The 113,036-nt window shown below is 61.0% G+C and carries 108 protein-coding genes and 4 pseudogenes (1 of these 112 running past the window's edge); 54 read left to right on the top strand and 58 right to left on the bottom strand.

The genetic code is table 11. The annotated features are described in order from the left end of the window. On the bottom strand, positions 1-154 hold the 5' portion of the coding sequence (locus ACZY1F_RS18710; protein ID WP_463943833.1) for an SMODS domain-containing nucleotidyltransferase. It extends 1,028 nt beyond the left edge of the window; 154 of the gene's 1,182 nt are visible here — the first part of the coding sequence; it begins with the start codon at positions 152-154; the stop codon falls past the left edge of the window. Positions 155-1,180: 1,026 nt separating this feature from the next. Next, positions 1,181-1,840 (bottom strand): hypothetical protein, encoded by a 660-nt coding sequence (locus tag ACZY1F_RS18705; RefSeq protein WP_463943832.1) that lies wholly within the window; start codon positions 1,838-1,840, stop codon positions 1,181-1,183. Between the two features lie 584 nt (positions 1,841-2,424). Between ACZY1F_RS18705 and ACZY1F_RS18700 the strand changes: the two genes are divergently transcribed. Beyond that, a complete protein-coding gene (locus ACZY1F_RS18700; RefSeq protein ID WP_463943830.1) occupies positions 2,425-4,584 on the top strand; it encodes an amylo-alpha-1,6-glucosidase in 2,160 nt (719 codons plus the stop codon). A gap of 365 nt (positions 4,585-4,949) precedes the next feature. Here ACZY1F_RS18700 and ACZY1F_RS18695 read toward each other — a convergent pair whose 3' ends face one another. The 5 genes from ACZY1F_RS18695 to ACZY1F_RS18675 all read right to left on the bottom strand — a co-directional run bounded on the left by ACZY1F_RS18695 (position 4,950) and on the right by ACZY1F_RS18675 (position 11,273). Beyond that, a complete protein-coding gene (locus tag ACZY1F_RS18695) occupies positions 4,950-5,129 on the bottom strand; it encodes a hypothetical protein (protein WP_463943828.1) in 180 nt (59 codons plus the stop codon). 233 nt (positions 5,130-5,362) lie between these two features. Beyond that, positions 5,363-5,971: a HutD/Ves family protein gene (locus ACZY1F_RS18690; RefSeq protein ID WP_463943826.1), complete on the bottom strand. Its 609-nt coding sequence runs from the start codon at positions 5,969-5,971 to the stop codon at positions 5,363-5,365. Between the two features lie 35 nt (positions 5,972-6,006). Further along, on the bottom strand, positions 6,007-8,739 hold the full coding sequence (locus tag ACZY1F_RS18685; RefSeq protein ID WP_463943824.1) for an aminotransferase class I/II-fold pyridoxal phosphate-dependent enzyme: 2,733 nt from the start codon (positions 8,737-8,739) through the stop codon (positions 6,007-6,009). 144 nt (positions 8,740-8,883) lie between these two features. Further along, entirely contained in the window at positions 8,884-10,119 is a 1,236-nt protein-coding gene (locus tag ACZY1F_RS18680; RefSeq protein ID WP_463943822.1) for an allantoate amidohydrolase, read from the bottom strand. Further along, on the bottom strand, positions 10,119-11,273 hold the full coding sequence (locus tag ACZY1F_RS18675; RefSeq protein WP_463943820.1) for an FAD-dependent oxidoreductase: 1,155 nt from the start codon (positions 11,271-11,273) through the stop codon (positions 10,119-10,121). The genes ACZY1F_RS18680 and ACZY1F_RS18675 overlap by 1 nt, the downstream gene beginning before the upstream one ends. Positions 11,274-11,398: 125 nt before the next feature. Here ACZY1F_RS18675 and ACZY1F_RS18670 point away from each other — a divergent pair, with 125 nt between their 5' ends. Further along, entirely contained in the window at positions 11,399-12,271 is an 873-nt protein-coding gene (locus ACZY1F_RS18670) for a LysR family transcriptional regulator (protein ID WP_463943818.1), read from the top strand. A gap of 256 nt (positions 12,272-12,527) precedes the next feature. Here ACZY1F_RS18670 and ACZY1F_RS18665 read toward each other — a convergent pair whose 3' ends face one another. From ACZY1F_RS18665 to ACZY1F_RS18650, 4 genes are all read right to left on the bottom strand, one after another. Continuing rightward, positions 12,528-13,727 carry a M24 family metallopeptidase gene (locus tag ACZY1F_RS18665; protein ID WP_463943816.1) on the bottom strand — a complete coding sequence of 400 codons (1,200 nt, stop codon included), beginning with the start codon at positions 13,725-13,727 and terminating at the stop codon, positions 12,528-12,530. Positions 13,728-13,796: 69 nt separating this feature from the next. Beyond that, the gene (locus ACZY1F_RS18660) at positions 13,797-15,101 is read right to left on the bottom strand and encodes a serine hydrolase domain-containing protein (RefSeq protein ID WP_463943814.1); all 1,305 of its coding nucleotides are present in this window, start codon (positions 15,099-15,101) and stop codon (positions 13,797-13,799) included. A 193-nt stretch (positions 15,102-15,294) separates the two neighbouring features. After that, positions 15,295-16,641, bottom strand: coding sequence for an MFS transporter (locus ACZY1F_RS18655; protein ID WP_463943812.1), 1,347 nt, complete (start codon positions 16,639-16,641; stop codon positions 15,295-15,297). 618 nt (positions 16,642-17,259) lie between these two features. After that, a complete protein-coding gene (locus ACZY1F_RS18650) occupies positions 17,260-18,069 on the bottom strand; it encodes a FadR/GntR family transcriptional regulator (RefSeq protein WP_463943810.1) in 810 nt (269 codons plus the stop codon). Between the two features lie 264 nt (positions 18,070-18,333). Here ACZY1F_RS18650 and ACZY1F_RS18645 point away from each other — a divergent pair, with 264 nt between their 5' ends. The 10 genes from ACZY1F_RS18645 (at position 18,334) to ACZY1F_RS18600 (ending at position 27,514) form a co-directional block, all read left to right on the top strand. Next, on the top strand, positions 18,334-19,716 hold the full coding sequence (locus ACZY1F_RS18645; RefSeq protein WP_463943808.1) for a glutamine synthetase family protein: 1,383 nt from the start codon (positions 18,334-18,336) through the stop codon (positions 19,714-19,716). Then, entirely contained in the window at positions 19,697-20,458 is a 762-nt protein-coding gene (locus ACZY1F_RS18640) for a gamma-glutamyl-gamma-aminobutyrate hydrolase family protein (RefSeq protein ID WP_463943806.1), read from the top strand. Before ACZY1F_RS18645 ends, ACZY1F_RS18640 begins: the two co-directional genes overlap by 20 nt. Then, the gene (locus ACZY1F_RS18635) at positions 20,439-21,806 is read left to right on the top strand and encodes an aldehyde dehydrogenase family protein (protein ID WP_463943804.1); all 1,368 of its coding nucleotides are present in this window, start codon (positions 20,439-20,441) and stop codon (positions 21,804-21,806) included. Before ACZY1F_RS18640 ends, ACZY1F_RS18635 begins: the two co-directional genes overlap by 20 nt. A 26-nt stretch (positions 21,807-21,832) precedes the next feature. Further along, positions 21,833-22,612 carry a 3-oxoacyl-ACP reductase gene (locus tag ACZY1F_RS18630; protein ID WP_463943803.1) on the top strand — a complete coding sequence of 260 codons (780 nt, stop codon included), beginning with the start codon at positions 21,833-21,835 and terminating at the stop codon, positions 22,610-22,612. A gap of 108 nt (positions 22,613-22,720) precedes the next feature. Next, the gene (locus tag ACZY1F_RS18625) at positions 22,721-22,975 is read left to right on the top strand and encodes a hypothetical protein (protein ID WP_463943801.1); all 255 of its coding nucleotides are present in this window, start codon (positions 22,721-22,723) and stop codon (positions 22,973-22,975) included. Between the two features lie 450 nt (positions 22,976-23,425). Next, positions 23,426-23,764, top strand: a complete 339-nt coding sequence (locus ACZY1F_RS18620; RefSeq protein WP_463943799.1) for a hypothetical protein — start codon at positions 23,426-23,428, stop codon at positions 23,762-23,764. 124 nt (positions 23,765-23,888) lie between these two features. Beyond that, on the top strand, positions 23,889-24,797 hold the full coding sequence (gene pdxS, locus ACZY1F_RS18615; protein WP_463943797.1) for a pyridoxal 5'-phosphate synthase lyase subunit PdxS: 909 nt from the start codon (positions 23,889-23,891) through the stop codon (positions 24,795-24,797). A gap of 6 nt (positions 24,798-24,803) precedes the next feature. Next, positions 24,804-25,130: a hypothetical protein gene (locus ACZY1F_RS18610; RefSeq protein WP_463943796.1), complete on the top strand. Its 327-nt coding sequence runs from the start codon at positions 24,804-24,806 to the stop codon at positions 25,128-25,130. A gap of 572 nt (positions 25,131-25,702) precedes the next feature. Continuing rightward, the gene (locus ACZY1F_RS18605; RefSeq protein ID WP_463943794.1) at positions 25,703-26,305 is read left to right on the top strand and encodes a recombinase family protein; all 603 of its coding nucleotides are present in this window, start codon (positions 25,703-25,705) and stop codon (positions 26,303-26,305) included. A 186-nt stretch (positions 26,306-26,491) separates the two neighbouring features. Further along, on the top strand, positions 26,492-27,514 hold the full coding sequence (locus ACZY1F_RS18600; RefSeq protein WP_463943792.1) for an Abi family protein: 1,023 nt from the start codon (positions 26,492-26,494) through the stop codon (positions 27,512-27,514). A 735-nt stretch (positions 27,515-28,249) separates the two neighbouring features. Here ACZY1F_RS18600 and ACZY1F_RS18595 read toward each other — a convergent pair. Next, positions 28,250-29,026, bottom strand: a complete 777-nt coding sequence (locus ACZY1F_RS18595) for an SDR family NAD(P)-dependent oxidoreductase (RefSeq protein WP_463943790.1) — start codon at positions 29,024-29,026, stop codon at positions 28,250-28,252. Positions 29,027-29,284: 258 nt separating this feature from the next. Between ACZY1F_RS18595 and ACZY1F_RS18590 the strand changes: the two genes are divergently transcribed. The 5 genes from ACZY1F_RS18590 (at position 29,285) to ACZY1F_RS18570 (ending at position 34,789) form a co-directional block, all read left to right on the top strand. After that, a complete protein-coding gene (locus tag ACZY1F_RS18590) occupies positions 29,285-30,622 on the top strand; it encodes an MFS transporter (RefSeq protein ID WP_463943788.1) in 1,338 nt (445 codons plus the stop codon). A 68-nt stretch (positions 30,623-30,690) separates the two neighbouring features. After that, entirely contained in the window at positions 30,691-31,590 is a 900-nt protein-coding gene (locus ACZY1F_RS18585; protein WP_463943787.1) for a transketolase, read from the top strand. Further along, entirely contained in the window at positions 31,587-32,606 is a 1,020-nt protein-coding gene (locus ACZY1F_RS18580; protein ID WP_463943785.1) for a transketolase family protein, read from the top strand. The genes ACZY1F_RS18585 and ACZY1F_RS18580 overlap by 4 nt, the downstream gene beginning before the upstream one ends. A 115-nt stretch (positions 32,607-32,721) precedes the next feature. Then, positions 32,722-33,381 carry a GntR family transcriptional regulator gene (locus ACZY1F_RS18575; protein ID WP_463943783.1) on the top strand — a complete coding sequence of 220 codons (660 nt, stop codon included), beginning with the start codon at positions 32,722-32,724 and terminating at the stop codon, positions 33,379-33,381. An 88-nt stretch (positions 33,382-33,469) separates the two neighbouring features. Further along, positions 33,470-34,789 carry a glutamyl-tRNA reductase gene (locus ACZY1F_RS18570; RefSeq protein ID WP_463943781.1) on the top strand — a complete coding sequence of 440 codons (1,320 nt, stop codon included), beginning with the start codon at positions 33,470-33,472 and terminating at the stop codon, positions 34,787-34,789. Between the two features lie 860 nt (positions 34,790-35,649). On the opposite strand, the gene ACZY1F_RS18565 is transcribed toward ACZY1F_RS18570, so the two are convergent. After that, positions 35,650-36,660 (bottom strand): proline racemase family protein, encoded by a 1,011-nt coding sequence (locus tag ACZY1F_RS18565; protein WP_463943779.1) that lies wholly within the window; start codon positions 36,658-36,660, stop codon positions 35,650-35,652. A 764-nt stretch (positions 36,661-37,424) separates the two neighbouring features. Between ACZY1F_RS18565 and ACZY1F_RS18560 the strand changes: the two genes are divergently transcribed. From ACZY1F_RS18560 to ACZY1F_RS18540, 5 genes are all read left to right on the top strand, one after another. Then, entirely contained in the window at positions 37,425-39,731 is a 2,307-nt protein-coding gene (locus ACZY1F_RS18560) for a CehA/McbA family metallohydrolase (protein ID WP_463943777.1), read from the top strand. 74 nt (positions 39,732-39,805) lie between these two features. Continuing rightward, the gene (locus tag ACZY1F_RS18555; RefSeq protein ID WP_463943775.1) at positions 39,806-40,195 is read left to right on the top strand and encodes a hypothetical protein; all 390 of its coding nucleotides are present in this window, start codon (positions 39,806-39,808) and stop codon (positions 40,193-40,195) included. Positions 40,196-41,592: 1,397 nt separating this feature from the next. Then, a complete protein-coding gene (locus ACZY1F_RS18550) occupies positions 41,593-42,522 on the top strand; it encodes an amino acid ABC transporter permease (RefSeq protein WP_463943773.1) in 930 nt (309 codons plus the stop codon). Next, complete coding sequence (locus tag ACZY1F_RS18545) at positions 42,519-43,304, top strand: amino acid ABC transporter ATP-binding protein (RefSeq protein ID WP_463943771.1); 786 nt, start codon at positions 42,519-42,521, stop codon at positions 43,302-43,304. The genes ACZY1F_RS18550 and ACZY1F_RS18545 overlap by 4 nt, the downstream gene beginning before the upstream one ends. 179 nt (positions 43,305-43,483) lie before the next feature. Then, a complete protein-coding gene (locus tag ACZY1F_RS18540) occupies positions 43,484-44,431 on the top strand; it encodes an ABC transporter substrate-binding protein (protein WP_463943769.1) in 948 nt (315 codons plus the stop codon). A gap of 1,253 nt (positions 44,432-45,684) precedes the next feature. Here the strand turns inward: ACZY1F_RS18540 and ACZY1F_RS18535 are convergent. The 12 genes and pseudogenes from ACZY1F_RS18535 to ACZY1F_RS18480 form a co-directional block, all read right to left on the bottom strand. After that, a pseudogene (locus ACZY1F_RS18535) lies at positions 45,685-46,761 on the bottom strand (IS110 family RNA-guided transposase); the annotation flags it as partial. 1,243 nt (positions 46,762-48,004) lie between these two features. Further along, positions 48,005-49,150 (bottom strand): serine hydrolase domain-containing protein, encoded by a 1,146-nt coding sequence (locus ACZY1F_RS18530; RefSeq protein ID WP_463943767.1) that lies wholly within the window; start codon positions 49,148-49,150, stop codon positions 48,005-48,007. A gap of 602 nt (positions 49,151-49,752) precedes the next feature. Beyond that, positions 49,753-50,436, bottom strand: coding sequence for a GntR family transcriptional regulator (locus ACZY1F_RS18525; protein WP_463943765.1), 684 nt, complete (start codon positions 50,434-50,436; stop codon positions 49,753-49,755). A gap of 201 nt (positions 50,437-50,637) precedes the next feature. After that, complete coding sequence (locus ACZY1F_RS18520; RefSeq protein WP_463943763.1) at positions 50,638-51,153, bottom strand: winged helix DNA-binding protein; 516 nt, start codon at positions 51,151-51,153, stop codon at positions 50,638-50,640. Between the two features lie 73 nt (positions 51,154-51,226). Then, positions 51,227-53,113 carry a chorismate-binding protein gene (locus tag ACZY1F_RS18515; protein WP_463943761.1) on the bottom strand — a complete coding sequence of 629 codons (1,887 nt, stop codon included), beginning with the start codon at positions 53,111-53,113 and terminating at the stop codon, positions 51,227-51,229. Positions 53,114-53,297: 184 nt separating this feature from the next. After that, positions 53,298-53,552 carry a hypothetical protein gene (locus ACZY1F_RS18510; protein WP_463943759.1) on the bottom strand — a complete coding sequence of 85 codons (255 nt, stop codon included), beginning with the start codon at positions 53,550-53,552 and terminating at the stop codon, positions 53,298-53,300. A 646-nt stretch (positions 53,553-54,198) separates the two neighbouring features. After that, the gene (locus ACZY1F_RS18505) at positions 54,199-55,593 is read right to left on the bottom strand and encodes an FAD/NAD(P)-dependent oxidoreductase (RefSeq protein WP_463943758.1); all 1,395 of its coding nucleotides are present in this window, start codon (positions 55,591-55,593) and stop codon (positions 54,199-54,201) included. Beyond that, positions 55,583-55,900 (bottom strand): (2Fe-2S)-binding protein, encoded by a 318-nt coding sequence (locus ACZY1F_RS18500; RefSeq protein WP_463943756.1) that lies wholly within the window; start codon positions 55,898-55,900, stop codon positions 55,583-55,585. Before ACZY1F_RS18500 ends, ACZY1F_RS18505 begins: the two co-directional genes overlap by 11 nt. Next, the gene (locus tag ACZY1F_RS18495) at positions 55,897-57,075 is read right to left on the bottom strand and encodes an NAD(P)/FAD-dependent oxidoreductase (RefSeq protein ID WP_463943754.1); all 1,179 of its coding nucleotides are present in this window, start codon (positions 57,073-57,075) and stop codon (positions 55,897-55,899) included. The genes ACZY1F_RS18500 and ACZY1F_RS18495 overlap by 4 nt, the downstream gene beginning before the upstream one ends. A gap of 353 nt (positions 57,076-57,428) precedes the next feature. Then, positions 57,429-58,328, bottom strand: a complete 900-nt coding sequence (locus ACZY1F_RS18490) for a dihydrodipicolinate synthase family protein (protein ID WP_463943752.1) — start codon at positions 58,326-58,328, stop codon at positions 57,429-57,431. Positions 58,329-58,552: 224 nt separating this feature from the next. Then, on the bottom strand, positions 58,553-60,022 hold the full coding sequence (locus tag ACZY1F_RS18485; protein ID WP_463943750.1) for an aldehyde dehydrogenase family protein: 1,470 nt from the start codon (positions 60,020-60,022) through the stop codon (positions 58,553-58,555). A gap of 13 nt (positions 60,023-60,035) precedes the next feature. Further along, on the bottom strand, positions 60,036-60,731 hold the full coding sequence (locus ACZY1F_RS18480) for a GntR family transcriptional regulator (protein WP_463943748.1): 696 nt from the start codon (positions 60,729-60,731) through the stop codon (positions 60,036-60,038). A 567-nt stretch (positions 60,732-61,298) separates the two neighbouring features. Between ACZY1F_RS18480 and ACZY1F_RS18475 the strand changes: the two genes are divergently transcribed. The 3 genes from ACZY1F_RS18475 to hpaH all read left to right on the top strand — a co-directional run bounded on the left by ACZY1F_RS18475 (position 61,299) and on the right by hpaH (position 63,902). Further along, positions 61,299-62,411, top strand: a complete 1,113-nt coding sequence (locus ACZY1F_RS18475; RefSeq protein ID WP_463943935.1) for a D-2-hydroxyacid dehydrogenase — start codon at positions 61,299-61,301, stop codon at positions 62,409-62,411. Between the two features lie 173 nt (positions 62,412-62,584). Beyond that, entirely contained in the window at positions 62,585-62,998 is a 414-nt protein-coding gene (locus ACZY1F_RS18470; protein WP_463943746.1) for a CBU_0592 family membrane protein, read from the top strand. 118 nt (positions 62,999-63,116) lie between these two features. Further along, complete coding sequence (gene hpaH, locus ACZY1F_RS18465) at positions 63,117-63,902, top strand: 2-oxo-hept-4-ene-1,7-dioate hydratase (RefSeq protein ID WP_463943744.1); 786 nt, start codon at positions 63,117-63,119, stop codon at positions 63,900-63,902. A gap of 1,349 nt (positions 63,903-65,251) precedes the next feature. Here hpaH and ACZY1F_RS18460 read toward each other — a convergent pair. Continuing rightward, the gene (locus tag ACZY1F_RS18460) at positions 65,252-65,515 is read right to left on the bottom strand and encodes a GlsB/YeaQ/YmgE family stress response membrane protein (protein WP_463943742.1); all 264 of its coding nucleotides are present in this window, start codon (positions 65,513-65,515) and stop codon (positions 65,252-65,254) included. A gap of 153 nt (positions 65,516-65,668) precedes the next feature. Here ACZY1F_RS18460 and ACZY1F_RS18455 point away from each other — a divergent pair, with 153 nt between their 5' ends. Then, positions 65,669-65,842 (top strand): CsbD family protein, encoded by a 174-nt coding sequence (locus ACZY1F_RS18455; RefSeq protein ID WP_463943740.1) that lies wholly within the window; start codon positions 65,669-65,671, stop codon positions 65,840-65,842. A gap of 563 nt (positions 65,843-66,405) precedes the next feature. Then, complete coding sequence (locus ACZY1F_RS18450; RefSeq protein ID WP_463943739.1) at positions 66,406-66,684, top strand: DUF3040 domain-containing protein; 279 nt, start codon at positions 66,406-66,408, stop codon at positions 66,682-66,684. A 414-nt stretch (positions 66,685-67,098) separates the two neighbouring features. Here the strand turns inward: ACZY1F_RS18450 and ACZY1F_RS18445 are convergent, their stop codons facing one another. The 12 genes from ACZY1F_RS18445 to ACZY1F_RS18390 are packed head-to-tail and all read right to left on the bottom strand — an operon-like array spanning position 67,099 to position 79,450. Beyond that, positions 67,099-67,989, bottom strand: coding sequence for a hypothetical protein (locus ACZY1F_RS18445; protein ID WP_463943737.1), 891 nt, complete (start codon positions 67,987-67,989; stop codon positions 67,099-67,101). Between the two features lie 41 nt (positions 67,990-68,030). Continuing rightward, positions 68,031-68,471 carry a DUF4913 domain-containing protein gene (locus tag ACZY1F_RS18440; protein WP_463943736.1) on the bottom strand — a complete coding sequence of 147 codons (441 nt, stop codon included), beginning with the start codon at positions 68,469-68,471 and terminating at the stop codon, positions 68,031-68,033. Positions 68,472-68,482: 11 nt separating this feature from the next. Continuing rightward, positions 68,483-70,252: a type IV secretory system conjugative DNA transfer family protein gene (locus ACZY1F_RS18435; RefSeq protein ID WP_463943734.1), complete on the bottom strand. Its 1,770-nt coding sequence runs from the start codon at positions 70,250-70,252 to the stop codon at positions 68,483-68,485. Next, the gene (locus ACZY1F_RS18430; protein ID WP_463943732.1) at positions 70,249-71,841 is read right to left on the bottom strand and encodes a putative type IV secretion/conjugal transfer ATPase; all 1,593 of its coding nucleotides are present in this window, start codon (positions 71,839-71,841) and stop codon (positions 70,249-70,251) included. Before ACZY1F_RS18430 ends, ACZY1F_RS18435 begins: the two co-directional genes overlap by 4 nt. Further along, on the bottom strand, positions 71,841-73,349 hold the full coding sequence (locus tag ACZY1F_RS18425; protein ID WP_463943731.1) for an SCO6880 family protein: 1,509 nt from the start codon (positions 73,347-73,349) through the stop codon (positions 71,841-71,843). Before ACZY1F_RS18425 ends, ACZY1F_RS18430 begins: the two co-directional genes overlap by 1 nt. Next, a complete protein-coding gene (locus tag ACZY1F_RS18420; protein WP_463943729.1) occupies positions 73,336-74,604 on the bottom strand; it encodes a TrbL/VirB6 family protein in 1,269 nt (422 codons plus the stop codon). Before ACZY1F_RS18420 ends, ACZY1F_RS18425 begins: the two co-directional genes overlap by 14 nt. Position 74,605: 1 nt before the next feature. Beyond that, positions 74,606-75,358 (bottom strand): DUF8175 domain-containg protein, encoded by a 753-nt coding sequence (locus ACZY1F_RS18415; protein ID WP_463943728.1) that lies wholly within the window; start codon positions 75,356-75,358, stop codon positions 74,606-74,608. A 26-nt stretch (positions 75,359-75,384) separates the two neighbouring features. Continuing rightward, positions 75,385-75,654 carry a hypothetical protein gene (locus ACZY1F_RS18410; protein ID WP_193343111.1) on the bottom strand — a complete coding sequence of 90 codons (270 nt, stop codon included), beginning with the start codon at positions 75,652-75,654 and terminating at the stop codon, positions 75,385-75,387. Positions 75,655-75,672: 18 nt separating this feature from the next. Further along, positions 75,673-76,281 (bottom strand): DUF6668 family protein, encoded by a 609-nt coding sequence (locus ACZY1F_RS18405; protein WP_463943727.1) that lies wholly within the window; start codon positions 76,279-76,281, stop codon positions 75,673-75,675. Positions 76,282-76,314: 33 nt separating this feature from the next. Continuing rightward, positions 76,315-77,817: a MinD/ParA family ATP-binding protein gene (locus ACZY1F_RS18400; RefSeq protein WP_463943725.1), complete on the bottom strand. Its 1,503-nt coding sequence runs from the start codon at positions 77,815-77,817 to the stop codon at positions 76,315-76,317. Positions 77,818-77,858: 41 nt separating this feature from the next. Beyond that, positions 77,859-78,371, bottom strand: coding sequence for a hypothetical protein (locus ACZY1F_RS18395; RefSeq protein WP_463943724.1), 513 nt, complete (start codon positions 78,369-78,371; stop codon positions 77,859-77,861). Beyond that, positions 78,368-79,450: a CHAP domain-containing protein gene (locus tag ACZY1F_RS18390; protein ID WP_463943722.1), complete on the bottom strand. Its 1,083-nt coding sequence runs from the start codon at positions 79,448-79,450 to the stop codon at positions 78,368-78,370. Before ACZY1F_RS18390 ends, ACZY1F_RS18395 begins: the two co-directional genes overlap by 4 nt. A gap of 302 nt (positions 79,451-79,752) precedes the next feature. On the opposite strand from ACZY1F_RS18390, the gene ACZY1F_RS18385 reads away from it, so the two are divergent. The 7 genes from ACZY1F_RS18385 (at position 79,753) to ACZY1F_RS18355 (ending at position 86,824) form a co-directional block, all read left to right on the top strand. Further along, positions 79,753-80,073 (top strand): helix-turn-helix domain-containing protein, encoded by a 321-nt coding sequence (locus ACZY1F_RS18385; RefSeq protein WP_463943720.1) that lies wholly within the window; start codon positions 79,753-79,755, stop codon positions 80,071-80,073. 69 nt (positions 80,074-80,142) lie between these two features. Continuing rightward, the gene (locus ACZY1F_RS18380) at positions 80,143-80,370 is read left to right on the top strand and encodes a hypothetical protein (protein ID WP_463943719.1); all 228 of its coding nucleotides are present in this window, start codon (positions 80,143-80,145) and stop codon (positions 80,368-80,370) included. A 224-nt stretch (positions 80,371-80,594) separates the two neighbouring features. After that, a complete protein-coding gene (locus ACZY1F_RS18375) occupies positions 80,595-82,352 on the top strand; it encodes a hypothetical protein (RefSeq protein WP_463943717.1) in 1,758 nt (585 codons plus the stop codon). Positions 82,353-83,123: 771 nt separating this feature from the next. Then, positions 83,124-83,240 carry a hypothetical protein gene (locus ACZY1F_RS18370; RefSeq protein WP_463943715.1) on the top strand — a complete coding sequence of 39 codons (117 nt, stop codon included), beginning with the start codon at positions 83,124-83,126 and terminating at the stop codon, positions 83,238-83,240. Between the two features lie 151 nt (positions 83,241-83,391). Further along, positions 83,392-84,363 carry a ParA family protein gene (locus ACZY1F_RS18365; protein ID WP_463943713.1) on the top strand — a complete coding sequence of 324 codons (972 nt, stop codon included), beginning with the start codon at positions 83,392-83,394 and terminating at the stop codon, positions 84,361-84,363. A 122-nt stretch (positions 84,364-84,485) separates the two neighbouring features. Next, positions 84,486-85,055, top strand: coding sequence for a hypothetical protein (locus ACZY1F_RS18360; protein WP_463943711.1), 570 nt, complete (start codon positions 84,486-84,488; stop codon positions 85,053-85,055). Positions 85,056-86,191: 1,136 nt separating this feature from the next. Next, positions 86,192-86,824, top strand: a complete 633-nt coding sequence (locus ACZY1F_RS18355) for an MBL fold metallo-hydrolase (protein ID WP_463943710.1) — start codon at positions 86,192-86,194, stop codon at positions 86,822-86,824. 253 nt (positions 86,825-87,077) lie between these two features. On the opposite strand, the gene ACZY1F_RS18350 is transcribed toward ACZY1F_RS18355, so the two are convergent. Together ACZY1F_RS18350 and ACZY1F_RS18345 are read right to left on the bottom strand one after the other, a co-directional pair. Continuing rightward, on the bottom strand, positions 87,078-87,677 hold the full coding sequence (locus tag ACZY1F_RS18350; protein ID WP_463943708.1) for a hypothetical protein: 600 nt from the start codon (positions 87,675-87,677) through the stop codon (positions 87,078-87,080). Between the two features lie 75 nt (positions 87,678-87,752). Further along, positions 87,753-88,292, bottom strand: a complete 540-nt coding sequence (locus ACZY1F_RS18345; protein WP_463943707.1) for a flavodoxin family protein — start codon at positions 88,290-88,292, stop codon at positions 87,753-87,755. Positions 88,293-88,551: 259 nt separating this feature from the next. Here ACZY1F_RS18345 and ACZY1F_RS18340 point away from each other — a divergent pair, with 259 nt between their 5' ends. Continuing rightward, positions 88,552-89,376 carry a hypothetical protein gene (locus tag ACZY1F_RS18340; RefSeq protein ID WP_463943705.1) on the top strand — a complete coding sequence of 275 codons (825 nt, stop codon included), beginning with the start codon at positions 88,552-88,554 and terminating at the stop codon, positions 89,374-89,376. A 917-nt stretch (positions 89,377-90,293) separates the two neighbouring features. Here the strand turns inward: ACZY1F_RS18340 and ACZY1F_RS18335 are convergent. Then, positions 90,294-90,437 carry a hypothetical protein gene (locus ACZY1F_RS18335; protein WP_463943704.1) on the bottom strand — a complete coding sequence of 48 codons (144 nt, stop codon included), beginning with the start codon at positions 90,435-90,437 and terminating at the stop codon, positions 90,294-90,296. Between the two features lie 270 nt (positions 90,438-90,707). Here ACZY1F_RS18335 and ACZY1F_RS18330 point away from each other — a divergent pair, with 270 nt between their 5' ends. Next, positions 90,708-91,118: a glutamate-cysteine ligase family protein gene (locus ACZY1F_RS18330; protein WP_463943702.1), complete on the top strand. Its 411-nt coding sequence runs from the start codon at positions 90,708-90,710 to the stop codon at positions 91,116-91,118. A 391-nt stretch (positions 91,119-91,509) separates the two neighbouring features. Beyond that, the gene (locus ACZY1F_RS18325) at positions 91,510-92,760 is read left to right on the top strand and encodes an integrase catalytic domain-containing protein (protein ID WP_463943701.1); all 1,251 of its coding nucleotides are present in this window, start codon (positions 91,510-91,512) and stop codon (positions 92,758-92,760) included. A gap of 447 nt (positions 92,761-93,207) precedes the next feature. On the opposite strand, the gene ACZY1F_RS18320 is transcribed toward ACZY1F_RS18325, so the two are convergent. Both ACZY1F_RS18320 and ACZY1F_RS18315 read right to left on the bottom strand, forming a co-directional pair. Then, the gene (locus ACZY1F_RS18320) at positions 93,208-93,375 is read right to left on the bottom strand and encodes a hypothetical protein (RefSeq protein ID WP_463943699.1); all 168 of its coding nucleotides are present in this window, start codon (positions 93,373-93,375) and stop codon (positions 93,208-93,210) included. Between the two features lie 204 nt (positions 93,376-93,579). Further along, positions 93,580-93,782: pseudogene (locus ACZY1F_RS18315) on the bottom strand (CsbD family protein). A 119-nt stretch (positions 93,783-93,901) separates the two neighbouring features. Here ACZY1F_RS18315 and ACZY1F_RS18310 point away from each other — a divergent pair. From ACZY1F_RS18310 to ACZY1F_RS18295, 4 genes are all read left to right on the top strand, one after another. Next, complete coding sequence (locus ACZY1F_RS18310; RefSeq protein WP_463943697.1) at positions 93,902-94,165, top strand: GlsB/YeaQ/YmgE family stress response membrane protein; 264 nt, start codon at positions 93,902-93,904, stop codon at positions 94,163-94,165. Between the two features lie 275 nt (positions 94,166-94,440). Further along, positions 94,441-94,860 (top strand): Hsp20/alpha crystallin family protein, encoded by a 420-nt coding sequence (locus tag ACZY1F_RS18305; protein ID WP_463943696.1) that lies wholly within the window; start codon positions 94,441-94,443, stop codon positions 94,858-94,860. Positions 94,861-94,944: 84 nt separating this feature from the next. Next, the gene (locus tag ACZY1F_RS18300) at positions 94,945-95,286 is read left to right on the top strand and encodes a hypothetical protein (protein WP_463943694.1); all 342 of its coding nucleotides are present in this window, start codon (positions 94,945-94,947) and stop codon (positions 95,284-95,286) included. Positions 95,287-95,403: 117 nt separating this feature from the next. Beyond that, entirely contained in the window at positions 95,404-95,622 is a 219-nt protein-coding gene (locus tag ACZY1F_RS18295) for a hypothetical protein (RefSeq protein WP_463943692.1), read from the top strand. Between the two features lie 34 nt (positions 95,623-95,656). On the opposite strand, the gene ACZY1F_RS18290 is transcribed toward ACZY1F_RS18295, so the two are convergent. The 3 genes from ACZY1F_RS18290 to ACZY1F_RS18280 all read right to left on the bottom strand — a co-directional run bounded on the left by ACZY1F_RS18290 (position 95,657) and on the right by ACZY1F_RS18280 (position 98,069). Continuing rightward, complete coding sequence (locus ACZY1F_RS18290; RefSeq protein WP_463943690.1) at positions 95,657-95,908, bottom strand: hypothetical protein; 252 nt, start codon at positions 95,906-95,908, stop codon at positions 95,657-95,659. 660 nt (positions 95,909-96,568) lie between these two features. Next, on the bottom strand, positions 96,569-97,318 hold the full coding sequence (locus tag ACZY1F_RS18285) for a GAF and ANTAR domain-containing protein (protein WP_463943688.1): 750 nt from the start codon (positions 97,316-97,318) through the stop codon (positions 96,569-96,571). 526 nt (positions 97,319-97,844) lie between these two features. Then, positions 97,845-98,069, bottom strand: coding sequence for a hypothetical protein (locus ACZY1F_RS18280; protein WP_463943687.1), 225 nt, complete (start codon positions 98,067-98,069; stop codon positions 97,845-97,847). Positions 98,070-98,649: 580 nt separating this feature from the next. On the opposite strand from ACZY1F_RS18280, the gene ACZY1F_RS18275 reads away from it, so the two are divergent. Continuing rightward, positions 98,650-99,195, top strand: coding sequence for a DUF7793 family protein (locus ACZY1F_RS18275; RefSeq protein WP_463943933.1), 546 nt, complete (start codon positions 98,650-98,652; stop codon positions 99,193-99,195). A 421-nt stretch (positions 99,196-99,616) separates the two neighbouring features. Here the strand turns inward: ACZY1F_RS18275 and ACZY1F_RS18270 are convergent, their stop codons facing one another. Beyond that, a complete protein-coding gene (locus ACZY1F_RS18270; protein ID WP_463943685.1) occupies positions 99,617-99,814 on the bottom strand; it encodes a hypothetical protein in 198 nt (65 codons plus the stop codon). A 122-nt stretch (positions 99,815-99,936) separates the two neighbouring features. Between ACZY1F_RS18270 and ACZY1F_RS18265 the strand changes: the two genes are divergently transcribed. Next, a complete protein-coding gene (locus tag ACZY1F_RS18265; protein ID WP_463943684.1) occupies positions 99,937-100,272 on the top strand; it encodes a hypothetical protein in 336 nt (111 codons plus the stop codon). 285 nt (positions 100,273-100,557) lie between these two features. On the opposite strand, the gene ACZY1F_RS18260 is transcribed toward ACZY1F_RS18265, so the two are convergent. Beyond that, the gene (locus ACZY1F_RS18260) at positions 100,558-100,731 is read right to left on the bottom strand and encodes a hypothetical protein (protein ID WP_463943682.1); all 174 of its coding nucleotides are present in this window, start codon (positions 100,729-100,731) and stop codon (positions 100,558-100,560) included. Positions 100,732-101,018: 287 nt separating this feature from the next. Between ACZY1F_RS18260 and ACZY1F_RS18255 the strand changes: the two genes are divergently transcribed. The 4 genes and pseudogenes from ACZY1F_RS18255 to ACZY1F_RS18240 all read left to right on the top strand — a co-directional run. Beyond that, entirely contained in the window at positions 101,019-101,507 is a 489-nt protein-coding gene (locus ACZY1F_RS18255) for a hypothetical protein (RefSeq protein ID WP_463943681.1), read from the top strand. 96 nt (positions 101,508-101,603) lie between these two features. Continuing rightward, positions 101,604-101,729 (top strand): annotated as a pseudogene (locus tag ACZY1F_RS18250) (hypothetical protein); the annotation flags it as partial. A 307-nt stretch (positions 101,730-102,036) separates the two neighbouring features. Continuing rightward, complete coding sequence (locus tag ACZY1F_RS18245; RefSeq protein ID WP_463943679.1) at positions 102,037-102,261, top strand: hypothetical protein; 225 nt, start codon at positions 102,037-102,039, stop codon at positions 102,259-102,261. A 94-nt stretch (positions 102,262-102,355) separates the two neighbouring features. Then, positions 102,356-102,528 (top strand): annotated as a pseudogene (locus ACZY1F_RS18240) (transposase); the annotation flags it as partial. Here the strand turns inward: ACZY1F_RS18240 and ACZY1F_RS18235 are convergent. After that, entirely contained in the window at positions 102,500-102,772 is a 273-nt protein-coding gene (locus tag ACZY1F_RS18235; RefSeq protein WP_463943677.1) for a DUF2188 domain-containing protein, read from the bottom strand. The pseudogene ACZY1F_RS18240 and the gene ACZY1F_RS18235 overlap by 29 nt on opposite strands. A 101-nt stretch (positions 102,773-102,873) precedes the next feature. Here ACZY1F_RS18235 and ACZY1F_RS18230 point away from each other — a divergent pair, with 101 nt between their 5' ends. The 3 genes from ACZY1F_RS18230 to ACZY1F_RS18220 all read left to right on the top strand — a co-directional run bounded on the left by ACZY1F_RS18230 (position 102,874) and on the right by ACZY1F_RS18220 (position 105,891). Further along, positions 102,874-103,896 (top strand): AAA family ATPase, encoded by a 1,023-nt coding sequence (locus ACZY1F_RS18230; RefSeq protein ID WP_463943675.1) that lies wholly within the window; start codon positions 102,874-102,876, stop codon positions 103,894-103,896. 347 nt (positions 103,897-104,243) lie between these two features. Then, positions 104,244-105,101 (top strand): phosphatase PAP2 family protein, encoded by an 858-nt coding sequence (locus ACZY1F_RS18225; protein ID WP_463943673.1) that lies wholly within the window; start codon positions 104,244-104,246, stop codon positions 105,099-105,101. 133 nt (positions 105,102-105,234) lie between these two features. After that, positions 105,235-105,891 carry a DedA family protein gene (locus ACZY1F_RS18220; protein ID WP_463943671.1) on the top strand — a complete coding sequence of 219 codons (657 nt, stop codon included), beginning with the start codon at positions 105,235-105,237 and terminating at the stop codon, positions 105,889-105,891. A 19-nt stretch (positions 105,892-105,910) separates the two neighbouring features. Here ACZY1F_RS18220 and ACZY1F_RS18215 read toward each other — a convergent pair whose 3' ends face one another. Together ACZY1F_RS18215 and ACZY1F_RS18210 are read right to left on the bottom strand one after the other, a co-directional pair. Next, the gene (locus tag ACZY1F_RS18215) at positions 105,911-107,086 is read right to left on the bottom strand and encodes an ATP-binding protein (protein ID WP_463943669.1); all 1,176 of its coding nucleotides are present in this window, start codon (positions 107,084-107,086) and stop codon (positions 105,911-105,913) included. Beyond that, the gene (locus ACZY1F_RS18210) at positions 106,968-107,498 is read right to left on the bottom strand and encodes a helicase associated domain-containing protein (protein WP_463943931.1); all 531 of its coding nucleotides are present in this window, start codon (positions 107,496-107,498) and stop codon (positions 106,968-106,970) included. Before ACZY1F_RS18210 ends, ACZY1F_RS18215 begins: the two co-directional genes overlap by 119 nt. 90 nt (positions 107,499-107,588) lie before the next feature. On the opposite strand from ACZY1F_RS18210, the gene ACZY1F_RS18205 reads away from it, so the two are divergent. The 4 genes from ACZY1F_RS18205 (at position 107,589) to ACZY1F_RS18190 (ending at position 109,950) form a co-directional block, all read left to right on the top strand. Then, on the top strand, positions 107,589-107,966 hold the full coding sequence (locus ACZY1F_RS18205; protein ID WP_463943668.1) for a DUF7793 family protein: 378 nt from the start codon (positions 107,589-107,591) through the stop codon (positions 107,964-107,966). A 175-nt stretch (positions 107,967-108,141) separates the two neighbouring features. Beyond that, on the top strand, positions 108,142-108,522 hold the full coding sequence (locus ACZY1F_RS18200; RefSeq protein WP_463943666.1) for a DUF7793 family protein: 381 nt from the start codon (positions 108,142-108,144) through the stop codon (positions 108,520-108,522). A 133-nt stretch (positions 108,523-108,655) separates the two neighbouring features. Continuing rightward, positions 108,656-109,369 carry an SOS response-associated peptidase gene (locus ACZY1F_RS18195; RefSeq protein ID WP_463943664.1) on the top strand — a complete coding sequence of 238 codons (714 nt, stop codon included), beginning with the start codon at positions 108,656-108,658 and terminating at the stop codon, positions 109,367-109,369. A gap of 398 nt (positions 109,370-109,767) precedes the next feature. Beyond that, the gene (locus ACZY1F_RS18190; protein WP_463943662.1) at positions 109,768-109,950 is read left to right on the top strand and encodes a YegP family protein; all 183 of its coding nucleotides are present in this window, start codon (positions 109,768-109,770) and stop codon (positions 109,948-109,950) included. Here ACZY1F_RS18190 and ACZY1F_RS18185 read toward each other — a convergent pair. From ACZY1F_RS18185 to ACZY1F_RS18155, 7 genes are all read right to left on the bottom strand, one after another. Further along, positions 109,886-110,293 (bottom strand): ATP-dependent DNA ligase, encoded by a 408-nt coding sequence (locus ACZY1F_RS18185; RefSeq protein ID WP_463943929.1) that lies wholly within the window; start codon positions 110,291-110,293, stop codon positions 109,886-109,888. The genes ACZY1F_RS18190 and ACZY1F_RS18185 overlap by 65 nt on opposite strands. Positions 110,294-110,369: 76 nt before the next feature. Further along, positions 110,370-110,660, bottom strand: coding sequence for a hypothetical protein (locus ACZY1F_RS18180; protein WP_463943660.1), 291 nt, complete (start codon positions 110,658-110,660; stop codon positions 110,370-110,372). Between the two features lie 88 nt (positions 110,661-110,748). Next, positions 110,749-111,420, bottom strand: a complete 672-nt coding sequence (locus tag ACZY1F_RS18175; RefSeq protein WP_463943659.1) for a helicase associated domain-containing protein — start codon at positions 111,418-111,420, stop codon at positions 110,749-110,751. Positions 111,421-111,425: 5 nt separating this feature from the next. Further along, positions 111,426-111,572, bottom strand: coding sequence for a hypothetical protein (locus ACZY1F_RS18170; RefSeq protein WP_463943658.1), 147 nt, complete (start codon positions 111,570-111,572; stop codon positions 111,426-111,428). Between the two features lie 166 nt (positions 111,573-111,738). Next, positions 111,739-111,990, bottom strand: coding sequence for a hypothetical protein (locus tag ACZY1F_RS18165; protein ID WP_463943656.1), 252 nt, complete (start codon positions 111,988-111,990; stop codon positions 111,739-111,741). Continuing rightward, positions 111,990-112,313, bottom strand: coding sequence for a hypothetical protein (locus ACZY1F_RS18160; protein WP_463943654.1), 324 nt, complete (start codon positions 112,311-112,313; stop codon positions 111,990-111,992). The genes ACZY1F_RS18165 and ACZY1F_RS18160 overlap by 1 nt, the downstream gene beginning before the upstream one ends. Positions 112,314-112,362: 49 nt before the next feature. Then, positions 112,363-113,036 (bottom strand): DinB/UmuC family translesion DNA polymerase (locus ACZY1F_RS18155; protein WP_463943652.1); only part of this gene is annotated, 674 nt, incomplete at its 5' end.

Here is a 113,036-nt window from a genome sequence, read left to right as displayed (position 1 = left end):
ACTCGGACCAGTGCTCGTCCAAAACATCGCCGACGTCTTCATATCGAGCGATGACCTGGGCGCGCTCCTTCTCTGTGATGTCCAGGGTGGAAATGCTGGCGCCCAGCACCTTCTCCAGATCATGGACTGCGGCAGATTCAAGGGCTATGGTCACGGGCTCTCCTCAGAGGACGGGTTGGCCCCGGCTGACCTAGAGGCGCCATCAAGTTGCCTTGATGGAGTCTTGAGGTTGTAAGCTCTTGTAATCCGGTCCAAAGGATGACGAAGAGCCTCAGTCGGTAGCCCTGTTCTCAACAGCGGTTGCCACTGAGGTTTTTTCATGCCCTTTCGGGACAAGCTTGATACTACATGTAGTGCAAACGTCCCTTCGGAACCCCAAGATGATGTATTACAAGCATGTCATTTAATGCACGTTTAATCCACAGGTTGAAGGTTCGGGAAGTGCCGGGATGTAGGGTTTTTCGTGGGGCTAATCCACACCCTGTGGAGTACTTAGCCACAAAAAAGTGACAGCGTGTCGCATCCTGTGCGGCGTGTTGAAATGTCCAATTAGGGCAGGGGCCGAGCGATGATTTTGGGATCGTGGCCGGCAGGTTCCGAGCTTTTCAGCGAACCACTGTTAATGTGCCCACTGCCGGACCGGCCGCAGACCGACGATGAGGAGGCGAAGTGGCTGGCACCCGCGCACGCGGCACTGGCACCCGCCCAAAAGGACCAGCACAGGACAAAACGGCACCAATATTGGTGGCGCCAACACGGCCCCTCTCAGGGCCAGCTTTACGTAACGATGGTTATCGGCGTTCGGAAATGGGCGGGGGAGTGCCCTCAGAAGTGGCTGCGAGACATCAAATCTGAAGCTTTTTCGACCAAAATGCGGGCGTCAAAGCCGCCGAGCCATGCGGCTGCCAACTGCACACCAACCCAGGGGAAATCCACTACGTCAGGGATGCGATGAAAGGCGCCCTTTCGTGAATTCAGCCTAATCTGTATGGGCGATAGGCCCGCTGCCCCGCCGCCTAGCTTGACGGCACGTCCACTATCGGTGGGCGTGCGGTGCCTCGTATGCGCAGCCTTCCTCGAACTCGCGCGAACCGCGTCGTGTAGGCATAGCTAGTGCTGCGAAAGGTGCCATGCCGGCCCTGGACGAGACATGAAAACATGCCCCGCCTACTAGTATCTTTCAATTCGTATCTTCCGCTTCAGCTTTCAGCGTCTCTGGAACATCTCGCTCGGCTCGAGTTTCTGCTTTTTCTGCTCGTCTTTCCGCTGCTTCCGCACGCCGATCGGAGCGCTTAGCGAAGTAATTGGCCCTAAGGCCTATTGCAGTCGGAAGAGTGAGGCCCACTAATGACTGACTGACAGTGAGCCACAGCGGCAGTTGGGGATTAGAGCTAGCAACTGTTGCCACAAAAATGACGCCAGCGATGGCCATGACGAAGGCTAGCGGGGGAACACTCTTTTGGGCCTGTCGGTAATCCGTCTCGGTCAAGTTGACGCCATGTCCGAGAGGCGGCCTCACTGTGGCGTACATCTGTGCCTCGGAGGCATTTAAGCGTTCATCAAGCTCGTGGCTCGCTTTGGCTAATTGCTCTCGTAGGCTTCGTTCGTTGGCCAATGCTTGATGCATCTTCTCTTCATTTTGAATCAAGATGCTGCGGAAGTTCATTTCCAAAATATTTTTCCGGGCTTCAGCTGCTTGGTCCGACTCATTGTATTTATGCTTGAAGTTTTTTAGTTCGTAGTCATGCTGCCTGACCAGGTTCTGCCGGCCCTCGCCTAGCCGCTTGAGCTCCTCGGCCGTTCGTAGTAGCTCCTTTCTGTATCCAAGGGTCTCATCCACAACGACTTCACACCCTCGGACTAGAACGTCAGCTAAGTTCCAAATACTGCACCCAAACAATCGGATGAGCAACCATCATTGTCTGGGAGATGAAGTCGCCCAGTCCCAGCGTATGGCCGCCACCGGACGCGATATCCCCTTAGGACAGGGTCTGGCGATTCGGGAGACGAGATAGGCAGAAGACTGCTTGACAAAAGGTCCATTATCGGCGAATAAAGGACGGGAGTAGAAGTAGCTGCAAGAACTCCCGTCCCATGACTAATTCGGCGTTTTCGCAGGTGGAAGCTGGCGCAGACCAAGCGAATCACGCAGCAGTCGAGCTTGCTTTCGTTGCCAAACGAACGTAGCAGCCAGTTTCCGGGTGACGTCACTTCACAGACGCCACTCAATCTTCCTTGAACAGCATGTCCACCAAGCATGGCAGAGCCAACGACCGCCCCTTCGCGGAGTTTAGGTAGTCGTTGCGGGCTCTGGCACCGGAGGGCAAGGAAGCGTAGCGTCGGGTGGAGGATCGACGGTAACGGCAGTAGCCCGACCCGCATGCAAAGGCATGCTGGTGTTGGCTTTTTGAGGAGGCCGGGACGATGGCTGGATGGAATGCTGACACTGCGGCAGGGCCTCTGGGAGCCGGGACGGTTACTTTGGTGGAGGGATCATCCTTCTGCATCTCCTTGCAGAACGGGGACATGCACTCCGAGCATCCGCATGGTCTCTTCGTCCAGGACACCCGTATCCTTTCCAGCTGGAGGCTGACCGTTAACGGTCAGCCCTTGGAGCCTTTGGCGGCGGAGGCAAAGGAGCCGTACCGAGGGCTATTTATCGGCCGTGTTGCCCGCTCGGACGGGTATGCGGACAGTCCGCTGATCGTGGAACGGCTACGCGAAGTGGGGGCTGGCATCCAGGAGCAGCTCACCGTCCGCAACTACTCCAGGGAACCGGTCGAATGCTTGATCTCCCTGACGGTTGAGGCGGACTTCGCAGATCTTTTTGAGGTGAAAGAGGCTCGGATCCAGCGGCGCTGGGACGAAACCCGCCAGACCGACCATAACGCAGTCACTACTATCCATGCCGCCTGGCAGGATGTCCGGAAGGGTGTCGCCATCCGGGCCCCCGGAGCGGACAATACGGCGGAGGGCTTCACATACCGGGTGTCAGTACCACCGCACGGTAGCTGGAGTGCCGTCCTGACTGTGGTGCCGAGCATCGAGGGCGCGAGCATGGCGCCGGATTTCGTTCACAGTGACGGAGATGGGTTGTCACCAAGGGACCGGCGCCGGCAGGAATGGGTGGCGAAAATTCCAGTGCTGCATATGGGAAACCGGTCCATCGAACGGACCCTACGGCGCAGCTACGATGATCTGGGAGCCCTCCGTATCGAGGACCCCGATCATCCTGACCGCGTCGTGGTAGCCGCTGGGGCGCCCTGGTTCATGACCCTGTTTGGCCGCGACTCGCTCTGGGCCTCGGAAATGGCGTTGGCAGTGGATCCTTCCCTGGCCTTGGGTACGCTGCAGACGCTGGCAGACCGCCAGGGGGCAGTGGTAGATCCGATGAGCGAGGAGGAACCGGGCAAGATCCTGCACGAGGTCAGGCTCGATGTCTCCAGTGGGCTCTCCCTGGGTGGAAAATCCGTCTACTACGGCAGCGTCGATGCCACGCCGCTGTTCGTAGCGACGCTCGCAGCGGTCATCCGCTGGGGTTTTGCCAAGGAAACCATCGCCGCGCTACTTCCCCATGCCGACCGGGCCCTGGACTGGATCCGAGACTACGGGGATAAGGACGGTGACGGGTTCGTCGAGTATAAACGCCTCAACGACCAAGGGCTGATCAACCAGGGCTGGAAAGACTCTTGGGACGGGATCAACTTCGCCGACGGAACCCTGGCCGAGCCTCCGATCGCGCTGTGCGAGGTGCAGGCCTACGTTTACACCGCATATCAGGCACGCGCTTGGATGGCTTACGACGCCGGCGATACGTCGCTAGCAGAGGAGTTCTCGGATCGGGCGGCACAATTGAAAAAACAGTTCAATGAGCAGTTCTGGATCCCCGAGCGCGGGTACTACGCTGTCGCCCTGGACGGCAGGAAACGGCAGGTCGACGCCTGCGCTTCCAACATGGGGCAATGCTTGTGGTACGGCATTATCGATGAGGACAAGGCTCCGCAGGTGGTCGAACGCCTGATGTCCGCGGAAATGTTCAGCGGCTGGGGCGTCCGCACCCTGGCAAGCGACATGGGCGCATACAACCCCGCCAGCTATCACAACGGCTCCGTCTGGCCGCACGACAACGCGATCATCGCGGCCGGCTTGCTGCGCTACGGGTTCGTAGCCGAGGCACAGCGGATCTCCACCGCGCTGCTGGAGGCCGCCGAACACTCCGACGGTCGCCTCCCGGAACTGTTCTGCGGATTCAGCCGGGACCAGTTCGCCGCGCCCGTCCCCTACCCCACGGCCTGCTCACCCCAAGCCTGGGCAGCCACCACACCGATCCAGCTGATAACGAGCCTCATGCAGTACGACACCGACGTGTCCCGTGGAGGGTTCTGGATGGATCCGGTACTCCCGGAATCCTATGGCGACCTGCACGTCGCCAACGCACCTATGGCCGGTGGCCGCATCACCATCGACATCATCAATTCCGTCCCCACCGTTCAGGGGCTGCCCGAAGGAATGGCGTTCCACCGCGGGCGCCGGCCGTGGATAACAGAAATGGTGGACGAAGCAAGCCAAGGCCGGAAGACTTAGAGGGGGCCAGCCTCATCGGCTGTTCTTCCGTCCCGCTAACTTCATGGTGACCAGATGGGATTGCCGATGAGACAGGGAACAGGTCTGGCCATTGAACGGTCGGCCAACCTGACAAGCGGCAGTGGATCCGTGTTACCTGAGAAAGTCATGGGCTAGGTCCGCGCCCACCTCGGCGGCGGAACGGCTACCAGTGGTCAGCCAACTCTTTGGCTGCAGTGCGTCATCGAGACTGCGCTGCGCCTTTTTGTGGCTGGTCAGGAAAGAGCTACGGCAGCAGTCCGATGACAAAGCTCCTAAACATGCGACAGAGCTCGGACCTGCGGGACCCATCAGACCTTTGCTCGGAGGGGCAGAGAGATTCCTCCTCAGAATGTTGAAGTCCGCGGAATGGTTGCCTGATCGTCACTGTTGCGCTGAGCAATTTCCATAGCCATTTCGCCCGCTCGGGCTACGGTGATGCGCGCACCTTCGGCAATGATGGCCGGAATGTCTTTTTGGTCGAAAACGGCAATGGCGCGCGCGGTGATGTTCTCGGGACGGGCCATGTCCCTGAGCAGGGCGGAGGCATTGGCGCCGGGCTCGGCCAGCGTGAGGCCGGCACCCGCTACTGTTCCCGGGCAAGGAGAACAGCGAGCTCAGGAGGCTTCATTCATGGATCCACAGCCGAGGAATGCGATTCGATCGCTCATAGGTCTTTCTTTGCTCGTTTCGAATACGAAGATCATCGAATATCCCTGATACCGCCTTGTGCCTGCCCGTTCCCGTGCGGGAAACTCCGTCAGGTCAGGTCAGGCGTGCCCGCCTCATTTGCGTAAGTATGCGAGTGCATCCGGACGGACGACACCGCAAGGAGACAGTTTCGGGTTTGCAGTCTGGTCGCCCCGTCTCCCAAGATCAAGGTCGCGAGCACGGGAAGCGATGCCCCACCGTGGAGTGTTGCATACCCTGCTAGAACAGTTGCGGAAACAATACCTGCGGCGGGATCCAGGATGATCTCGCCGTTGAGGAGATGAGCGATGGTTTTGCCCTGGCAGGATAGCCGGCGTGTCATCAGGTTGAGGGCGAGTTGGGTATGCGCCGCTTGCTGGTCTGCCTTTGTTGGAGACTCCCCAGCGAATGTGAGTGTTTGGCCTAGCGTCAGCCTATGTTCCATGTCCCCAACAACGAGCGACAAAGGTCCCGCAGTGGCAAGGGTGAACACACGATCAAGGCCAGGGAACGTGGAGAAGGGTGCTGGGCGGGTAAGTTCTGCGATACTGATGCGCCACAGCAGAACGTTCGAGTGCGCCGCTGTTTGATCATGGATGACCTTGGTGCGTCCGGCACCGTTGGCCCATGGCTCGGAAGCGAGCTCATCGGGTCGGATGACGCGCGACGGTGTCGCCAATGGTGTCCTTTCTGTTTCAGCGCACAGGGTATTAGTCAGCGAGCAGCGGAGGCCAGGCCGTCGTTGTCGTCGCCCGAAGGTCTGATCACCCGATAACCGTGTTGTTTGTCGTAACCGTGGATCTCACGCGTGTCGAGCGCCGCCATGAAGTCCAAGACGTTGGAATCGATGAGCTGCCCGGGGACTAGGACAGGGAAGCCCGGTGGATAAGGGGTGACAAACGCTCCGGAGATGACTTCCTCTCCTGCCGCTAGCCTCTTTCGAACACCGTAGTCCGTAAGGTATTCGCAGGCATCGCGTTTGTAGGTTTCAAAGTACGCGGTGCGGATGCAGCCGTCAGGGAGGGCGTCGTCAGTGCGGAACCGGGATGCGAAGCTGCTGAAGTCGGGAAGCGGCGGTGCTCCCTTGGTGAGCTTTGCGACCATGCGGTTATGTGCTGTCTTGGCCCGTGGGCTCCGGGAGTCGGCTTCGGATGCGAAGGACTCGGCAAGTTTGACCAGCACTTCGATGAGGTACGCTACGGAACTGCGTGAGGTTCCTATGTTGGTCATAAACAGGACACTGTTGCGGGAAGTCTTGTTGACTTGGATTCCGTGCCCGTCCATGAGGTGGTGATGCCGGAAGGTGTCCCCGTCTACGCCCGTGGGGCCGATGTACATTGTCAGGCGGCTTGGGTCCACAACGAACTCATCGCGTCGCCACGTCTCGTCCATCCGCGCCAAGCCGTCAACTAGCGGCATGGGTGACTGGGTTTCGCGTAACTCCGTGGGCACTAGGTCAAGGGTGTTGAGGATGCGGAAGTACTTCCTCAACAGCGGGTGCTGTTCGATGGCGGTGACCACGCTTGCGGCCAGATCTGCCTGTTTTTGGACCAGTTCGCACCCTTCCAGTTCGGCCTGCCGGCGTCCGATGTCCAGGGATGCCAAAATCTGGTAGTTCGGGGAGGTAGAGGTATGCGTCATGTACGCCTCGCGGAACGCTTCCTCGCTGAGGTGTGCGAAGTCCTGATCGTAAACGTGGATCATGGATCCTTGCCGTAGCGCGGTCAGGGTCTTGTGGGTGGACTGCGTTGCGTAGACCCGGATCCTGGCCTTGTCCGGATCCGGTACCAGTCTGGTCTTCAGCCAGAGGTCGTCATCTAGGGGCTCACCGGTTTCGGGGTCATGTAACTCGGCTGCCTGCGCAGCGTATGTTTCCCGTGCGGCGGGCTCGCGGAAACGCCGTTCGAGGGCTTGGCTTGCTGCCATGGCGGTCCGTCGCCGGTAGATCGGGTGGAAGCCGGCGAAGGCGAACCAGGCTTCGTCCCACAGGAAGACGAGATCCGGCTTAATGGCAAGGCATTCTTCCATGACCCTTTCTACATCGTAGACAATGCCGTCGAAGGTGCAGTTGGTCAGGGCGAGCATCTTCACTTCGTCGAGCCGGCCGGCCGCCCGGTAGTCAAGGAGCATCTTTTTGATGGAGGACGTGGGGACGCCACCGTAGAGGGAAAACTCATTGATGGAGTACGCCTCCAGGTACGCGACCTTGGCGCCGGCCAGCAGCAGCGCGTAGTGGTGCGACTTGTGGCAATTCCTATCGACCAGCACGACGTCGCCGGGAGCCAGCATCGCCTGATGGACGATCTTGTTTGCCGTGGAGGTGCCGTTGGTGACAAAGAAGGATTGCCGGGAACCGAAGGCGCGGGCCGCAAGGCGCTGTGCGTCGCGAATGGACCCGTGGGGGTCTAGCAGCGAATCAAGTCCTCCCGAGGTTGCCGAGGTTTCGGCGAGCAGCAGGTTCAGCCCGTAAAACTCCTCCATGTCCTTGATCCACTTGGAATTTGAGACCGATCCGCCCCGCGACACCGGTAAGGCGTGAAAGACACCACCGGGGCGTCGGCTGTGGTTCTGGATGGCCGTAAAGAACGGCGTTTCGAAGCGGTCGCCGACTCCCTTGAGGATGGACAGATGCAGCTCAAGACTGTCGGCACGAAGGAAGATCCTGCTGAAGCGATTGGTCAGGGAACCGCCCAGTTTCTCTATGGAAACACCAGCCACGAGGTAGAGGTCCAGGCTCGGGCGTAACTCTGCGGCCTTTTCCGCGAGGGCAAGAATTCGTTGAATCGGCCTGCGGGGATCAACGCTGTCGGGGCCGTTCGCGGACACGAAGTCTCTTATGTCCTGCTCCAGTGGCCTTCGGGTGCGGGTCTTGAAGCCGGGGCGGATGATGCAAGCCTGAATGTCTGTATTCAACAGCAGCGCTGCAACCGCATCTTCGTAGCTTGGAACGATATTGATCTCGTAGACGAACGGGTCCTGGGGCCGCCGCTGTCGGAGCATCTCCCGTACAAAGGTGTCGCCGTCTTCCGGAGTGCAGTCGTCCACTAGGAGGACCTCAAACCGGGGCCGGTTCTCCACGGTATCGCCAGCACCAGGAGTGGCGGCGCGGGCTGCCTCGGCAGTCACTTGACGTCGTCGCCGGCTCTTGACCCGTTCGATCGCCTCGCCCAGGGCGACAAAGTCGCCGTCGTTGATCAACGACCGGAGCTCGTCGAGGGCAGCCAGTCCCGGGGTGGCCCAGTGGCCTTCCACCAGCTCAAGCCGGTCGAGGACCTGAAGGATGTCGTCGCTGAGCCTGCGCTTGGTCGCGGAAGAATGCCTACCACCCAACTTTTCCGCCGTGTAGATCAGATATTCCCAGAGGTCATCGCGAACGCGCCACACGTTGTGCGTGGCAGTTTCGCTGGTGCCGTCGGCGGTGTAAAGGTCGGGTAGGACCGGATTCACGTGATTCCCTTTTCTTATTCGGATCCTCGTCCTCATCGACAAGGGGGTGTAGATGACCTTTCGCTCCGCAAAGCGTTGGGTGCGGCGCGGCCAAGTGGGCAACACCCGCGCCGAGAAGCATCGGCGCGGGTGTTCGCCTGCGCGTTAGACCATCAGTCCCTGCAGTGCTTCGGCCAGCGTGTCGGCACCGGTTTCGGCGTCCTCATCCACTACATGTTCTTCGGGCGAGTGGGAGACCCCACTGGGGTTCCGGACGAAAACCATCGCTGTTGGAACATGGGGCGCCAGAACGCCGGCGTCATGCCCGGCCCCGGTGTCCAGGATCGGAGCTTGCGGAAGCGCCTGCTGGAGTTCTTTCTGCAGCTGAGGATCGAAGTGCACGGTGGGGCTGAGCGATTCCTCGCTCAGGTCTACGGTGCAGCCCTCCTCGGCAGCGATGATCCGAGCCTGCGTTTGGATGCTTTCCACCAGCGCGGCTGTTACTGCGTCGTCGGGGTGCCGGACGTCCAGCCAGAAGTCGACCCGCGATGCGATGACGTTGGTTCCTCCGGGCACTGGCTGGAGTCGGCCCACGGTTGCGCGGGCGTGAGGCTGGTTCCGGGCGATGTCTCGGATCGCCACCACTGTCCTGGACGCGGAGACCATGGGGTCGTGCCGGTCGGCCATGAGGGTGGTGCCGGCGTGGTTGCCTTGTCCGTGAATGCTGAGGCGCCAGCGCCCGTGCCCGAGGATGGAGGAGGCAATGGCGATGGGCTGGTTGAGATCGATCAGGCCGCGGCCCTGCTCGACGTGCAGCTCCACGAAAGCTCCGATTTGGCCGAGGAGCTCGTCGTCGCGGCCCACATAGCGGGGGTCCAGCCCGTTCGCCTTCGCCACGTCCGCGAACGTTGAGCCGTCCTGGTCCCGGAGGTTCCTTGCTTTGTCCGGGTCGATGGCTCCGCTCATCAACCGCGAACCCAGGCATGCGACACCGAACCGGGATCCTTCCTCCTCCGGGAACACCACGACGGCGAGTGGCCGGGTTGGCGTTTCCATCCGTGCCTTAAGAATGTCAACGGCAACCAACGCTGAGGCGACTCCGAGGGGGCCATCGAACGCTCCCCCGCCGGGAACGGAATCAAGGTGGCTTCCGGTCACCAGGCTGTTGCTGCGGTCACCCCCGCGAACATCCCACCAGGCCCAGATGGCCCCGTTACGGTCCGTTTCGACGGCAAGGCCACGTTTTGCGGCCTGCTCGATGAACCAGCTGCGCAGGTCCAGTTCGGCGGTGGAATACACGGGGCGGGTGTAGCCGCCGCGGATGGTGTCAGTGCCCGTGCCCGCAATCTCGGCCAACAGTCCCGTTACTGTGGCGGCGGGCTGTCCCGTCGTGGCGGCCATCAGGGGGTCCCCAATGCTGCGTGTTCGGTCTTTGCCCCAAGTCGGAACTGCTCCGGAACTGCTCCGGCGCCGGTTGCCAGATCTGCTGCAAGCTGGCCGATCAGCGGGGCAAACTTGGCACCATGTCCTGAGCACGGGGAAAGGACGGTGATGCCCTCAGCACGGTCGAGGATGAAGTCTTCCGTGGGTGTGTTGGTGAAGAGGCAGGTTGTCTCGGCGTACGGTTCCGGAACCAGGCCCGGTAAGTACTTTTCCACGTATTCGATGACCCGACGCCGGTTGTCCGGGCTGATCTGCCCGTCCTGATCGGCTGCGGAGGGTAGGATCTTTCCGCCGTTGTATTCGGCTACTTTCTGGCCTCGGAAGCCCGCGTCGCGTCCGCCGGGCAAACCGTAGGCCTGCCAGCTTTCGCGCTTGTGGATGAAGGTGGGCCAGGTGTCCGGGTCCGTGCCGTCGACGTAGGGGAAGTGGTAGGCCTGTTCCTGACGTACTTCGATCCGGGGGACCGCGGAAAGGAAAGACGACGGCAAGGACAGGGAGCCCAGCAACTGGGGAAGCCAACCGCCGGCGGCCACGATCACGTTGGCAGCCCGGAGCGTACGTCCGTCCTCGGAGGTCAAGGTGTAGTCACCGGCGGTGCCGGTAATCGATGCGACGGCCCAGTTGGTGTGGAGCTGGGCTCCGTGGGCCACGGCCTGGTCAACCATGGATTGCACCGTTTCATGCGCGTCGATCACGCCGGCGCCGGGGTGCCACAGGACTTGGGTGTCGAAGGCGATGTGCGGCCAGCGGCGGGATGCTTCCTCTGCCGTGAGGAGTTCATGCTCAATACCGTAGGCCTCCAACACCGCGGCCAGGCGTTCCGGCCGGCGAATTGCGCCGTAGTCCACAGCGCCCGTGGGGGTGATGAGCTGCTTGCCGCTAAGACGGGCCAACTCGTCCCACCCGGCCTTGGCTTCCAGGACGAGACCCGTGTAGAACTCTTCCGGGTATGCATAGCGGAAGATCCGGGCCGATCCATGGGAGCTGCCTGCATCATTGGCCGGTGTGGTGCGTTCCAACAGGGCCACTTCGTGCTCGCGAGAGGCCAGGTGCCAGGCGGTGGCAGCGCCGGAAAGGCCAGCTCCTACTACTACGTATTCGATCGATTCCATGGATTGCTCCTCATTGCGATGGCACCCTGTTCCGGTGCTTTCTTGGTATCCAGTTACTCACCCCTGACTGCACTGCGTCCAATATCATTTGACTAGTAATTATTAGCGTCAAACGAAAGAATCACATGGAAATCCGCCAGCTCCGGTACTTCCTGGCAGTCGCAGACGAACTGCACTTTGGCCGTGCAGCCGAACGCATGCACATCACACAGCCCCCGCTGACCGTGTCGGTCCAACGGCTTGAGAAAGAGTTGGGTGTCCAGCTCTTCGACAGGACCACGCGCAGCGTCACGCTGACTGCGGCCGGGCAGGCATTCAAGGACCGGGTCCAGGCGGCGGTCGCAGACCTTGACGACGCCGCCAGCGACGTTGTCGACGTCGCAGCCGGAAAGAGCGGCAAACTCCGCGTGGGATTCGTCAGTTCGGCCAGCTACACCACTGTCCCCGAAGCGATTCGCGCATTCCGGCAACAGCGGCCCCGGATTGAGCTCGTGCTGAACCCTCTCACCAGCGGGGAGCAAATAGAACAGCTGCTGGAAGGGCAGCTGGACCTTGGCCTCATCCGAGATCCCGGAGACATACCGGGGTTGGACTTCGAACTCCTCAGGACCGAGGATTTGGTAGTGGTCCTCCCGGAATCCCACCATTTGGCAGCGCTGGACGAAGTCCGGCCGCAGGACCTTGAGGGTGAGCCAATGGTCCTGTTCCCCTATGGTCGGATGCCTGGTTTTGTTGCCCGTGTGCTGCAGCTTTTCGAGCCGCTGTCTACACCGCCAGTGGTGGTACAGCAAGCCATTCACCAAGAGACGGTCCTAGGATTGGTCGCTGCAGGGCTCGGGATTTCCATCCTTCCTGAATCTGTCCGGCGCTTCCAGATGCCAGGAGTTACCACACGTCGCATGCCTGGCCGCCCGCAGACCGGACTGCACATTGCCCGGCCGTTTGGCCAGTCCTTGGCTGTGGACGAGTTCGTCCGTAGTCTGAGGTCCACCAGATGAGTCCTCGGCAGACTGGAGTGGAGGCGCGCCCAACCCTTGGGAGCGCCTCAGAGGATGCGTCATCGGCATGGCTGCTTCAACCCTTTGGCAGCACACCAAGGGTTTGCAGCACCGTGAGTGGCGCTACAACGGCAGCAGTGTCCTGACCAGCCGCCAGGCGGGTTGGTAGACCAAGACCCACCTAGCCGTACGCCTCCAGAAATTCTGCTCTCGCGTCGGCCAATCGTCCAGGAAAATTAGGTGGAACGGGCGGCTTCTAGACGTCGACTACGGTCAGGTCTCGGTCATGTCTGGTAAGGACTTCGCATCCTGTCTCTGTGACGACCCACGTCTCGCTAAAGCCGACCCCCGGCTCACCCGGCACGTCGGGCACTATGGGCGAGTGGAAAGTCATGCCGGGCTTGAGTTCCTGCTCAATGCCCTCACGAATATAGAGCGTGTCCTCGGTCCATGAAGGAGGCATTCCTATGCCAAGCGAGTACCCGTACACGTGGGACGCCCCAGGCAGTTCACTGATCTTGCTCATGCCGACGCCCACTTCACGTGCTACGTCGTGCGCGCTCCGGCCGGGCTTCACTGCTTGGAACAATAGGTCGAGAGTCTCGTTTGTGATTCGGGCCCTGTGTACGACTTCTGGAGCCGGCTTGCCGATTGCCACTGTGTGCATGAGCGGGCTCGTGTAGCGTTCATACGTTGCGCCGAACTCCAGTATCACCGTGTCCCCCGCCTGAATGGGCGTGCGCCGGAAAGTGGTGTGTATAACGCTATTCCGCTCACCTGCCGACACGATTGGTTGGATACTGAAGTATTCGCTTCCCTCCGCTATCAGCGTCTCATAGATCACGGCAGCGATTTCGTTGTCCGTGACCCCGGCTTTGATTACCGGCAGTACTGCGTTAAGGCCCTTTTTCGTAATCTGGGCCGCCTGTCGCATGTAGTTCAATTCAGCTTCGGATTTGATCAGGCGGGGTCGCTCGACCACGTCCGAGGCTTCAACGAGGGTAACTCCGGGCAAGCCCTCTTTAAGTCCTACGTAGAGTTCAACGCTGAGGCCGGCCCGCTTGCCCTGGATGCCAACCCGTTGGTTGTCCAGCCCAAATTCCTTGACGATGCCCGCGATCTGGTCTGCCGCTCCCCCGTACCCCCAGCTCACACCCCGGATATCTCTAACCCAGCTTGTAAGCATGGCGGTTCCGATTTCCAGCCCGTGCATGTTAAGGACTGGCTCCCCTTCGCGGGGCAGGATCATGCACGAAGCCCAGCTTGTGCCAAAACTTTGATAACCGCTCAAGTAGCTCAAGCTGGGAGCGTGGGTGATGAGGAGGACGTCCAGGTTCCGTTCGTCCATCATCTTCCTGACTTCTTCGATTCGGGAGCGATATTCCGATTCCGAAAAGGACAGTTCCTTAGTGAGGGGCCGGCTGGTCAGGTCCTTCACGTACGTGTTAAAGTCCATGGGGTTTCTACTTCCTTGTGTTCTTTTCCCGGGGTTCCCGGGCTTGTCGGGATGGTGGATATTTGCTGGCTAGCCGCGTACCAATCGCCCCAGCGCCTGCAGCATCGGGTCTGTGATGGGGTCGTTTTTGTAGACCGCCACCGGCTGGGAGGCGAGGCGCACAACTACCATCTCAGCGCCGGGCGCGATGTAGAGGCGCTGGCCGTGGATGCCGACTGCCTCAATGGCACCAAATTCGTCTTGTGGCACCCACCACTGGTCGCGGTAGGTGTAGCCGGACATCGCGCCGGACTCGAGCTTGGCGGGGAGGTCAGCACTGCGCACCTCCCGCACGACGGACTCGGGGATGAGCTGTTTCCCGCCCCATTCTCCGTCTCGGCGCATGAGCTCGCCGAAGCGGGCCAGATCCCGCAGGGTCGCGCTCATGCCGCCGCTGGCTGAAGGCACGCCTGCCGGGTCGACGACCAGGTAGGCGTCGTCCTCGCACCCGAGTGGTCCCCACAGCCGCTCGTGCAGGAGTTGCGCGAAAGAGAGGCCGGTGACGCGTGCCAGTACCCAGGCCATGACTTGGGTATTCACGCTTTTATAGGAAAAGGGCCCTCCGTGTTCGCCCTCCTTGAGGACCGTGAGCAGGTAATCGCTTGAGGTCTGTGGGCCGTCATAGCCGACCGGGCGTGGCCGCGTGCGGCCGGCGCGCATATAGGCCCAGGCGCCGGAGCTTTCGTCGTCATCATCTTCGGAGTATGACAAGCCAGTTTGCATGTCCATCGTCTGGCGCAGCGTTGCCTCACTCCAGGCTGTGCCGCGCAACTCGGGGACGTAGTGCGCGACCGCCTTGGTCTCATCAAGCACGCCCTCATGCACCAACGTCGCCATAAGCGTTCCAGTGTATGACTTCGTCATAGAGAAGCAGGCGTGCGGCAGATGTGCCTCCAACGCACCAAGGTAGCGTTCGTAGACGACTCGGCCGCGATGCAGCACCATGATGCCGTCGGTGTAGCTGTCAAACAGCGCCTCTTCGAATTGGCGGACGCGGCCGGTCGTGTCCTCGAACGTCAGCGCCTCCACCGCGGCGGAGTCGGCAGGGGAAGGTTTGCCGAACGAGTGGCTGGGACCAGCCCCACGCCACACGCCGACAGTAGGAGCGAGTTCCCGCATGTGCGACAAGGCCCAACGCAGCTTGGGGAAGGCAATATCGCCGTCACTCTCGAACCTGACCTGCTTCTCTGCCGGCGGGGGCGAACCCTGCATCCAACCGAGCGCCCGCGGATCCGAGGCCCGGCCATCGAGAAATGTCTTGCCCTCGATTTCCAGCGTGCCCGGCGCCTCCAGGGAGGGGGCGGGCGGGTAAGCGGCGCTGCCGGATAACTTCAATGTTGTTTCCTTGTCTACTTATCTGAATGCTTTGTGGAGGCACGGACCGGCTAATCCGGGTCGGTAGTCCCAGAAATGCGGGGCCCAAAACGTCAAGCTCAGCCTTCCGCCATGGCCCTCGTGCTGCATGCAAGTTGGCGGGAACAGCGTCGTCCCGCGGAGGGTCGAGCCGTTCCCGCCAACGCTTGCGCTCTTAGTGGACTTTGGCCTCGGCCTCGGCAGTGGCGGCGTTGAGGGCGGCTGCTTCGGCCTTGGTGGGTTTGGTTTCCTTGGTGAAGATCAGCGCGACCGCGCCGATCAGCGCAACGAACATCATGACGAAGGCCGGCATCGTATTGTTACCGGTTTGGGCAATCAGCCAGGACGCGACGAGCGGACCTGTGCCGCCGAAGATTGCGACACCAACGTTGGTCGGTATGGCGGAGCCGCTGAAGCGGACCTTCGCCGGGAAGGATTCAGTGAAAAAGCAAGCGATAGTGGAGTCATTGAGGGAGAAGATCCCAACGAACAGGATCTGGATGGCCATTGCTGCTGCGAAGCCGCTGATACCCAGGAGCAGGAAGATCGGGTAGCTCAGGACCAGGAAGAGCACTGCGTTGGTCATGAGCATTGTCTTGCGACCAAAACGGTCGGAGAGGTAGGCGCCACCGTAGAGCATGGGGAGGTAGACCAGCAGTGAGGTGGTCATGATCATGCTGGCTTCGAAGCCGGACAGGCCTACTTCCACTTCAAGGTAGGTCTGCATGTAGCCCAGCACGAGGTAGTACCCTGTGGCATTGACGCCCATGATTGCCAGCGTCCGAAGAAGCGCCCGCCAGTGCTCGCGGAAGACCACAACCAGAGGGAGCTTGGCCAGCTCGCCCTTTTCCTGGGCTGCCCGGAAAACAGGAGTCTCATCGATGCGGTTTCGCAAGTAGACGCCGACCAGCGTCATCGGTGCAGCGAGAAGGAACGGAACACGCCAACCCCACGAAACCATCGCATCCTCATCAAGCAGTCCATTCAAAAGGGTCGACACAACAGATGCCGCAAGGAATCCGACTGCGCATCCGATGGCTACAGAGCTGATGTAGCGTGCCCGCTTGTCAGCCGGGGCGTATTCAACGACCAGAATGGCAGCGCCGGTGTATTCTCCGGCAGTGCAGAAACTTTGAATGAGGCGCAGGAGTACAAGGAGCACAGGTGCCCAGAAGCCGATGGTTGCATAGCCCGGCAGCAGGCCGATGCAGGTGGTGGCCAAACCAATCCCGATGATGGTGAGGGCAAGAGCGCGTTTACGGCCGATTCTGTCACCGAAGTGACCCCAGAACAGCGCACCGATCGGACGCATTGCGAACGACAAAGCGAACAGAGCGAAAGTCTGCACGAGCGCGACCGTGGGGTTGCCCGGAGGGAAAAACACGGCGGCGATAGTGGTGGCCAGGTAGGAATAGGAACCGTAATCGAAGAACTCAATGAAGGTGCCAGACGAGGCGGCAAAGAGCGGCCTCTTTGCCGCAGTCTGCACCGAGGCAGTTGTTTGAGATGTGCTGGAGAGCATCACTAGTGTTCTTTCTGCAGGGAATCAGGATCGGGTGACGAGGTGGGCTTGAGATGGCGAAGGCCCGGAACGACGTCTTATCTGAGGATGTAGGAAAGATGTAGCCAGAATATTTCCGGATTGTTACCGTCTGGTCTGAATTTAGACCATTAACTCTGTTCCAGTGTGTGGGAGATCACGGATGGCGTCAAGCGGTTCGGCTTAAAATTCCCGCGTCTCCCTCAATTTTTCTCATGAGGGCGCTTCTGGCCGGTGCTTTGGGCGAACTGCCTGGCTCGCTGCCCGGGACGCCAAAGGCGTGTTTTCGGGCCAATCAGGATTAGGCACGGAAGAGGTCGGTTCGAAACGGGCCGCCTCCACTTGCACCGTCGGCGGGCCTGTCGGGCGGACTAGCTTAAGAGCTGCCCTGCCGCCGGGGTACGTACTGTGGCATAAAAAGATGCCCGGAAGAAGATTTACTTCACGCCTGCCCGTACCCCGTACCACTGACATGTGAACTGCTGGACTGCGGCGGGAGAATCATGCAGTTGATTTTCAGCAGCCGCATTGGGGCTTGAAGCAGAAGCTTTAGAGATTTTTCCTGATATGCCAGCCCACGCCTGAGCGAGAGCGCTCACGCTAGGGCCTGGACGCAACCACTTCCGGTGACACTTGTGACTCGGAAGATACAAGGAATCCATGCAGCAAGGAGGCTGTACCCTGCAGGTGGTCCTGCGCCATCCGAAACGCTTCTTCACCGTCGCCGCGGAGGATTGCATCTATGATCGCTTGGTGCTGTTGGTTGGAGTGCTCCAGGTTCGGCTCAAGAAGCGGTATTCGATCTAAAAGGTCACTGACCTTTGAACGAACATCCGCGACGGCCCGGGCCAAGCTGGGAGACCCGGTAACTTCTGCGATGGCGACGTGGAACCTCGCATCCTTTGGCCGGTACAACTCCGCCGGCGCGCTGGCCACCTCAGCCAGAGTTTTCAGCAGGTGGCTGCGCTGGGCCGGAGATAACGTGGCCTTGGCAGCCAGCGACGCGGCCGCCGGTTCAAGCACATTACGGAAGGTCAGAATGTCTTCCACCTCCGCCGGATCCAGCTCCGGGAACGATTCTGAACCAGCCGAAGGCCGGCCACACACGTAGGTGCCGCCATAGCGTCCGCGCTGAACCTCGACGTACCCGGCTTTCTGCAGTTCGGCCAATGCATCCCGCAAAGTAGCACGCGAGACCCCCAGTAACTCTGCAAGCTCCCGTTCCGGGGGCAACTTTTCCCCCACTGCGAACAGGCCGAGTTTGATGTTCTGGAGCAATCGTTCGATGGTTTCCTCGAAAACGTTACCGTGCCGAGCGGGCCGGACAACCGGGGCTGACGTTTCGAACCGTTCCTCTTCCATGCACCAATCATAATCGGCCCAAAAAAACGCCATTGGCGGGCTGTGCATGCGGAGCAGGCAGTCCTCCGGAAGCTGCGGTCAGACGCTGTCCTCGCGGGAAGCGGCGGAAATTTAGGCCGGACACCTTGACGCGGTGCGTGCTCTCCCACACACTGGAGTGAGCTTATGGTCTGAATTCAGACCAATACCCTTGAGTGGAGCGAACTGCGTGTCGTCCTCTGATTCAACCCAGCCTACCTAACCCGAGCCCCAAAGCGGGCTCGTACTACCCCAAAGTTCTCCCTCAAAATCGATCAAAGTTACGGAACTAAAATGACTAATCAACCAACGGGAACATCACTGCGAGGCCAGCCGAGCGTTGATGAATTGCGTGACCTGGTTGCTTCGGGCGAAATCGACACCGTCGTCGTTGCCATCACAGATTCAATGGGCCGCCTGCAGGGCAAGCGCTGCGGAGCAAAGTCTTTCCTGGAAGACGTACTTGGGCACGGGGCCGAAGGCTGCAACTACCTTCTGAGCGTCGATGTGGAAATGAATACCATCGATGGATACGCCATGTCCTCCTGGGCAAACGGCTACGGAGACATGGTGATGCGGCCGGACGTCTCCACCTTGCGCTTTGTGCCATGGCTTGAAGGCACTGTCATGATTCAGTGCGACATTCTGTGGCTCGACGGCCGACCCGTCGCCCAGTCCCCGCGGCAGATTCTAATATCCCAAATCGAACGTCTGGAGGCCTTGGGATACAGGGCGCATATCGGCACCGAACTCGAATTCATCATGTTCGACGACAGCTACGAAGAAGCATGGGATAAGAAATACGAGGGCCTCACCCCCTCAACCCGCTACAACGTGGACTACTCACTGCTGGCCACGGCAAGGCTGGAACCGGTGATCCGCAGCATTCGTAACGGCATGGAAAAAGCCGGCCTGGTCGTCGAATCCTCCAAAGGCGAATGCAACCTGGGCCAGCAGGAAATCACGTTCCGCTATGCAGAAGCACTTGCTGCATGCGACAACCACGTTTTCTACAAGAACGGCGCCAAGGAAATCGCCGCACAGCAGGGCAAGAGCATCACATTCATGGCGAAGTACAACGAACGTGAAGGTAGCTCCTGCCACATCCACTTCAGCCTGACCGACTTGGACGGCAAACCTGTCTTGGCCGGTGACGGTGAGCACGGCTTCAGCCCCGTCATGGAACACTTCATCGCCGGCCAGCTCGCTGCGCTGAAGGAACTGGCATATTTCGTGGCCCCGAACATCAATTCCTACAAGCGCTTCGTGGAGGGCAGCTTCGCCCCCACAGCCATCGCCTGGGGGCTAGATAACCGCAGTTGCGCATTGCGCATCGTCGGACGCGGTCCCAGCCTTCGAGTGGAAAACCGAGTCGGAGGCGGCGACGTCAACCCCTATCTCGCGGCAGCGGCACTCATCGCCGCCGCCATTCACGGTATCGAGAACGAGCTTCCGCTTGAGCCGATCACGACGGGCAACGCGTACCAATCTGATGCTGACCGCATCCCCACCAACCTGCGGGATTCCCGCGCTCTGCTGGCCAGCAGCGAGATCGCACGTAAGGCGTTCGGCGATGAAGTCGTGGACCACTATGTCTTCGCAGCAGACGTCGAGCTGAAAGCGTTTGACAGCGCAGTAACGGATTGGGAGCGTAAGCGTGTCTTTGAACGGCTCTAATACCTATCGCCCGCGAATCGGGCTGACAACCTACTTCCAGGAAGCTTCCTGGGGTGTCTGGACACAAGACGCCGCAATCCTGCCGGGAACCTACGTAAAGGCAGTTGTCGCGGCCGGCGGCACCCCCGTCCTCTTGCCGCCCGTGGGCACTGACCCCTCCATTGTGGGGGTTCTGGACGGACTGATCGTTTCAGGAGGCAGCGACGTAGGCCCGGAGCACTACGGAGCGGAGCAGCACGAACTCACCCGGGCCCAACCAGCCAGGGACGAGCATGACATCGCCCTGACCAAGGCAGCACTGGAAGCCGAGCTTCCACTCTTCGCCATTTGCCGGGGCGCCCAGATCCTCAATGTTGCGATGGGCGGGTCGCTGATCCAACACATCCCGGATGTGAACCCGGAAGCCAAATACCAACCCGGACCGGGTGTTTTCGGTGAAGTGGAGTTCACAACGACGACCGGAAGCATTAGCCGATTGCTTCTAGGCCCCAGTGCCAGCGCACCCTGTTACCACCACCAAGCTATGGACCGCATCGCTGATGGACTGTGCGTAACGGCCGCGGCTGCCGACGGCACAGTGGAAGCCCTTGAAACAACGACAGGCGGATGGGCACTAGGGGTCCAGTTCCACCCGGAACAAAACCCCAACGACCTACGGCTCTTCAAAGGATTTATTGAAGCCGCAAATAACTACCGGAAAGACCGAACGGAGAACCCAGCCAATGTCCACCAGCACGTCTGACGTACTGAACCCGGCAACGGAAGAGGTCATCGAGACCATAGCTCTCGCAACACTCGAGGATACTGACAGGGCAATCCAAAAAGCGGCCCAGGCCTATGAGACCTGGCGGAACGTCGCCCCGGCAGACAGGGCACTCCTGCTGCGCCGATTTGCCTCCGCCGTAGACGCGGACCTTGAAAACCTGGCCCAGTTGGAAGTACGCAACGCCGGGCACACCATCGGCAACGCCCGTTGGGAAGCCGGTAATGTCCGCGACGTCCTGACCTACTACTCTGCGGCCCCTGAGCGGCACCTTGGCCAGCAAATCCCAGTGGCTGGAGGAGTAAACATCACCTTCCACGAACCCCTTGGAGTTGTTGGGGTAATCGTCCCGTGGAACTTCCCGATGCCAATCGCAGCATGGGGTTTTGCACCAGCCCTGGCGGCCGGCAACACTGTCGTTCTGAAACCGGCGGAACTGACACCGCTGACCGCCATCCGGCTCGGACACCTCGCGCAGGAAGCAGGGCTGCCCGAAGGCGTCCTGCAAATTATCCCGGGCAAGGGTTCAATTGTCGGCGATCGGTTCGTGACCCATCCTGCGGTTAGGAAAGTTGTTTTCACCGGTTCCACCGGTGTCGGCAAGCGGATTATGGCTGGCTGCGCTGATCAGCTTAAGCCGGTAACACTGGAACTGGGCGGCAAAAGCGCTAACATCATCTTCGCTGATTCCGACCTGGAAGCCGCCGCATCAGCAGCGCCAGGAGGTGCCTTTGACAACGCCGGACAGGACTGCTGCTCCCGCTCCAGGATCCTGGTCCAGGACAGCGTTTATGAAAAGTTCCTCGCACTTCTGGAACCAGTAGTCAAAGCCTTGCAGGTCGGGGACCCAAGCGACGAGGCTTCCTTCATGGGCCCGCTGATTTCGGCAGCCCAGCACCGGACAGTATCCGGCTTTGTTCCGGATGGCACTTCCATCGCCTTTCAGGGCTCGGCCCCGGCCGGCAAGGGCTTCTGGTTCCCACCCACGGTCCTGACGCCCTCCCGCGAAGACCGGGTAATGCACGAGGAAATCTTCGGCCCCGTCGTAGCTGTCGTTCCTTTCAAGGACGAAGCCGACGCGCTCCGCCTGGCCAACGACTCAATCTATGGGCTCTCAGGATCAATCTGGACACGGGACGTCGGGCGTGCACTCAGGATGGCCCGAGGACTTGAGTCCGGAAACCTCTCGGTCAACTCACACTCCTCAGTGCGTTACTCCACCCCCTTCGGAGGCTTCAAACAGTCCGGTCTCGGACGCGAACTCGGCCCCGACGCACTCGATGCCTTCACGGAAACAAAAAACGTTTTCATCTCCACGAACCCTTGACGTCACCACCAACTAAGGAAGACAAAATGATTGAAGTAATCTCCAACCGCCTCAAGGGCCGCAGCGCTGTCATCACTGGCGGCGCCAGCGGTATCGGACTCGCAACAGCCCGCCGCTTCGCAGCAGAAGGCGCAAACGTGGTCATCGCCGACCTGGACCCAACCTCCGGGCAACGCGCTGCCGATGAAGTCGGCGGTCTCTATGTAAAGGTCGACGTCACCAGCGAAGAAGAAGTAAAGAACCTCTACGCCGTAACCCACGAGACTTACGGAAGCGTCGACATCACCTTCAACAACGCCGGGATCTCACCGGCAGACGATGCCTCGATCATCGACACAGGCATCGACGCCTGGCGCAGAGTACAGGAAGTCAACCTGACCTCCGTCTTCTACTGCTGCAAATACGCACTCCCCTACATGCAGGCCCAGGGGAAAGGCTCCATCATCAACACCGCCTCCTTCGTAGCGGTCATGGGTGCCGCGACCTCACAAATCTCCTACAGCGCATCCAAAGGCGGCGTGCTAGCCATGAGCCGGGAACTGGGCGTCGAATTCGCGCGACAGGGTATCCGAGTCAACGCCCTGTGCCCAGGACCGGTCAACACGCCGCTGCTGAAGGAACTCTTCGCCAAGGATCCCGAGAAGGCCGCCCGCCGCCTCGTCCACGTCCCCCTGGGCCGGTTCGCAGAACCGGAAGAACTCGCCGCCGCCGTAGCGTTCCTCGCCAGCGACGACTCATCATTCATCACCGCCTCAACCTTCCTGGTTGACGGCGGCATCGCTGGTGCATACGTAACCCCCGAATGACCCTCAGGTCGCGGCCCATCCGACGGGTCATAGCAGAGGACCGGAGTGACGACCCGGGTACCTCAGGAAAAAATTAAGCCAAGCTAGAGAAGATCAAGGATTGAAGCAGTGAAGAAACGCATTCCCCGCCCGCACGTCCGCTTGAACTCCCATAAAACCTTCGAGGCGAAAACTGGCGAGCATTGCCCGGCGAACGGATGGTGGGCCCCGGTCGACCGGGAAGGAGAAGGCAACTTTATTGTTGAAGGGAGCATTATGCCCCCCGACAAGGGGCAGCCCATCATTTGGGCGATGGTCACCGGAAACCTCAGCCTCTTCAAGCCGAGGCACTCCCTTCCCCCTGCAGGGGCCTTCCTTGACTAGCTCGCTCGTTCTTCAGAACACATTTGAAGGGCAACAGGGTCCACTATTGGCTGTCAGTGGCGGAATAGTAACCCGGCGAATCCGGGACGCTGTCCTTACTGTGCTGCCTCTCCCCGCTGCCCAGCAATCTGGCTGTGAAGAGGGTTGCCACTACTGCGAGGGACCCGAGACCGACTAGCACTTTGTCCACCTCCAATATCCGCCGATGAGGCTGCAAGAGTCTGTCAACAGAGGGTAGACCGTCATGAAGTCCTACCGATGCGATGACTGGGGCTGCCTTGCTGGCGCGGAAGTAGAAATTTTGCCTGCCTGGGCAGGCGCTTAAACCGCCAGGGCCTTTCATGCTCGCAACTGGGAGGCCCTGGTTCCAAGCTACTCACCTCTTGAACGTCGCCCAAGCCCTGAATCCAACCGGGAAGGCTTCATGGAAATCGAGCGGAAGTTAGCCACATGAGTACACCGATGATGTTGTTGCACAACGTCTCCCACGCAACGAAGTCGGGCACGACCAGCAAACCGTGTGGTCTACCACCTAAGCAATCTTTTTGCCGAAAGGACCTCGCCATCAACACTAACCGTGTCATCGCTGATATCCGCGTCGAAACCCGAACGGAGATGCAAGACAAGCTGAACGCAGCCGTCGCCGCTGCTCACGTCGAAGCACAGGCAGCCGGTGCTCAAGGAGTTCTCGTCACCCGTCACGACTTTGAACGGTTTTCGGTCACGCTGTCCCACAGCGTGCCGTTTGGCCTTACCTATGAACAAGACCACGCCAGCCGGACTGAATGAGAAGTTCCAAGCGACTGAACCGTCAAAGAGACTCATCTAAGATAACGGCCCTCCCCCGGAGAATTACCGCGCAATTACATTCTTCCGATGGTTGACATATGACCTCCCAGATAGGAACTTCTTCATGACAACGACGACCATTTCACCGGCTACGGAGACAGGCGGCAGCCGCGTGAAGCGGGGCATGGCTGAGATGCTCAAGGGCGGCGTCATCATGGACGTCGTCAATGTTGAACAGGCCCGCATCGCCGAAGACGCCGGTGCCGTTGCAGTGATGGCGCTGGAACGCGTTCCGGCCGATATCCGTGCCCAGGGCGGCGTGTCCCGGATGTCCGATCCGGACATGATCGACAAGATCATCGAAGCGGTGTCCGTGCCGGTCATGGCCAAGGCCCGGATCGGCCACTTTGTGGAGGCCCAGGTCCTGCAGTCGTTGGGCGTGGACTATATTGACGAGTCCGAGGTCCTGACCCCGGCCGACTACGTCCACCACATCGACAAGTGGAACTTCAAGGTTCCCTTCGTCTGTGGCGCCACGAACCTGGGTGAGGCGCTGCGCCGCATCAACGAAGGCGCGGCGATGATCCGTTCCAAGGGTGAGGCCGGCACCGGCGATGTCTCCAACGCGACCGGGCACATGCGCCAGATCCGCGCCGAGATCGCCAAGCTCGCCGCCCTGGCCGAGGACGAGCTCTACGTCGCGGCCAAGGAACTGCAGGCCCCGTACGAACTGGTCAAGGAAGTCGCCGCCGCCGGCAAGCTCCCCGTGGTGCTGTTCACCGCTGGCGGCATTGCCACCCCGGCTGACGCTGCGATGATGATGCAGCTCGGCGCTGACGGCGTGTTCGTCGGCTCCGGTATCTTCAAGTCCGGCAATCCGGCCCAGCGTGCCGCTGCCGTGGTCAAGGCCACCACGTTCTTCGATGACCCCGATGTCATCGCCAAGGCCTCCCGCGGCCTGGGCGAAGCCATGGTGGGCATCAACGTCGAAGAGATCCCCCAACCCCACCGCCTCGCCCAACGCGGCTGGTAACCAGCCGTGACGACAATTGAGATGCGTGATCCCCTTGCCCCCGTTTCCTATGACAAGTGTGACGAGCTTCCGTGCAATCAGTGGGGACAGTTAGTTGAAGGCGGTTACGTCTTGGTTCAGCGGGATGGCGAGCCAATCCTTGCGGGCGAAGTCGATGTTGTATGCCCCGATGCCTCCGTTTTCTGGGTTTGGCTTGACGGAGGCCGCGGACGCATAGCGGTCTACGCCGACGAGGACATAAGAGTTTTGCTGCCCAGAGCTATCGCCCTTGAACTACAGGAGAAATCCCAGGAACACCCCCGAGACGGGGCGCTGAAGCAGCCACAGATTTGATGTTAGCCCGTTTGATGCATCCGCCGAATGGTTGGTTGGAGCAGCTGGTTTAGGGAGTAAAAGTGAGGTCCCAAACTAAACAAAAACGGCAGAACACTGGCGGAGACTACGGCTCCCTCATTCCTGCTTCTCGACCATCGCGGCCCTTCCCGCAGGAAAGGAGTGTGGTTGTCCTAGGCATCATGTATCCCAGTTTCGTCCCACAGCCCCGCCAGGGTACTCCTGACAATTTGCCTCGCCTCCCTGCAGGCGTGCCACCAGGCCGGCGGAGCACGGATGTCATCTTTTACGACCCGATCCCTTCCCTTGGAAGCGGCGACCCGACTCAAAAGGGTAATTTACGGGCGATCACAGGGTTTCCCCTGTCACCGAAGCATCAAAAGCAGCTTAAGGGCGGCAGACACGTAAGTCGTACGGATGCCCTAGAAGCTGTGGCCCGAGATCTAGCGATGCTTTTGTTGCAAAAACGAAGGTTAGGGCACACCCCAACCTGACGCCCAAGTGTTTTGGTCTTGACTTCCTTGCAGGACGGGTCTAGAACTCAACCTCACAGGCAAAGGGTTGGAGCAACAATGGCCGGACAGCGGATCGGGTACGTACGAGTAAGCACTCTGGACCAGAACGAGAAGCGCCAACTTGAAGGCCAGGTTCTGGACCGGGTCTTCACGGATAAAGCCTCGGGCAGAGACACTGGTAGGCCACAGCTCACGGAACTGCTGCGCTTCGCCCGCGACGGGGACACCGTGGTCGTGCACAGCATGGACCGGCTCGCCCGAAACTTGGACGACTTACGTGCTCTCGTCCAAGGCCTCACTCGAAAAAGGGTGCGCGTGGAGTTCGTCAAAGAGAGCCTGGTCTTCACCGGCGAGGACTCCCCCATGGCAAACCTCATGCTCTCGGTCATGGGGGCCTTCGCTGAATTCGAACGCTCCCTCATCAGGGAACGCCAACGGGAAGGCATCGCCCTCGCCAAGCAGCGCGGCGCCTACAAAGGACGGCAAAAGACCCTCACACCGGAACGAGCCGCCGAATTGGTCCAACGCGCTGACAGCGGGATTCCTAAAGTTGTTCTTGCTCACGATTACGGGATTAGCAGGGAGACTGTCTACCAGTACCTGCGCCAAGCCAAGCAGGCGGCGAACCCTGCTCCTGTAGAGTCGCGAGCCATTCTGTAGTTTGTCTTACGTATGAAGGGCACTCCTGCTACGCCAGCATCCGGCGGGTCTCTTCTCCTCATTCAAACGAAAGCTCATACGAACGCGCCCGCGCGGCAGATGTGTTAGATTCTATTCATCAGACATCGCCCCCCTCTGAGCCTCGGCTCAAGGGGGCGATTTTCATTGTGCGACAAACGGTGAAGCGTGGAGTATACAAAGGAATTTAAAGAGCGCGACGAGCTGCTTCAACAACTCGAAGTCCGTGGCCTCGCGATTCCTGACCGCGCCGAGGCGCTCAACTTCCTGACACGCGTCGGCTACTTCCGCTCCGGCGCGTACCGATACGTCTTCCGGAGGCTGCTCCCCGCGGACACAATTGATGCTCGCCTGCACCAGTACCGGTCAGATGACTACATACCGGGTGCGAACATCGACCACGTCATGAAGCTGGAAGCATTCGACTTCAAGCTGGCCCGGATCTGCCAGGAAGGCTTGCTTGAATTCGAGGTGCGCTTAAGGGCTGCAATCGCCCACACGCTCGCCTCGAGGAACGTCGCAGCTCACGCATCGAAGGAATATTTGGATGCGCAAAGTTGCGATAAAGCTGTCGGCGAGCACACTAAGTTTGACGCATGGACGAAGACCTGGCGGGAAGCTGTTTCTTCTGGCGCGGAAGACGAAGACTTCATCAAGCACCACCTGTCAAAGTACCCGGAACAAGATGTGCCCATCTGGGCTGTCACTGAAGTATTGAGCTTCGGAAATCTACCGTTCCTCTACGACCTCATGCAGACGCCGGACGCGCGCTCGGTCGCCCGCATGTTTGGATTTGCCCACCCCAGCCGCTTCGGTGCCGTGCTGCGTATGATGGTGGACTTTCGGAACACGTGCGCCCACGGTTCGCGTCTTTTCAACCGCGCGTTCAAAAGGTCACTCTCACTTCGCGAACATGACACAGCCGGTGATCTCCTGGCCCACTTGCTCGAACCCGACTTCACTGTCACGCCCAAAGCGCATCAGAGGCTCTATATCTACGCCGCCGTCCTGGCCTTCATGCTCCGATCTCACACGAGTGGCACGAACTGGCACCTGACCTTCAAGACGCAAATCAGAAAACTCGACATCAAGCTTCAAGCACCGGACGGTTCCGAACTCATTTCACCAGAGGTGAGTATGGGCTTTCCCGCCGGTTGGTCAGACCTGGAACTATGGAAGCCCAAGCCCTGAAACTGGTTCACAGTAATGGTGACCCTTGCAAATGAAAGTGGCACCCCGGCGGTCTCAGGTTGACGAAAGGCCGGTTATCGGCGTTCGAAAACGGACGGGGGGAGTGGGCGCAAGGGCAGCTGTTTCCTGGCGTCATTCGTGGGGTTTCCCCCGGAATCCACTAACGCACGACTGCTCAGTCGGCGCATGGTAAAGGGTGCAACACGTCCGGCCGGTGGCGGGCTGGACCAGGCTGAGGAGCTCAGGCGGTTCAAAACCTGAGGGCCGGAGGCTGTATGGATTTTGACCCGCACTTCCTGGGCTCGATTGACGCTCAAGGTTTCGTGGTGGTTGTTCCGAAGATCTGACGTGTTGTCATCCGGTAGCTGAGCTCGCCGCTGAGTTGCTGTGGGGTCACCCAGACCTGGTGGCCTTGGCAGACTTCAAATATTTGGCGCGGGTTGTTGCTGTCAGCAGCGAGCCAAAAAGCTGAGGAGTCTGGCATGACGTCTTCGACAAGACCTGTTCTGATTGTCTGGCCATGGAGGCGGATTTCGACCACCGTGTTGATTAGGAGGTTCCATTGAACGTGTTTTCGGGGAGTCGCTCGCTTGGGCGGCATCTGTTCTCCACGGTCGGGGAAATGAGTGGCGGCCGTCGTCTGTACGAGGGCCGCCACTGTTCGGGGAAGGAACGGCCGGGCCGTACCCACAGCCTTCTTTATGACGCCGCGGGTTTCCCGCTGTGCCGGCTCTGTTAGTGGAGGTGGCTTCCACCGTTGATGTCGATGGTGGTGCCGGTGAGATAGGCGGCGTCCTTGGAGGAGAGGAAGGTAATGACGGCTGCTACTTCCTCGGTGGTGGCGTTGCGGCCCAGCGGGATGCCGGCGTTGATGGCGGCCTCCTGTTCCTCGGTGCTGCCCACTCGGATGTTGGTGTCCACGGCGCCGGGGGTGATGGCGTTGACGGTCACGCCGGTGGAGCCGAGCTCGCGGGCGAGTGCTTTGGTGAGGCCGAGGATGGCGGCCTTGGCTGCGGAGTAGGGGACCTTGCCGAAGACGCCGCCGCCGCGCTGGGCGGAGACTGAGGACATGTTCACGATCCGGCCCCAGCCGTTGGCGATCATGTCGGGGAGGAACGCTTTGGTGACCAGGTACGTCCCGGTGGCGTTGACGTCCATGACCTTGTGCCAGAGCTCGAGGGTGGTTTCGAGGAACGGAAGGGGGGAGGTGATGCCGGCGATATTTGCCAGGGCACCCACCGGCGGAAGGTTGCCGGCCGCGACTTCGGCGGCAACGGCGGCGTGGGCGGCGGTGACGGAGCCTTCGTTGGCGACGTCGATCTCGTGGCCGAAGGCGGGGACGTTGTACTCGTTGCTGATTTCGGCGGCGACCTTGGCGGACTTCTCACCGTCGAGGTCCAGGATCACCACAGCCCAGCCTTCACGGGCATAGCGGCGGGCGGTAGTGATGCCGATCCCCCGGTCCGACGTGGCCCCGGTCAGAACTGCGGTGCGCTGGATGGTGTTGCTCATGATGCTCCTCGGAAACCTAGGTAAATGTTGCTGCAGCAGTCCAGAGCATGAGCCGATACGGGGTGGGTATCAGCGCTGATCCTCTGAATCTGCTGAGGGTGATGCGAATCACTATAGAGGGCTTCGATGTCGACAGTCAACCCTGAACATTGACTGTTGACATTGATGCATGACCTGCGTCACTATTGTCGTATTCAGTGTTAACGGTCGACAGCGTTGGAGCTTGTGCCCATCGCTTATCGAAAGGGACAAGACTCCATGAGCAACGAAGCTCTGAAAATGCGCGGCCATGTACATGGCACCAAGGATGCAAAGCGCGTCGCAATCGGATCCGGTGTAGGAGCCGTCATTGAGACGTACGACTTCATCGGCTTCGGCACCGCCGCGGCCCTGTACTTCGGCACGGCGTTCTTCCCCACAGGCGACCCCGTCACCGGAACCCTGGCCGCCTTCGCGACCCTCGGCGTCGGCTTCGCTGCCCGCCCCATCGGTGGCATCATCGGCGGGCACCTTGGCGACAAGGTGGGCCGTAAGCCGGTTCTCGTGGCTTCCCTGATCCTGATGGGTGTGGCCACGTTCGTGATTGGCCTGCTCCCCACCTACGGCCAGGTGGGCCTGCTCGCTCCCGCGCTGCTGGTACTCGTCCGCATCGTGCAGGGCCTTGCTTTCGGTGCCGAATGGGGCGGTGCCATCCTGATGAGCTACGAGCACGCACCCTGGAAATCCAAAGGCAAGTACACCGGCATCGTGCAGGCCGGCTTCCCGGTCGGCCTGCTGCTGGCGAACCTCGTGTTCCTGGTCAGCGTGAACCTCGGCGGCGAACTCGCCTGGCGAATCCCGTTCCTGGCCAGCATCGTCCTGGTTGTGGTGGGCCTGATCATCCGCGCCAAAGTGCCGGAATCCCCGGTCTTTGACGAGGTCAAGGACAGCGGCTCCATCGTGAAGTCCCCGATCATCGAGGTCATCAAGACCGACTGGCGCAGCATCGTCAAGGGCATTGGCCTGCGCATCGCGGAGACCGCCGGCTACGCCGTCTCCATCACGTACATGATCTCCTACCTGAACAGCCAGCACCTTGCCGACAAGACCCAGACGCTGGTGGCGCTCTGCATCGCCTCGGCGATCGGCATCTTCGCCACCCAGGCCTGGGCCCGGCTCACGGACAGGATCGGCCGCCGGCCCCTGTACGTCTGGTCCACAGCCTTCGCGCTCCTGTTTGGCATTCCCATGTTCCTGCTGGTCAACACCGGAATGTTCATAGCCATCATCGCCACGGTCGCCATCTCCTACGCTGTGTGCCAGAACTCCCTGGCCGGCGCCCAGGGTGCCTGGTTCCCGGAACTGTTCCAGGCCAAGACCCGCTCCTCCGGCGCCTCGCTGGCCTACCAGATCTCGGCCATGGTCTCCGGGTTCACGCCCTTCGTCACCACCCTGCTGTTCGTCAGCTTCGGCTGGATGGGCCCCGCGCTCCTCTTCAGCTTCTACGCTGCGATCGGCCTCTGGGCCGCCCTGGTCACCCGGGAAACCTGGGGCAAGCGCGAACGCGAACTGGCGGACGAGGCCACCAGAAGCACCCCCGCACGCCTGAACGCATAGTCCAAGGCAGTCCGGATGCCTTTGAAGGCATCCCCCAAGAGCAGTTACCACTTTCGAAAGGCAGAATTGTGGTCCTCACACAAGAAACAACATCCCCGAGCAAAACACCCGACAAAAGTGCAGAGCGCATTAAACGCGTCTCCGCCGCCGCGTACCGGATCCGGCACCACGCCCTGAACATGGGCGAGGTACAGGGCCAGGGCTACGTGGGCCAGGCCCTCGGCGCGGCGGACATGCTGGCCGCCGTGTACTCCGACCAACTACGGTTCCGCGCGGATGACCCGCACTGGGAGGCCCGGGACCGGTTCCTGCTCTCCACAGGCCACTACGCCATCGGTCACTACGCGGCGTTGGCCGAAGCCGGCACCATCCCCGTCTCCGAACTTGAGACCTACGGCTCGGACGATTCCCGGCTGCCGATGTCCGGGATGTCCACGTACACCCCGGGCATGGAAATCTCCGGCGGATCCCTGGGCCACGGCCTGTCCATCGCCGTGGGCATGGCCCTGGGCCTGCGCCATCAGGGCTCTTCGTCCCGGATCTACAACTTCCTCTCCGACGGCGAACTCGACGAAGGGTCCACCTGGGAAGCCGCCATGGGCGCCCACCACCACCAGCTCGGCAACCTCACCGCCATGGTGGACATCAACGCCCTGCAGGCGGACGGGAAAACTGACACGGTGCTTCGAACTGAACCCGTGACCGAGAAGTGGGAAGCGTTCGGCTGGTACACCCAGCGCGTGGACGGCAACAACATGGCCGAACTGCTGGCCGCGTTCGATAACGCGGCTGCCCAGGCCGCCGCCGTCGGAGCCCCTTCCGTGATCCTCTGCGACACCAAAGTCGGCCGCGGCGTGACCCTGCTCGAGGAGCGCGAGAAGGCGCACTTCATGCGCATCGAAGAACACGAATGGCAGACCTGCCGCGAGCAACTGACCGCAGGCTACGAAGGAAAGGCTTCAGCATGAGCACCACCAGCGAGGCCCCTGACACCACAACAGCCACCAAACCGAAGCTGAAGACCTCGGCGATGATCGCATCCTTCGCCGACCCCGACCAAAAGACCGCATCCGCCCCGTTCGGACACGCCCTGGTCAAGGCCGCGCAGGAGAACGACAAGATCGTCGGCCTCACCGCGGACCTGGGCAAATACACGGATATGCACATCTTCGCGAAGGCCTTCCCGGAGCGTTTCTTCCAGATGGGCATGGCCGAGCAGCTGCTCTTCGGCGCTGCCGCTGGTTTGGCCGAAACCGGACTGGTCCCGTTCGCCTCCACCTACTCCGTGTTCGCCGCCCGCCGCGCCTACGACTTCCTCTGCCTGGACGCGGCCGAACCCAACCTGAACGTGAACATCGTGGGGGGCCTGCCCGGCCTGACCACCGGGTACGGTCCCAGCCACCAGGCCACCGAGGACATGGCGATCTTCCGCGGCATGCCCAACCTGACCATCGTGGACCCCTGCGACTCGATCGACATCGAACAGGCAGTCCCGCAGCTCGCAGCATCCGACGGACCCACCTACCTGCGCCTGCTGCGCGGCAACGTCCCCACCGTCCTGGACGAGTACGACTACACCTTCGAGCTCGGCAAGGCCAAGGTGCTCCGCGGCGGCAACGACGTCGTGTTCATCTCCTCCGGCCTGATGACCATGCGCGCCCTCCAGGCAGCCAAAGCCCTCGCCGCGCACAACGTGGACGTCGCCGTCGTCCACACCCCAACTATCAAGCCGTTCGACGCCGCCACCGTCCTCGCCGAGATCAACACCGACCGGCTCGCCGTGACGCTGGAGAACCACTCGGTGGTGGGTGGCCTGTTCGAAACCGTCGCCTCCGCCGTCGTCACCGCTGGAGTGGGAAAACGCGTGGTTCCCGTCGCACTGCCCGACCAGTTCCTGGACGCTGGCGCACTGCCCACCCTGCACGACCGCTACGGCCTGGCCGTGGAGTGCATCGTGACGAAGGTGCTCGCCGAACTCAGCTGACCTTGCACCACCAGAAAGCACGGCACCAGGTCCCGCCCGGTGCCGTGCTTTCTGCCGTACTATCAAACAAGCACCCACTGTAAACCGTCGACTTCTAACACTGAGGACAGACGCCATGGCCGAACTGACAGCACCGCTGCTGGGACTGGAAAAGCAAAACCTGCGCGAGCAGGCGTTATCAGCACTGAGGACCGCCATCACCAGCGGCGAACTGGAACCGGGCCGGCACCTCGTCGAAACCGAACTCTCCGAAATGCTCCGCATCAGCAGGGGAACCCTCCGCGAAGCACTCCGCCAGCTGGCACAGGAGGGCCTGCTGTCCGCAGGTCCCCGCGGACGTCTCTCCGTCCGTCACCTTGACACTAAGGAGATCCGCGACATCTTCGCCGTCCGGGCTGCCCTTGAGTCCCTGGCTGCACGCACCTTGTGCGAACTCCCGGACCGCACCCATGCAATCCAGTCCCTCCATAAGGCCATTGATGTTATGGAGGCGGCGGAAGATTCGTCACTGGCGGAGCGGATCGAATCCGACATGGAATTCCACCGCACCCTCTGCAGGCTGACCGGCAACGAAACCCTGCTTCACTCCTGGACTTCACTTGAAGGGTCAATCCGGATGTCCATCATGTTCGCCGGACGGGACAAAGGCACTAAAAACATGAGCGTGAACCGCCACCGCGACATCGTGGCGGCCATCGAAACAGGAGACGCATCCCTGGTACGCAAGACCATTCGCGAACACATGGACACAGCGGCTGACAACCTCGTGGCGTAAGAACACTGTTCTCTCGGCCCCAAACTCAACGGGCAGGACAGGTACGGGTTGTTCTACCGAGGAACGAAAAAGCTATGATTGACCTGCTGTGGTTCTTTTCTCATTGGTGGCTACACACGCCGACATCGATCTTGAGACCGTTGCTCAACTGAGCAACGGTGCCTCGGGGATCGCTACATCCGCACTCGCCGGATCGCCGGCAGTGACGGGCGCGGTGGTGCTTGCCACCTGCAACCGCTACGAAATCTACGGCGAAGCTCCCCACGCCGACGATGTTGAGGCTGCCCGGGCGGCTCTCGTGTCCGAGATCAGCGGCCTTAGCGGACTCAACGAACAGCTGGTGTCCCGCTCGTTCAGCACTCGCACCGGCCCCGAAGTCAGCCAGCACCTTTTCGCGGTCAGCGCCGGACTGGACTCCGCCGTGGTCGGTGAACGTGAAATTGCCGGCCAGGTCCGCCGCGCGCTCATCACTGCCCAGCACGAGGGCACGGCCAGTTCCGGCCTGGTCCGCCTCTTCCAGGCCGCCTCCAAAACGGCCAAGGACGTGGGGGCGCAGACCGCCCTCGGTTCCCGGGGCCTGTCCATCGTTTCAGTGGCACTGGATCTGGCCACCGATCTCTCCGAGAGCCCCGACTGGTCGGCCAAGAAGGTCGTGGTGTTCGGCACCGGCGCCTACGCCGGCGCCACCATGGCGCTGCTCCGCGAACGGGGCTGCACCGACATCTCCGTGTTTTCCTCCTCGGGACGCGCCGAAGCGTTCGTCGCCACGCGTGGCGGAACGTCGCTGGACAGCGACTCCCTGCCCGTAGCCGTTGCGGCGGCCGACGTTATGATCGGCTGCAGCGGCTCCGACACCCGCGTCGAGGCCGGCGAACTTGCCGAGCTCCGGGCGGCCTCGCCCCGGCCGCTGATCGCGATCGACCTCGCCCTCACCCACGATTTTGACCCGGAAGTCGGCCAGCTCGACGGCGTCGAGCTCCTCACGCTCGAATCCGTGCGTTTGGCAGCACCCCAGGAACAGGCCGAGTCCCTCAGCCAGGCCAGCGGCATTGTGTCCGGCGCAGCCCAGGCTTTCGAACAGGAACGGGAAGCCCGCTCCGTTGATTCGGCCATCGTTGCCCTCCGCCGGCACACCATGAATGTCCTTGACGCGGAAATGGAGCGCGTCCGTGCCCGGCACGGCTGCACGGCCGCCGCCGAGGAAGTGGAGTTCGCCCTCCGCCGGATGGTCAAGCAGCTGCTGCACGTGCCCACAGTCCGTGCCCGTGAGCTCGCCGCCAACGGCCAGCAGGACGACTACGTATCCGCGCTCGAAACCCTGTACGGGATCACCGTGGAGCAGCCGGCAGCCCGCGCCGTTCCCCAGGCCGGATGCCCGGTGAACCACCAGGGCCTCGAAAGCGCCTGACCGGCCAACGCCCCATCCATTGTCTGGCGGCGTTACGGCGCGTCACTGGGTGACCTGTGAAACCGGTAGCCTTTCAAACAGCTGTGTCGGGTGGTGCTCAGCCCAAATGGGCTGAGCACCACCCGACACATTGTGCAGGCTCTTAGTTTCCTGTGCCTCCAAGCCACTTGGTGAACCTGTCCAAGACGCTCGTGTAGTTTTTTCCCCCAGTATGCGGTGTCGAAGTTGGTGCTGATCTTCGCCACATTCTCGGGCGTTAGTCGCGAGCGACGGACGGATCGGATAGTGGAGCGGCTGTGCCGCTTCCCCTTGAACTTCTTTTTAGCGATATATCGCGATATATCGCTAGCTTACATAATCTCCATTATCGGCGTTCAAAGCACGGGAGTGGAAGTAGCTTCGAGAACTCCCGTTCTTTACCAAGACGGGCGTTGCTGAACGGCCGACCATCCCCTAAACACTGACCGGGCCACTACGCCAACTCGTTTGGGCAAAGGCTTACTGCCAGACGGGCCTGCTGGCCACGTGAAAACGGAATCCGCAATATCTTCGCTGTCCGTGCCGCCCAGAGGTCCAATGGTCACGACACGCATACAGGCTCCGTCCCGGACTGAAGCCCAGCGACCATTCCGGGACTGCCTTCCCATGCATGTGGACCATAGCGGCGTTTGGCCATCCTCCAAGGAATCGGCGCTGGTGAGATCGTACTAATAACTACAGCGGTCACTCAACGAAGGGATAGCAACCCGCAGGTTAAGTAACGTATCCGACGCTCTCCCACTAGCAAGTACTCAAAATCGCAACATCCCAACATCCCAACAAGAATAGAGACTAAACAAAGGAACGACAGAACCCTAGGCTCACAGTAAGAAGCCCGTTTGAATTGGATCTCCCTGGCTACGGAGAAGGCTCGATATCGCTGTAATGTAGGCGCTGCCAGAAATGCGGGGAATGACGGTTGGGGTAGCGTTCCGTTCTCCGATACCGGGTCCCGATGAAACACTCACCTTAAATTCCGTCCCGATAATGCTGCGATTAATGAAGGTGCCCTCGTTACCAATGACCCCACGTTGTGCCAAGAGAGCGGCAAGGGCGCTGCTTCCGGTGCCGCAGGGGGAACGATCCCAGTTATTTGGAGCCAGGACGACGACATTTCGAAATGAACCCGAGTTGGAATCTGATTCGTAAATCATGCAGGAATCCGCGTAGGGCAGGTTACTTTCGGGAGCGCCTCCTTTTGCGCTCAATTGCCGCACGTCTTCCCGCATCTCACATGCTCTTGCCATCAAGGAAGGGAGGTTCTCGGGCACGACCTCGATACCGAGCTTCTTGGCGTCCGCCAGAACGTACCACAGGCCGCCGAAAGCCAGATTGACTTCTAGCCCGTCCGGGCCGAGACCAGGGATGCTTATCGTTGTTGGGTGGACCCATGATGGAACGTTAGCCAGCTCGGCGCGCTTGACCGAACCATTCTCGACGTGTGCTGTAACCTCTACCAGGCCCACTGGAACCTCAACACGGACGGTCATCACGGGCTCGACAATGTCCAAGAGGCCCAGTTCGATGGCAGCAGTTACTGCGCCGATAGTTCCGTGGCCGCACATATCAAGGTAGCTGTAGCCTGCGATAAAGATGACGCCCAAGTCAGCGTCGCTGTGCCCAGGCTCGACTAGTGCGGCTGAAAACATCCCTGTGTGACCCCGAGGTTCGTGGTTGAGGAACGTCCGGATGTGATCGTGGTATTTGGCAAGGTAGTCACGCTTTTCTCGGACGGAGCTGCCTCGAAGAAGTGGGAGACCACCGACGACAACGCGGGTCGGATGGCCCGCGGTGTGCGTATCAACGACCTGTATGACGCGATTAAGATTCACAAGCTCTCCTTAGGACTGACCCTCGAGATTATGTAGGGTGCGAAGAATTGATTTCTTCTAGCGGACCGAGCAAGCGCGACACCTCTCCGGACAAACAGGGAAGCTTCTTGCGTATTGGAGCACGGCATGAAGCGCTGTTTCCAGGCATAACCTCAGCCGAAGCTCTTGTAGCTCCTAGGTTCCGGCACTGGCCTCATCCTCCCTGGCAGAATGTTCACCACGCTCTCCGTGAGGCACGTCTGCCAGAGGTATCAGCGATAGGGCAGCCAGGCGGCCCGATTGGGATATCCACTAACATCTCTTCCGCGCACCTCAACGTTTGCCGCATGCCGGCTGACCAAGCATCCCCTCTCTTTTGCGTATACGTCAACAGGTGACAGTCATCAATATGGGGCGGAGATCAGCGAATCAGCGCGCGAAGGAGGCAACTGCCCTGCCGTTGAAGCCTTGGCAACAGCAATCTGTTGACAGTTTGCGGCGTGGCGGACATGATGAACTAAACGCTCGTGAGGATCCGACTGTGGAGCTGTTGCGATTCGGTTGGTGTGTGCGCTCCTGCGTTGTGCTTCGCGCTGCAAACTTGGCCTGCAGCGGCGTGCACGGCTAAAACGTTCATGCTTCTCTGGATAGTGCGTTGAACCACACGGGCTCGCGAAACGCAGATCGTCCGTAGACCTTCTGGTTGCCTCAGCCGGCACAAAAACGGCCGATAGTCGGCGGGGCTGAAGTCCCTAAAGGGCTTAGGAATGACGTAGGAGATATTAATGATGTTAGAACCCTCTATTCAGCCACTTCTTGCGTCTGCGACCCGCGCGGCAACAACGCTTGAGGACCTCGGTGAGCCACTGCCCGCGAAAGTCCGCACGGAAATGCAAAGACTGGAGGCCAGCTCGGCACCGGACCCCGAGCGACGCCAAGAGCTTGAGTCGTTGCTCCAGCCTTTTGTGCTGGTCGAAGTGATCGTGGACGAACAAGGAGTCTGTTCCGGCGAGCCAGGCACGGCGTCGCCGATTTTGGTGCAACATGGCTGGCGCAACTTCCTGGTGCGAATCAGAAACCCTCATCGCACTGTGGGCTCGATTATCGCGTTGAATCAGGGTGTATTGGATGTGATCGACTACAAAAGTAACGCCGCGCGCGTCGCAATACTGGACTCCCTGACCACTGTGCCGTATGTCAAGGATGCATGGCTCGCGGCGAAGTTCGCAGGAGCGGCAGAACTAACGGGTTTAGAGGTCGAGTACGTGGTCGTCAGCCTATATAGCCGGGACAGCGGTATCCGAACAGGTGCGTTGGGTGTCGCCGTGGAGCCAACAGCGGTGGCCTTGATCGCCCCGGAAGCCGTAATGTCCTGGCCGAGGCGTATTAAGCATAAGTCCCGGACCCGGGCAGCGACCCTTGAGTTCACCACTCATGGGGCTCGTGACATCCGGATCGATGTACGAGAGCCCGATGGTCGCAGTTGTATGGCTGCTATCACGGTACGCGACCGTGTGGGACGGTCCTATCCGTCGAAGGCGATGCGGCTGGCACCGGACATGTTCTTCCAAGATCATGTGTACCGGGCCACAGGCGAGGTAATTCCTCTTCCCGCCGGGGATTACGAGATTTCGGCCAAACGCGGACCCGAATACCGTCAAGTCCAAACGGATGTTCATATCGAAGCGGACACCAATGAGATTTCCATCGTCCTGGACCGGTGGGTTGACCCAGCGAGCCACGGTTATTATTCGGGCGATCCGCATATTCACGCTGGCGGTTGCTCACATTACAGCGTGCCATCAGAGGGCGTCGCGCCAGAAACAATGATCCGGCACGTCCGCGGTGAAGGCTTGTGGCTCGGGAGTGTGCTGAACTGGGCTCCCAGCTACTACTACCAAAAGCAGTTCTTCAGCGGTGAGTCGATCAGCCCATCTGCTCAGCTGGAGCACAAAGACCTTCAGGATGCACAGGGCGTGACCTGGACGCCTCAACCGACCGATCGCGATGACGAGAGCCTGCTGCGATACGACATTGAGGTGTCCGGTTTCCCGTCCAGCCATTCCGGTCACCTGATACTTCTGGGACTTACAGACCAGGATTACCCCGGCACCGCTCTACTGGAGGAATGGCCGTCCTGGAATCTTCCGGTCCTGCAGTGGGCTAAGTCGCAGAATGCGCTTGTGGGTTTCGCGCACTGCGGGTTCGGGCTCTCTGTTGGCACCGACGAACTACCCAACTACATCGTTCCGGCCTTCCAATCGATCGGGTCCAATGAGATAGTCGTGGACGTTCCACTAGGTGCCGCCGATTTTCAGGCCGGGGCCCAATTCTCCCCCGCAGCTGAACTGAATATCTGGTACCACCTGCTCAACGTTGGCTACCGCACGCTTATGCTGGGCGAAACCGACTACCCATGCGTGTACGACGATCGCCCAGGCGTCGGGCGCACGTACGTGCAACTTCCCGAGCCGCCGCAGGGTAAGCGGGCATTGGAGGCATGGACCACCGGCCTGAAGGAAGGAGCATCGTACTTCGGTGACGGCCGCAGTCATATTTTTGACTTCGCAGTCAACGGAGACGTCAGCCGTGAACAGTCCCTTGAGACAACTGCAAGCATACGTGTGCAAGCTACCGTCGCGGCCTGGCTGCCGGAACACCCGCAAACACCGCAGCCGGGGCGTCCCTTGCATAGCGGACCAGTCGGTTGGGATCTGGAGCGCGCTCGGATCGGTTCATCTCGTAGTGTTTTGATCGAATTGGTCGTAAACGGCTTCCGAGTAGCATCCCAGGAGATCGACGCGGATGGCAGCGAGTGCGAGATCACGTTCGATGCCGAGCTTGAGCGTTCGTCCTGGGTCGCGCTGCGAATTCTTGGCAGCGCGCACACCCAGCCAATTTTCCTTGAAATCGCAGGTAAGCCGATCCGCGCGTCCCGACGCAGTGCTCAGTGGTTACACGACTCGGTGGACGCTTTATGGAGGGCGAAGTCAGGATTTATCCGAGCAAGCGAGCGGGCAGCCGCCCTCGACGCATACGATGCCGCGAAGACCGCTTATTTGGCTCGTAAGGACGAATGTGAGGTCGAGTGATGGATAAGCCTACTCACAAGATGCCCCGCATGGCGGGCTGTTGCGGTCCAGTCGACTCTGAAGCACCGATTGCTGTGACGATTAACCCTGAGGCCCGGGTCAGCGCCGTCCGTACGAAGGCGCCGATCGGGGACGCAAGGCCGGGAGAATGGCACACGATCCCCGTGGCAGTAATTAACCAGGGATTCGTGACAGGTTCGCTGACCATCGACGCCGGTCCAGTCCGCGGTGTCCAGCTCGATCTGCCGGTCCACGAACTTACCGGCGAACAAAGTCAGGAGGTCGCGTTCCGGATTCGACTCGACTCCGGAGCTGTGGACGTGTCTCTGACATTTCGTGCCGACAGTGCCCTCGGCGGGCTCGCCAACCACAGCACCGTCCACTTCCTCGTTCGTTCCGAGTCACCAGCACGACCGCTTGGAGATGCCTTATCCGGCGGCCATGCCTCACGGGAACTGGTTTGATGCAGCGCCCAGTACACAAGCCGCCAACAGGAACGAACCTCAACACACTCAGCACGCTGTCCACCGTGGCCACCGCGAGAGCACCCGAAGTGAAAGACCCTATGGGTTGTACGCTTTTCGTCAATCCGTCTCCTTCCTATTCGCAACGCGCTGCTGCATGACGAGGCACGTTGGGTCCAAAACTTCAAAAGGAACGGGCGCGCGGGCCACGGAAGAGATTCGGCCGGGCAAGAAGGCCCGGTCGAAAACACGAGCGGCCGTGCGAGACTCAGCACTCCAGAACGACACCGGAAGCCGGTCCGCTGCCGTTCTGGCAGGCCACTCGCGGTGGGTTGCGATGATCGCTGCGGCAGGCGTCTGCGCCCACCTGGCGATGGTCGGCGCTGGCGGATGGATGACTTTCGCGGCGCTTGCCATGGCACTCGCTTGTGCCCCTTGCGTTGTCCAAATGTTAGTGGCACCTTCGGTGGGGGCTGGGCGAATGCTCGTCGGGATGTCCCTAGGCATGGCTCTCGTGCACGTGATAATGCTCTTCGGCATACCTGCGTCGGGTCATTTGCATGCGAGTTCCGCGACCTCGACCGTTGCCACTCATGCCGACCCCGCTCACGCCGGCTCCGCTCTGGTCGCTACGGGCGTCGACTTTACTACGTCCATGGTTGCGGCGAGCTGGATTCGGAGACGATCCTCGATCCCGAAGCTTCACGTCTCGTCATCATCCCGCATCACCGAGATCCCGCATCACCGAGGCGCCAGCCCAGAGCTAGAGTGAGGATGCCGGGGGCCGTATCACGCGCTGCAGCGACTCGTTTGGATGCGCCGTCCTGTTCCTACTTGGCGAGCGGGACGTCCATCACGTTGAAATCTTCTGGATGCATAGACTTCCTGAATGGCCAGGGTCAAGCTCGGCACCCAGCTGGCCAGATAGGGCTGCCTCCTAGCGTTAAGCACCGTCCCGCGAAGCTATTCGCTTGTCCTGCCAACAGAAAACTGTTGACAGTTCACCGCCCGAAGGTCATAGTTAATGAGTCCGCGGCCGATAGGCCGTACCGGCGCCCCTGCATTGTAGAAACCCGGCCAACATGCAAACACTCATCTGTTGACAGTAAACTCCGAAAATGAGACGCTTGTCACGAGAAGTCCTCCGAGTGAGCATTGCCACATCTCAAACGGATGGACAGCGACTTGGCCACCGCTTCAGGGCGAACCACGACACCGCTCGGCATCACCGAGCCGGAGTGTCCCGGGGGGTGTGCGCTTTAAATTATTCAATACAAATGGAAGGAGCAGTCGACATGCCGTCAGAGCCAGTGTTGTCGGACCGTACTGCAATTACCCAAGGGGGCGGGACATTGAATACTCCGTCCATGCCCCAGAAATACCCGCACACTCTCCCAGTGGCTCGCAAGATCAGCTACGGCCGACTTCTCGCTGCTGCTGTGGTACTTGTGCTATTCGCCAGACTCGCATATCTGCTGACCACGAATCCAAATATGCAATGGGATGTGGTCTGGAAATATGTCGGAAGTATGGATCTGATCTATGGTCTTCTAACGACTCTGATGCTGACTGCAGTCTCAATGGCGGTTGGCGTGCTTCTCGGCACTATCCTCGCTTTGATGCGTATGTCATCAAATCCCGTTGTCTTCGGGATCAGTGGCCTCTACATTTGGTTCTTCCGCGGCACCCCACTCCTCGTACAGATCATCTTCTGGTTCAACCTCTCCCTCATTTTTCCCAGGCTCTCTCTGGAGATTCCGTTCGGGGGCCCTACCCTTTTTAGCGGCGACACCAATGATCTCGTAACCCCAATGACGGCTGCGTTGCTTGCGCTCTGCCTAAATGAAGGCGCATACATGTCGGAGATCGTCCGCGCCGGGATCCTCTCGGTCGAACGAGGTCAGCTTGAAGCAGCGCAAACAATTGGCTTGTCAAGAGTATCGACCGTCACTCGAATCCTCCTGCCGCAGGCGATGCGCGTAATCATTCCGCCCACGGGAAACCAACTCATCGGCATGCTAAAGACGACGTCTCTGGTCAGTGTCATTGCCGTCTCCGAACTACTGCATTCGGCCCAGCTGATCTACGCGCGTACTTATGAGACGATTCCGCTCCTTATTGCCGCGAGCGTTTGGTATCTGATTGTGAGCACCATTTTGACCTACATCCAGGGACACATCGAGAGGCATTACGGGCGCGGCTCCGGACCACAGACCACAAGCATGGCAACCCACCTTGGCACCTTTTGGAAGAACCGCAGCTGGCGGATTCCAGCGAAGAAACCGACCACAGATGTATCCCTTGGAATTGGCGAGGAGGGAAAATGAACGATTCAATAATCCGGGTCGAACGCGTGTGCAAGTCATACGGCAGCCTCGAGGTGCTACATGACGTAGACCTCAGCCTTAAGCAGAGCGAGGTCGTGTCGATCATTGGCCCGTCAGGATCCGGCAAGAGCACACTTCTACGGTGCATTATCAATCTTGAGAAGATCGACTCGGGCGGGATTTACTTCAATGACAAGCTTCTGGGATACCACATCCGCGGCGGTAAACTCCACGAAATGGGGCGGGACTCGGCGGCCAAACAGCGCAAGGACATGGCGATGGTCTTTCAGGGCTTCAACCTGTTCCCGCATCTGACGGTCCTGGAGAACGTAACGATCGGCTTAACGGTAGGGCGCAAGGTACGGACCAAGGTCGCACAGGAGAAGGCTCTCGCGCTGCTTGACCGTGTGGGTCTTACCAGCAAGCGCGACTTCTATCCACGGACGTTGTCCGGTGGCCAGCAACAGCGGGTCGCAATAGCACGGACGCTTGCACTGGAGCCCAAGGTCATCCTCTTCGACGAGCCCACCTCTGCCCTCGATCCTGAGCTGGTGGGAGAGGTGTTGGACGTCATGCGCGGTCTCGCCCTGGACGGAATGACGATGATCGTAGTCACCCACGAAATGGCTTTTGCCCGCGATGTCAGCGACCGACTGATCGTCATGGACAAGGGCCGGATCCTCGAGGAGGGCGATCCCAAGCAGATCATGGCCGACCCAAAGAACGAGCGCACCAAAAAGTTCCTGGGCATCGCAGAACAAGATCCTGTGAAGACCGCTTAGTACCAATAGTGCGGCTTCGTGAGCGCCAGTAGTTATGACTGTCGAAAGCTGAAAGGCAAGCACTAAAAACTTTTACACGCTTTCGATTTAAGCATTCACCATGAACCCCTAATTCCGCCAAATAGAACGAATACTCGAAATGTTGACCCAAATAACGTCGTCTACCCCGAAGGAAAATGATGAAAATCTCGGATAGCCAAATGATTCATGGCGGACTTCGAGCACGCTCGAGTCGCCTCTCACTCGGGTCGATTTGTGCCCTGGTGCTCGCCGTTTCTCTTACCGCATGCGGAAGCTCGGCACCTGCAGCTCCCTCCCAAACCGGTTCAGATTCGGCAAAGCCGACCAGCGAGTTTGGGACTACTCTGGGTCCTGCCGCCGAACTGGTTCCCGACGCCTTGAAGAACAAGCCCATTACCGTGGTGGTGACTTCGGATTACCCGCCTGCGGGCTACCTTGACGAGAATAAAAAGCTTGTCGGAACGTGGGTCGATTTAGGCAAAGAGATCGGTGCCGTTACAGGCCTGCAGATCAAGGTCGAGGTGGCACCGTCTTTCGATACAATAATTCCGGGGCTCCAGGCGCATCGCTGGGACTTGGCCATTCCTGCCTTCAGCGTTACGGACGCGCGACGCAAGGTTTTGGATTTCGTCACGATCGCTGACAGTTCCGTTGGATTCATAGCCCGGTCCGACTCCCAGTTCAGCATTGAGGGAGCATCGGATGTTTGCGGTCTTAAGGTGGCCGTCCTCGAAGGGTCTGCGCAAGCGACCGCCGCGGAGGCTTTGAGCAAGACATGTCAAGAGTCGGGGAAGGCCCCAGTCGATGCGCAGTCATTCAAGTCGCAAGACCAGGCCATTCTGGCGCTGACGAGTTCGCGCGTGGACGTCCTAGTCTGTGACAGTAGTCAGTTCGGACAAGTCGTTCCGAAGAGTAACGGCCGCTTCCGGGCGGAGAGCTTCCTGTATAACAAGAGCCCGCTCGCTATCGGCTTTCCGAAGGGTAGCGATTTGTCTCCGATCTTCCTCCAGGCAGTCAAGGACCTCATCAGTCAAGGCGTCTACGAGAAGATCATGGACAAATATGGTGCACCGAAAGATTTCAAGGACGCGCAGCTACTTCAGTAGGCAAGAAGTCTGGCATTGTCAGGCTGCAGCATGACCCCACAGAATCTCGTTGATAAGTATTTTTGTCAGTGACGTTGGTGGTGCCGATGCCCAAGGTGGGAGTGCCCTAGGATCAATGGCTGATTGGTAGGGTGCGGACCACTGCGGATAAGCGGTAATGAGACTGGTGAGCCAGGCGGATACGAAGTTGTGTCCGCCTGGCTCACATCTTTAGCTCGCGAATGGCGAACGAACCGATCCACGCGGTCGGCCAAGGAGCCCGCCCCTGCACACACCCTGCCCAGGGCGGACAGCCATATCTCGGCGAAATGCCTATTCAGTTACAACGCAGTGCTGGATAGGTTCACCAAGGGGTGTGGAGGGACAGGGAAACCAGTATGCCAAGAGTCCCTGGTCTTCGTGAGAAAATCGACTGCTGTACCTCAAGTGACGCCTTCAACTTCTAGCCGGCAGCAATAAGCAGCAAATTTTCCAGTTCAGCGGACGCACAGCCTCCAGCGGTTTGTCCACCTCCCGGGAGCGGCGGGAAGCCAAGCTCCAGCAGTTAGCAACCAGTATTCAAATTGGGCCTGCTGCGCATCACACTCGGCCGTATCTTGGATAAGTCAGCGGCGGCAGTGACTCCACCAAGCGCCAGACTTCGGGGCATTTAGAACGTGTGCTGCTACGCCGCTGGATTCTTCTTACGGGGTCGGCTTGGGCGTCAAGGACAAACGGCGGACCCAGAAGGCCTGCAGGACCTTTCAACAAACCCAAAGACGCGTGCAGGTACAGAGGAGATGGAATGAGGCATGACTGGGAGCCGCAGCTGCTACGCCCCCCGCCGCTTTTCTACGACCCGTTTGACGAGGAGCGATCCGATTACATTCCGGATCCGCCGGCGCGGAAGCACTCGGCTCGAGAGCGACAGCAGCAAAGGAGTTCACGTATTCTCACCCGGGCGTACCGTCTTGAGCAGGTCGTTTCCGATATTACCAAAATTCGCCAAGACCAGGCCTGATTTGCAACCGGTTTGGAACGGACAAGTATTCTATATCGGTTGCAGTGACGAGGTCTCCCCACATGCATAACACCAAGCTCCTTTATGGGTTTGCAAGAGCCAAACACGAACGTAACGAGGGCGGCCCCGACCGCACGGTGTCTGGCGGTGCAGCATTCGTCAGCAGAGGGATGTTTATCGTGTCAGCGCTGGTCGAAAAGTGAGCCATTTCGTGGGCTTGGCGTCCAGTGGTCGACTCTTCTATGTCTGTCAAGCCGCTTTTCATCGCTGTTGCCGAGGTGTTGAGCGTGCGGTAGATACGGCGAGCCAGGTAGCGTTTGATGCAGCGGCGGATTTCCTTGTCGGTACGTCCTTCGGCGCGTCGCTTCTCCACGTACTCGCGGGTTTCGCCGTCATGGGTCATCCCGGTGATCGCGACCAGGTGCAGGGCGCTGTTCAGGGTCCTGTCACCGCCCCGGTTCAACCGGTGCCTGACCGTGTTCCCGGAGGATGCCGGGATCGGATTCACCCCGGCGAGGGAGGCGAACGCCGCCTCGTTACGGACCCGGCCCTGGTGTGACCACGCGGCGAGGCACTTCGCGGCGCTGATCGCCCTGAACCCCTTCTCCTCCAGCAACGATGCGACCTCGCTGACCTTGACCAGCTCATCCAGCTGCCTCTCGTTGGCCGCCAGCTGCTCATCGAGCTCCAGGACGTGTTTGGCCAGCCGCACGGCCTCGTCACGGGCAATGGACAAAGAGAGTTCCTCGTCGCGGGACCGCCACTTGGAGACCCCGGTGATCTGGGCGCCGGTGAGTTTCTTGCGGGCATCGATGCCCAGGTCGTTGCTGCGCACCAGGGCGTTGAGCGCGTTGACCGACCGGGTGCGGTCCTTGGCCATGGAGGCGCGCGCCGTGACCAGGATCCGCACGCCCTGGCGAACCCCGTCATGCAGGCGGGGTCGGCGCAGTTTCTCCACCGGCAGGGGCAGGGTGGACATGGCGATCTGGTGGGCGTCTAGGGCATCGGTTTTACCCACGCCGCGGCGCTTCTTGGCGTCCAAGCGCGGCGCCTCGGCGACCGGGAAGCCGTGTGTAGCCACGGTGCCGGCCAGGATCGCCCCGTAGGACGCGGCGCCTTCGATCACCCAGAGCGTATCGGCATTGCCATCGGTGCGGCGGGCGACCCAGGCGATGGCTCGGTTGATCCCGGCTGCGGTGGTGGGGAACTCGCGGGTTTCCAGCAGGGCACCGGTAGTGGACGCAAGGATCGCGTAGACGTGGTTGCGGGCGTGAGTGTCAACACCCACGACAAATGGGTGGGCATGCGCGACGATAGACATGGCGGTCATTCGTACCTTCCTCTTCACGGATATGGTCATGGCCGCTGTCGGCCGGCACCAGTCCGGGTAGAGGTCACCAAAGGAACAGCACTGTGATGGGTCACGCCCCGCAAGGGGTGGACAATCTTCTGATCAAGCTACCGAGGTGGGCCGGACGGGTACCGGCCGGCCCACCACCGTGGACGGACAAGTCGACCGAATGACACCTGAAGGTCAGTTGCAACATGAGTCACGTCCACGGGGCGGAAGGGCCGGTACCTATCCTGCCAGCCAGTCCCAGACCAGCTAAGAAAAGTCTCACAGTTGCAACACCTGAGCTTTTAGGAGTTGCAATTGGGAGAGTTAGGCTTTGCTTTAGCCGGGATCTCGTGACCATGGGGGCCGCGGTAGTATGACATTTCCTCGTTCGCCCGGCCCCCAGCTTTCCTTGGCAACCAAACATATTGTTTTTGTTTAGCACCGAGCTAAGGCGTGCTGTCCCAGGTGCAAGCGCCTCGAAACCCAGTAGTGGAAGGCGGCTCGGTCTTCAATCGACCATGCTTGATAGCCCTCTGCCTTTTCGAATAGTCGCCGGCCTTCAGTGGAAGACTGTAGCCAAAGAATCGCTCCGTCCTCGGTGACAGCATCCACAATTCCGCTGCAGATGACGGTCCCTCCGGGCTCGCGCATCTCCACGGAGACGCAACTGAGGGTACTCCAATCGTCAATTTGCCGCGGAGTCATAATCTATCTTTCTTTGGTTGTCTTAAGAATTGCGTCGGCCGAGTTTAGGGTTGGAGAACTGGCGTTGACCCCCGTATCGGTGCCAAGTCGCTGACGGTGCCCAATATCGCTGTCCCGTGCGGGTATTTAGGCAGCGCTGACTACTTAGCGAGGGTCTGTGTGGGTCTGGAGCCACTGCGTCGGGGTGCCGTTCACGGCCGGCATTACGTTTCCTTCGCCGATAAAGCGGGCTTTGGAAAGAGCGCCGGTCAAGCCATCCCGCCCGGATACCACCATCCAGTCTCGGGGCAATGGTCCCCGGTCCGAATAATGGTGGACTCTGTGCGAGCGGGAGCGAGCGCCGAAGGGACTCGCCGTTTCATTGAGGTTCCTTGGTAGTTGGATGGGATTGCCGTTGCCGTGATCCCCAAAGTGGCTTGGGGGTTCTGGCCAAATGTCGTGTTGACCTCGACAGGCCAAATTTATTGCCCTTTGCAGCTGGGAGCGGCACCGCTCCCGGCGGGCTATGGCGTCTCTCTGGGGAGCTGACCTAGTCTTCGAAATCGAGAAGGCCTATCTCAGTAAGCATGGCTGAGATAGAGGCGTGGTAGCCGTCATCATTGGCGCTGCTGTTTTCTAGGACGCTGAAGAACACTCCCACCACGCCGCTGGTGAGATCTACTTGAAGTCGTTGACCGCCATAGCCATAGTGGCCGACCCATCTGCCGTCGGTGTAAAGGTGGTTGCTGTATTTGAGACCAGTACCCTGTGCCTCTACAGGTACCCCGCGGGTGAGCGATTTCTGGATGAACGCTGTATTGCCAACCTGTTCACCCGCGATGCCTTCGCCACCTCGTGCAAAGAGAAGCCCATAGCGGGCTAGATCTCGAGCGGTAAGGGAGACACCCCCGTTGGCGTTGGGGAAGCCTTCCCGGTCGGTTGAAATATGCAAGTTACCTTCGACTCCAGCTGCATCAGTGAGGTCTGCAAGGAAGGATCGCATAGGCCGTCCCGTGGCCGCTTCTGTAACCATAGCCAGCACGTCAGTATTCGCGGACTTGTACTGGAAGTGACCAGTCCGATTTGCAGTGTCGTCGGACAGGATGGTGGCCAGAAACTGACGCTGGGTTAGTTCGTGTGCGGGGTCACGGGGCAAGCGCCAGCCGTACGCTTCCTTGTGGGTGTAACAGCTGGCCTCGGGGTCACGGTAGTCCTCGCTGTAGTCATTAGTCACGCCCATATCCAGCACCTGCTGGATGGTAGCGTCCGCGTAGCCACTTCCGATCCAGGGAAGGTAAGCGTCGACTCTCCGGGAGAGGTCCACGCTGCCCTCCTCCGCTAAGCGACCGATGACGAGGTTCATCATGGTCTTGGAGATGGACTGAATGATGTGCGGGTGAGCCGGGCCGAAGTCACTGGCATAGCGCTCGAACAAGACTTCGGAACCCCGAACGATGACCATTGCCGAGAACCACGGGAGCGAACAAAGCTGACGCACCGCCTGCATCTGGGCGATACGAGGATCCATGTTCTTCCTTAGATGCAGGACGCGTCCGGCCCTATAACTGGTGCTGTAGCGAGACAAACGGTAGCGGTTGTGGAAGCCATGGCGCCGGTAGTCGGGTTGACTCATATGCTCCTGGTTATCACTTCCGACGACCAAGTCGGGATTTGGCTCACTGACCAGCTCTCTCATGATTGGTTCTTTCTATTGTGGTAATACTGTCGGCGTCTTAGGCCTTTTCCCAGCGTGGCAACCTCTCAGTTCCGGCCTGGTTCAGTACAGATACGGTATTCGGTCTGTCTGCGGGCGGAGTTTTGATATGAGCGGCACCTTTGCCGCAATGTGTCCGGCGTTAGTATCCCCACTGGCGTCGGTACCGGCCGTCCGGCTGTTGGGCGCCGCCCAGATTGCTCGATCGCTTCAATCATGTCATTCCACCAGTGAACTGTCAACAGTTTTATGGCACACTTCTGCAGCTGGCTGACCAGTACGCCAATCCGCAAGTTGCCCTATATCGAGCGGAAAGAGTCGTCGCCGACATCCTGCAGCGCGTCGAGTTAGGGCCGTAAGGGCGTTTGAATCGGGACGGCAAAATGCCCGCGATCAGTCGCCGCACGCGGCGGGAGGGCTTGTTTGTTTGACAAAAGCACGGCAAGGCAGGCGGGGAATGTACAGAGCGGCCACCACCGTCCTAGCAGTTACTGGCGGTGTTTCACGTCAGCTGGAGCAGGGAGTGCAAGGCGGACATAACAGTGGGGTTCAACCTGCCGCAGAAGCCCCTAAGGTGAGCGTTTTTAGGCGCTAGATGAGACCCTGTCGGCATCGTGGTACACGGAGCCTTTAATGTGCCGGGACATCAGTTTGGAAGCGTTGGCAGCGTCTCTGGTTTCAATCGCGCGGATGATCTCGTTGTGGTCATCGACGATCACGTTTGGCTCGACTGATTCTTCCTCGTAGCGGCTGATGATCAGCCTGACCTGGTCCCCCACCGTCTCGTAAGCCCTGCTCAGCGCGGGATTGTTGGCCATTCGCACGAGCGTGGTGTGAAACTGCATGTCGTGATCCAGAAGAGCGCTAAAGTCGCGTTCATTCGCCGCCTCACGCATGTTAGCCACGTGTGTTTGCAGGTCGGAAACCTCGCCCCCGGTGCGGATGACAGCTGTCAATGCCGTTGTTTCCAGGGCGATGCGGACTTCGTAGATGTTAGCCACTTCGAGGGGAGTGAAGTGCTTTACGCGGGCTCGTCCGTTTCGCTGTTTTTCGACAAGTCCTTTAGCCTCTAGAATGGCCAGGGCTTCACGAGCGGGTCCCCGGCTTACGCCGAAATATTCAGCAAGCTGAGGTTCGGACAATTCGCGAGACGGCGGATACTTACCTGCAAAAATTGCCTGGCGAGTCTGTTCCATCACCTCGTGGGCGAGCGTGGCGCGCTTCAACGGTTTGACATTTTGAGAGTAGTTGATCGCCACTTCTGTCACGAGCTGACTCCGTTCGAGCGTGAAGCGACCGAGGAGATCCCGGTCCTCCTTGCAAAGTTAGCCTCGAAAACCGTCAACTGTCAACCGGTGTTCGGTAGGCCGTCCGCAACGAGGGCCGCGGGGACAATTGGACGAAGCGCAGGAACGAGCCTCGCGAGGGCAAAGCCGGCTGACGAAATAGGGGTGTCCCCTAGGTGAGACTTAAGTTGTGGAAAGGTGGGTTTGGTCAGATTTTTCGCGGCCGCGGTCACCATCCGCTTTCGTTCCGCCAGTGGTGATCCGAAACAGACTGTTGAGTTGGGTGCGCAAGTCGTGGTAAGCGACGCTGCCTAGAGCAGCTTCCCATTCGGCTTCAAGTGTCTGCTGCGAAGCAGCGACCAGTTTCATGGCCTCCTGACCGCGTTCGGCGAGGCTGACATGCTCGTCATCCAAGCGGCTGACATACTCGTCGTCCACGTGTAGGTAGCCATTTTCGGCCAGCATGTGCACTACGTTTTCCAGGATTTGGGGGTGCATGCCGACCCGGGCGGCTAGACCCTTGAGGCTGACGGTTTCAGCTTCCATCCGCGAAATAACGTGCAATTGCAACTTTGGGAGATCTTTGTAGCCGGCGGCCTTTAGGTCCTCGACGATCCTTCCCATTATGAAATGGTATGAAGCTGAGAGTACCGAGGCGATGTTCGGCTGGTCTGTGTTGGTCTCGGATGATTGCGGCATGACGACGTCCTAACTAGTGGGTGCGGCGCCCTCGAGCCTGTGAACGACGCCGAACGGAAGCGGCAAGACTAAACTATCCCCCGGAACCATCGGTTCCAAGGGCCATATGGACGAGCCTTTCCAAGGTGGCGAGGCCGTCCGACGACAGGACCGATTCCAGGTGTCCTTGTATTGACGCGACCCCGGCTCCACGGAGCGCGGTGACGACTCCGTCAGTGTCGGAGATCTCAAGATAGAGACTGGGAGTGCGGGCCGCGGAGGGAGCGGTGACAGCACTGAAGGTGTTGTAGAACCCGATTCTGGCGGGTGACCCAAAGACGTCTACTTCAAGACGAACTCCTTGCCGGGGTGAGGGTAACGGCTCAACCTGCAGGCCGGAAAGCAGTGCCAGGATCTGGTGGCTAAGGCATACTGCCAACAGGGGCCTGCCAAGATCCAGCCGGGCACGAAGGAGATCACGAACGGTTTCCATCCGTTTGCTGGTGGTATCTCGGGCATCCCCAGGCCCGGGCCCGAACACCACAAGGTTCGGTGCGGTGATGTCTGTAACCGCGTCCCATCTGACCACCCTTACGGTCATCCCTAGATGGCGTAGCTGGTGTGCGAGCATTTCCGTGAACTGGTCCTCGCAGTCAATGACGAGAGCCTTTGTCCCAGTAAAGGGTGGTTGAGTTTCCCGATGCTGGGGTTCCAGCCAAAAGGTCGCTAGCTTTTCGTTGCGGCGCGACAGGGCCTCAGCTACACCCGGTTCGGAATTGAGGTCGATCTGAGGCGGCGTGATGCCCGAAGGTATCAGCCCCAGGGCTGAAAGCATTCCAGAGGCTTTAGCGTATGTCTCGGCGACTTCTTTTTCAGGGGAAGAAAGACGCACGAGTGTTGCTCCTGCTGAGACGGTGAGGAGTCCGGCATGGTCGATGTGAGCTGTGCGGATGAGGATGGGCGCGTCGAGTTCATAGGAGACGGTGCCGAGCTCGTTCCATTGCGCTTCAAACAGTGCGAGCACTCCCGAATAGTATCCCCGTCCGCCTTCCTCATAGCGTGCGATCACTGCACAGGCATTTTCCATCGGTGACCCTGTGACCGTAGGTGCAAACATCGTTGACCGAAGCACCTCTCGCAGGTCCATCGATGTCGTACCCTCCAACACGTATTCGGTATGGCTGAGCTTGGACATCTGCTTGAGGTAGGGGCCTTTGATGCGGCCGCCCGTAGGGCAAACGGCGCTCATCATTTTCATTTCCTCGTCGACGACCATGAAGAGTTCGTCGTTCTCCTTGCCGTCGGAAAGGAAAGCGAGAACATCCTCCGCCGTGGGCCCCTGAGCGGGATGACGAAGCGTCCCGGCGATAGGGTTCATCGTGACCAGTCCGTTCCTGACTGACACGTGGCACTCAGGTGAGGCACCCACGAGCGAGTGACCTGGTGTATGGACGGCAAATGTCCAGTGCGCACCCTGCTCCGCAGCCAGCAATGCGCGAAACCAATTTAGGACGGCAAGCGACGGGAGAAGTGAAGTGCTGCCCAGGAACGAACGGCGAATGACGAAGTTTGATCCTTCGCCGCTACCAATTTCGTCAGAGACGATGCGCTGGACGATTTCAGCATAGTCGTCGTCGCTCGTGTCGAAACCGAGCGACTCTACAGGAACGACGCTAAGGGGAAGAACGGCCAATGCATCAGAAAGGGGCATTGTCTCTCGCTCGGTGACAAGGAGGCATCGGAGTGGGTAGCCGTCGTCAGTTGCTTGGAATCCCCGCTCCCTTACTTGTCGAAAGGGTACGAGCGTCAGCACGTCGTGCGCATTTTGTCCCGCACCGAGAGGAATGTCCGACAGGCTCTCAACATCCACGACATCGCCAATCATTACATCAAGGTGTTCTGATTCTTGTCGTCGGATAATTGCGAACGCGAAGTTAGCGTCTTCGGCCGATTTCACAATGCGGGAAAGAAGTGAAGGCATTTGGTTCCTAAATATGGCCACGTTGCGACGCCTGGTGCCCAGTGTGCGCGTTGCTGCCGGTGAAGCGGGGCCAGGACGAGTCGCGATCGGCGCTCATTTTCTCTTGGCTGGTCCGCGATGGAATTATTAGTCTGTTAGCAGCTGTCCCGGGTTGTTGTTGCCTGCTCGGTTCGCGAACTGAGTATCAGTTGGGGTTTGCTGTCCCATTTGTCGCCCAGTTCGGTCCTTCTTGGAGTTTTTCGGGTTCAGCCCAGACCTCGTATCCTTCTGCTGCTTCGAACAGCGTCCGACCTCCGTTGTAGTCAGAGGACAGCCATAGCATTGAGGCGTCAGGCATTACTGCCTCGACGGTGCCGGTACGGACCAGCCGGCCGTCCATCCGGATCTCGACTTCCATTCCTGTCAGAACGCTCCAGTCGCGGCACCGGTACGACTTCATGGCGGTAGTTCCTTTTCCTCTATGGGTGACGTTATTAGTTTGAGCGGACGGAAAGTGCCGGGACACCCGTTGAGCGGTGGACTGAGCCTTAACCGGCTAGTAATAATTGCTAATGTAGCCCCCAAGTGGGGGATGCTCGTGCTTCGGTTTCCGTGAGCCGAGATGACCCACCAGTGTCCAGGTGACGATTTCGCCCTGGACCGCTGGCATTATGCTGCCTTCGGCAATATAGTGCCCATCTCCCTCCGTCCCGTCTGGAGTCCACCATCCATTCAGCGGGCAGTGTTCGCCGGTTTTCGCCATGGTGATCTGTGGCTTCCTGTTAGGGAGATGTTTGCGGGGAATACGCTTCTTCATCGTTGCTTTCAATCCGGGTTTTCGAGGTGACTGAGGCTGTGTTCTTGCCAAGTTGGCTGGAGAGGTAGGTGATGCCAGGTATGACGGGGTCGTCCTTTGTCTGGACCTGGCCAAACGCCCGCGCGGACGCCGTAGCGTCCGCGCGGTGGGTGCTTGTCCTGCGTGCCGAAGGGGGGAGTCTGCCCTCCGGCACTTCGCTGTTCAACGCGAACTGACCCCTGTTGTCGCCGGCAGGATCTCCGTCCGGCGTTCCTTGAGACCTCGATCAGGCACAAAGTTTGATTGCTGCTTAGCTGGGGTCCTCGGACCAGGCACCCATCCGAATAGGGGAGGAAGGAAACCGCGGAGCTGCTAGAAAATCAGACCCTTCCGGAATCCCCTCGTTCGCGAGGACGTCTTGGACGCCAGCCGAGCACATTCTCCCCTGGCACATGCCCATGCCGGCCCGCGTGCATAGTTTGACGTCCCGTCCCGTGGCGGCTTTTGTGCCTATGGACCCAATCGCAGTAACGATCTCGCGGAGGGATACTTCCTCACACCGGCATACGATGGTTTCCGGTGTCATCCACGCCGTTGACTTTCCGGCAGCCAGGGTAAACGAATCCAGGGCGCTACGGAACCCGGCAAGTCGCTTCAGCTTCCAGCGGGTTCGTAGCGTGTGCAGCGCAGCTCCACTGGCTTCCTCGTGGCCTAGATCGCCGGCCGCGGTGCGACCGACGATTTCGCCCTCCATTGAAGCGACTTCGGCCCCAGCGACGCCGGCGCAGTCACCTGCTGCATAGACCAGCGAACGGCTGGTTCGAAGGAACCGATCGCGGATTGGGCTCCATCCCCCGGTTAGCGCCCTATATTCTAGAGAGCACCCGAGCAGATCCAGCAGTTGGACGGAAGAGGAGAATCCTTGATTCATCAAAATCGAATCGACTTCGAACTCTCTTGTCTTACCGGGAATTGGCTTCGATTCGCTGTCCAAAGCAGAGACGACTGCACGCTCAACTTTTCCGTTTCCGCTGATCTCTGTGACCGCATGGCCTACAAGGTAAGGCACACCGGCCCGACGTAGTGTGTTGAGGTAGCCCAAGCCCTCAAGCATCACGCTGGGGGAAAGGGCAAACCTTGGCGCGGCCTGGCCCAATTGCCGGATGGACGGTTTGAAGTTCTCGACCACGGCCGCAACTTGGACTCCCTGTGCGATGAGGTCGGCTGCGACGGCAAGCTGTAGCGGCCCGTTGCCACTAAGCAAAACCGGTCCTGCAGGCACAACGCCACTGCCCTTCAGGAAAGCCTGAGCTGCACCGGCCGTCATGACGCCCGGCAAAGTCCAACCAGGTACCGGCAGGACTCTTTCGTATGTCCCCGTCGCGATAATCACCGACTGGGCTTCTACGTCCTCGACTCTGCCGTTGTGAACGATTCGGAGATTGTTCTCGTTGTCGGCCCAAATGCAGGTCGCGGCGCCCCAGAACTCGATGTCCTGGGCCTCGAACTCCCGCCTGAGACGGCTTTCAAGGGGTTTCATCTTGCGGGACCGAGCGACCCCAGGATCATTACTTCGGCGGAATATCTGGCCCCCAGGCTGCTGATTCTCATCAACAACAGTCACTCGGGCGCCGCATTTGGATGCAGCAACCGCTGCAGCCATTCCGGCCGGCCCTGCACCAATCACTACCAGTTCACGCTTCATTCTTATCCTCATCGCCAAGGCGGCGAACGGTCGCACCGTCGACGCAGGGGGTCATGCACGACCGCACGGTTCCGACGCCGTCGAGCTGGACGATGCATTCAAAACAAGATCCCATGCCGCAAAATGCAGTACGGGGCTGGTGACGCCACGGCGTAGATCGGGTGCTGACGAATCCGTTCGCCAACATTGCAGCTGCGAGGCTCTCCCCCGCGTAGGCGTATAGTTCCTGACCGTCAACTTCCAATCGAACTTCTTCAGTTTCACGCCCATAGACCCGGCGTGCCAGGGGTTCGCGATCCTCTTTCATTTGGAAACCTCCGAGCTCAGGAAGCGGTCAACATTGAGGGCATCTGTGGGCAGGTCAGTGAACCCATCCCGCACAAGATCACTGACGATCCTGGCTGTAACGGGAGCCAGAGCTATACCTTCGCCTTCATGCCCCGTCGCGAGAATGTAGCCGGGGACCTTTGTCGTTCCGACGATCGGACGGCCGTCAGGAGTCCACGGGCGCAAACCAGCGAACGCTCGTATCACGTTGACGGAGGCTAGGTCAGGTATGAACGTGAGTGCGCGTCTAACGATCGCATCGACAATTTCCAGCGGAACTGTTGTTGAATCCCCGCGGAAAACCCTGCTTGAGCCCAGAAGCAGGTTGCCCCTGAAGGTTGGCTCGGCGATGAAACCAATTCCATAGGGGTCAGCATCTGATTGGCTCGATGGGCCCTTGGCGGAGATGTATCCAGCTTCGGTAACGTTGCGCCGGAGGAAACCAGGGACGGGCTCCGTGACAACGATAACCCCGTGCCTTGACCGAATCGGCAGCGGGACGCCGATCGCTTCCGACACCGGGGGCGACCAAACCCCCATGCAATTAATTACCCAGCGCGCCTTGACAACTCCCGCGTCAGTGTCCACGCCGGAGACTTTGCCTTGACTGTCAAGGAGTATTTCCTTGACGGAGGTGCCGGAATGAAACGTGGCTCCCTTAGCCCTCGCCCCCTCCAGTAACGAATTCACGAACGCCGGGGGGTAGACAGAGATGTCTTCGTCGCATTCCAGCGCCGCAGTGACCTTCGGCCCGATGCGTGGCTCGGCGGCCGTGATTTGTTCCTTTTCGAGAACACGCGCCGCCACCCCCCGATCTTTCAGGAAGGTCACCCTGTCATTCAGAGTATTTTTGTCCGCTTCATCGGTGTAAAGGTAGAGACTGCCTTCCCGCTCATAAGAAAACGGAAGCTCCAGTTCCGAGGAAAGCTTCTCGAAAAGGCGAAGGCTCTCCTGTGCAAGAAGGAGCATGTCCTCCTTCGTTTTGGTTGCCAGCAGGAGATTGCCTTCACATCGGCCTGACGTGCCGGATCCGGGGCCGCCTCGCTCGATGACAGCAACCCGTGCCCCGTCACGCGCCAGGAAGTACGCCACTGCCGCGCCGACGGCCCCGCACCCCAAGACGGCAACATCGACGGTATCGAGGACCTTGCTCATTCGGACGCCCCCGATTGTGTTGACTTTGTCTGGCCGTGGAGTAGTTGGGAGGTTCCCATGATGTATGCGCTTCCGGGGAGATAAGAAAGGACTGACTGATGTGAACGGCCAACCGCGCGGGTCCGGTGAGAATCGCTGCCCAGAACCGTAAAGCTGGAAGTGCCCTGATTCATAAACATGTTGCCTCGTTCCTTGACCTGACACGGTGCTGTGCAGGGCCACGATAGGCCGCCCCGGTAGCGAGGGACCAAGCGTCTCTCGCTACCGGGGTCGACTCAACATCCTGAAAGAAACCAGGGCCAGCCGCAGACCCGTGGATAACGCGATTTTTGTTCACGATGTTCCCAGTTGGATTAGACCTCGACGTCGACCAATGTGTCGAGGAATTTGTCGATTTCAAGGGCAAAACTGCCCGAGACCGTGGCGATGGGCAACCGAGGAACGCCGCCTTCCAGACCACGGTAGTTCATCGCGTACTTGAGCACTGCGTAAGGCACTCCCTCCCAGGCGTACATCAGTCGGTAGAGCTCCTGGAGCTTCTCAGTCCCCCGGTGAGCTTCTTCCCAGTCATTGCGCGTCGCTGCTTCGTAAGTGCGGTTCACAAGGTCCGGCAGTACCTGGTGGGCCATGCTCATCACGCCAGACCCACCTGCTACCAAGGTCGGCGAAATAAGCGTGTCCATGCCGGTGAAAATGGTGAGTTCGGGGTGGGCGCTGCGAGCCTTGCTGACGAACTCGAGATCACGTGAGCTGTCCTTCAAGGCAATTACACCGCACTTCTCGATCAAGGTGGAGAGAAGAGCGGCATCGAAAGTGACGCCGGTGCGCTTGGGGTTGTTATAAGCGACGATGGGCAGGCCCGAGGCCTGGTGGACCGAAGCGAAGAAGTCAATAACTTCGCCATGGCTCGGGGTTACAAAGATCGGCGGAAGCAGAAGGAGTGCATCTGCGCCTGCAGCGGCCAGCTTCGCAGCCAGTGCACCAGTCGATCGAGTGGTGACGTCCAAAGCGTTCGCTCCAGCAACAACCGGCTTATCTGCCGGCAACACTGACTTGGCGATTCGAACGAGATTGATTCGCTCTTCATCGGTGAGAGAGTAAAACTCTCCTGTTGCGCCGGCCACGAGCACACCGGTAGCGCCACCCTCGTCCGCCCTTACGACATGCTTTTCGAAGGCAGCATAGTCGACTTCTTCGTTCTCAGTGAACGGCGTGATCATAACGGAATTAACGCCGCCTGGAATGGTTTTCATCTAATTCTCTTTCCTGTGTACTTACCGGTAGTCGACCGATAACGGAATTACGTTTTTGTGTGATGGCGGTTTCAAAAGCATCAAGAGGTGTACTTTGTCCGTGCCCGGCGGTGTGCGAGTCCGTGGACTGTTGGGTTCCCGGACGGCCCGTGTTGCCTCCGAGAGGTTTCCGGGCCGCCCAGCGGCCTCCAGAGCTGAGCCCCGTCTAGTGGAGAAGGGGGCTCTTAGTTGCTGGGGAACTTGATGCAGGTATTCTTTGCCCAGGTGTATGCACGCAGGGCCTCGATGCCTTTTTCGCGCCCATGGCCGCTGTCCTTTACGCCCCCAAAGGGGATCGCCGGACCGTTTCCGCTGGAAAGGCAGTTGACGTAAACCTGGCCAGCCTCAAGCTGGGAGCTGACCTTGAAGGCAACGTCGATGTCGCGAGTCCAAACACTGGCCGTCAGACCATAATCGGTGCCGTTGGCAATGCTGACAGCTTCCTCGACGCCCTTGAAAGGAATAACGCACAGGACAGGCCCGAAAATCTCCTCGCGGGCGATCGTCATGGTCGGCTTGACGCCGGTAAACAGAGTGGGTTCCAAGAACCACCCTTTATCCAGGGGTGAGCTTTGGAGCCTGTTGCCGCCGAACGCCAGGTGCGCGCCTTCTTCTTTCGCGGTCCTAATATGACCCTCCACTCGCGCCAGCTGCTTTTCTGAAATCAGCGGGCCCAGGTCGGGGTCCTCGAACGCCGAACCCACTGTCAGCTCTTTGTACAGGGCGACAATTCGTTCTACCAGTGCATCGTGGATGGTCTCATCGACGAGCACGCGGGTAATGGCATCACAACTCTGTCCGGAGACTTCGATGGACGAGGCAACAACTTCCTTAGCAACTGTGTCAAGGTCAGCATCTGCGAAGACAACGGCAGGTGACTTGCCGCCAAGTTCAAGGATGCTGGGCTTGTTGTTTCCAGCAGCGGCAATGGCAACCTTGCGTCCGGTTGCCACCGAACCCGTAAAGGTCACCAGATTGACATCAGGGTGTGCGGCCAACGGCGCGCCGCAGGCCTCGCCTCCGCCGTGAAGAACGTTTACAACCCCGGGAGGGAGGATCTGTGAATTTCCCAGCAGGCCCGCAAAGAGAGCAATACTTAGGGGCGCTTCCTGGGGCGTCTTGACGACTACCGTGTTTCCCGCAGCCAGAGCGACAGCCAGGCTCCTTGCAGCGATCATGAAGGGGAAGTTCCAAGGAACGATTTGTGCGCTGACTCCGATTGGTTCACGGGTCACAAAATCGAGCATCCCGGGTGCCAGGGGAATCTGATCGCCATAGATTTTGTCCGAAATACCGCCGTAGTACTCGAAGTAGCGCGCCGCGGTGGATACATCCCCCCGAGCCAAGCTGATCGCCTTGCCCGTATCCAGTGCCTCCGCCTCAACCAAGGCTTCCGCATTCTCCAGGATGAGATCGCGGATCTGGAAGAGCTTACGCGACCTTTCCAACGGGGTGACCTTTCCCCACTCCCCGCTCAGCGCCTTACGGGCAGCATTTACTGCCTGGTCGACGTCCGCGGCCGTGGCTTTGGCAAATGTTCCGACAACTTCACCGTTGGCCGGGTTTAGGGACTGGAACTGCTCACTGGAGAGACCGGGAGTTTCCTCATTCCCGATCCAAAGCCCGAAGGACTTAGTGTCTGCCAAGGTTGTCATAGAGAAATTCCCATCAAATAGTGGTTTGGTGATGCCGTGTTTCGGCGTCGGGGGGTGGGTAGATGGAGCCGCGAATGTGTGCCGTCATGGTTCCAGGGGCTTTTGTCACATCGCCGGCGTCAATGGTCGCAATGATGGAGGCATGATCGTCTGCGATAAGGGACGGATCGACCGATTCTTCTGTGTACCGGTTGATGATGAGCCGTACTTGGTCCGCGACAGTGTCATAGGCCCTCACCAGCGCCGGATTTCCGGCCAGACGCACGAGTTCAACATGGAACTTCATGTCATGATCCAGAACATCTCCAGAAGCGTTCTCACTGGCAGCAGAGCGCATGCGCTGGACATGCTCCCTGAGTACGTCAACTGGCTTGCCGGACCGGACCACAGCGGCCAGGGCAGCCACCTCCAGAGACGTGCGGACTTCGTACACGTGGGAGATCTCAGCGCGCGCAAAACTACGAACACGTCGGCTTCCGTTTGGAAGTTTCTCGATCAGGCCCCTGCCCTCCAGCAGTGACAGGGCCTCCCTGACCGGGCCCCGGCTGACCCCAAACCGCTCCGCCAGTTGCGGCTCGGACAACTCATAACCAGGAGGGAACTCCCCGGCGAAGATAGCCTCGCGGGTGCGTTCCATCACCTGCCGCCTCAGGGTCGTCGCCCGCGTCAACAGGTCGATTCTCGGTGAGGAGTCGAGCACTGCTGTCATTAGCTGTTCTTCCTTCGGTTGTGAGGAGTCCACGAGGAGCCCGCGTCCGGCCCACTCTCAACTTTACCTCCAGACAGTTATCTGTCAACAGGTTGCTGTCATCGATGCCATTGCCAAGGCCTTGGGGCATGAGCGTCCAAAAGGGGTCCCGTTGCGCAAGCAAGATGCGGAAGCTGACTCACCTTGTGGGAGCGCTTGTCGCAGAAGGGCGCCCGTAGGTCTTCCGCCGGTTCTATGCAACAGCTGGCGAAGACCACCGGAATGCCCCTCCTCCCGGCAAGCTCCGCGTTAGGGCTCTTCTGGACGGGGCGCCGAGTCAAAGCGCCTGCCGGCCACGGCCAGCACTGCCAAGACACCGCTCTGTCGCAGCGCCGTGCCCGCGTGCGCGATCATGACGGCTCAGTTCGGGAGATGGGTGTCTCGGCTTCGGACTGCTCCCCTAGGTTTACCCGGTGAGACCTGACGACAGACTACTGTTGACAGGCGGATGCGTCCGTCGACATGATGGGATGCACGTCCAGCCTCCAGGACCGGCTCCATTAAAAAAATAAAAGGCGAGTGGGTTTGATGACAGTGCATGATTCCGCGCAGGTGCGAGCCGTAGAGGGAAGCGGCGCTGACTCGACCACTGGCGTGGTGGACCAGATAGGAATCGGGTTTCGACTGGATGACGCGTTGGTGGCCCGGATCGCCGAGGCCTTCCCTGCTATTCCGATCATTCATCGACCGGAATTGCTACCTCCCCGGCGGTATCCCTGCGACCACATCGGCGACATTACTCAAGTCAGACCGGGGTACGAAAAGGCAATCCAAGAGGCATTCTCCGGAGCCACGGTGCTACTGGGCACACCACTTCAGGGACACGAAAGCCTACGCGAGATAGTCATGAGATGGTGCCCTCAACTGAGGTGGATCCAAGGAACAGCCTCAGGCTTTGGGGAAACCATAGAAGCAGCCTCACTCCCGACATGGGCAACACAGCAGGTGGCCTTCACCACGGCAGCTGGTATCCACGCGCAACAACTTGCCGAATGGGCTTTGCTATCCCTGATGTACTTCCGTAAAGACGTACCGCAAGTCCTTCAGGATCAAAAAGAGCGGCAATGGCGCACACGGGCGTTCGATGAATTAAGCGATTCAACAGTCTTGGTGCTTGGCCTCGGTAATGTCGGCCGGAGGGTGGCAGAAGTGTGCACCTCCATGGGAATGCGGGTCATAGGTGTTGGTGGAGGCTCTCCCGAAGACGAGTTTTGGCATATCGGGGAAACAGACGACGTAAGCGTCCTCCGTGGACTCGTACTCAAAAGCGATGCCGTTGTCCTCTGTCTGCCGCAGACGACGAAGACAACTGGGTTGTTTTCCAGCACCCTCATCGACGCACTTCCCCCTCACGGAATCGTGGTGAATATAGGTAGAGGCACCACAATCGATAACGACGCACTGGCACTTGCATTGTCCGAAGGCCGTTTGCGCGGAGCTGCTTTGGATGTGACCTCACCCGAACCACTGCCCGCAAACCATCAGCTTTGGACCCTGCCCAATGTTCTGGTTTCATCGCACAGCGCCGCGCTAAGCACTCGCGAGGACGAACGACTAGTGGATTTGTTTATTGAGAATATTGCCCGATACCTGTCTGGCGATGCCCTGATCAACCGTATCGATACACGAGGTCACAACTGAATTCCCAGACCTTCCCTTCGGAAATCCCACAATTCACATAGGTGGGTTAACTGCTCAATATTGGCCCCTCTCTCCGACAGCGCCCAAGCCCTGGCTACGGTTTGATTCTGGCCACTCCCCCAAAGCCCTACTTCGCGACCGTCGGCTAAACCGCTACCACTGGAAGGACACGAATGGAACTGCTATGGGAAATCGCAGGCTGGACAGGGGCAGCCACGATACTCGGAGCGTTCATGGCTGTCTCATTAAATTGGATACAACCGGGCCGCGGCTTTCAGATAGCAAACCTTCTTGGCGCTTGTGCCTTTATAGTCAATGGGGTCTTCCACCACGCCTGGCCGTCGGTAGTCTCCAACATCGCGTGGACCCTAATTTCCGCCTATGCGCTCCTCCGTATGCATACGTCCACGAAGCCGCTCCCACCAACTGCTGATGATGTCCTTACGGTCCACTTCCCGGGCGTACCCGACACCGGACAGTTTGCCGCGGTTGAGCGCCAAAGCGGTCCGAAGAGGAAAGAACCGCTGCCACCTTCGGCCCAAACCGGCCAATCCACCGACCAGGACCGCACCCCCGGCCTCCATTGACGCCACAAACATCACGCAGTGCAAAGGCGAGAAGCTCTCAGATAGTGCGCTCCCGGCGTAACGCGTACACACGTTAATTCCACGACGACTGACCGTTCAACACACAAGGAGCGTAGCCATGCTTGACCCGAAGACTATTGAGGCCATTGCCGACGAATTAGTGGAGGCCGGTCGGCGCCGCACTCCGGTTCCTCTCCTGACCGCACGCTACCCACAAATGACCGTCGAGGACTCCTACGCCGTCCAGCAGCTGTGGCGGCGCCGGAACGAGGAAGCCGGCCGGACCCTGGTGGGTCGCAAGATCGGTCTCACGTCCAAGGCCATGCAGGACGCCACCGGCATCACCGAACCGGACTACGGCGCCATCTTTGACGACATGGTGCTCGAAACCGGCTGCTCGGTGGAATGGGAGCAGTACACCCATCCGCGCGTGGAGGTGGAACTCGCTTTCGTGCTGAAGAACGGGCTGAAAGGCCCCGGCTGCACCATCTTCGACGTCCTAAACGCCACAGACTATGTAGTTCCGGCCCTCGAGATCCTAGATTCCAGGATCGAGATGGAGGGCCGGACCATCGTGGACACTATCTCCGACAACGCCGCCATGGGTGCCATGGTGATCGGCGGCCGCCCAGTGAAGCCCGACGCCGTGGACCTGCGCTGGGTCTCTGCCATCCTGTACAAGAACCAGAGGATAGAGGAAACCGGCGTGGCAGCCGCCGTCCTGGACCACCCGGCCAACGGCGTACACTGGCTGGTCAACAAAATCGCCGCGCACGGTGATTCACTCAAGGCCGGCGATATCATCCTGGCCGGCTCCTTTACCGGCCCGCTCTGGGTCCACAAGGGTGACACCGTCCACGCTGACTACGGACCCCTCGGGAGTGTGACATGCCGCTTCGGATAGGAGGACACGTTCCGGCAGGCCCTCGCCGCTGAGGGCCCTCCGCTGAGTGGCATGTGTGGTCTGTTCTGGCAGCCGGTTGGTCGCGAGGTTTGGGCCCCTCCGCCTCGCCGCATCCATGGGCCTCAGGAACACCCGCGAGGTGCCGGTCGCCCTCGAACACTGCTTCGCCGCCGCGCAAAGCCGTCTAATTCGGTGAAGAAGGCCTCAAAGCCCTCGGGTCCCTAAGGTCATAAGCGACAAAGGTGGCCAAAGATAGACCCGGTGCGCCGACGCGTACAGTGTCCTACTCCCTTTTACTGTCACAGGAACCCCCTGATAATAATGAAGCCCCTTACTCAAAAAAGAGGCCAGTTCGTCGCCGAGGACCAAGGCTCCCCCATCTCGGCCCCTGGACCGCTGCAGCAGTTCATGAGTGAAAGCATTGTGGTCGTCCTCGGCGTGATGTATCCAAGCGTCCTCCCTCCGCCTGTCCACGCTAGACCTCACCATGATTCGGCGAAGCTACCTCTTGGCTTAGCCACCGGCCAGCGGATAACAGACCTCATCTTTTACGACCCGTTCTCTTCCAACGGAAACGATGAGAGCGTTCCCCTGTCACCGATGTATCGAAAGAAAATGCGCGCCGAGTACATGAGTCGTAGTGAGGCGCTGAAAGCTGTCGCCCGCGATCTCGCGATGCTTTCATTGCGACAACGCAGGTAGTCCCATGTTCTCGACCGACTTAATTTTCAGACCCACCAGATCTTCCTTGAACGCCACATCCCCTGCCGGACGAATCAGGGAGGCTTCGTGATGACGCCGATTTCATTCGAAATCTTCGACTGGAACGGGCTCAAACGTGGAGATGCGGTTGAGGTTCTCGATAACGGCCTTGTCATTTCATGCGGGATTATCGAATACCTATCCCTTGAGCAGGGCATCCTCCGCCTCCAGCTGTCATATGGAAGAGCTAGCCAAACGTTCCGTCAGAAGGACGGCTGGCAGGTTCGCACAATGTCCCGATAGCATAAGCAGGTCGGTGACGCCAGCTTCTGTGGTGGCAGCGTCACTGGCTCAGCTCATGCCAAGGTAGGGCACACCCCAACCTGACGTCAGGTTGGCGCCTCAACGGCGTCAGAATAGGGCCCGATTCTGCTTTTCTGACAATGCCGAGAGTAGGTCACGGATTCAACCCTGACACTACCGGTGGATCCCCTCAGCTGGCCGCCGAACAGGGGTGGCCTGTTCAGGGCGGGTGAGCGTTCACCCGGGTTGACTCGCACCGGCTACTTCACCGGTGAAGGGGGCGTGGGTCCCCCGCCCGGCTACCGACATTGGGTTGTCGGTATTCCGTGGCTTGGCTGTCCGGGTCAGGCGTGGCTCCTGCGGGTCACTGCCCCGTAGATTCCCAAGACGATGAGGGCGCCAAGAATGGACAGCAGCCAGGTCCTGAGGTCGAAGAAGTCCGCGAGGCCTCCCCCGAAGATCAGTGAGCCGATCCATCCGCCGAGGATCGCTCCGACGACGCCCAGAACCAGGGTGATCAGCCAGCCCCCGCCTTGCCGGCCGGGGAGTATGGCTTTGGCGATGGCTCCCGCAATCAGGCCGAGCAGAAGAAATCCGAGAATGCCCATGACGCACTTCCTTTCAAAGGACCATCAGCGTCGTAGTGGCGCTATGGACACGATTTAATCAGCATGCTTAGCATCTTGCAAGGATCCGATTTATGATGAGTGGGTGAGCCGCAGGCAGTCCGCAGGCGGCAACGAACCTGAGGAAGTGGCACTGTGGGTTTGGACGACAAGATCGGGAACGCCGCTGAGAAGCTTGGCGGCAAGGGCAAGGAAGCTGCCGGTGAAGCCAAAGACGATCCGGGCCTGAAAGCCGAAGGCAAGGGCGACCAGGCCAAGGCAGATCTGAAACAGGCCGGCGAGAAGGTCAAGGACGCCTTCAAGAAGTAACGGCTCGGGGAAGGGTGGGGCCCGAACACGGGCGGCACCCTTCCTGCACGTACGGACAGTAGCAGGCGGCCCCGCCAGGCTGACGTACCGGTAATGGCCCGTAACGGGTCGCACCGCCGTTATCCCAGCCCCTTACCGAGGTATCCCCTGGAAGACCCACATGCACCCGTTGACCTCAACTTTTACCGTCCTTGCTGCGGCTATGCTCTGGGTCGGATTCACCTCGAGCATGCTTGCCTTTCTCGGCGCGCTGAACGTTGCTGCGGGCTCATAAAAGGAGTGCCGTCGGTCCAACGCGCAGGCATGGGAGCATAAGCCGAGAGACAGAAGTACGGCGCGGGCGTCCCCGGCGTGGGTAGCTCTGCTTGTCCCACGCGTCCGCTGGCAAGGCATGAACGCTCCTTCCTCACACCCCGGCAGACGGGACATCTGACCGGGCAGTATTTCGCATTCCGGCTATGGCCTTCGGGCGGCAGAGGGATGAATGAACGAATAACAGGTCTATCGGCAGCCACGTCTAATAGCCGCCGCTGTCTGGTCTTGGAAACGGAAAGGTTCCACTCATGCCGCTATCGGAGTATGAGCGCAAAGTCCTTCGGGAACTCGAGCAGGATCTGGTGGCCAAGGATCCTGCCCTTGCCCGGCACCTGGAGTCCGGCTGGCCGGAGCGCCGTTCGGCCCCTCGTAGGCGCTGGAATACTGCTGCCCTGTGGGCCGGCCTGGTGATGATAGTCCTGGGAATTATCCTCCACCTTCCATTGGCAAGCACAGTCGGCTTCGTGCTGATGCTGGCCGGCGGCATAGGCATTCTTGTCCGCAAATATTATTCCGATCGCGAGTAGAAGCGTGGAGGCCCCGGTGCGGTCATATTAGGCCGCCGCGACCTGGCCGGCTGATCTGGCAGTCCAGAAGAGTGATGCACCATGGTTCCGGAGGAAAGCCGCGGTCCCACCCATGAGGACGGCGGTCCGTCGAAACCTCAGCCGCCCCGGGGCTTCCAGTGAGGTGGTCCTGGATCAGGCCGTCTCAGTGGTCCTGAAGCGGGGTGACATACCCAATCCAGAGACCCCTGGACAACTGGTTCCGCTGCCCACTGCCCACAGCTGGGGACAATCCTGAGGGGTTATCCACCGCTACTGCTGCTCAGGGGAGCTACCCTATGGCTCCCAATTTCCAGCCGTGGATAACCCGGAGTGACCCCAACTGTGGACTGCTGCAAGTCACGTTTTGTATGCCGTGGCTCCCAGGCGGTAGGGCTATTCGTCGAGCTTTACTTTGAGGTTCCTGAACACTGCGTCGCGCTGTTTCTGGGAGAGCTGAAGGAGTGGCACATCACGCAGCCCGTCGAGGTTGAGGTCCTCGTTCTCCTGGTCATCGTCGGCGAGCATGACGAGCATGTCGTCGTAGGTCACGATCATGACGTTGCGGTGCAGTGGCCGGAACGCGAGCTCACCCCAGTACTTGGCGAGGGCGCGGCATTCGATCCGGTGTTTCAAGGATCCTTCTTCCATGCCGTCCTGGAGCCCGGGCGCCGCGTGCAGGGCGATCACGACCGTCCCGCGGCCCACCGCGTGGAGGATGGCTTTGAGTACTTGATGCCCGGCCCGGTGCCCGCGGAACCGGGGCTGGACGCTCACCCAGGTCACGATCATCAGGTCGCCTTGGAGGACCGGTTCACCCTCGATGCTGAGCTGACTGGGCTCGGACCCTGCAGCGATGAACGCTTCGGCGAATTGGGACAGTTCGGCGCTGTGCGCGTCCAAGGTTTCGAAGAGGTTGACGGCCCCTACGTCGGGGATCACGTAGACGCTGGCTTCCGCGACGGTGACCCGGCCTTGGGCGTCGGCCTCCAGAGTGTCGCAGTCGGAGTCGAGGACGTCCGCGTCGATATAGGCTCGCACGTCCCATGACTGCGGGTAGTCTTCGGGCCGGTCCCAGGAGTCAGCCCGGGCCGGGTAGTCCAGCGCGTACGTCACTCGCACCCACTGAAGGGCGTCGCCGATGTCGTTGTGGTCCTCGGGCAGGACTTCACCTTCGACTGCTTGCCGCGGGTGTGCTCGATACCAGCCATGATTTTCCTTGCCCGCTCCCCCATTAGGGGCGCTCTGAATGTTTGTAGGGTTTTCCGGGTTCACCGTACCGGACACCGCTTTGGGACAATAGAGCCCGTCCGGGTTTCGTGTTGGCCTTAGACAGGTAGCGTCCGTACGTCGGGGAACCAGCCCGCAGGGGCCTTCTTGGGTTCGAGGTGTTCGGGGTCGCGGTGCTTTTGCATGTCGCATTTGTAGAACGGACCGCGTGGGTCCAGGAGCACGCTCATGTGGTGGTCGGCGTGGTCTTTGAACCACACGCTGATGCCGGTTGCCCCGTCGAGTCTTAGGTGTTCCCAGGCACGCCACAGGGCTTCTATGCGGGAGACTGCTTCGGGGTGGAAGTACCATTCGATACACCATTTCGCTGCGCGGCCGTCGACGTCGCGGACGTAGGTGGGCAGCAGCTGTTCGTGCAGGAACTCTTCGGCTGAGCCGTAGACGAGTTCGGGTGGCTTTTGTTCCTCCCCTGCCGTGCTGGCGGGCTCTTCTGCGCTGGTGCTGGGCGCTTCGCTGAATCGGCCGATGTCGATGGTCATGTCAGAATCTCCTACCCGGTGACCCAGGGGTTGGCGGCAGCTGCTGCAGCGAGGGGCACTTCGTCTTGCTCCGGCCGGGGGCTGTATTTCTTGATGGATGCCTCTACAGCGTCTTTGTGCGGTCCGGTGTACCAGGGCATGGTACGGACCAGTGTGGCCGGCGCCCCGGAAGCGAGGACAATGGCGCGGCCCCGGTCCAACTCGGCGAGGTTGGAAACATCGAAGATGCGTTCCTTGCCCTCCTGCCGGGAGCGGCTGGACCCGGATTTCCCGGAGGAGACCGAGACATTGGTGTAGCTGTAGTCCCCGATCAGGTCCGAGAGCGCGCGGAGGAAGCCTTCTTCGGCCACTCCCCCGCCGTAGACCTTGACGTTCGCGGCCGACCAGATTTTCCGCATGTTCGCTTCCCCCCACAGTTCAACGCCCTGTGACCAGGACTGCAGGATCGCCATCACGATCAGGCCCTTGGAGCCGTAGTGGCTGAACTGATCCGGCAGGGACGCCCAGCGGACCACGTTCGCCAACTCATCCAGAGCGAACAGTGCCGGCAGCGGCAGACGGCCGCCCCTGCGTTCGGCGCGTTCTTCCATGGCCTCGGCGATGGCCACCGTCAGTGCCGTGGTGAGCGGGGCGGCCGAGCCGGCCCCTTCCTTGGAGAGGAGGTAGATCGTCTCCCGTGAGGCCGCGAAAGCATGTGGGTTGAACCGGGGTCGGGGATCCGTGGCCACGGACGCGCCGCGGGCCGGGGCGACCCAGCGCAGGGTGTTTCTGCTCTTGAGGCACTGGATCATCTTCTCGGCCGTGCCGAAAATACCGTCCCGCTGCTTGTCGGCCAGCTTCAGCGTGGACTCCAGGCCCTTGTACTGCAGCTCGTAGTCATGCTCTTTCAGGATTTCGATGGGTTCCTGGCTGACCTGCTCCGTCACCCACAGATACACCTGAGTGATGGGCAGCCCGCCGAGCGCGGCCGCGAGGAAGTACGAGGAGAGAATGTCTTCGGCTTTCGGGTCGAAGTAGGCATCCGGTTTGGACCCTGGCACCCGTGAACCGACCGAGAAGTGCTGGGTGAGTTTGTAGGCTTTCTCTTCGTCCGTGACGTAGGAGAGCGGGTTCCACCACCAGTCCGGTTCCTCCTGGGCAATCTTCTGCGGATCAAACACCCACACCGGCGCGGTCAGGACCCGGACGCCTCGGGTGCCGTCCACCACGTCGCGCTTGTTCGAAGTCGAGACGACCGCCCCGGGTGCGTCCAGGATCGCGGGCATGACCCGTGAGGTCGACTTACCGGTCCGAGGACCCCATATGTCGAGGCTGAGGTCTTCCCAGGACTGACTGAACTTCTGGCCGGTGGAGACCACCTTGCCCACCACGATGCCCGGAGTGTCCTTCACGCCGAGGCGCTCGGCCGTGGCTTTCGCGCCCTTCTCGGAGAACGCGGCCAGGGACTTCCCGCGCCCCAGGTACTGTGCGGCCTTATCGACCCGGGCACGCTTGGACGCGCCTTTCCTCCAGGCCACCAGCACGACGATGGCCAGGACCACGATCAGCCCGGCCATGAGGGCGGCGGCGACGGAGGACTGGGTTGGCCAGGGCACCCGGCCCTTGATGAGCCCGGCAATCAGATCAATCGGATGCGCGGGGGGTGCATCGATGCCGGCCATCCAGGAGCCGAGGTGGGCGGCCGCGTAGGTCCCGCCGCCAAAGACGACGATAAAGCCAATGGCCAACCAGATGAGCAGGGCATCCCCGAGGCCCATTCCTTTACGGTTCGGGGCACTCACGGTGTTCCTCCTTCGGTGGGCAGCTGGGGAGCTGCTGGCTCCATGAGCGTCTCGGCTGGTTCGTGCCAGCGGGTGTTGGTGTCGTTCAATCCCTCGGCCTGCTCAATGGAGGTCAGTCCAACCTGGACCGGGATCCCGGGTCGGCCACCGACCTTGATCAGGAACTTCCCCCGGCCCGGGGGTTCGACGTCGAGCCCGCGGGAGTCCCACGCGGGCGGGTCCTGCCAGGAAATGAGCTTCTGCTGCTCCTGCCGGGACAACGGAATAGCGGAGGTCAGCAACGGCATTTCAGAGGCCGGCAGGCCGCCGCAGATCACCATGCCGGAGCGTTCGACAAAGCCGCGGGCTTTCATCCGGTCCTCTTCTGCCGGCAGCGCCAGCAGGTCGGACATGGTGTGGGAAATCATGATCTGCCCGACACCCACGGAGCGGTTCAGACGGGTCAGGGCGTCCACCCGGTCCACCATGCCCTTGCCGGAGCGCAGTGCCCGCCACAGCTCGTCCAGGACGACGAAGTAGTTCCGGCGCGGTTCCAGACCGGCGTCCGCGAGGGCGTTGGCGACGTTGACGGTGCCGAAGCCGTAGGACCAGCACGCGAGCAGGATTGCTGCCTGCAGGTCCGTCTCGGTCTCGTCGATGCTGGAGACGTCGAAGACCACGGCGCGGTCCCGCATCATGGGGTTGGTGGTGTGCCGGGAGAAGATTTCCCCCAGTTTCCCGCCACCGGTCAGGCCCAGCAGGGTTGCTTCCAATGCGCGGGTTTCCTGCAGGTAGACGTTCATGTCGCCGCGGTCCAATGCAACCTGCCGCAGTTCGTCGGGTGCGGAGACGATGACGTCCAGCAGGTCTTTGAGGACCGGGATGCCGTCGAACTTCTCATCGAGGACTCTCAGTGCACGGTCCAGGATCGTCTGCTCCTGATCGGTGGGCGGGTTGTTGCGGCTGATGGTGATGAGGGAGACGACCATTGTCAGGCGGCGGCCGTGTGCGTCAGCGCGGACGCGGGCGGCGTCCTCATGGTGGCCGCTGTCTTCGAGGAGCTGCGCGACCTCGACGGCCTGGCCGGGATCGAGGATGTTCAGGTATCCCACGCCGCGGCCGAGCTTGATGACCTGGCCGCCGAGTGCCTGCACCGCTTTGACGTGCTCGCCTTTCAGGTCCCCCAGGATCAGAGGGTGGACGCCCTGAGCGGAAAGACCCAGGAACATCCGTCGCACCACGGTGGATTTACCCAATCCGGGAAGGCCCAGAATGAAGGCGGAGGGGTTGGAAATGAGCCGTGCCCGCTGGAACCAGCTGATCGGGTCACAGCAGACAGTGGCCTGGGTTTCCTCATGGCGTCCGAGCGGGACGCCGATCATGGGCGATGACGCCCCGGAGGAGAACGGCCACAGGCCGCAGACCTGGACTGTCGTTCCCCGGTATTCGGTCACGGACGGGACCAGGGCGGCCATGCCCCCGCCGCGTCCCGTCCACCCACGGGAGCCCGGCCCGGCCTCACGTGGCTGGCGCCCAGTCTTCGTCGGTGCAGCCGTTGCCGGCTCAGCGGCCTTCCTGGACGGACGGGCAAAGAGTTTCACGCGGGCCATTACAGGGCGTCCTTGATTTCGGAGGGCAGCAGGCTGTGCTTGGGCAGGACCAGCCCGAGAGGCAGGGAGGCCGCGAATGCGGTGTCCTGCGCGCCGTAGGCACGGCGCAGCAGCACCCGGGCAGTACCGGAGGTCTGTTCGATGGCCGCGACGGCATCAGCGAGGCGTTCCTTATCGGTCACGGTGGCCGTGACGACCATCCCGAAGTTCACCAGCCCGGCGCCCTGGGCTTCCTCCTGCGCGGTCTGCACGGCGGAGCGGGCGTCGACCAGGGCGCGGGCGGAGGGCCGGGTCCCGGAGGTGATGCGGACGTTGGCGTTGTTCTGGTCCCGCTCGACCACGGCAGCTGCCCGGGCGGAATCCATCGGCCGGTACAGCAGTGAAATCCGTTTACGGTCAATGTCCCCGTGTGGGGCCAGCAGCCGGGACAGGACCGAGGAGTTCACGGATCCGCGGGGTGCACCGGTCATGGTCCAGGAGGCCGAGAAGGCGCTGTCGTGCCGGTAATCGTCCCAGCTTGCCTGCGTCGCGGTGGGGCCGACCTCGCCCCAGGTAAGGGTCACCGGGGAGCCGGCGGCGTGGGCTTCATCAATGATCAGGGCAGCGGGGGGATCGTAGGCGATCCGCACGACTTCGCAGAGTTCCTGGGCTGACATGGGACGGGCGATACCGGCGCCGGTGGACTGCAGCCGGGCCGAGAGGCCCGGGATGCGGGAGGCGAGGTCCCGGGCCACATCTTCGGGTGTGCGCTTCTTCGATCCGGCCCGGAGGGAGGCGTTGAAGGTCAGGGACACCCAGGCCCGGACCGTGGCCGACCCTTCCGGGTAGGTGTCCACGACTTCACGGAGAATGGCCTGGGCAAAGGCGGGCGCGGTGGGGTCGATGTTCATTTCAACTTCGTTCCGCAGCCGGTAGCCGGAGTCAGGGGCGGTCTCGACCGTCACGGCCGCGGCGTCCAGGCCAGCCTCATCCGCGAGGCCGGCGAGCCAGCCGCCCCAGTTCGCCACCCACGCGTCTACCTGCTCGGGGTCCACCAGTGAGGCTCCGTCAGGTTCGGTGGAGAAGATCACGGTGAAGTGGCTGGTGGTCGGTACGTGCAGCAGGGCGAACGGGCGCTTGTAGGAGTCAGTGAACTCGTACAGGGCCGACTTGGCTGCCAGGCCCGGCGGCTGGTACATGCCCCAGGCCGTCACGCCCAGGGGGCCGGAACGGTAGAGATTCGTTCCGGAGGATTTGGAGAGCCGGAAGCTCATCCGTGTGGCGAAGCGATCGACGACGGTTTGGCCGTGCTTGTCCTTGACGGTCAGCAGGAGGGCGCTGGCCCCGGCCACGGCCAGGACTGCAAGGCCCGGGAACAGACCCCAGATGGCGAAGCTGATGATGCCCATCAACAGACCGGCCATGACAATCCCGGTGCCGATAGCGCCGAGGTTGCCTAGGCCCGCTGAGCGCGGTACGCGCCAGTTGCCGTAAGACGGTTCCTTGTATTCGGTGTTAATTGCTGCCACTGGGGCCCTCCCCGGTTGAATCATGCGCGGTCTTTGCGATTGCCTGCGACGTCTTGGACGCCACTTGTGCGCCGGCAGCTACGGCCATGCCAGCTGGCCCAGCTGCTGCCCCGGTCGCTGCTCCTGCAGTGCCGGCGGTTGCCCCGGCCCCTGCCATGCCCGCTTTGCCTGCGGCTGCAGCGCCAGCTGCTCCGCCCGGACCGGTAGCGCCCGGTGTGGGCTGGCCTCCCCCGCCTCGGGGGCCGGACGTTCCGGCGCTGCCTTTTGGAGACGCGCCTGGCTGGTTGCTCTGGGTGCTCGCTGGGGTCGGTGAGGCGTTGCCCCTGCCGCTGCCACTGCGGCCCAAGGACACGGCGCCGGTGGCCATAGCCCCGACGGCTGCCCCGGCCCCTGCTCCCCCGCCGGAGGCGACGGCACCGACCATCGGCGTCACGAACCGCATCAGCGCCGGCAGTGCGAACAGGGCAACGATCATCAGTGTGAAGCCCGTGATGGATCCGATCAGGGGGACCTGACTTTTGTTGCCCATGAGGAGGAATGCGACCGAGTACACGATGGCCGCCGCTGGTTTATAGAGGATGAAGGCGATGGTCCAACCAACTGCCTTCTGAAACCACTGCCTGCCCATTTCCGTGTTCGTGAAAGCGGCCGTGGTGGGCAGGATGCCCGCCAGGATCACCAACATGCCACTGCGCACCACCATGAGGACGATCTGGACGAGGGAGGCAATCAGGCCGATCAAGCCCAGGACGATGAGGATAAACACCCCGACCCCAGTCTGGTTGGTCATGACGAGGATGTTCATTGCATCGGCGAAGCCCTTGCCGTCCGTGGAGCGGTCGATGATGGCGGCCGAGAAAGCATCGGCGGCGATCACCAGGATCGAGATGACACCCAGGCCAAGGCCGGACACCAAAGTGAGCGTGAGCAACGAACGGAGGAGTTCTTTTAGTGGTGCTCCGCGTTGTTCCCAGATCATCCGGATGCCGCCGAGGATGACGGCGAGGACGGCCAGAGCCAGCGTCCAGGGCATTAACTCGCTATTGACCGCAGAAACAACGGGACTGGGGGTGGTGCCGTCGCCGCTGGCAAGGTTCACCGTGGGCATGCTTACCCAGAACGTGGAGAGCGTTGTCACCATCTGGCTCATACCCTCCATGATCGACTTCGCCAGATTCGTGATGGCGTCGTTAACCGCACCGGCGGCGATGTTGCCCGCGACGCACTTAATGTCCCCCAAACTGCACTCAGCCATGTCAGACGCCTGACCAGAGTATGAATCCGCTCAGATCACTGAGTTGGGCGACACCATTGAATATTTGGCCGTCATCGGAAGCCTTCACCTTCCAGTCTCCGGCTACCCATCGAAGCGAAAGATCTGAATGTGCCAGTGCACCGTTCGGGAGTTTGATAGCCAGATCGACGTCTGCCTCAGCCGGGCTGTAAGACTTGATTAGGAAGCCGCTGACCTGAGCGGTCTCACCGCTTCCCGCAGTTGAAGTCCGTGTCTTGGCCTCCCTAATAGCCGCGTCACGTCCGGGGCCCGGCACCAGAAATTTTTCGGCGAGCTTGAGCTCATCCTGTGTCCCGGATGAGCCAAGGGCGATCATGTTGGCGGCGGCGTAGAGTGCGCCGGTGGGTGAGTTAGCGAAGCAAGACCGGAACCCGTCCTCGTCTGTCACGCCCGGGCCGAAAGTCTTGGGATCGGTAGGTGCCGCCATCTTTCCTACGAGTTCCCATTTGGACTTCGGTGCTGTTCCCAGGGCTGTCTCCGTGCTTGAGGGCAGCCCGCAGATGCTCTTTCCAGCCGCGTCTGATGACTTCGCAGGGGCTGCGGAGGTGCTGCCCGGCGATGCGGCGGGGGCCGGTTGGGCGTTGCCTTGTCCTTTGGGGAGCAGGAAGATGACGATGGCTGCTGCGATCAGCGCGACCACCAGTGCGGCAGCAATGATGAAACCGGGTTTGGTGAACGGATTGCTTTCGGTGGTGCTCTCTGGTGATTGGCTCACGGTGAACCTCCCGTTGTTGGTCTGGTTTAGACGAAGGCGCGGACGATGCCTGAAGCACCGGTGATGATGATGCAGCCCATCAGGACCCAGCCGAGACTGGCGAGGGTCTGGCCGCCCTCGCCGCGCTGGAGTGAGATGACCAGCTTGATACCGACGATGATGACGCCCAGAACGCCCAGGACCAGGCCGATACCCGCGGCCCAGTTCAGGATCGTCAGCAGCCCGCCGGCCTGCTCCGGGACGACCGGGGTGGGGTTGGGAATGACGCTTGCTACAAGTGCGGAGAAGGAGTTCATGGTGAGTACTGAGACCTTTCAGTGGGTGGTGCTTGGTGGGGTGTCGGTGGCCAGGACGGCCAAGTCAGTGATGAATCGTTGGTACTCGCGGGCCGGAGGCGGTGTGGGGGAATCCCCAAGCCGCCAGGCTTCCACCCAGGGCAGGATCCAGAGCCGGGGCGCTCCCCCGCCGACGAGTGAGGCGAAGTCCCGGAGCGCTTTGGGAGTCTTCCCTGGCGCGTCTGCAAGGACCGCGAGGCCGAGCAGATCAAGCTCCGGGGCCGCCCCTGATGCCCATTGGGTCAGTGCGCTCCTGGCGGCGGTCAGGCCACGCATGTCTGCCCGGCAGACCAGCAGCACCCGTGGTGTGCTTCGGTTCTGCAGGACCGGCCAGCAGTGATCGGTGACGCGTGCCCCGGGCAGGAGGGCAGCGATTCTGTTTTCGCCGGCTCCCCCGTGGGCGCCGGTGATCCACAGCGCTGCGGATCCTGACATGGTGCGCCGGCTCAGGCGATCGGCTGCGTCCGGTTCAATCATTCCCCTCAGCGGCGCACTGATCACTGCCGCTGGCGGCACATGCGCGTCCGGCGCGTCCTCGTCCGCGCTTTCGGCAGGTTTGGCGATCCAGGGATTCAGGGACTGTTTCATGGCTCCTCCTTTCAAAGTCCGGTGACGTGTGTCTTAGAAGCCGTCAGCGACGGCGGCCGCTGCGGCCAGCCATGCCCGCTGTGTGGCGGGCTGGAGGGCTTCATAGCGGATGGGGCCGTTGACCAGTGCCGGATCGTAAGGAATCCTGACGACCGCCCTGACGAACGGGTCAAAGCCGTCCGCGATCCGCTGGGCCTCGTCTTTGGCCCGCTTGAGGGCATCTCCGGTCATGCTGCGTTTGGCGTCGGTGGATTCGGAGACGATGACGACGGCGTTGCGGGCCAGCTCGGCGTCGTGGCCGCCACGGGATTCGAGGGTCTGGAGAGTCAGCCGGGCGGCTTCGGCGCGGTCCTCGATGGCTGTCACGGGCACGACGAGCTGGTTGGTGTGGTCGATCATCCGCCGCCAGTTCGCTGCCCGGGCGGTATTGCCCGAATCCATAACCACCAGCCGGTAATAGCGGGTGAGGACCTGATGGGCGACGTCGACCTCTTCGGCGGTGACTTCGTGGTCGCCTTCCTCGTTCTCATCCGAGCGCAGGACATCGAACTTGTCACCGGTCTGGTGATGGACGAACTTCGCGATTTCGGCCGCGTTCGTGGACGGCGAGAGCAGTGACTGGGACGAATCGATCAGATCCAGGACGCTCCGGTCGTGGGCACCCTTCTCTGTGCGCCACCCGAGGGTGCCCTGGGATTCGTTGTTGTCCCAGGCGACCGTGGCGGCGCCGCTGTAGCGTGCGAGGATGGCCGAGAGCATGACGACCGTGGGGGTCTTGTTGGCCCCGCCCTTGCGGTTCACCACCGCGATGGTGCGCGGGCCGGGCCAGTGCTGGCTGACCGTGCGAATGTCCTCCCGCTCGGAGAGTTCTTCCGCTGAGGGGTCCATCCGGAATCCCAGGCGGGTGAGTGTTCCCCGCCATCCCTGGGTGGCCGGTTCCAGAACCGGAGCGCTGACCAGGAACGAGGTTTCCTTCAGGCTGCGCCGGGTCAGCGGTGCGTCCGGGGCGGTTGCGGAGGGCTGCGGTTCTTCTGCGGCGGCCGCCGGCTGGGCCTCAGAGTGTGCAGGGTCGGGAGTCTCGGTTGCTGGCCCGGTCTCGACGGGGTTGGGCGGCCACGGCCGGCGGTCCACCGTTGCTGCAGCGGTGGGCTGTGCGGGGGCGGCTACTGGCTCGGGAGCAGCAACGGGGACCGTATCAATGACGGATGGAGCGACGGTCTCGGGGGTGGTTTCCGGGGCCTCTGCCCGGCGGCGTGCCGGGCGCGGTTCGTAGGAGACGGATTCGATCTTGTTGTCCGGGTGCACGATCAGTTCACCGTGTCCTTCGGGATCCTCGATCTGGACCCGGACGGGGCGCTGGAGTGTCTGCGCCTCGCCCACGACCAGGGCCAGGGCGTTGTTGCGGAGATCCTGCACGGAGTCTCCGGCAGGGACGATGCGGGAGTTACCCGCGACCAGGACCTCAGCGGTCCCGTTGTCGCGGACGATGGCCCTGATGTTTGGAAAGGCCAGGACCTCGGTTGGTGTAGTAACCATGAACTTCTTCCTTACGTGTCTGTGATGGAGAGGTGCGGCGCTTAGGACGTGGGTGGTGTGAGCCGGTTGACCTTCCATGGGGCGTCCTTGCCCGTGCGGAGCAGCTGCACGGTGTAGGTCCCGGCGTTGGTGGGGACCGCTGCCGTGACGCCGTAGCCGTTGGCTTCATCGACGGAGAGTGTGGCTGGACCGGTGACGCGGTTGGCCGGGATGTTGGCCGGGTCCACCGCCGAGTAGTCGGCGGTGGCCTGTGGTGTCAGCCAGCGGGCAAGATCATTGGCCCACTGCTTTTCCTCCACGCCAGGGCGGGCAAAGTCCGCCATCGCCTTCTCAGCGACTTCCACCGCCCGATCCATGCTGGTCTGATCCCAGGTGATGCCGGTGGAGGCCGGGACTGTTCCCCCGGGGGCCTGTGGTCCGCTGTTGGCGCTCAGTGAGACGGGGGCGGACGCTGTGGGCGTGATGCTCGCCGTTTTTGCCGGTGTCGTGTTCGCTGCCGGTGCGCATGAAACGCAGAGCAGGGCCACGGCGAGCAGGGCCAAGGGCTTTTTCACTTCTTCTCCTCTTGAGTGGGCAGGTACAGGAAAGCGGAGGGGACAGTGCTGCTGACAGTCCGGGTGTAGTAGCTGTGGTCATCCGGGACCGGGTGGCCGTTATAGCCCTCTTCGACGTAGGTCCCGTCGTCCTTGACTTCTTTGACCACAGCGACGTGGCCGAACGTCGGGTCCGCTCCCCCGGCACCGGGTGCGTACCAAACGACCGCACCGACGCGGGGAACGGAACCTGTGGGCCAGCCCTTGGCGTCCCAACCGGCCTTCCACGTCACTGCAGAACCCAACCGCGCTCCGTCCGGGCGGAAGGTCCCGTTGAGGAACTTGAACGGTGCGTCGGTGCTGCCCATCTGCTGGTTCACACGCCACAGCGCGAAATCCACACACTCGCGGTAGTACATGTTCAGCGGTGAGGTGCTGGCATCGTTGGCGCCGATCTGCGACCAGGTGGGAGCGTCTTTCCATGGGTAGTCATCCCCGGCACCGGACTGTCCCGGGATAGCGCAGTCGCTGCCTTCCAGAGAGAACTTCCCGTCCGAGAGTGCCTGGACGAGTTTGACGGCCTCTGGCCAGTACTTCTGGTAGTGGTACGGGTCGGCGTTGCGCTGGACCTTGTTGCCGGCGAGGGTCGGTTCCAAGAGCTCCCAGCCGGGAACATCCTGCAGGGCCTTGATGAAGTTCGTGGCGCTGGTGGTGGGGTTCATACGGTCTGGGTAGGTGCCCCACGCACCGTTGTCCCGCTGCTGGAACAAACCCCGGGAATCAGGGCCGGGTCCGTCGCCATGATCCAGCACACGCAACCCCGACTCCCCCAGGGACACCATCACCGTAATCATTTGACCTTTTACGGACAGGTCCATTGCTTTACCTGCACCCATGATCGCCGCGGCGTTCTTCAGCTGCTCTTCGGTGTAGCCATCGACCTTGGTGCTGCCGTCGATGACAGCAGAAACAGCCGGGTCACAATCGGCGGCCGCCGGCTTCGCGGGGGCCAACAGCAAGAGCATGGTGAAGATCAAACCAAAGATCAGCCCAGGGACTGCGATGAGGGCTACCAAGCCAAGCGACTTACGCTGGTTCATGAAGGCCACTCTGGGCCAACCTGCAACAAATCGGTCACTGCCTGCCACTCCCCAAAAAAGACATCGTTTCTACAACTACCAGCCGGTGCCGACTTTTCTCCACCAAGTGGACGAAGGCCATTGTCCACAGGTCACACTCAAAATGCTTGTCAAACGCCTGTTTGTGTTCGCTGTCACGCCTTGGCCGCTCCCTTTTACCGGCTCCGATTGGTGCGACAGATAAGACACTACATCTAAAACGACATTTAATGTAGTCTTGGTTGAACGCGTCCGAACTAGCAGGGAAGTGAGATTATGAATGAATGCCCCGATACATTCGCCCCCCGAGCGCCCTATTTCGGGACGTCGACATGGCTATTGAGTCATTCGGGACGATGTTCTCCCGAGCCATACTGCGGCATTTGTCGACCCATGGCCCCACTGGGGCTGCGGACCTTGCCAGAGAACTGGGCACTGACGCCAACACCGCTAGAAGAACGCTCCAAAATCTCGAGGAGGCGGGACTCGTTGAAGCTGACGTCCCGGCCGGCCAACGACGTGGGCGGACAGTGACGTTCACCGTGCAACCTGTGCGCCTAGAGCAATTGCTCGCTGCACTGAAGGACTATCTGCTGGGGCGTTAAATGTTGTCTTATAGCGACACGCCGCCTACGCTTCCGTCTTTCAGTAATCAAAACCGATTAGATGTGACTATGGCAATCCAAAAGCTCAACCTGGGCGGGCGCCCTTCGAAGGGCCCGCGGCATACTTTTGTGGTCAAGCCCGACATGGCTCGCGCCCAGAAACTGCGGCGGATCCTGGAGATCCTTGACACGAACGCAGTGGACTATCTCACGCCGCTCGTGGCTGAGCACATCGATTCCATCAATATTGACGATCTGCAAAACCAGGAGGCTTTGCCTATCGCACAGGCCGGTTAAAAACTGAAGGCCCGCACTAGGCGGGCCTTCACAAAGTATGTCGTTCAGATCTCGTTCTTGGCGGGATTCGATCTGAACTTTTTCCAACACCCACCCAGTGGGTGGATCTTGTCATATCCATCCATAAAGGAAGGCTATTGCTGTCTATGGTACCGGAACCCTATTCCGCGTCAACACATGCCCTTCAGGGTGTCGCACGAAAAGTTACGCCCAAACAGGCCTGGGTGCTCGCTCCCCTGATCGCAGGACAGCCCACCTACAGGACCGGTCGCTGGATTGGCACCCGCTTCCAGTACCCCCGCCCCAAGACCCCGCACAGTATTACTGCGGCTCTCCCGACACGGCCGGCGGCCGTCATGGTCCACGGCACGGACGGCAGCGTGGCCACCCTGTGCCTTGACCTGGATACTTCAAAAGCGCACAAAGCCGTCCTGGAGGAGGACGCCGCTCGCATCCGGCACTTGCTGATTAGCTGCGGGTTGCGCTGGGTTGAGGACTTCTCCCCCAGCGGTGGCCGCCACCTCTATATCCCTCTTCAAGAACCTCTGAGCGCGTCAGAAGCACGCGAGCTCGTTGAAGCCCTTGCACTGACAGCAGCCAGTCTTGACCCCAGCCCGCACCAGAACATCACGGATGGCTGTATTCGAGTACCCGGAAGCATGCACAAGTCCGGTGGGCACCAGATACTCGTCACTCCCCTCAGCGAGGCCTATGACGTCCTGCGACGCCGCAACGGCCCGAAGGCTATGGCTCGACTTCAAGCAACACTGATGCCCGAACTGCGCCGCCAGAAGGAACTCGCAGCTCGACGGGCAAAGGCCGCCCCTACTCCCCATCCTGTCCTGGAGCCTCGGTCCGGAGCAGAACTTCCGCTGCGCCGCGTGGCCCGTACCGGGCTCTACGACACCGCACGATACAAGAGCCCCTCCGAGGCCCGCATGGCCGTCCTGAACCACTTCAGTGCCTGCGGCTGGACCCGCGAGCACATACAGAACGAACTCTCCGGGCAGTTCCCCGGCCTGGCCGCCCTGTACGGCACACCTGCCAACCAGGAACGGCTCCTGGGGACCGAATGGGCCAAGGCCCAGGCCTACACCGCCAACAAGTCTGACCAAAAAGTCCGGCCCCGTAAAACCGGGGGAAACGCTGTACCTATTAACAACACAAGCCCCACTCTTCCCACAGGGGGGGCAAGTATTAGGTCCAGCCCTGCAGCAATCCACCAGCTAGTGAACGATCTGGAAAATATCCTCTACGCTGTGCTCGATCACCGCCTGCAAGCCCGCGGCCGCGAAGGCCTAAGCCTTCGACTCCTGATCCGGGGACTCCTGGGCTACATGCGGGCCAAGGAAACTGACGTTGTAGACGTGGGCTGCCGCACCCTTGCTGTTGCCATGGGAAAACACCACGTCACCATCGCGAGACTTCTGCCTGTCCTGGCGAAAGCATCAGACGGGATCCTGACCAAGGTTGCAGATGCACGCCACAAAGCCGCCGATGTCTACCTCATCCAGTTACCCGCCCATTACCAGCAGCTGGCGCGCGAACTCACCTGGCGCCGGGGACACATCCACGCCATTCGGCCTGTATTCCGGGCGCTCGGCGATGCTGCCGCCCTCGTCTACGAAGCCATCGAACGAGGCCGACGCTCCCCCACCACAGCAGAAATCGTAAGAACCACAGGAATCAGCCGCAACGCCGTCACAAAAGCACTTGCAGACATGGAAGCCTTAGCCATGATTAGGCGCGACAAAGGCCGCTGGAAGACCACTTCAGCGAATTTGCGTGACCTTGCAGCACGGCTGGGGGTGCAGGAGGACTACCAAGCACACATCAGCCGGAATCGACGGGAACGGGCTGCCTGGCATGCTTATCTGGACCGATTTCTGAACGCCCGGATGATGGAAACCGACCTGTACGACTACGAACGGGAAGAACACTGGATACCACCCGACGACGCAGCGCTGTGGCTGGCAGCATAAACAGGGGCAGCAGGCATTATGGGCGTGGATTGTCGAGACCCGCGTCTTATCCTGTGGGAGTTCGGCGGTTGCCTCGGCGGGATCCAAAAGGCCGCGCCGGGTGAGGCTGCACTCATTGCACGTTCGTTTCAGCATGAGCAATGCGATGATGATCCCGACCGGTCCCACACGCAGGGATGCTTGAGATGTGTCTGCACGCTTCGGCCGCGACCGGCGTAGACCGGGTCTCGCGGGGCACTGCGCTTTCTCCGGAGGAGGTGCACGATCCGACTTGCCTAATCTAAAGGTAGGCCATGCTTCGTTCCCCTACTCTTCATCTACTGCATCTTGTACTGCATATTTACTGCATTCTTCTACTGCTCCCCTACTTCGATGTTAACCATTTTCGTACTGCGTAGTAACTGCACATTTAGTGTGGTTTTAAAGCTTGTCGTATGTGCGCTTTAGATGTGATTTTGGTGCGATTTTAGGGGCACTGCGATTTCACGCACTAGTCGTGCAGCTACCGAGCTAATGCAAAAGAGTGGCAGTCCTATGGTGTAGTTATTTCTTTACAACTGCATAGCTACTTGTTAACCAGTGCAAAGCAAGTGCACAAGTGATGTATTACGACGCGACAGTAAATTTGCCGCTGCACTGCATTGGCTACGCTTATGATGTGCACTAGGGATACGGCAACTACCTCCTACACGTTGTCGTCCGCCCGTTCAGCTGGCGTCGTGACGCACCATCTGCATCTCCAATGGCAAAGGTGGTGTCGGCAAGACGACCGTGACCACCAATCTTGCTGTCCTCCTCGCTGAAGCCGCGGGTTACAGAATGCTCGTCGTCGACCAGGACTCCCAGGGCGACACGCCCACCAATCTAGTCATGCAGCCACAAAGCTAATGCAAAAGAGGTGCAATTCTGCGGTGTATTTACTTCTTTTCAACTGCATAGCTACTCGTTAGCCAGTGCAAAGCAAGTGCACAGGAGCTTTAGCGCGACACGACAGTAAATTTGCCGCTGCACTGCACTGGCCGCGCCTATGATGTGCACTATGGAAACGGCAACTATCTCCCACACGTTGTCGCCCGCCGTTCAACTGGCGTCGCGACGCACCATCTGCATCTCCAATGGCAAAGGCGGTGTCGGCAAGACAACCGTGACCACCAATCTCGCTGCCCTCCTAGCTGAAGCCGGTTACAAGGTGCTCGTCGTCGACCTGGACTCCCAGGGCGACACGTCGACCAACTTGGGCATCATCAACGATGATCGGTACGACAGCGGGGAAGCGCTGGACATTGCAGTCCGGTACGACAAGATTCCGGTGCCAATCAAGGATGTGCGGCCGGGCTTGGATGTCCTCGCAGGCGGCAACCACACAGCGCAGCTAATGGACACGTTCCAGGGAGACGCTTCCCGTCAGGGCAAAATGCGTGGGGGAGTGGCCCGGACCCTGGCAAAGATTGCCCCGAACTACGACATCGTCCTGATCGACACCCCGCCATCAGAGGCCGGTTGGACCGCCATTGAGGAAGCGATGCTGGCCTCCCGTTGGATTCTGGCGCCCGTGAAGCCTGAGCCGAAGTCTATTCGCGGCCTTGAGTCTCTGGCCCGTCGCATCCTTAGTGTCCAGAATGACAATCCAGCAGTAGCCCTGCTCGGGGTCATCCTCTTTGGCATTCCCACTAACGCCAGGAACGTGGACAAACAGGCCCGCACGCTGCTTCAGGAGTCCCTGGACGGCATTGCGCCCGTGTTCGAAGGCAGTATCCGAGACGTTGTTGCGGCTGACGCAGACGCCAGCTTCCGTGGTCTCGCTGCACACGAGCTGGCCGCCAGGGCAGCGACCCAGTCACCGTTCTGGGAGCGGCTGCGTAACAAGGGCAAGAGCTCGGATGAACCCCGGATCGCGCAGTCGGCAGGTAACCTGGCCGAGGATTACATGCGACTGACCGAGCAGATCGTCCTAGAGCTCCAGGCCCAGGAGGAATCGCTTGACGAGAACCTAGAGGTAGCCTCCAAATGAGCCTGCCCTCCAGCCCGGGAAAGATGGATCTCAGCGCCCTCAGCGGTCTGAAAAGGCGAGTGCTGCAACCTACTCAGCCTGCCTCAGTTGAAGAGGCTCCAGTGGAGCAGTTTTCCGGAACAATGCCTGAGAGTGCAGTTGAGGCGCTTGAAGCCCTGTCCGAGGGCGTAGGTGCGTCGGGGCCCGTGCCTGAGGTTATCGATTCTTCTGAAGCACCGGCATCGAATACAGCGGCAGCCGCTTTACCGCTACAGGCCTTGGACCAGCCGGCGCCAGCTGTCGATGTCACAGCCCCGGCCAAGATCGAACCCGCCGAAGAGGAACATTCAGGCCACGTCACTCTCTACCTTCCAAAAGACCTGAACCAGTGGCTGGGGGAGCACCATGACAGCACAGGGCTCGCGTATCCGGGAATTATCCTGAACGCGATCAGCTGGGCCGCAGCCGAGAATCGGTTCGGAGAGGTTTTTGCTCCGGATGACAGCCAGATTCCCGCCAATGACATCTTCGGGCGGGCGCCAGCCATCCCCAAGCCTGCCCGTGGTTCAGTGGAGCCGGAGACCAGGCCGCTGCGATTCCGCAAAGACCACATGCGGGTGATCATCAGTCTCGCTCGTACCTGGACGGCTGATAACAGGAACGCGTTCTTCGTCGGAGTTCTCACCGCTTATAGGGGCCAGAACGGGGAGTAACGATACGGTGCAGCCTCGGTCGTGAACCATTTCTCGCAGGGTATCCAAAGTGAAAGTGCCCTGGTCGTACCGTCTGGGGGAGTGTATGTGGGCTCAGCGGTGGCGGTCGTTCCTGGCCCGGGCCATGGCACCGCGAGCGAGGATCCAGCCAGTGCGAACGGCTGACGAATTGTCATTATGTCTGCCCGTCTCGTCGCATTCTTCTTTCCGGTTGCTTTGGGGAATAGTTGTGAAACGGAGTCCGAAGTGGGACTCGACGGGAGGCGTCAGTTGACCGCTGTATGCCCAACAAGACCAGGGTGGCCGGGCCCAACCGGTTGTAGAGGGATGTAGTGCCTAATGGACTTTGTGCCCTCGCTGGGGACCTTCGCCGGAGCCGCGTCCCTTCTCGTTCTGGCATTGTTGGCTCTTCGGCGGCGAAAGCGCAGCATTCGCCGGCGGCTTCATACCCGGGACGTTCAGCGCGTAGCGCTGTTCCGGAAGGACAGGGAAGAGTTTCACTTGCAGGTCCGGAAAGACCCAACGAAAGCACGCAAACGCCACGCTGGTGGGGGGCGTGAAAAAATGCATGCTTCGCCAGGTGCTTTCGAATAGCAGGCACTGCGGGCAGCGCTCAGCCTTGGGGAGCCTTTGGCCAGGGTTCGGAAACACGGGATATGAGCGATCAGCGCCATAGCAGCACGGTAATAACGCTGTTGAGGACGGTGATGAAAGCATCGCCCGCGGCCGTCTGATGACGTACAGGTCAACGGGCCACCAGTACCAGCGATCCGTCTCCGGTGACCGTGAACGACTTGGCCAGGATCCGCGGGACTTCAGTGCTGCGGCCGAAAGGCGAGGTCGGATCACTCATTTTCCCACCCTATTCGGAGGGATAAGTGCGCCGAATGGGACTGGCCCTGGGGTGCCCTGGGCGCTTTTGCTGATTCCTTGCGGGTAGTTCCTTACATGTTTTCCGTGCCGCGCTATAAGCGGTCGTTTCGGATTTGATGCCTCTGTAGGTGATGTATGGGTTTCGGTGGTCGAGGGACGCGTCGACGGATATGATTCTGGATCATGGCACCAGATCTGGGCTCGACAGGACGATCTGTTGATTCCGGACACATCACGGCCTTGATGTGGGACTGAGGTGAAGAGTGAATTCCCCCGCTGCAATCCGTGTAACTGCCGTTCGTGTGGCCGAACTCCTTGCCGAAGGTGAGCCGATGCCGGTCTACGTGCATGTCATTGACCACCCCGACGCGCGCGTGCTGGTCGACACCGGTATGACTAAGCTTCATCCGGCGGTCGCCGACATGGAACCCCGTCTTTACCCCTTGAACGGGCAGGACTTCGACATCGGCAGTGTCGACATCGTCATCAACACCCACCTGCACTTCGACCACTGCGGAGGTAACCACCTCTTCGCGGGCAAGCCCACCTACGTCCAGCGTCAGGAACTCGAGGACGCCCGCAACCAAAGCGACTACACCATCCCCGAATGGGTAGACCCGCCCGGGATGCACTACATCACGGTCGAGGGCGAGCTCGAACTGCTTCCGGGGCTACGGCTCCTCCCGGCACCAGGTCACACCCGGGGCTCACAGATTGTCGTCGTTGACGGCGACGGAGTCACTACCATCGTCGCCGGTGACACAGCAGTCTGGTTCGACGAACTTGATAACCCCCGCACCGAGGGACAGCTACTGATTCGCTCGCTGAACCCTGAAATGGTTTGGCTCACCCACGGGCACACGCCATGGAAACCTGGTGCCCCGGTCTCTCCGTGAACCACCCCCAACCGGTTCCCACGCGGCATCGGAGGCAGATGTGAACGATGGGCAATGACCAGTCGAGGGTGCAAGGTGTTTTTGACATCCTTCGCCACGAGCGAGGGGAGGACCGCCAGCGGACGGCTGAGAGATCGCCAAACCAAACCCTGTTCGGGTCTCCGAATCGTTCCTTACAAGCCCTCACTCCGTGGGTATGTAGGATCGGATCCGCGCATGGCCAGGGGGTCGTACTCTTCGCTGACGTTCTCTTCTATGTGGGACCGAGTTGGCCGTCTCCTTGCTCGGCCCTGGCCTTGATTCCTAGGAGCATCTTCCTCATCATCGGGAAGTCCCCGAATTCCATCAGTGGCACCGTGAGGATCAGGGAGGGACCGGGACGGTAGCGCTGCTTCAAGCGCGTGACGAGTCGGGTCTGGCCCAGGGGGAGCCTGGTCAGGTGCCAGGCCCATGACGAGTCTGGCTTGGACCAGACGAGGTAATCAGGCCGGCGGGCCGAAGCCACTCTGAACGACGTCGAGGGGGTAGCCTCGCCGGTCATCGGCGCGGCCACGTCTCCGATCTGCGGGTTCTGCCATTCGGGCAGGATCTTCTCCGCGCTAGGTTTCCCAAGAGAATCGAGCAGGTCGTATGTGTAAAAGCCTGCACGCCGGAATCCGACCTGCACCAGCCAGGGCCAGACCAGTTCGGGATCTGCTTCGACTGTGATCGCTCGAGTTGCGGTGAAGTGTGACACGGGCACGAGTTCGTCCCCAGGCATAAGCCCGGCGACCTCTTCGGTTGTAGCGCCCCAGCGCAGGTGCCAATGCCTACAGAGAGGCGCGGTGGCAAAGAGCGGGATGGTCTTGGTCACGTCGGCAACCTGGCGTAGCCTCAACGGAAATTTGCCTGCTCGGCTACTGCGCTGCGTGGTCACGTGCCTGTTTCGTCAGCTGCGCTGCTGCTCATGCGTCAGGCTTGAGGCGAGCCTCTGGCCCCATTGCCGCGCCCGGTCCAGTTCTCCGGGGAAGAGGACACTGTCCCCGCTGACCAAAAAACTCTCAGGCTCGGCAACAAGTTCAAAACCGTGCTGTTTGAGTTTTTTTCCAATGCCTTTGGAAGCGTGCCCCGTCAACAGTTCCGGCATGTCGACCCGAGTATCGAAAGCTGCTGCCCTGCCCGAGGAGGGGCCCAGTGAGTCTAACCACTCACGCACGCCAGGACCTTCGGCCGACGGGTTAATGGTCAGCTCCCTCTCCCCGCCGCGGGCGTCCTTCACCGCTGCCTGACGCGTTTGTGACCGAGTCATGCCGTGGGCATGCGTTGGTCCCCCGACAACCAGCAGATCAATGCCGGTCACATTTATCCGGTCCACGTCTTCCGTGGAGATAACCTCGGTCGCCGCCGCCGGCCCAAGCCCCCCTGCAATTGCCTCTGCAACGCTATGCGTATTGCCATACATCGATTCGTAAACCACCGCTGCTTTCAATGTCCCGCCTCCGAGCTGCAATTTTTTGTCCGCGCGTCAACCTTTGAACAGGCACTGGTCGGGCGACACCACCGTCCCTTCTGCAAGGCCTACATGTATTCGCCTGCCCGTGCAAGGGTCTCCACACTCCCTCTCGGTGAGGTCTTGCCACTATCGCCGCCGGCGCTGATGCTTAGAGGGCTGATCGACCACCCGGTCAAAAGGCCTGAAGAAACCTTCAGTGCCCTCCTTCCACCGACAGGTCACCATGCTCACTCATATGAACTTCCACCGGATCCTTTGGGCGATCACCGCAGTACTTACCTTGGCTGCAGCGGCTGTGGGGCTGGGGGATCCTGGGATCTACGACCGCATTGTCAGTGACGAGCTCATCCCCGGAGCGTATTCGCAGGATCTGCTTTCCGCCGCCGCCGCACTCGGCCTCCTGTATTTGACCCTCACAGCACGGGCCGACCGACAGAAGCGCCAGATCGTTGCCCTGGGGCTTCTGGGTTATCTGTTCTACGCATACGGGATCTACGTGATCGAGCGCGCCTACAACGGTCTGTACCTCGTTTACATGGCGATCTTTACCCTGTCTTTCTGGAGCCTGGTCTATGCCGGCGCCCGCCTTCGCGGCGACCTGACCCAACCCGCCCTCTCCAAAACGTTTCGCCTGGTATCCGCCTCCGGCGCCATCCTCCAGCCCCTCATCTTTTACCCGCTCTGGATCGCGATGCTCGTGCCCCTGATGCAAACCGGAGACCAGATCGACTCCCTCTACTCGATCTTCGTCCTCGACCTGTGCTTCATCATGCCCGCCTTCCTGATCCTGTCTGTTCTGACCTACAGAAATCACGGAACCGGGCTGCTCCTGCTGCCGGCCGCCTACGTCCTCGGCTTCACCCTCATCTTCTCCCTGGCCGTGGGTGAACTGGTCAAACCCATGTTCAACGCCACGCTGAGCCCAGCTGCATTCTGGTCAGCACTTGCGCTGTCCACGCTGTTCCTAGTCCTCGGCATCTTGCACCTGAGCAAGCTGCAAACTGGAGCGCCAAATAGCACCTCAAAGGGCGTCGGTTCCGCCCAGCTGATCACGGATTAGCACCCGAAATCTCCGGGAATAGGACCACCCCCGAACCATTCCCGGAGGAGAGAAAAACCGTGGGCGAGGCTATATTCAACGTCACCGAATTCTTCGTCGGGGCAATCATTTGGGTAGCCTTCGAAGCGCCTCAAAGTGCGTCTCGTCCGGGGACTTTCCAAGAGCACCTTTACCCCGTTCTCCCTCGCCGCGACTATTAGGGCGTTGCAGGCCAGCACCGTGTCCTCCTGCCGGCGTCCAAGTGCCGGGTCCTCGAATTCCACGTTCCAGTGGCTGTATCCAGCCGGGCAAAAGGGCCCCGGCGGACGGCGCCAGTTGATCTTGCGCGGGTCCAGATGACGGGTCCGCTCGGCCCCTCGATGAAGGGCGGCCTGTGGACCTGGTGCTGCTGCATAGTTGTGATGGCTTCTTCGTTGGTGTCGTCGGCGCAGATGGTGACGGGTTTGGCTTGACCGAATTCCCCGGCTGTGGCGGTTCGGGTTCTCCGCCTTCGGCGAGGCACTTGATGACGATGCCGCGGTCAGGAGCATGCCTTTGGGTCGGTTGTTTTCGCCGCAGATAGGGGAGTATGCCGGAATGGGTCTGATCACGGACCTCTGCCAGGAAGTCCCCGGCAGCGAAACACCAGCCCGCTCCTGCCTTCTCAACCAGTCAGCGCAGCCCTCCGGGGTACGGCCGTCCCGTGGAGGCACAGCTACAGATTCTAGGCGCGCAACAACCGGCCGGGACAGCCATCTGAGAGTGCAGTGCAAGCTTCACCCGGTAGCCTGAGCGCCAGCAGCCGTTATCCGCTGATCCTCAGGCACCGGACAGGGGATTGCTGCGCCCCTGTTGTTCGGAGATCGCAGGGTCAGTATGGTGCGAGGGCGTCCAGTGGACGTCTGGAAGGGGACAACGCAAGGGGTGGGCTCGCCGCGTTAAGACAGACGTCGGAATTCCCCCGCCCGGAGCCGGAGATGGATCGGCAGCACCATCTGGATAGGAGTAACGCCGACCGGCTCATCGAGCAGCTCATTAATCGAGGTCTGCCCTACCAGCTCGCCAGCCTGGTCTCTGTCCATGCGATCGACAGTATGCGTGCACGCAGGCTGTGAGTACTAAGACACGCACTCAGGGGCGTTGCCGGGTTCATCCCGGCGCGTGTCGCGTGGGGTGCGCGTGGACCTCTGGAGTTCTCGCAATGAAGGACTTCAAGAACGGACAGGATCGAGATCGTGGGGTGTATGCCTTCCTGGCCCCGTGACATAGGCATATAAACAAAATCCAAGGACCTCAAACGCGTCGAGGGGTTGGGTGGTGATCGTCGTGATGTCGTTGGTGTGGACGGTGCCATGATCTACTTCGATGCCCGTCTTTCAGCGACCTATCCGACGGTGGAGATCCGCGTCGCGGAGGTCTGTACCGATTCCGCGCATGCCGTTGCGCTGGCCGCCATTGCGCGCGCCTTGGTGGAGATGGCTGCCAGGGACTGGGCCGCGGGGAACCCGCCCCCGGCGGTTCCTGCCGAAATGCTTCGCTTGGCCTCGTGGCGTGCCAGCAGGTTCGGAATCCAGAATGATCTGATCCATCCCGAAACGAATCGGCCGGACCCGGCAGAAGCATGTGTGAAGGCGCTCCTGGATCACATACATCCGGTTCTGACCGAGACCGGAGACAGCACCCTGGTGGAGAAAACCGTCCGGCAGATCCTCGCTACCGGCACCGGAGCACGCCGGCAGAGAACAGCCATGAAAAGCGCCTGAAAATTCCGCAGAGTCATTCTCGATGCCGCAGCGCGCACCACCGCCTGAGCGACATCAACGCGGCAAGTCCACAGCCAGCACCCTGATGATGGCGGCGGTGGTTTGGCGGTCCGGAGCGACGGGCCGCCCTCCAAGAGCGGGTTTTAGTCTGCGGCGCTGGCCGTGCGGTTCCGCGGCGGATGCTCCCGGGACCGGCGACGGGCAGGTGGGATGTGCCGCTGCTGGCTGGGGGACACCAGGGGCTCTGCCGCCGCCGGCCTGCGTTAAGTTTACGGCGGGTCCCGGGATTGCGGCAGGTCCCGAGTTGACTCATAGGAAAGGTCCGTGGCAACGGATACGTTGCCTCATCTGAAAAGGTCCGGGAAGGTCCGGCCGCGGACATCCTTGAGAGATGGGACTGACGATGAGCCAGCGGCAGGCTGTCACGGTGATCAAGGCACGGGCTTATGCCCGGGCGAACCGCGCCGGGAAGGTGCGGATCCTGGATGAGTTGGTGGAGCTCACGGGCTGGAACCGTGACTATGCGCGGCGGGCGTTGCGGCAGGCGCTGGAGTTGCGGCCGGTGCGTTCCCGTCCGCCGCGGGCCCCGGTGTACGGGCCGAAGGTCATCGACGCGCTCGTGGTGTGCTGGGCGGTGCTCAGGGCGCCGGCGGGCAAGCGCCTGGCGCCGATGTTGCCGGTACTCGTGCCTTTGCTGCGGCGGGACGGGGAATTGGCCTTGACGGACGAGGATGCGGGGCTGCTGATGCGGATGAGCGCGGCGACCATCGACCGTCGGTTGGCTCCGGAGCGGGCGAAACTGGTGCTGCGGGGCCGGTCCCATACCAAGCCGGGGTCATTGCTGAAGTCCCAGATCCCGGTCCGGACCTGGGCAGACTGGGATGATGCGGTGCCCGGGTTCGTCGAAATCGATCTGGTCGGCCACGAAGGAGGGGTTGCCTCCGGGGAATTCTGTTTCACCCTGACCGTCACCGACATCACCACCGGGTGGACGGTGAACCGGTCCGTGCCGAACAAGGCCCAGAAGTGGGTGCTGATCGCGCTGCAGTATGCGCTGGCCCGGTTCCCCTTCCCGATCCTGGGGATCGATTCGGACAACGGCTCCGAGTTCATCAACGACCATCTGCTCGCGTACTGCCACGCCCACCAGATCACGTTCACCCGGTCACGGCCCGGGAACAAGAACGACGGAGCCCACGTGGAGCAAAAGAACTGGGCGCGGGTCCGTGAGCTCGTGGGCTACTACCGGTACGACACCACCGCGGAGCTGGAGACACTCAACGCCATCTGGGAACTGGACGCGCTCTTCACGAACTACCTGCTGCCCCAGCAGAAGCTGATCTTCAAGGAACGCCACGGCGCGAAGGTGGTCAAGAAACACGACGCCGCGCTCACCCCGCACCAGCGCGCGGCCAACCACCCCAACATCCGCAAACGCCCCGTGATCGCCATGAACGCCCAGTTCAAACGCCTCAAACCCGCGGCCTTGTCGCGGCAGATCCTGGCCCTCACCGGACAGCTCGAGACCCTGGCACAAGCCAAAGCCGCACCCCGCAACTACAAGGTCAACACCGGGTTCAACCCGTCCCTGAACCGGACCTTTTCACATGAGGCAACGACTCACCGTTCCCGGACCTATTGACATGAGGCAACAGGGGTCCCCGGGATCCTAAGATGCTCGGTTTTCAAGAGCTGAGGCGGTCCCTGCACGCAACGGAAGGTGCCGATGATCTGGTCAGGAACGAGGCTAGGCCAGGCTGCGGGGTAGCGTTTCGGGCGGGATGGGCGAGGGCGTCCTCGACCGCGAGTTAGTACCAGGTCTCTGCCTCGAGTGCGGCGCGGACAGCTTCAGCCCGGCTGACGCCGCTTGCAAAACCAATGACCTGTTGCGCGGCGTTCAGTCCGCCTGAATCCATCCTGAAATTCCCGATATGGACGCGTGCTTCGCTCTACGTTGTTCCCCCAAAAGCGGTGCCGGTGGTGCCCATGTGTCCAGCGACGGCGGATCGGTCGGCGTTCAATCCCTCGGGTGACATGCGCCACACGGTCCGGCGTCATGCCGTTTTTGATTTCCCTTAGGGTTTGTCCGCTAGTGCGGGATGCGGCGTCCGCGGGAACTGTTTAGCAGCAGCAATACGATGGCGACCACCAGCAGGACCGGCGCCGCGCCGATGAGGAAGCTCAAGGCCTGGACCGTCAGGCCGATGACCAGTGCAACCAGAGCCGCGGCTGCGATCACCCACACCAGTGTTTTCATTAGCTGTCCCGCCTTCGCATGCTGCGTGGACCCGTCAGCCCGGAAGAGGGCTGCCGGACCTGATGGGAGGCCCCCGGCGTGCCTAGTCATCCAGCGTACGCCGCGGGCCCGGGCCGGCATATCCCCTGGCCTCAGACCCGCGGGGACTATCAGTTGGGAGCGGGAGATCCTGTGGGGTGTCTGCGCCCTTTCTTTATGGCTGGATCAGTGCGTGAAGGCGTCCTGGACCTTCTCGCCGGCCTGTTTCAGGTCTGCTTTGGCCTGGTCGCCCTTGCCTTCGGCCTTCAGGCCGAGATCGCCTTTTGCTTCCCGGCAGCTTCCTTGCCCTTGCCGGCAAGCTTCTCGGCGGCGTTCCCGATCTTGTCGTCCAATCCGGCAGTGTCACTTCCTCTGGTTGGTGGCCGCATGATCCGCCCGCGGCTCACCCTCGATCGTAAAAGGATCCTTGCCAGTTAATAAGCATGCTGATTAAATCGTATCCATAGCGCCACTACGACGCTGATGGTCCTTTGGAAGGAAGTGCGCCATGGGAATTCTCGGATTTCTTCTGCTCGGCCTGATTGCTGGGGCCATCGCCAAAGCCATACTGCCCGGCCGGCAGGGCGGGGGCTGGCTGGTCACCCTGGTTCTGGGCGTCGTCGGGGCGATCCTTGGCGGATGGATCGGTTCACGGATCTTCGGCGGAGGCCTTGCCGACTTTTTTGACCTCAGGACTTGGCTGCTGTCCATTCTTGGCGCCGTGATAGTGCTGGGGATCTTCGGTGCAGTGACCCGCAGGAGCCGCGTCTGACGCTGGTCACTTCATGACCGCGTGCACCTGCCTTCCTTTTATTGTCCGGGCCGCTGACCGCATCCGGTCCGGGGCAGCGGCGGCTTGCGCCGCGGACGGAACTTATGTCTGCGTCCGCGGCCCCGCGTGGCGGCCGACACCGTTCCAGATGGTCGGGCGAGGCACACTACTTCGGCTGAAGGCAGGCGCCCAAGGTCACTTCGTCGGGCCCATACTGGCTAATTCAGCATAGGAGAAAGACGCCCATACTGGCTAATTCAGCATAGGAGAAAGACATGGAAAACTTCTTCCGCCGCAGTGGCATCGACGTGCCCGAACCCCTCCGGCGCTTCCTTCAGGGTGAGACGGAAGATTGGCTGCGAATCGAGGAATTCCGGGACGGAAACACCTTGGTCGTTAGAACCGACCTTCCCGGCATCGACCCCGACGCTGACATCGACATCAACGTCTCCGAGGACACCTTGCAGATTCCGGCCCGCCGTGCAGAGCCGGCCGGTAGGGATCAGCCGGGCTACCGGAGCGAATTGCGGTACGTCCCGATACCCCGTGGACCGAGTCCTGACACTGTTGAAGCCAGCTACATAGACGGCGTCCTGGAAATCCGCGTCCAGCTACCGGAGAAATCCGGAACATCCGCCACGAAAGTCCATGTCACCCGCGGTGGCAATCTGCCACCGCATACGCCCGTGAGCTGACGGGGCGACCGCAGAAATCAGCCCAAGGGCTAAGGTCCGTGCGCACCGCTCGCCCCGAAGAAATCACGAACGATGGAGGCAGCCATGACAATAAAGGTCAACACTGCGGCACTGGGGCACGCCCGGCAGCTGATCAAGGACGCAAGGATCGCCCGGGACACCCGTGATGACTGGAGCGAACATGCCCCTGACGCGGCCGCGGAAAACGCCTTCATCGACAAGCACGGATACACCGAATACGGCACGTGGTATCTGGGCGTGGACAGCGATAAAACGCAAGACACAAAGGGTCACTACAGCTTTCCCTTCGGAGATTTCCGGCGGCTGCACCGCTGCGCTGTTCTTGCCATCGAGAGCCGGGCCGCCCAGTACAACGACATCGCCAAGGCAGCGAAGTCCCTCCTCGACGAACTCGACAAGGACTGACCCGGCCGAAAAGCCGGGACATCGAGATGATGACAGTTGTTGAGGAACCACGGCCCGGATGGCCGCCGCCCAGGAACCGCCACGGCGGCAGACATGACGCAGTATCAGCCTGAACCAGTGGAAATCTCCACTCGGATGCGCGCCGGGGAATGGACAGAGACAACTCTGTCGGAGCTGGTGGCAACGTACACCAATGAGCTTCTGGGCATGGGAGCGGGCCCGGGCGAGATTGACATCGTGACCGACCGTGACGAAGGCGGCGGTGTCAGCGTCATTGCTACCTGGAAGAGGGCCGATGTTACCGGCGGAAAGGTCCCCGGGCAGGCGCAAGGCTGAGCTCCGGCCCTGGTGAGTTCTCGAGGTTCAGGAGTTACCGCCCTTCCTTCGCCTCGCCGTCCCTCGGGTCCGCACTCCTGAGAGTGCCGGACCGGATGGGACCCCTTGGTGACCGCGTCCGACGGGCGGAAACCATGGACCAGGCCCCGATCAGCATGCCGATGAAAACGGCAAAAACACCGACGATGAACCAGTCGGCCCGCCCAAAAACCATCAACACAACGCCCGCCAGGCACAGACACTTCGTCGCGATATCCAGATACAAAGGACCCTTCAGGTTCTCCATGCATCCACGGTAACCCTGGAGACGCTCCGCAAACACCGCTCGGTCACGAGGTGATCGACCCATACTGCACGGATGTGAACGCTGCATCGCCACACATCCGTCCGTTGAGGGCCACTTCGAACGTCGTATGGCCGGATTCCGAACACGGCATGGTCAGAGGCGCAAGGCCAATCAGCTGCTCCACAGAGCCCTGTCCTTCCAAAGACCACGGACGTAGTCTGAAGTTCCATGCCGGTCAAATTCAAGGGAGATGCCATGAACATACCTCCGGAGCGCGAACCCGCACCGTTCACATCCAACACTGTCCCCCAGCCCGGTTCCCCAGACCCGACTTCCCCTATTCCGCCCAGTCCCTTTCCGGACCCGGATCCAGCTCCTGGCTCCCCCGATCCGACGTCCCCCAATCCACCCCATCCGGATCCGAACCCGAATCCGTTCCCCACTCCCGATCGCGATCCCGGACCGCCGAACGAGGACCCGACCCGCAGGTCCTGATGCCGGCTCCCACCCCTGCTGGGGTCAGGTGCGCAGGGGCACGTATAGCAACCCCCGTGGACCGGACCTGGATGAACGAACCCCCGGATTACTGAAACTTCCGGTGCAGTGATGGCGCTGCACGGACTGGGTTTTCTTTCGTCGAGGGAGAACGGGCGCTGCCGGCTATTCTTCGAAATGCGTGCGCAGTTGGGGGTTGGACGAAACGGATTCGATGATTCCTGTCGCTATGTCCCGCAATTTGATGTTGCGGGAGCTGGATGCGTTCCTCAGCATTGTCATGGCCGCGTCCTGGCTGCAGCGGTTTTGGGCCATGATGACGCCTACGGCGGTGTCTATCGCGGTTCGGTTTTTCATTGCAGCTTCCAGGTTGCGCTTCGCGTCCTGGAGCCCTGCCAGGCGCAGCTCGAGCCTGAGTGTTTTGGCTGACTGTTCACCGAACAGCTCTGCCCGGGTGATGAACCCGGCGCTGAATGCTTGCGTTTGTGGGGAGTAGATGTTCAGGACTGCCGAGGAGTTCCCCTCCAGTGGAAGGGGAACACTAAGGATTGAACCGACGCCGTGCGTGGCTAGAGCTCCGGCGTACTCGGGCCAGCGATATTCACGCGAGAGGACAGGGACGTGAATCGTTGTCCCTGTTGCCATGGCCAGGAGGCCAGGTCCGTCGCCGAAGGCGAACTGCAGTTCATCGACCTCCCTCGCTCCGGGAGTACTGCACGCTACCGTCACGGGCTTTTTAGGGCGCACCACGGTGACGTTGCAGTAGACCTCCGAGTCAGGCGAGGCGAGGAGGGAAGCGCAGAGGACCGCGAGGTCGTGGAAGAACTGCTCAGCATCCGGGGTGTCCAGGACCAGGTCCTGGAGACGGGACGCGATATTGTCCTGAAGCACCGCGGAAATAGGGGAAGCGTCCATAGCATGTCCTCACGATTCACCGCCGAAGGATCTGCGGTGCGAAGACGCCCACTCCCGGGGTTCCCTTCCGGCGTGCATCCGCAGAACGGCGCCGGAGACGGGGAAAGCCAAGCAGTTGATGTCCCCGTTCGGTTCCAAATGAAAACGCCTACGGACCGTGTCCCTGCACGCCTTTCCGCTAGGTGCCCTTTCCGGGAAATGGGCACGGACCCTTGTCTATAGGAGGTGCCGGCGACGGCTGGGGGGAGAGGCTTCGGTCTCTGAAGACTCTCTCGTCGCCGGCACTTCCCATTCAACAGCCTGGCCAGAGACTACCCACCAGTAGTCGGTACTCGTCTCTTGGCGTGCCTGGTACCCGCGACTGAGCGCTGGCTTCACGGATCGGCAACACCGCGCCTGAAGGCGCGGAAACGGGCAGAGGATGTCGTGGCCCCCTGGTGGGTCAGCCGACCGTGGTTGGGAGGGTCCGGCGCATAGTGAACCGTCGCCGGTTTGATGCCGGGGTCGTGCACGTTCAGGAGTGCGCCTAGGCCAGGCCGCTGGTGGCGTTTTGGGGCGGGGTGGACCTGCGGAGGTCTTCTTCGACGGCGAGTTCGTACCAGGAATCTGCCTCGAGGGCGGGCGAGGCGGTGTCAAGATTCCGGTAGAGGGCCTCGATGAGTTTGCTGAGCTCTTGGGCCGTCAGGGTGGGGAGGACCATCTCCGGTCCGCGGGGATCAGTGATGAGGTGGGCCAGCTGCAGAGGTGTCATCCTGCGGTATCCCGGAGAAGGCGGCTGCAGTGGATGCTGTTCACGGTGACTCCATCGGAACGCGTTGGGATGGGCTGGGTAGTGTCCCTGAGTGTAGGCCGCGGCCGGGGAGAGCCACAATGGCCCCCGGACCGGTGATCATTCCGGCCCTTCCGGTGGTCTGTTACGCCCTTCGGCGTACAAGGGGCAGTGCCATGTCCGCCATCCGCCCGGCGGTCCCGTTCCTACGCCGAGGAATTTCTGATCGGTTTGAATCAGCAGAGGCGGCCCTATTGATCCTCACGCCCGACAGTTTCGCGGCAGTGTGCAGCACCTGGGGTGTATTTCGATCCAGGGTCATCAATCTCCTGGGTTTCGGTCAGTCATTGGTGGATCGTATCGGTGGGCTCTGACGTACACCCTCATCTGCGAAGACCCTCCTTACGGGAGGCGCTTGGTATTTGAAACGCGTTCCAGTTCCAAGGAAATGGGACACCGCAGTTAGGATCCAGTCTCGAGCATTCTCTGCGAAGCGCCGCCTTTGATTCGTCGTTTGCCTGTTGTGTACCGCCAAACAGGCAGTTAGTCTGTGCTCCACAAGATGCTGGGGGAGCAAAAGATGAAACCAATCACTGTTGACGGCGGCAAGGGCACGGTGGAACTCGATGCAGTGGGAGTTCTCCACCTTGTGTGGAAGCCGGGGACTGTTCTGGTGGCCGATGACGTACATGCGGCGATGGCAAAGGTCAATGAGGTTGCTGACGGTGCCGAGTACCCGATGTTGATCGACATGGCGAACACCGAATCGGTTACCCGTCAGGCCAAGTCCGTTTTCAGCGTCCGGTGCGCCGCTTCACGAATAGCCCTGCTTGGCTCAAGCCCGGTCAATCGTGTCATTGCTAACTTCGCTATGGCACGGCGGATACTCCCGTGTCCCACTCGGTTTTTCACTTCCCGCAATGAGGCCATGTACTGGCTTCTCCAGACGCCCTTCCGTAATACGAAAGAAGTGGGACACCCTGGTGCCGGTAGCACCGCAGGGCCGTTGGCCGTCCAGCCAGCTGGCCGAGACGAAATCCCACCTCATCGCTGCCATGGAGTCCCGCACCACGATCGACTTGGCGGCCGGGGCCATCAGGCCCCATGACCGCTGCAGCCAGGAAGCGGCCTTCAAGGCCCTGACGATCGCGTCCAGTACCCGCAGACGTCAAACTCCGGGACGTCGTTGCAACAGCCGTAGCTTTCCTGTCACAGGACCCGAAAGTCCGGACCCAGTTCGACGCCTAGGTCATTTTGCTGGTTTCCGCGGCCGCAGGCTTTCGCGGCGTCATCGTGCGGTATCTGGGGACGTCGGACTGCAAGGATGATGTTGACGGCGACTCCCCCCGAACCTGTTGGGATGGGCTCGGTAGCGTCCCTGAGTGGAAGCCGCAGCCGGGGAATGCCACGATGGCCCGGGCGCTCGTGGTGGTTCCGGCCGTATGGTCCGGTGGCCTGATGGCAGGCAGCCGAACCGCTCCACTGGGTCAGTGCCAAGGGGTGCGCCGGTCAGCAACCCCGGGGCGACGTCAGTTGCGGCGGGTGTCCCGGACGGCGCACTCGAGCAGGTAGAGATCGATTTCTGTTGGAATCAGCAATCGGTAAATGAAGGCTTCGAATTCGAGGATTCCGGCGTTGCCCCCGTAGCTCCAGTACGTCAGCCAAAGATCGTGCAGCGCTACCAACTGGCCATCCAAGAGGTTCTTAGCGCGGATGCGTGCATCCATACTCCACTGTAGAAACTGCTCGCCGGCACACACAAGGGGCCAAGGGGATGTCCCGCTAGCTGACTGATGATCCCTTCCTGGTTTGGTTTCCTGGAGGGCAGGTCCGGTGAGACGATGCCCTTATGAGCGATAAACGCGATGGAATACGGGTCCCGCACCAGCATGCCCATGGAGCGGTGCCGACCCCGCAGCAGATCCGGACCGTCGGGCAACGCCGACGGGAAGCGGAGGAGAAACTGGGGCACCATTTGAACGAAGCCCGCCACAAAGACGAAGACCAGCAAACCACCGACCCGGGGCCCGGCACGCCCGGCAGCGAGGACGTGGACGGCGCGGACGTTGCCGCCATCCAGAACGATGACCGGCTCACTGCCGCTGACCGCGTGGACCTGATCGCCAATCAGGTCATCCCCGAACAGGACGCCAACGACACACAGCGTCCCGACGGCCCGCCCTGAAACCGGGGTCTAACAAGGCGCCCGGGCGCTGGACGGGTGGCCGGACAACTATTAAAGTCTCTTAGTACTGAAACCGGCAGGGGCACACAGTGCCCGGGGGAGGGGGAGCACGTCACCGCAGACCAACACCAAGCACTACCTGTCCTATCCGTTGAAAGCCCCTTTCGAGGGGCTTTCCCTTTTGTAGGCACCCGCACCTCCGTCTTCGTCGACGGACTTTTTGGTCAGAGGTGACCTGCTGAAGGTCACGCCGGTGTGCTCTGTGTGGCGTTTGTTAGCCGCGGGTCACTTGTTCTCACCTCGTGCCAGCGCGCGGACGGGCAGGGTCAGGAGCCTGACGATCCCGGCCAGAGCCAGAACGATGGTGAAGGCAGCGAGCTGGCCGAAGAACATCAGAGCGGCCACGGCGAGGGTTCCCGCGTAGGTGAGGGCAAAGGTAAACGTTTCAGCATCAGGCATCGACGGCCATCTCCGGAAGAGTCGAGGGAAAGCGAAGCAGGACGTGCCGGTACAGGGCCGTACGGTTTTCCCGGTCCCGGCAATTATCTCCCGCCCAACCCAATGCCCGACGAACCGGAAGTTTCGCCTGGCCGGCTGATTGTGGCGGGAGTCCAGAAACAGCCGGCGGGCCAGCCAGACACTGACATGCAGCGGCACAGCTCAGGGAACGGTAGTAGGGATACAGCCTGTTTCTCCGGCTCTGCCAGCCGTAGGCTATGGGCATCCATCACACCCAGGAGGCACCCATGCGCACGGCAAACCCGATGACCGAAACTGAGCAGGTCCACCATCTCTCTGAGAACCTCATGGCCCATCTGGCCAGGGGCAAGGAATGGGCCACGCCTGGGGCGCAGGCTGCGCTGCAACGAGCGGTGGCCGGGCTGGAGACTGGCATTGAAACTGCATCCCCGCGGCTCCAAGCGGTCTTGTACCGGCTCGCTGACGAGCTGGCGGGCGGGGTGGAAACACTGACTCCGCGGGTCCGGGAACGCTTGAAGCGGGTTGCACCGAAAGCCGCCGTTGAGGTCCTGGAGCCCGGGCCGGTCCAGGCTGGACTGCCGGCGTCCCGGAAGTGGTGGTGGATTGTGGGGCTGCTGGCCATGGTCGCGGCCGGGGTAGGCGTGTGGCGCTCCTCGAGGACCCCCGATGAAGAGCCCACGTCCCTCTCGCCTGTGCAGGACGCAGGCGGCACGGACTTTCAGGGTGACGCGGACCTTACCGCCGGCCGTATGTAGTCTCCAGCATCCATCGTCGTTGCCTATCGCAGCTGAAAGCGATTCGTATGGTCCGACACCTATGACGTCGCTGTAGCCAGAGAGTTCGACACTCCGCCGAGGTGGGTGTGGGCCGCCTGGACGGAGCCCGGGGACCTGCGCCGGTGGTGGTCGGGACCAATAGGTTTCACGTGCTCGCGCGGCCGGAAGCCGACGTTCGACCCGGCGGCCGAATCCTCGTGAAGACGTCGCCCTCAGTTCGGAATGAAACTCCCGGCCCAGCGTCGTAGGGAAACACCGCCTCCACCGCCCAGGGCACTCCCAGCCCCACCATGGCCCTAAACATTCCAAGCCGGAGGAAAACCGCACCGCAGGCAGCGGCCGGAAACTCGGTGAGGCATGTAGCACCCAGTCAGGCCTGTTAGGGTGGGCCGCGGTGCCGGGCCCGGGTGTCCCCGATGATTTCGGGCCAGGTAACCATGGTTGCCGGGCCCTGACATCCCCCAGTGTTCGGGCCCGGCAACCACCAACAGCACCACGAGAGGCTCTTATGATGCGCTGGGAAACCTACGACGTCCGCACCAGTACGAACACCGGGATGGGAACCTTCAGCAGCCAGGAAGCAGCGGAATCCCAGATCGAACGATGGAAGATCCGGGACCAGCGTGGTGGCCGGACGGACCTTCGAGGGCTGATGCCGCACCTCGCGGCACGGCCAGAGATAACTCTGGTGGATCTGGAGCCGAGCACTTCACCTCTCATCTCCCGTTCATAAGAACGTAGCGCCAGGGGCGGGCGATGAGTGCAGAGGACTCCTGGCATTCCGTGCAATGGCCGTCTAAAAACGACCGCTGGTTCACACCCTCACCACGGAGCTCTTAGAGTCCAGCCCCGCCGCTCCGCTTCTGGGGGAAACAGGATTCGGGACCGTGACCGCCGCCGTGGTCTACACAGCTAGGTCGCATCTGGGCCGGGTACGCCTCGGAGGCCCGCCTTCGCCGCTCTGGCCGGGGTCAATCCCATCCCAGCATCGTCGGGGAGCAGTTCACAATAGCGGGCCCTTCTTGTTTCACCGACATCGCTGCGCGATGGCGTGAACTGCCGTATCCGCCCGGGACATTCCGGGGATCTTTGACGTAGCTGTTCTTGGAGCCGATCCGGCCGTCCTGGTTCTTGATGACGTGCTCCACCTTGTCGGCCTGGGCCGCTTCCCGGCCTGCATCTTCTGCCTCATCCTTGGTGCCGTAGTCAGCACCGAAAGCACCGCCAGTGCCCGCATTATTCAACGGAGACTGCCTGCACCGCGTGAATACTACGACCAAAAGGGAGTCGATACTGGTGAAGGCCAACCCCACCCCGGGCGGGAATCGAGTACTACAGTGGATGCATGGCTCCCAGCCGCCATCCGCTCGACGACCTGCGCGAAACCCTCGGCCATCTGGCCGATCAGCTCAAGCTGCCCAGTTCAGAGCGCGTCGACGACCTGGTCGGCGATCTCATCGGTGCCAGGCCCGGGCCGGCCCGGCCGCTGTCCGAGGTCCAGGCCGAGCTTGACGCGCTGGTCGGACTGGAGACCGTGAAGGAACAGGTGCGGGCCCTAGTCGCACTACTCCAGGTCCAGGCCCGCCGTAAGACGCACGGCCTGCCGGAGGTGGCCACATCACAGCATCTGGTGTTCCTCGGAAACCCCGGCACGGGCAAGACCACCGTGGCGCGGCTCCTGGCCGAGATGTACCGCGCGGTCGGTCTGCTGCAGAAAGGCCACCTGGTCGAAGTCGACCGTTCGGGCCTCGTGGGGCAGTACGTCGGCGCGACCGCCATCAAGACGGACCGGGTGATCCGGCGTGCGCTGGACGGCGTCCTGTTCATCGACGAGGCCTACGCGCTGGCCCCGGAAGACGGCCGGATGGACTTCGGCCCCGAGGCGATCGAGGTCCTGCTCAAGCGGATGGAGGACCACCGCCACCGCCTGGTCGTGATCGTGGCCGGGTACCCGCGGCTGATGGAGTCCTTCCTGCTCTCGAACCCTGGACTGCGCTCCCGGTTCGCCCGCGAGATCACGTTCCCCGACTACTCCGTCGACTCACTCCAGACGATCTTCCACCAGATGCTGGCCCAGCACGAGTACACGCTGGAGCCGGGTGCGGACCAGGTGCTGCGCCGCATTCTGGCCGGCCTCCACGCGGGCGAGGACTCCGGCAACGCACGGTTCGCCCGCACGCTGTTCGAGCAGGCGCTCAACCGCCAGGCGCTGCGGCTATCGCTCGACGAGGAACAAAGTCTCGACGCGCTCGATCGTGAGGCCGTCATGACGCTCACCGCGGACGACATCGTCGAGGCCGCGCTGGCCTTGGGCGAGGACCCGGAGCCGGAACCGGAGCGGTCACGCTGGTGGCGCTGGCTGGTCTGACCGGATCCGCGGCGGCTGTCAGGCGAAAGCACGTACCGCCCCCGAGCGGAAAAGCACAACTATTCCATTGTCGTGCAACCGGAGGACAGCTTTCCTACCCACCCCAAGCTTGCTCGCTACGGCCAGGACGCAGGCGGCGCGGATTTCGAGGTGACGCGGACCTAACCGCGGGCCGTATGTAGTCTCCGGCATCCATCTTTGTTGCTTATCGCAGCTGAAAGGGATTCGGATGTCCGACACCTATGACATCGCTGTAGTCAGAGAGTTCGACGCTCCGCCGAGGCAAGAAAGTAAGCTTGCTTACAACTTGCCGGGAGAAGGATCCCGGCCGTGGACAGGGGAGTGACATGTACAAGGACGTGACGAGCCCTCCCGCAGCCGGGGTGCAGGGAGAGCTGCATCAGGACCGGTATGTCGGTGGCCAGGACTTAACGCGCTGGGACAACCCCCTGGGGCGGTTTTTGGCCCGCATGGTCCAGCGCATCAGTGCCGTCCTGGGCCCGCATTCCGCCCTGATCCTCATCCTGGCGGCGGGAGCCGTGATAGCGGTAGCCCTCACCGCTGTCTTCGCTCAGGTCTACGAGTCGGTGGTCAATGCCGACGGAGTGGCAGGATTGGATCATCCGGTGCTGGACACGGCGATGGGCGTCCGTTCCCCTGAGCTGAATGGGCTGGTGACGGCCTATACGGATATCGGCGGCACCATTGGAATGCCCATCCTTGCCTTGGCCGTAATGCTCTTCCTGGCGTTCCGCCGCCGCTCCTGGACCCCGGTGATCCTGATCGTCACGGCAGCGGCGGGATCGCTCCTGATGACGATTGCCGGCAAGCAACTGGTTGGCAGGACGCGTCCGCCGTTGACCGATGCCGTTCCGCCGTACGAGTATTCAGCGTCGTTTCCCAGTGGGCATTCACTGAACTCGGTGGTCATCGCGGGAATCGTAGCGTACCTGATAATTCTTCGTCTGAGGTCACCCTGGAGGAGGTTTCTCGTGGCGGCCCTGGCCGCTGCATTTGCGCTGACCATCGGGTTGAGCAGGGTTTATTTGGGCCACCACTGGCTTACCGACGTTTTGGCCGCGTGGTGTCTTGGGGCTGCGTGGCTGGCCCTGGTGATCACCGCGCACCGGCTCTATCTGACCGCCCGGAAATACCGGGCCTCGTCGGAGGCCGCGCAGGTGCGGAACTCACCAAGCGTCGGCTAGTGGAAGAGGCGGCGGAAGGCGAACCGTAAGGAGTCAAGGTGGGGCGGAGAGTAGGTTCCTGCAGAGCCGGGCGCGGCCAGAATGGATCCTGCAGTTTCGTCTGCGGACCCGTCGATGCCGTGGCGGGTGCCCGATGAGCGGATTCGTCGAAGCCGTCCTGAACGTGGACCCGCTGCTGGCCCTGGTTATCGTCGGCTTGCTGGTCTTCGCCGAGGACGCCCTCTTTTTCGGCTTCATTATTCCCGGGGAGACCGCCGCTGTCCTCGGGGGTGTCGTGGCTAGCCGCGGGAACCTGCCCGTGTGGTCGATGATGGCCGTGGTGGTGCTCGCCGCGATCATCGGAGACACTGTCGGATATGAGGTCGGCAAGCACTTCGGACCCAGGGTGCTGAATCTGAAAGTCCTGAGCAGACGCCGGGCCAAACTGGAGAACGCGCAGGATTTCCTGCGTCGCCGGGGTGGTTCGGCTGTGTTTCTGGGCCGTTCTATCGCGTTCTTCCGCGCCGTTATGCCTGCCCTGGCCGGCACCTCACGCATGCACTATCCGAAGTTTCTGGCCTTCAATGCCGCTGGCGGTCTGGTATGGGGTGCGGGGTTTGTCATGCTCGGATTCCTGGCCGGGAACTCCTACGAAGCGGTAGCCAAAACCGCGGGACGCGACATCACCGCCGTAGTCGTGGTGGTCGTCGTGCTCGCCCTGATCATCTGGCGCATCCGCAAAGCCCGCGCCCAACGCCGCGCCGGCGGGGAACCCGGTGCGGGACGACCCGCCGAAGGGCCGGAACGCTGAGCGGGCTGCGCCACTACGCTCACTTGGGTTGGCGTTTGATGAAGGCCGCCATTCCAGGAACGGTGAATGCGATGACTCCATGTTCTGGAGCGTAGACCAGGCCCTTCGCGATCAGGTTTGCCCGAATCGGCCCGAAGCTAGCGGGCCCTCGTCCCAGCCGTACGGCTATTTCGCCGGATGAGCTACCTTTGTCGTCGTCTTCGGCCATAGCCCTGAGGTAGTTCTGTTCGGCTCGAGTTGCCCGGTCCCAGCGGGCACGGAAGAAGCCGCTGTCCAGAGCTGCCCGGCCGTTAGCGGCACCAACGCGGGCATCGTCGAAGGTGATTTTCACACCGGTTGCGGCGTTCCAGGTGTCTTGTCCGAATTGCTGCAGGAAGTACGGATAGCCTGCGCTTTCGTCGACGATCAGGGCGACGGCGGAGTCGTCCCATTCGACCCCGTCCTCGGCTGCGGGCTTCGTCAGGGCTTCGGAGGCGACGGTGCCGCGGAGTTCCTCGATCTTCTCGTAATTGAACCGTTCGGCGTAAGACTTCGCTTCGGCGAGGACCCTGGGCAGGCTCGGCAGTCCGGCAAAGGCGAAGAGGACGCGCCAGTCGTCTTGCGCGGCGGCGTGAGCGATTGCGCAGAGTGCCACGAGTTCGGCCGGATTGAGATCCTGCGCTTCGTCAATCAGGATCGCCAGGCCGACGCTCTCCTCCTCTGCAGCCAATGCCAGGTCGTGGATGAGTTTGCGGAGATCTGTTTCGAGGACGCCGGTGTCCGCTCCTCCGCCTGAGGCCCCGTCCAGGTCCAGGCCGAAGTTCCAGGTTCCGCTCTGGTCGTAGGACGCTTTGAAGCTGACGGCTGTTTTTAACGCCTTGAGTAGTCGGCGCCCCGCCGACGGGCGTGCCAGATCGGCAAGTGGCGCGTGAAGGGCTTCTCCCAGCGCTTCGCGCAGTGACTTGCCGGCGCCGGCTTCGACCTGTGCGACCAGCCAGTCCCGGTTACTCGCGGAGCGGCGGAAGTCCGAAAGCAGAACTGTCTTGCCCACGCCCCTTAGCCCATAGAGAACGAATGGCTGAGCCGTCCTGCCGGCTTCAACACGTTCGATCGCAACCTGCCAATCCCTGCGAGGCTGGTCGCGACCGACGAGGGCCGCCGGTTTCCGCCCGGCGCCGGGCGAGTAGGGATTCGATACGGGATCCAAGCCAATCATCTCTATGAAGGTCTACTGAAATATAGACAAGTGTAGCAAAACAGTAGATATCAGTAGTTGTTGCTAGCAACCAGACTGACCCGAAAGGGGGAACCGCAGTGCAGCTCGAGGGTCGCTGTAGCCGTTCAGCCCCTTCGAACGTTGGGGACCCGGGCGGCTGGCCGCGGGTCCTGCCCTCACGCCAACCACGAAGGAGAGTGTTCAGCTGTTCTTCTTTGTCCTGGTCCAGTTCGCCGCAGCGGCACTTCATGCGTTGGATGTGCAGCCACTTCCCCAGGAGTCGTTCCTCTTCGGTGTCGGTCTTCTTGTGGCGGGGCCAGTCGTTCCCGGTGCCCAGGTAGTCGGTGAGATCGATCAGGCGTTGGTTCCAACGTTTTTCGTCGTTGTCTTTGCGACCAGCATCATCTGCGATGAAATGCCGGGCATTTGACTCTTCGTTTTTTGCTGCGCATCTTTAGGCGGGCAGTTAGTCTTAGCTCCACAAGATGCTGGGGGGCAAAAGATGAAGCCAATCACTGTTGATGGCGGCAAGGGCACCGTAGAACTCGATGAGGGGGTTCTCCACCTTGTGTGGAAGCCGGGGACTGTTCTGGAGGCCGTTGATGTACAGGCGGCGATGGCAAAGGTCAATGAGCTTGCCGACGGTGCCGAGTACCCGATGTTGGTCGACATATCGAACACCCAAGCGGTGACCCGCCAAGCCAAGTCCGTTTTCAGCGTCAAGTGCGCCGCTTCACGAATTGCCCTGCTTGGCTCAAACCCGGTTAGTCGTGTCATTGCTAACTTCGCTATGGCACGGCGGACACTCCCGTGTCCCACACGGTTTTTCACCTCCCGCACTGAGGCCATGTACTGGCTTCTCCAGGAACCCCTTCCCTGACCCCGACCGTGGCAGCGGAGTGACCGGGACCGACCTCCCATATCCGAGGAAACGGGACCATGCTAACGGTCGGGATCCATTCACCAGCCTTACTTGCGATGAGGCGGCGCCTTTGTGGCTATGCACGTCAAAGCAGGCAGTTAGTCTTAGCTGCACAAGATGTGGGGAGTAAAAGATGAAACCAATCACGGTTGACGGCGGCAAGGGCACCGTGGAACTCGATGCCGAAGGAGTTCTCCACCTTGTGTGGAAGATGGGGACTGTTCTGGAGGCCGCTGATGTACAGGCGGCGATGGCAAAGGTCAATGAGCTTGCTGACGGTGCCGAGTACCCGATGTTGATAGACATATCGAACACCCAAGCGGTGACGGGCCAAGCCAAGTCCGTTTTCAGCGCCAAGTGCGCCGCTTCACGAATTGCCCTGCTTGGCTCAAGCCCACTCAATCGTGTCATTGCCAACTTCGCTATGGCACGGCGGACACTCCCGTGTCCCACACGGTTTTTCACCTCCCGCAAAGAGGCCATGTACTGGCTTCTCCAGGCACCCCTTCCCTGACCTGGACCGCGTGGTTCGGGAAAGAGAACAGGCCGCCCCTGGGGGCTCGCAGTGCACGGTCCAGCACACCACTCAGGGAACAACCTCGCCTCCCGGCCTAAATAAATGGCGGCTGCAGGGCAGAATGGGGCTCATGTGCGGCAGATATGTGATGTCCAAGGCCACGGGTGACCTTCTTAGCCATTTTGAGGCCAAAGAGGTCGAGGGAAGCCCACCGTCGCCGAGCTGGAACGTGGCACCAACCCAAAGCGTGCCGATTGTTGCCGAACGTTTGGATGAGGGCACGATTGACCGGCACCTGCTCATTGCCCGCTGGGGTCTGGTTCCGTCCTGGGCAAAGGACATCAAGATCGGCTCCAAGTTGATAAACGCCCGCAGCGAATCAATCCTGCAGAAGCCGTCCTTCCGGAAGGCTGCCGTAAAGCGCAGAGCAATCGTCCCGGCAGAAGGCTATTACGAGTGGCAAAAGACCGACGACGGGAAGAAAATTCCGAACTACCTGTACTCTGAGAAAGAGCCCCTGCTGGGCTTCGCCGGGCTGTACGAGTGGTGGGCAGACCCCTCTGTGCCTGAGGATGACCCTGGTCGATGGCTGCTCAGCTGCACCGTGCTCACTACGACGACGCAGGACGCGCTCGGGCACGTCCATGACCGGTCCCCGGTGATTATCCCGCGGGACCGTTTCGCTGAATGGCTGGACCCGGACCTGACCGACAAGGACGACATCCAGCAGCTGCTGGATTCCTTGCCGGAACCGACCCTGACGCCTCGGATTGTCAGCCCCCGTGTGAACAGCGTGCGGAACAACGGGCCGGAGCTCATCGAGCCTGCAGAGTCCGCATCCTAATAGGCTCATGCAGTGATACTTACCGGCCCACCAGTAATCCGGACGGCAGCCAGGGATACATCTAGGCCGAGCGCGACGCCTATGACGAAGCGCGGGAAACCTCTACGCGCTTCTGGAAGACGGCCGGAAGCTCATAGCCACCCGCAAGGACTAACAGGCGTAAGCGCGTACGACAGGGGTAGCTCCTGCTTAACCCGGAGTGCTCCGCAACCGGTGCCGACGAACCTCGGACCATGCGACGTCGGCGGAAACTTCAACAACCACGGGCAGGCTATTCATCGAGTTTCAAGCGCTGTCTTGGATCATTAGCGCCATCCTTCTCGTTACGATGTGCACGTTGGGCAGTATCCGCACCGCGCCGACCAAGTCGAGGCGGCGATGACTAGGAGGACATGCGCATGGCAGGAAAGTTTGAAGTGTACAAGGACAGTTCCGGCGGGTTCCGATTCCGGCTCAAGGCCGGCAACGGCGAGGTCATTGCCACAGGAGAGTCCTACAGCAGTAAAGCGGCTGCGATTAAGGGCATCCAATCCGTGAAAAACAACGCAGGATCAGACATCGTGGATGTGACCGAGCCCTAGATCCGTGCTGAGGCCGCCGCCAGTCGTAAGTGATGCTGACGACTGGCGGCGGTCGCTGTCGTATGTGGAGGGTTGGGTTCGACGCCCTGGACGTCACCATGCGCCGCTGGAGCGCCTCAAAGTCGAGCCGATCCCTATTCCAGATAACGGCTTCGCCGTCGAGGACGACACCGGGCCGAACCTGAGCCCCGAGGGCTGCGGCCAGGTCAGGCAGGACCCGAGTCAGGTCCTTCCCCTGACGGGACCAGAGCATCACCCCGTCAAAATTTATTGGGGCGAGCGTCCGGCCTTCCCATTTGGGCTCAAAGAGGAGCGTCCCCAGCAGGGCGCCGGCCCGGGGCATCTTCGTGACGGCCCAGGCCAGTGCGACTTTCACCGGCGGGACAAGCCCGACCGGCACCCCGGTCCCGACCGGCGGATCAGGTGCCACCGTCGAGGCCTTCGAGTGCCTCAACCTCAGCCTCGTCCAGCAACTGGGCTGTACTGGGCCCGGTGGTGCGGGCGAGGTCATCGAGGGCGATGAACCTGGCACGCGCCAAGACAATGACCAGCTCGGCGAGGTACCTGGGCCCGTTGCGCTGCACCAGGTCGTCCAGAACGGTGTGCATGCGTCCGGTTAGCTCTGTGGGGCCTCCGGATTCCTCGGCTGCGATGCGCGTCAGTGTCAGCGCGGCCAGCGTCGGATCGTCGTATGAGTCCCATGGCCCCACGCTACGCACGCCGGGCCCAGTTGTCAGTGATCAGCCCCTTCAGGCACAGGCGGATACGAGGTGGGCCAGCTCCGAGGCCTGCAGCCGATCAGCCGCGGCGGAGGTTGGGGGATCCGGGTGGGCGGCCGCGCGTCCGTCCGTTCCGCCAACCGGGAAGGAGCGTGTTCAGCTGTGCTTCTTTATCCTGGTCCAGTTCGTTGCGGCGGTATTTCATGCGTTGGATGTGCAGCCACATCCCCAGCAGGCGTTCTTCTTCGGTGTCCGTCCTCTTGTGGCGCGGCCAGTCGTTCCCGGCAGCCATGTAGCCGGTGAGTTCTTGTAGGCGTTGGTGCCAGCGTTTTTCGTCGTCGTCTTTGCGGGTCCGTTTTTCCCAGCCGGAGATTTCCTGAAGACCGGCACTGTAGGTAGGGGAGAGACTACCCCGGTCGTGGTCCTGGCGCCGTCTTGTCAGCCACTGGGCGAGGGCACGCTCACGGGCAGAGGATGACTTGGTCGAGGGGAGACGGCCTCCGGCCCGGTACAGGACGATGGTGTCGTTGAGATTTTGCAGCCCTTCCGCGGTGATGCGGGTGACCGGGGGTGGGCGGGAGGCATTGCGGTGGTCGTCCCTGATGGACGGGTCCGTGGCGGCCGCAATGGCCACGTGGTAGCGGATGGTGCTTTGGCCGACACCTGCGGTGGCGGCGATTTGTGTGGTGGTGAGGCCTTGCCGGTCCATCTGCACCCACTCCGGGTGCGGGGCTGACCTGTGCTCGGGCATCCGGGTCAGCTGCCCTTGCGGATGGCGATCAGCTTGGCGCCTTCGGGGATGGCGGCCTCAAGTGCGGCCTTGGCGTTGTCGTAGTCGTCGCCCTGGGCGCTGACATGGTCGGTGCTGCCGTCGGCCATCTGAAGTGTTCCGGTGAGTTCCACCGGATCAGCCTAGTTGTCTCTCCGGGTTCCCGGCGGCTGCGCGCGGCGAGGCCCCCCAAGGCTTGGTGCAGCTGTTCTACCAGAGGGAGGTAGTCCACGGGCCGCGCCCCGCCGAGATCCCGGGCGGGGGTGATCATCCAGGCGGTGAAGTAGTTGTGCGCGAGCTTCATTCCAGGGCGTGCCGGAAAAGGGACTCCACAGTGGGGTGGACCTGGCCGCCGGGGAGGAACTGGAAGCCCGGGCAGTACGTTCCCTCACGGACGAAGACTCTGACGAGCTGCTGCATGACCGGGTCGGTGTCTTCCATGAGTCCGGTGGGCCGGTGCCGGACCTGTTCCAGCGTGGGCAGTCCGAATTCGGTCTTGAGGGATTCCCAGAGGTGGTCGGGTACGGGTTGGCCGATGATGGGGGAGTGCATCAGCTGCCGTCGTCGATGGACTCGAGCAGCCACTGCGCGGCGAGTGGCTGACGCCGCAGGGTGAAGGTCCTCAGCGGGGAGTCGGGGGCGGGGACCCGGGCCTGGACGCGCCAGTATTCGACGCTGACCAGGTCTCCGCTGCCTTTGGCTGCGGTGCGTCGGGTGTCCCACCAGGAGTCCCGTCCGTACCAGTGCTGGGAATCCGTGTCGGGGTCGACCAGCCAGATCTGTCCGTCGTGACGGATGGCGAGGGGTATGCCTGCAGGGTCGAGCCGGACCTGGACGATGGTGGTCTGTATGGGGGCTTCGTGGGTGATGGTCATGAGGTGCGTTCTTTCGTGGTGCTGACGTGCCAGTGCGGTCGTGCGATAGTTAGGCGGCTTTGACGAGGGGGAGTTCGTCCCAGTGGGTGGTGTAGCGGGGGGAGAGCATGTCCCGTTTCATGGTCCAGTCCGGTCCGCCGCGGATCCCGGCGTGGCCGAGGCCGATGGAGCCGCGGCCGTAGCGGCGGGTGACGTCTTCGAGGAGGGTGCCGACGTGGCGTTCCTCGTGCGGGTTCTCGAAGAGGGATAGGGGTGCCTGGTTGCCGGTGGGGCGGAGGTCGGTGACCATGATCCCGGCCCGGGCGTACCTGACACCCTCATTGATGTGGGGCAGGAGGGCGTGGGAGGCCTGGGTCAGGATGACCGGGTCCGCGGTGGGCATCGGCAGCGGGATGCACACGGAAGGGTAGGAGGTGTCTTTCGGGTTGAAGTGCGAGGTGCCGGCGAATGCTGTGAGGACTTTGGCTTGCAGCCCGTGTTTGGCCAGCCGGGCGGAGGCCTGCTGGCCGTAGACGCTCATGACCTGCCGGATCCCGGCCGCGGTGGTGATGGGGGTGGCAAAGGAGCGGGAGAAGATCAGCTGGTCCCGCCCGATCCGCTCCTCCTCCATCGGGATGCACGGGGTCCCTTGGAGTTCCAGGACGGTGCGCATCATGACGACGGAGAACCGGTTCCGGATCATGACCGGGTTCGCCCGGGACAAGTCCAGGATCGAGAAGATTC

Source organism: Pseudarthrobacter xylosi (genome assembly GCF_055412765.1).
This window is presented reverse-complemented; position numbering and strand designations above follow the sequence as displayed.

What these genes read in the sequence shown, in the direction of transcription:
- ACZY1F_RS18655 (WP_463943812.1), bottom strand. Translation starts at nt 16,641, where the DNA reads ATGCTCTCCAGCACATCTCAAACAACTGCCTCGGTGCAGACTGCGGCA.
- ACZY1F_RS18190 (WP_463943662.1), top strand. Translation starts at nt 109,768, where the DNA reads ATGGCAGGAAAGTTTGAAGTGTACAAGGACAGTTCCGGCGGGTTCCGA.
- ACZY1F_RS18430 (WP_463943732.1), bottom strand. Translation starts at nt 71,841, where the DNA reads ATGGCCCGCGTGAAACTCTTTGCCCGTCCGTCCAGGAAGGCCGCTGAG.
- ACZY1F_RS18635 (WP_463943804.1), top strand. Translation starts at nt 20,439, where the DNA reads ATGTCCACCAGCACGTCTGACGTACTGAACCCGGCAACGGAAGAGGTC.
- ACZY1F_RS18520 (WP_463943763.1), bottom strand. Translation starts at nt 51,153, where the DNA reads ATGCCGCAATCATCCGAGACCAACACAGACCAGCCGAACATCGCCTCG.
- ACZY1F_RS18480 (WP_463943748.1), bottom strand. Translation starts at nt 60,731, where the DNA reads ATGACAGCAGTGCTCGACTCCTCACCGAGAATCGACCTGTTGACGCGG.
- ACZY1F_RS18310 (WP_463943697.1), top strand. Translation starts at nt 93,902, where the DNA reads ATGGGAATTCTCGGATTTCTTCTGCTCGGCCTGATTGCTGGGGCCATC.
- ACZY1F_RS18495 (WP_463943754.1), bottom strand. Translation starts at nt 57,075, where the DNA reads ATGAGCAAGGTCCTCGATACCGTCGATGTTGCCGTCTTGGGGTGCGGG.
- ACZY1F_RS18325 (WP_463943701.1), top strand. Translation starts at nt 91,510, where the DNA reads ATGGGACTGACGATGAGCCAGCGGCAGGCTGTCACGGTGATCAAGGCA.
- ACZY1F_RS18245 (WP_463943679.1), top strand. Translation starts at nt 102,037, where the DNA reads ATGATGCGCTGGGAAACCTACGACGTCCGCACCAGTACGAACACCGGG.
- ACZY1F_RS18700 (WP_463943830.1), top strand. Translation starts at nt 2,425, where the DNA reads ATGGCTGGATGGAATGCTGACACTGCGGCAGGGCCTCTGGGAGCCGGG.
- ACZY1F_RS18300 (WP_463943694.1), top strand. Translation starts at nt 94,945, where the DNA reads ATGACAATAAAGGTCAACACTGCGGCACTGGGGCACGCCCGGCAGCTG.
- ACZY1F_RS18280 (WP_463943687.1), bottom strand. Translation starts at nt 98,069, where the DNA reads ATGACACCTCTGCAGCTGGCCCACCTCATCACTGATCCCCGCGGACCG.
- ACZY1F_RS18270 (WP_463943685.1), bottom strand. Translation starts at nt 99,814, where the DNA reads ATGGATGCACGCATCCGCGCTAAGAACCTCTTGGATGGCCAGTTGGTA.
- ACZY1F_RS18385 (WP_463943720.1), top strand. Translation starts at nt 79,753, where the DNA reads ATGCCCCGATACATTCGCCCCCCGAGCGCCCTATTTCGGGACGTCGAC.
- ACZY1F_RS18205 (WP_463943668.1), top strand. Translation starts at nt 107,589, where the DNA reads ATGAAGCCAATCACTGTTGATGGCGGCAAGGGCACCGTAGAACTCGAT.
- ACZY1F_RS18410 (WP_193343111.1), bottom strand. Translation starts at nt 75,654, where the DNA reads ATGAACTCCTTCTCCGCACTTGTAGCAAGCGTCATTCCCAACCCCACC.
- ACZY1F_RS18275 (WP_463943933.1), top strand. Translation starts at nt 98,650, where the DNA reads ATGCTGGGGGAGCAAAAGATGAAACCAATCACTGTTGACGGCGGCAAG.
- ACZY1F_RS18645 (WP_463943808.1), top strand. Translation starts at nt 18,334, where the DNA reads ATGACTAATCAACCAACGGGAACATCACTGCGAGGCCAGCCGAGCGTT.
- ACZY1F_RS18365 (WP_463943713.1), top strand. Translation starts at nt 83,392, where the DNA reads ATGGAAACGGCAACTATCTCCCACACGTTGTCGCCCGCCGTTCAACTG.
- ACZY1F_RS18510 (WP_463943759.1), bottom strand. Translation starts at nt 53,552, where the DNA reads ATGAAGTCGTACCGGTGCCGCGACTGGAGCGTTCTGACAGGAATGGAA.
- ACZY1F_RS18595 (WP_463943790.1), bottom strand. Translation starts at nt 29,026, where the DNA reads ATGAGCAACACCATCCAGCGCACCGCAGTTCTGACCGGGGCCACGTCG.
- ACZY1F_RS18215 (WP_463943669.1), bottom strand. Translation starts at nt 107,086, where the DNA reads ATGATTGGCTTGGATCCCGTATCGAATCCCTACTCGCCCGGCGCCGGG.
- ACZY1F_RS18630 (WP_463943803.1), top strand. Translation starts at nt 21,833, where the DNA reads ATGATTGAAGTAATCTCCAACCGCCTCAAGGGCCGCAGCGCTGTCATC.
- ACZY1F_RS18460 (WP_463943742.1), bottom strand. Translation starts at nt 65,515, where the DNA reads ATGGGCATTCTCGGATTTCTTCTGCTCGGCCTGATTGCGGGAGCCATC.
- ACZY1F_RS18195 (WP_463943664.1), top strand. Translation starts at nt 108,656, where the DNA reads ATGTGCGGCAGATATGTGATGTCCAAGGCCACGGGTGACCTTCTTAGC.
- ACZY1F_RS18590 (WP_463943788.1), top strand. Translation starts at nt 29,285, where the DNA reads ATGAGCAACGAAGCTCTGAAAATGCGCGGCCATGTACATGGCACCAAG.
- ACZY1F_RS18260 (WP_463943682.1), bottom strand. Translation starts at nt 100,731, where the DNA reads ATGCCTGATGCTGAAACGTTTACCTTTGCCCTCACCTACGCGGGAACC.
- ACZY1F_RS18650 (WP_463943810.1), bottom strand. Translation starts at nt 18,069, where the DNA reads ATGCACAGCCCGCCAATGGCGTTTTTTTGGGCCGATTATGATTGGTGC.
- ACZY1F_RS18340 (WP_463943705.1), top strand. Translation starts at nt 88,552, where the DNA reads ATGAACTTCCACCGGATCCTTTGGGCGATCACCGCAGTACTTACCTTG.
- ACZY1F_RS18530 (WP_463943767.1), bottom strand. Translation starts at nt 49,150, where the DNA reads ATGAGAGAGCTGGTCAGTGAGCCAAATCCCGACTTGGTCGTCGGAAGT.
- ACZY1F_RS18505 (WP_463943758.1), bottom strand. Translation starts at nt 55,593, where the DNA reads ATGAAGCGTGAACTGGTAGTGATTGGTGCAGGGCCGGCCGGAATGGCT.
- ACZY1F_RS18330 (WP_463943702.1), top strand. Translation starts at nt 90,708, where the DNA reads ATGATCTACTTCGATGCCCGTCTTTCAGCGACCTATCCGACGGTGGAG.
- ACZY1F_RS18225 (WP_463943673.1), top strand. Translation starts at nt 104,244, where the DNA reads ATGTACAAGGACGTGACGAGCCCTCCCGCAGCCGGGGTGCAGGGAGAG.
- ACZY1F_RS18515 (WP_463943761.1), bottom strand. Translation starts at nt 53,113, where the DNA reads ATGCCTTCACTTCTTTCCCGCATTGTGAAATCGGCCGAAGACGCTAAC.
- ACZY1F_RS18575 (WP_463943783.1), top strand. Translation starts at nt 32,722, where the DNA reads ATGGCCGAACTGACAGCACCGCTGCTGGGACTGGAAAAGCAAAACCTG.
- ACZY1F_RS18160 (WP_463943654.1), bottom strand. Translation starts at nt 112,313, where the DNA reads ATGACCATCACCCACGAAGCCCCCATACAGACCACCATCGTCCAGGTC.
- ACZY1F_RS18580 (WP_463943785.1), top strand. Translation starts at nt 31,587, where the DNA reads ATGAGCACCACCAGCGAGGCCCCTGACACCACAACAGCCACCAAACCG.
- ACZY1F_RS18285 (WP_463943688.1), bottom strand. Translation starts at nt 97,318, where the DNA reads ATGGACGCTTCCCCTATTTCCGCGGTGCTTCAGGACAATATCGCGTCC.
- ACZY1F_RS18400 (WP_463943725.1), bottom strand. Translation starts at nt 77,817, where the DNA reads ATGGTTACTACACCAACCGAGGTCCTGGCCTTTCCAAACATCAGGGCC.
- ACZY1F_RS18675 (WP_463943820.1), bottom strand. Translation starts at nt 11,273, where the DNA reads ATGGAATCGATCGAATACGTAGTAGTAGGAGCTGGCCTTTCCGGCGCT.
- ACZY1F_RS18605 (WP_463943794.1), top strand. Translation starts at nt 25,703, where the DNA reads ATGGCCGGACAGCGGATCGGGTACGTACGAGTAAGCACTCTGGACCAG.
- ACZY1F_RS18175 (WP_463943659.1), bottom strand. Translation starts at nt 111,420, where the DNA reads ATGCCCGAGCACAGGTCAGCCCCGCACCCGGAGTGGGTGCAGATGGAC.
- ACZY1F_RS18230 (WP_463943675.1), top strand. Translation starts at nt 102,874, where the DNA reads ATGGCTCCCAGCCGCCATCCGCTCGACGACCTGCGCGAAACCCTCGGC.
- ACZY1F_RS18185 (WP_463943929.1), bottom strand. Translation starts at nt 110,293, where the DNA reads ATGCCCCGGGCCGGCGCCCTGCTGGGGACGCTCCTCTTTGAGCCCAAA.
- ACZY1F_RS18560 (WP_463943777.1), top strand. Translation starts at nt 37,425, where the DNA reads ATGATGTTAGAACCCTCTATTCAGCCACTTCTTGCGTCTGCGACCCGC.
- ACZY1F_RS18695 (WP_463943828.1), bottom strand. Translation starts at nt 5,129, where the DNA reads ATGGCCCGTCCCGAGAACATCACCGCGCGCGCCATTGCCGTTTTCGAC.
- hpaH (WP_463943744.1), top strand. Translation starts at nt 63,117, where the DNA reads ATGCTTGACCCGAAGACTATTGAGGCCATTGCCGACGAATTAGTGGAG.
- ACZY1F_RS18335 (WP_463943704.1), bottom strand. Translation starts at nt 90,437, where the DNA reads ATGGACAGAGACCAGGCTGGCGAGCTGGTAGGGCAGACCTCGATTAAT.
- ACZY1F_RS18265 (WP_463943684.1), top strand. Translation starts at nt 99,937, where the DNA reads ATGAGCGATAAACGCGATGGAATACGGGTCCCGCACCAGCATGCCCAT.
- ACZY1F_RS18665 (WP_463943816.1), bottom strand. Translation starts at nt 13,727, where the DNA reads ATGGACTTTAACACGTACGTGAAGGACCTGACCAGCCGGCCCCTCACT.
- ACZY1F_RS18305 (WP_463943696.1), top strand. Translation starts at nt 94,441, where the DNA reads ATGGAAAACTTCTTCCGCCGCAGTGGCATCGACGTGCCCGAACCCCTC.
- ACZY1F_RS18320 (WP_463943699.1), bottom strand. Translation starts at nt 93,375, where the DNA reads ATGAAAACACTGGTGTGGGTGATCGCAGCCGCGGCTCTGGTTGCACTG.
- ACZY1F_RS18360 (WP_463943711.1), top strand. Translation starts at nt 84,486, where the DNA reads ATGCCTGAGAGTGCAGTTGAGGCGCTTGAAGCCCTGTCCGAGGGCGTA.
- ACZY1F_RS18220 (WP_463943671.1), top strand. Translation starts at nt 105,235, where the DNA reads ATGAGCGGATTCGTCGAAGCCGTCCTGAACGTGGACCCGCTGCTGGCC.
- ACZY1F_RS18390 (WP_463943722.1), bottom strand. Translation starts at nt 79,450, where the DNA reads ATGAACCAGCGTAAGTCGCTTGGCTTGGTAGCCCTCATCGCAGTCCCT.
- ACZY1F_RS18450 (WP_463943739.1), top strand. Translation starts at nt 66,406, where the DNA reads ATGCCGCTATCGGAGTATGAGCGCAAAGTCCTTCGGGAACTCGAGCAG.
- pdxS (WP_463943797.1), top strand. Translation starts at nt 23,889, where the DNA reads ATGACAACGACGACCATTTCACCGGCTACGGAGACAGGCGGCAGCCGC.
- ACZY1F_RS18405 (WP_463943727.1), bottom strand. Translation starts at nt 76,281, where the DNA reads ATGAAACAGTCCCTGAATCCCTGGATCGCCAAACCTGCCGAAAGCGCG.
- ACZY1F_RS18490 (WP_463943752.1), bottom strand. Translation starts at nt 58,328, where the DNA reads ATGAAAACCATTCCAGGCGGCGTTAATTCCGTTATGATCACGCCGTTC.
- ACZY1F_RS18200 (WP_463943666.1), top strand. Translation starts at nt 108,142, where the DNA reads ATGAAACCAATCACGGTTGACGGCGGCAAGGGCACCGTGGAACTCGAT.
- ACZY1F_RS18485 (WP_463943750.1), bottom strand. Translation starts at nt 60,022, where the DNA reads ATGACAACCTTGGCAGACACTAAGTCCTTCGGGCTTTGGATCGGGAAT.
- ACZY1F_RS18545 (WP_463943771.1), top strand. Translation starts at nt 42,519, where the DNA reads ATGAACGATTCAATAATCCGGGTCGAACGCGTGTGCAAGTCATACGGC.
- ACZY1F_RS18470 (WP_463943746.1), top strand. Translation starts at nt 62,585, where the DNA reads ATGGAACTGCTATGGGAAATCGCAGGCTGGACAGGGGCAGCCACGATA.
- ACZY1F_RS18290 (WP_463943690.1), bottom strand. Translation starts at nt 95,908, where the DNA reads ATGGAGAACCTGAAGGGTCCTTTGTATCTGGATATCGCGACGAAGTGT.
- ACZY1F_RS18670 (WP_463943818.1), top strand. Translation starts at nt 11,399, where the DNA reads ATGGAAATCCGCCAGCTCCGGTACTTCCTGGCAGTCGCAGACGAACTG.
- ACZY1F_RS18255 (WP_463943681.1), top strand. Translation starts at nt 101,019, where the DNA reads ATGCGCACGGCAAACCCGATGACCGAAACTGAGCAGGTCCACCATCTC.
- ACZY1F_RS18380 (WP_463943719.1), top strand. Translation starts at nt 80,143, where the DNA reads ATGGCAATCCAAAAGCTCAACCTGGGCGGGCGCCCTTCGAAGGGCCCG.
- ACZY1F_RS18620 (WP_463943799.1), top strand. Translation starts at nt 23,426, where the DNA reads ATGAGTACACCGATGATGTTGTTGCACAACGTCTCCCACGCAACGAAG.
- ACZY1F_RS18165 (WP_463943656.1), bottom strand. Translation starts at nt 111,990, where the DNA reads ATGCACTCCCCCATCATCGGCCAACCCGTACCCGACCACCTCTGGGAA.
- ACZY1F_RS18680 (WP_463943822.1), bottom strand. Translation starts at nt 10,119, where the DNA reads ATGGCCGCCACGACGGGACAGCCCGCCGCCACAGTAACGGGACTGTTG.
- ACZY1F_RS18440 (WP_463943736.1), bottom strand. Translation starts at nt 68,471, where the DNA reads ATGACCATCGACATCGGCCGATTCAGCGAAGCGCCCAGCACCAGCGCA.
- ACZY1F_RS18540 (WP_463943769.1), top strand. Translation starts at nt 43,484, where the DNA reads ATGAAAATCTCGGATAGCCAAATGATTCATGGCGGACTTCGAGCACGC.
- ACZY1F_RS18475 (WP_463943935.1), top strand. Translation starts at nt 61,299, where the DNA reads ATGACAGTGCATGATTCCGCGCAGGTGCGAGCCGTAGAGGGAAGCGGC.
- ACZY1F_RS18420 (WP_463943729.1), bottom strand. Translation starts at nt 74,604, where the DNA reads ATGGCTGAGTGCAGTTTGGGGGACATTAAGTGCGTCGCGGGCAACATC.
- ACZY1F_RS18500 (WP_463943756.1), bottom strand. Translation starts at nt 55,900, where the DNA reads ATGAAAGAGGATCGCGAACCCCTGGCACGCCGGGTCTATGGGCGTGAA.